Genomic DNA, 115,343 nt, shown 5'->3' on the forward strand with positions numbered 1-115,343 from the left:
CTTTTGCGGATAAATATATGAATAAGACTTTCCATTAATAGTAATTTTGCCACTTGTAGCCTTATCAATTCCAAATATAGCTCGTGCACATTCGCTTCTTCCAGATCCAAGAAGTCCTGCAAAACCAAGAATTTCTCCTTTCTTTATTTCTATATCAAAAGGACTAATAGTTCCTATTCTTCCAAATTTATCGGTTTTAATAAAATTTTCTCTTTCTTTATTTACAACTTCTTTTTTAGTCTTTGCATTTTTTTCTATCTCACTATAATCTTTTCCTATCATTTTAGAAACCAATTCAATTCTAGGCAGTTTATCTGCATCATAAGTTCCAACTAATTCACCATTTCTAAGTACTGTAAGTTTATCCGAAACTTCATATACCTGATCCAAAAAATGAGTTACAAATATTATTGACATTCCTTCTTCTCTAAATTTTTTCATTATCTTAAATAACTGCTTTACTTCTTTTTCATCTAAACTAGATGTTGGTTCATCTAGAATTAATATGCCTTTAGATATATCTACTGCACGTGCAATAGCAACCATTTGTTGAACAGCAACAGAATAATTGTTTAAGGCCTTTTTTACATCTATTTTTAAGTTCAACCTTTCCTGCAATAACTTGTCCGCATCAGTATTCATTTTTTTCCAATCTATACTTCCATGCTTCATAGGTTCGCGCCCAATATATATATTTTCAGCCACTGTTAAATTTGCGCATAAATTAACCTCCTGATAAACTGTGCTAATACCATGGCTTTGAGCTTCCTCAGTAGATGATATTTTTATTTTATTTCCTCGCAAAATAATTGTGCCTTCATCTATTTTATATACTCCCGTAAGTACCTTTATCAATGTTGATTTCCCAGCTCCATTTTCCCCCATAAGTGTGTGTATTTCACCTTTTCTAAGAGTAAAATCAACATTTGAAAGGGCTCTAACACCTGGAAAAACCTTGCTGATATTTTTCATTTCTAAAACTATATCAGAATTTTCCATATATATCACTCCTCATACTTTTATGTAACGCAAACTTGTACGTACTTCATTTTATTAAACATAAGAGCATGGACTAGTATCCTGCTCTTATATTTATCTTTAAACTAATATTTTCTATTAGGTAATTCTGCTGCTGCATCCTTTTGTAAGAATTGGCTTTCTTTTGAGTTAATAGTTTTTTCAACATTCTTACCATCTAATATATTTTTAGATACTTCTAATAATTGTGGTCCAAGAAGAGGATTACATTCAACAGTTGCATTAGCTTTACCATCAACCATTGCTTGGAAAATATCCTTGATTCCATCAACTGAAATTATATATATATCTTTTCCTGGCTTCTTACCATATTCTTCTATAGCTTGTATAGCTCCCATTGCCATATCATCATTATGAGACCATAATACATTTATCTTATCTCCATCTGATTTTAAGAAAGCTTCCATAACTTCTTTACCTTTTGCACGTGTGAAGTCACCAGTTTGTGATTTTATTATCTTATAATTTGGACAATCTTTGATTGTATCATTAAAGCCTTGCTGTCTTCCAACCATTGCTGTAGATCCAACAGTTCCTTGAAGTTCTGCTATATTTAATTTTGCATCTTTACCATATTGATCTATTATTATTTGAGCTGCCTTTTTACCTTCTGCAACCATATCTGAACCTAAAAAGCATTTATAAAGTGAATCGTCTGATACTGTAACTTTTCTATCAACTATTACTACTGGGATTTTAGCATCTTTAGCTTCTTTAAGTACAGTATCCCATCCTGTTTCTACAACCGGATCTAAAGCTATTATATCTACTTTTTGAGCAATAAATGATCTTATAGCTTTTATTTGATTTTCTTGTTTTTGTTGACCATCAGAAAATTTCAAATCAAAATTAGAATCTAGCGTTGGAATTGATTTTATTGAGTCAGTTTCTGCTGTTCTCCATCCGCTTTCTGCTCCAACTTGTGCAAATCCAATTACTTTTTTAGCTGATGAACTTTTCGCTGATGTTTGTGCAGCGTCTCCTTTTGATGCTGAACCTCCACAACCTGCAAGCATACCAACACATAATACAGTACTTGCCACTAATGCAATCATCTTTTTTAGTTTCATAATTAATTCCCCCTATATTTATGTTTTCGTTTTCATGAGTTAATTATATAGCTGCTCTTTAAAATTGTATTTGCATTAATTGGCACTTTTGTATACTTTTAAGACTTATATTAATTTTAATTACTTCCAATAGTTTCTTTAGTTATTTTATTGCATTCTAATAATATTTTCTTTGGAATTTCCTCTTTATTTAATATCTTAAGAGCATACTCCACGGCTTCTTTTCCTCCAGTTTTACAAGTAAAGGTCCCTTGAAGTATACCATTCCTAACCATCTCTTTTCCACCTTCTGGACCTTCAAGCCCATCAACTCCAATTATCTTTATATTCTTTAAATTGTTCTTCACTGCAGCATAATACGCTCCAAGTGCCATATAATCACTATGTGCAAAAATAATATCTACATTATTGTCTTCTTTTAAAATCTCCTCAAGTTTATCTTCTGCTTCACTTTCTTGCCAATTTCCAACAATAGTTCTATCCACAGAAACATTTTTATGTTTAGTGATTGAATTTCTAAAGCCATTAGTAATTTCTTTATCTGTACTTGAATCTAACATTCCTTGAACTTCTATAACTTTGACTTTATCTTTATCTTTACCTGCTAATTCACCGACTAACTCTCCAGCCTGCATGCCTATAGATTCTGTATCAGAACCAATATACAAAGTGTAATCGTATCCACTTATAGCCCTATCTAACATAATAACAGGTGTAGTTTTATATATTTTCCCTACTGTACCTGTTAATTCTTTCGAATCGTTTGTTGATACTATAAGGACATCTGCACCAAAATTAATTAAATCTTCAATATCTTTTTTTTGTTTTTCAGTATCTCCACCTGCATCTTTAAATATCATCTTTATATTACTATGCTTTTTAGCTTCCTCCTGGATTTCCTTATTCATATATACTCTCCATGGCTCATACAAGTTAACTTGGGACATTCCAATAATAAAAGTATCTTTTTTTTGAGAGTTTATCCTACTGGAATAGAGTTTATAAATGATAATAAATAATATTAAAATTAATATTGTAAACAAATAAATTATATATTTTTTATTCTTCATTTATTTCCCCCTCTTAAACTCTGTTGGTGAAATTCCAACTACTTTTTTGAAAGCTCTACAAAAATAATGTTGATTACTATACCCCACTAACTCCGCAACATCATATATTTTAATTGATGGATCTTCCATAATACACATAGCCTTTTTTATTCTTACATTAGTTAAATAATCAATAAAGGAAAGGCCTGTCTCTTTCTTAAGCAGCTTGCTTAAATACGATGATGTAACTTCCAATTTATCAGATATATCATTTACGCTTAAATCATTTGAATAATAATTATCCTCTATATATTTTATGGCCAACAAAATTATAGGGCTACATTTTCTTTTTTTATTCAAATCATTTACTATTTTTAAATATTCATGCTTTATTTTTAATATTCCCTCTGCAACATTTGCTTGTTCAACAAGCACATTGCACTTTAAATATTTACCAATTTCCATTTCCACCTGATTGCCAAGGTTAATCCATTCCACCATATCATGTATATTTGCAATCAATACTACGTTATTCTTATCATCGTTAAAAATAAACTTTTCATTTGATTTATTAAATTTTTCATTTAGCAAATTAGCAATTGCAAATTCTAAAAGTTCCATATTCCATCTTTTCTCTGCAGTTTCTAAATTTAATTTTTCTATTGGTTTAACTAAAATAAGCCCAACATTATTATTAAATTTAATTTTAAAATATTCAATTTCTTTTAACATCTGTTGATCATTTAATTTGTTATCTAGCCATTCACTAAAAAAATTTTTCTTCAATATTTCTATATTTTCATTTAATTGCTTTTCTACCCAATCTAAATAATTAGTTTCATTTTGAATTTCATTAAGTTTGGATACTGCTTTTAATATTATCTCTTCCATATTCTTTTTGTTGACTGGCTTTAAAACGTAATCAAAAACATTATACTTTAAAGCTTTTTGTGCATAGGAGAAATCATCATATCCACTTATAATAATAACAATGCTTTTATAATTAATCTCCTTAAGTTTTTCCAAAAGATTGAGGCCATTTAGAAAAGGCATATTTATATCTAATAAAATTATATCCGGTTTCTTTTCTTTTATAACTTCCAATGCGATTTCGCCATCTTCTGCCTCACCTACTATATTAATATTAAGTTCATGCCAATCTAATAGATTCTCAATTCCTCTTCTAATTTTAGGTTCATCATCAGCAACAACTAATTTCCACATAAAACCCTCCGTTATTCTGTTTTTGTATCAAATGGTAGTACTTATTTCCCCGATATTATTAATAGTAGTAATCTTTTGGAAATTTATCAATAGATTTTTGAAATAATTTTCCAAAACATTGTATGTACAATTCTTATGTATTATAATATACTTGTGCATACATTAAATCAATATATTTCATGTAAATGTATACTTTATTAAAAATATTTATTACTAATCGGAGGTGTTCATAGTGGCAATAGGAAAAAGATCTTTTGGAAAAATGCCTAATGGAGAAGAAGTTGATATCTATACATTAAAAAATGATAATGGAATGAAAATAGAAATAAGTACTTATGGTGGTACAATTGTATCCGGAATAGTTTCAGATAAAAGCGGAGATTTTCATGATATAGTATTAGGTTATGATAATCTAAATAGTTATTTAAGTGGAGATAAGTATTTCGGTGCATTAATAGGACGTTTCGGAAATCGAATACAATATGGTAAGTTTACTCTTAATAATAAGGAATATACTTTAGTACAAAATAATGGAGAAAATCATCTTCATGGTGGCACTAAAGGCTTTGATAAAGTAATCTGGAATGCTAAAGTAATTGAAACTGAACCAAATACATTAGAGCTTTCTTATTTAAGTCCTGATGGTGAAGAAGGATACCCTGGAAATCTTGATATAAAAGTTAAATATGTACTCACTGAAGATAATGCTTTAGAAATTAATTATTTAGCAACTACTGATGAAGATACTGTTGTAAATCTTACTAACCATGCTTATTTTAATTTATCTGGACATTCTTCTGGAGATGTGCTTAAGCAAAAGTTAATGATTAATGCAGATAAATTCACTCCAAACGACAAATATTCAATTCCTACTGGGGAAATAACAAGTGTTGAAAATACACCTATGGATTTTAGGACTTTGACTCCTATTGGTACAAATATAAATTCTGATCATGAACAAATTGTTTTTGGAAATGGATTTGACCATAATTGGGTACTAAATTCTAATGGTTCACTTGATGTGAAGTCAGCTCAAGCTGTTGATGAAAACACTGGCATAGTAATGGATGTATATACAACAACTCCAGGAGTTCAATTCTACAGTGGAAATTTCCTTGATGGATCTGATATAGGTAAAAACAATACTGCCTACAATATTAGAAATGGTTTCTGCCTTGAAACTCAATTTTTCCCTAATTCTATTAATTGCAGCAATTTCAAATCACCAATATTGAAAGCTGGGGAAATATACAAGCATAAAACAATATATAAATTTTCCATACTATAAATAAACCTCATAAATATTGCCCATAAAACTTTATGACTAAATAATGATGAGTAAATAGGAGTTTAATGCCAAAAGCCTGAGAGGCTTTTGGCATTAAACTCATTTAAGAAATCCCCAGTTAATCTCAACCTTATCCATTCATTATTCATCATCACCTATAATTACTATCTTTTACTTCTTACACAAATGAACTATTGTTGAAATTGCCTCTCTATATTTTACATATGTTTTTGCTCATCCAAAACTCTATAAATTGCCTTAGCAACCCCCAGATTATCATTAGTATCTGTTATGTATTTTGCAATTTCTTTTATTTCTTGAATTGCATTTCCCATAGCAACTGATTCAGTAAATTCTGTAAACATTGAATAATCATTAAAACTATCCCCGATAACCATAACCTCATCTTTATCAAATCCCATTTTTTTCGCTACTTTAGCAAGAATAATACCTTTTTGGGCCGTTACATGAGTAATTTCTATATTATCTTTAAAAGAAGATGAAACCGCAATTCCTTCTATTTCACTTGTTATTTTCTTCATTTTATTGATAATTTCTACATCCTTATGAAATGCTACAAATTTTCTAACTTCTATATCAGAATTAAAAAATTCCTGTAAATTTTCTATATAATTTAGTTGTATAAAATATGCTTCTTTTTTTGCCCATTCAATAGCTTCATCTTGACTCAACTCTGGATGAAATGATAATGTCCTATACACCATTTCCTTTAATGCTTCTTCTTTTGTATCTGTAGTAAATATTCCTTTATTGGTAAATATCCTTGCAGATACTTTTTCTTTATGTAATAATTCAGTTATTTTCAATGCAGTTTTCAATTCTATATTAATTTCTTCTAATATATTCCCATCTTCATCTCTATATTCTGCACCATTCATTAAAACACATTGACATCTTATGTTGTTTTCTTTTAAGAGAGATTGGACAGTAAAATATTCTCTCCCTGTTGATATAGCAAATGCTATTCCAGCTTCTTCAGCTTTCTTAATAGCTGTTACAGTTTCCTCATCTATTTTATGCATTTTGTTTAGCAATGTTCCATCCATGTCAGATGCAATTAATTTTATCATTCTGGAATCAGCTCCTTGTTTCTATTATATTTTTATCCTAGTATATTATAACAATAATATTCTACTTGATAAACCTATAGATATCCAAATTAATAATCAAACTTATAAATGATATATACATGCATCATTGAGAAATTATAATCGTAACACTGCACTAGAAATTACATACATATTTGTGCAAGCGGCATATGAATTTAAGCTGTGATGATTATTAAGCAGATAAGTGAAAGTCCAAATCTATGATTTGGTTTCTTGAACTTAGTTAACTCATTCATGAGTTAACCTCCTTTAAAAAACTGATTTGGTGTGAATCGCTTACTCAGCGAACGAACGCGAGTCGAGTTTCCTCTATGGGTTGTTCCACTTTCCGCTTGTCATAAATTTACTTTAGGAACATGCAGAAATGGGCGCAACCTTCCACTTAGAACCCATCCAGCGAAAATTTCATTAGTCCGCTGGAATAAATATGTGTTTAATTTCGGTAAGTTCAGCATATGTCTAATTCTTGCTTTGGATATCTATATCTATTAACAAATTCACCACATAAAAAACCCAGTATCTCATTTGCATAGAAGATACTGGGCTTAATTTTAGTTATTTATATTTAAAATTTATTTTCAAGAATTTTGAGCTTCTTGTTCATTCTTATAATTAATATTATCTTGTTTCTTAAAGAATGGTAGATAAATAAAGAAAGAAATTACTAATACTACAATTTGCAATAATGCGGTTCTAACTCCTCCAACTAAAAGACCTGAAATTGGAGCTGGAGTTGTCCATGGAACTGATACTGCACTAAATGGAGGCACTAATCCTGTACCTATTGCAAAATAAGTTATTAATCCAGATACTACTGGTGTAAGTATAAACGGAACTGCCATAAATGGATTCATTACTATTGGTGTTCCAAAAGTAACTGGTTCATTTATATTAAATATACCAGGTAATATTGATAATCTACCTAATTGTTTAGATTGAGCTGATTTTGAAAAGAACAACATACATATTACAAGACCAATTGTCATACCAGAGCCTGTTACTGTCATGAATTGATCAACAAATTGTTGTGTTACTATATGAGCTCCATTTGCAATTGTTAATTCCTTACCACTATTAATTATTGCTTGATTATCTAATGTATTAGATGCTAGTATTCCTGACATTACACCACCGACAATTGATGCACCATGAACTCCAAACCACCATAAGAAAGGAATTAGGAATCCGATTACAATAACTCCACCTAAAGAATCAGTCATACCTTGAAGTGGTGTTTGTAATACTTTATATATCCATTCAATTAATGTTGTTTGTAGTCCCCATTTAAAACCTGAGTAAACAATTGTAGCGCCTAATATTATAACTGCTGCTGGTATTAATGCTGCAAATGAATTAGCAACTCCTTGTGGTACACCAGCTGGCATTTTAATTGTAATATTTCTACTCATAAACAATGAATAAACTGCACCTACTACTAAACCAATAATAATAGCTGTAACCATTCCTTTTCCGCCAGCCCATGCTATTGGAATAACATCTCCAACTACTTCACCACTTTTTGGAGCAATAACTGTTGAACTTGTTGTTAATAAAAATACAACAAATGAGATTACTCCAGCTGATAAAGGCTCATGTCCTTCATTTTTTGCATAAGTATAACCTATTCCAATTGTTGCTATAAGAGCTATTACGTTAAAAGTTGCTCCGAATGCTTTCCATAAAGGGTCTGTCCATCCTGCACCTAAAGTTGCAGCTAACCAATCGTTTAAAGGTTGATAAGGAAGTTGTGCAAGTAATAAAAAAACTGAACCAACAAGTGTTAACGGCAATGTGTACAAAATACCGTCCTTTAATGCTACAACACCTTTCATACTAACAAATTTCATAATTACTGGCAGTATTTTTTCATTAAATGTAGTTGCAAATGATGACATAAATAATTCCTCCTTAAAAATAATTTACTATAAGTTCAAAAAATGATAAAATATATGAATAATAATAAATGAGTCAGATTTATTATTATTTTTACTTTTTAATTATGATTGTCCATGTGGTTTACTTACTAATTTATGCCACATGGCACTTTTTATTATAACTATCACTTTAATATAAATTATTATTTAGCTTTTTTATTATTTATTTCCCTGTCATACTTATTTAACTTCTATTTATTTGCTAATTTTAAAGCAAAATCTAATACTTTTTGACCATTCATCATTCCATAATCAACCATTGGAATTACATCTACCGGAATGCCCTTTGGTTCACATACTTTTTTGGCCTTTGGCAATGTATAGCCAACTTGAGGTCCTAATAACGCTACATCTACTCCATCTAAATTTTTATCCATCTGCCCTTCTGGAAAGGCTTCAATATCAACATCTACACCTTTAGCCTTAGCTGCATCCTTCATTTTATTAACTAAAAGGCTTGTCGACATTCCAGCTGCACAAAATAATCTGATTTTTATCATAAACATCCTCTCCTTAAATTTAAAATAAATTAATTGGTATAAACTTATTATAAATGATAATTTTTTCTATGTAAAGGTTTTAACAAAACTTATTTTTTATATTTCGACACAAATACTTCTTATAAAAAATCAGATTTAAATCAATTTTTATATTATTAATGAATTTTACTTAATAGTTTAAAATATTTTCTATTTAAAAAAGAAAGTTTCAATAAATTTTATTGAAACTTTCTATAATATTTAGTAGTGACAAATAACTGTATCCCCTACATTTATATAGTTATATATTGATTGTGCTAAATAATATGGTAGATTAACGCATCCATGAGATCCATCTGTTTTGTAAATTTGTCCTCCAAATACTGATCTCCAGCTTGCATCATGTAAACCTATATTTTTATTGAACGGCATCCAAAAACTAACAGGAGATCGATAATCTTCTCCAACTAATTCTGTGTCTCTTTGTTTAGCATATAAACGATAAACCCCATCAGGTGTTGAATTTCCATTGCTTTCATTTCCAGTAACAGTATCTCCCTCTGTGACTAAATTACCATTTTTATAAAACCATACGTGTTGCTTTGATAAATCAACTTCCACAAAAGTATCTCCAACATTACTAAAATATCCAGCCGCAGCTGTTTGCGTATATATTGGACTCTTCGATATAGCTTGTCCATTTCTAATATTAGTTATTAAAGCTTGTGTTTCCTGCGAACTATCGATCATCCAACTATGATTATTACCATAATATCCACCAGAAACTTTTATCCCTGAACCTAGTGAAGAAGTATAAAGATATGCCAAGTTATCTACATAACTTCTTACCAGACTTTCATAAAGAACTATCTGCAAATTTGCATCAAAGCTTATCCAATCCTTTATTGTAGATCCATCTAAAACTTGAGTCATACCTCCTATATCATATATTATCTTAGAAGATATATATCTATTCGCTGCATTCTTTGCATTAACAATTTGAGGAGTGGTCTCAGTAATTTTAGGATTTTCATAACAATTAGCTGATTCTAAATTTATTACAGCATCACTATGTTTAATAGCTTTTACTATATTTTGATATAGTGCATCCCTATTTACTTTATTTCCTTCCATTTCTTTTATAATAACGTAGTTATTATTTTGATACACAATATAAGCATTTCTAGGTTGAATTGTTCTATTTGGATCAAGACATACCAACTTGTTTATAATTTCTTGTAATAGCTTGTCATCAAAAGAAACAGCATTATTATTATTGGAATCAGTTTTCAACTGAATATCAGTTCCCTTAATTACTTCTTTGCTCCCTCCTTTTTCTTCTAATGTTAACGCATATGAATCTAAAGATGTTATCTCACTTTTTGTAGTCATAGAAGAAGTTTCTTTTTTTGTTTTAGCTGAAACACCTACTGAACTAACCAAAAACATACAAACTATAATTGCTAATATACCGAAAAAATTAATAAAACTTTTTATATTTTTATTTTCTATATATTCTTTTCTCTCCATAAAGTATCCCCCGTAGTTTATCTAAATTAAGTTGACAATTTGAAATTTGGTTAATCTTATTACCTTATATAAATCACTCCTTTTTAACGTTATATATAACATAAAATTTTCTAAAGATAGATTGTAAATTTATCAACCCTCTGATATTATACAATATTTTCCACTAAAAATCCAATCTATTATATCTTTATTTTATTATGCATTTTCTATAGCAAAAAAGCATAGTATTTCCATAGAGACACTGAAAAGTCATACTTTTTTTGTAACCTGGTTTTTCAGTAGTCTCAATTTCTATACCACACTTTATACCATACTTACCTTTATATATTTTTTGCAAACAAATAAATTAAAAGTGTTAATGGTTCCTATTTTTCTAATAACCTATCTATAGTATCAACTAAGTCACTAACTTCAGGTTTACTTAATTGTGCATCAGCCTTTACCGATTCTCCTTTATGTCTCAATTCTTCTGTAATCAATGATGAGAATATTACAACAGGAAGTTTGCCAAGAGTTAAATCTTCCTTAATTCTTCGTGTAAGAGTAAGTCCATCTAATTGTGGCATTTCTATATCTGTAATAAGTAATTGTGCCTCTTGTGTGAAGTCTTCACCTTTATCTTCTGCTAATTTAGTCAAATAATCTAATGCTTGTTGTCCATCATCAAAAACTTTCATGTTCCTAAATCCTGCTTTTGTCAAGGTATCCTTTAAAAGTCTTCTAATTAAAGCTGAATCATCCGCTAAAACTAATTTTATATCCGATCTATCCTTATAATTAACTTTAACAAGTCTATCTTCACTTATTCCAACACTTGGCGCTATATCTGTAACTATTTTTTCAAAATCAAGCATGATTAATACTTTACCATTTAAAAGTATATTACCAACAGATAGAGAATTTTCTGATAAATCATCCGGCTTCCTTATTTCACTCCATTTTATACGATGAACTCCAACTATGTCATCAATATTAAAGGAAACTTTAATTTTATTAAATTGACATATTATAACTTTCTTTCCAAGATCAGACGGTAATTTTTTAGACAAAATATACTTTAGGTCAATTAAAGTAATGATTTCATTTCTACATAAAATAAGTCCTGCTATTTCTGGTTTAGGATCTGGTAATCTAGTTAATCCACTAGTTGGCATTTCTATTACCTCTTTAACTTTTACAACATTAATAGCATAGTGATTCCCGTTGGCAATGAATTCAATTATCTCTAATTCCCCAGTACCTGATTCTAATAATATATTATTATTCATAATCTCTCTACCCCTTATCTAAAATTTATAATATTACTTTTTATAAATTCATTAAAATCTTTATTCATATTATCGCTATTATTAACAAATTCTTTATAAACTTATTATACCATTTATCTATACTAAATGGTAACATTTTAATACAATATTAGTCATAATATTCTTGTATCTATTGTCTAAGACTTAAAAGTTTGTTTTTTAATTGTTCTTCTATATTTTGCAATTCAACTTCTGCAGCTTTACGCTTTTCTTGTCCTTCTGTTTGTATACGAAGTACTTCGTCTAAAGTTGTAATTAATGATTCATTTGTATTTCTAAGGGTTTCAATATCAACAATTCCTCTTTCAGATTCTTTCGCTGTTTGAATAGTTGACATTTTCAGTGTTTCGGCGTTCTTACGTAAAAGTTCATTTGTCATATTAGTAACTTCATTTTGAACTTTTGCAGCATTATTAGAATGTGCTACCCCTAATGCTAGTACAATTTGACTCTTCCAAAGAGGAATAGTATTTACAATAGTAGATTGAATTTTTTCTGACATTAAAGAGTCATTATTTTGAACCAACCGAATTTGTGGTGCCATTTGTAATGAAATCATTCTTGTTAATTCTAAATCATGAATTTTTTTCTCAAAGCGGTTGCAAAGAGCCACAAAATCATTTGTTGATTGTGCATCTTCAGGAAGACCACTCAACTTAGCCCTTTCAACTAAAATTGGAAGCTCTTCATTTTCCAACTTTTGAAGCTTCTTTTTGCCTGCTAATATATACATAGACAATTCTTTAAAATAAGTCTTATTTATTTCATACATTTTATCAAGCATAGCAATATCTTTTAAAAGTTGAATTTGATGTGTTTCAAGCATTCCACAAATTTTATTTATATTTCCTTCAACTTTATCATATTTTGCTTTCATTTGAGTAAGCTTTTCTGAAGTTTTCTTAAATAAACCTAAAAAGCCTTTCTTTTCTTCTATAGATTCAAAGCTCTTCAACTCACATACTACATTAGTAAGCATATCTCCAACTTCACCAAGATCCTTAGTCTTTACATTATTTAAAGCTGTTTCAGAAAAATCCGCTATTTTCTTTTGAGATCCTACACCATATTGTAAAATTGAATTTGAATTTGTCACATCTATTTTCTCAACAAATTCATCTACCATCTTCTTCTCTTCTTCTGTTAAAAAACTATCATCAAGGGCTTCAACTTGCTTTGCTTCCTCCTCTACCTTAACAATAGGCACCTCATCTTTAAAAGGTTCAAATGTTAAGTTTGGTGTAACATTAATATCTTCTTTAAATGGATCATTCACTTTTAATTCCTCCTTATGCAAGCTAAATTATTTTTCAAAATCTTTTTTAGTTAAACCTTCTTGTGTAAATAATGTTTCAAGAACAGATATATCAGTTGAAATATCTAAAGCTAACTCTTCAAATAAATCATCAAGTAACTTCTCAAAAGCCATATTTATGCTATCTATTGCTTTTTCAATTTCACTTTTTGCATTTTTTATATTCATTCCTTGAACTGGCTGCTCATTTAATTCTTTATATGAATTGACCAATTTTAAAGTCATAGGAAGATAATGATTAATAAATTTATTAACCTCTGATAATTTGTTAGGATTCTTTTCTATATACTTAAGTATTTGTGTCACTATATTTTGAAGTTTATCTAATTTTCCAGATATCTCTTCTTCCTGTATTGCATTATTTACATTATTTATTTGTTCAATATAATTCTGCCCAATTTCAATCACTTGCAGTAATTCTTTTTTTTCAGGGTCACTTTTTTCTCTTTCCATTTGCTCTTGTTTTTTCAATTCATCTTCTTGTCGCTTTTTAAAAGCCTTTTCTGCATTCAAATAATTTTCATAAACCTCATAATTTAACATAAAATAAGTTTGTTTCTCATCAAACCTACCTTCTGGAAACATATTTAATTCAACCATTTTCTTTAAGTCTTTTATAACAAATTTATTTTTCCTTTCAATTGATACAGCTAATTCCTCTGTGCTACAATATTTTTTTTCTTCAAGACAAGTTACATATTTTTTGAATCTTTTCACTCTATTTCTTAATGTTCTCCCTTTTAAATAAAAAAATAAACTCACAAGAAAAAAACAAATAAAAACTGTTAAAAATACATTATAAGTAGTTGAATAATTTTCCATAATTAATATATATATTAATCCAATTATTGATAACGTCCCAAATAATCCACTTCCAATTGAACCAAATATAGTGTAAAGCATACCTGATATTCGTCCAACAGGTTTTCTAGCAATATATCGTTGTAATTCATTTTGATTTTTGACTACGTTATAATTATTCATTGTGTTAATATTCCTATATTTGTCTTTCATTTTAACTTTAATTTTATCATTTATATGATCTGATTTATCTTTAAACTTTACTTTTATTTCGTTTATTGTTCCTTCAGTTTTATCATCAATTTCTTTTTTAATTTTAGCAAAATCTATAGCATCAAATGCACTTTTTACTGTATCCATAATTTGATCTTCCAGATCAGAAAAATCCTTTTTTCCCATACTCATGCCTCCAAATTATTTTCTTAGGATACTCTTACAATACTATGTATATTGTAATAATATTTTGTTTAATTATATCTCATTCTTTAGATAATTACAATTTGTAACAACTTTATCATTTATATTTATTATTTAACTTAATATATTTCTAGGTTACTTGCCTATAAAACAAAAAGCATCTGCAGTACAGATGCTTTCACTATTATAAATGATTTACTTAGTTAGTATATATGTTAAGATTACCTTTTTCTAAATCATCTATTTATGGACCAAAACCCTATCTTCTTTATTTGGACTTTCAAATCTCACTGATGTTGGATCTGGTGTCTTATGTGAAGGTCCAGGTGTTGATAAATCAAAATAAAGTTTAGAATCTTTTGTAACCCCAAAATCTTTATTTGATCCTGTATTTTGAACTTTATTCAATGCCTCTCTAAACAATGCATTATGTGCTTCTTCTCTATTTAACAAGAAATCAATTGTTGCTCTAACTTCTTTATCTTGAATTTGACGATACAAATATTCATATACTACTTTCGCTCTTTGTTCAGATGCTATATTAGATAATAAATCTGCAACTAAATCTCCAGTAACTGTTACATAATTGGCTGTCCATGGCTCTCCAGAAGAATTAATTAATACAGGTGACAATCCACACTGAACATGAGTTTGAATTTCTCCACTAGTAACTTTTTGATTATCAACTTCATGACCATTAAGTAAATTTATTGTTTGCGCTACCATTTCCATATGACTAAGTTCTTCTGCTCCAATATCCATAAATAAATCTTTTATTTCAGTATCTTTTATTCTAAAACTTTGTGAAATATACTGCATTGCAGCTTTAAGTTCTCCATTACCTCCACCTAACTGTTCCTGCATTAATACTGCATACTGAGGGTTTATTCTCTCTACCTTTACATCCTTTAATAACTCCTTTTTATGTTCAAACACAAATAACACCTCCTAATAATATAAATATTACACTTTTAGTATTTCTACTTTCATTTTTAAATATTCATTTCAAATTTATTTTGTAGAAATATGTATAATTCTAATTCATATATACATTCATAATTTATATTTGCTAGATTTCATTAAGCTTTTCCCATAACAATCCAGTTAAAAACTTATAAATATAATAATAAACTCTCAAAGTGGTAACGTTTTTTGTAGAAATTTTAGATTTTTTGGGTATATATTGCTATTTACCTTGCGTATTTATTAACTAATAGCGTATATTATAAGTAAGTAATTATCATTTTGTGTTATTATTTATTCAGTATTTTCAATAATAATACAATGTTTTTAGGGGGAATTTATGATGAAATGGTTTAATAACTTAAACATGTCAAAAAAACTAATACCTGCTTTTATAGGTATTGCATTACTAATAGCATTAGTTGGTTCTGTCGGAATACGAAACATGCAAATTATGAATAAAAATTCAAATACTGTTTATCAACAAAATCTTTTATCTATTGAACAAATGAATAAAATTAAGCAAAATATTTTAGAGATAAGATATAATCTATTAAAAATTTCAAATCAAGCCAATAAAGAAAATCAAAATCCTGGTTTGGAAAAAGAAATTTCAAATTACTCAGCTGAAACAGATGAACTTTTGAATACTTATGAAAAGAATTTTTTAACTGAAGAACAAAAACCAATCTTAGAAAAGTTAAAAAAGGATTTGCAAGAATTCAGATCAATCTATAATGATGTTATAAAATTATCAGATCAACAAGATTTTGAAAAATCTAAAGTTAGATTTACTGAAATAGCTACTGCAAGAGCTAATGTATTTAAAGGGTTAGATGATCTAATTCAAATTAATGAAGAACTTGCTGCCAATTCACATAGCCAAAATTCAAATGCATACAATTCTTCATTATATTTCATACTGACTGTGGTTATCATTGGATTAGCGCTTTCTATAATAATTGGTACATCTATATCAGTCATCATTTCAAAACAATTGAAACAAGTCTTAAATTTTGCAGAAGCAATTGGTGAAGGTGATTTAACCAATAAAATAGCTATAGATAGTAGAGATGAAATAGGACGACTTTCAAAAGCTTTAAATAAAGCTGGTGAACACATAAAGGAACTTATAACTAAAATAGTAATTAGCGCCGAAAAAATAAATTCTTCTAGTGGAGATTTATCTGCTACTACCGAAGAAATATCATCAATGATGAATACTTCTGGAGAAGCCACTGAATCTATTGCTAAGGGTGCGCAAGATTTAAGTGCTACAACAGAAGAAGTCCATGCTTCCATGGATGAAATAGCACGAGATACGCATGACTTAGCAGATAAATCCGAAGAATCAAAAACTTCTGGAGATGAAATAAACAAAAGAGCTATTGAAATCAAACAAAAAGCTGCTGAAAATATTAAACAAGGTAATATAATATATGAAGAAAAGAAACTTAATATAATAAAAGCTATTGAAGAAGGTAAAGTTGTTGAAGAAGTCAAGATAATGGCTGATTCAATTGGAAGTATATCTGAACAAACTAATTTACTTGCACTAAATGCAGCTATAGAAGCAGCTCGGGCAGGAGAACAAGGAAAAGGCTTTGCAGTAGTAGCTGATGAAGTAAGACAGCTAGCCGAACAATCTTCTGAAGCTGTAATTCAAATTCAAAATATGGTTACTCAAGTTAGAAATGCTTTTGATGCCATATCTTCAAGTGGCCAAGATATATTAGATTATATTGCCAATAATGTACAACCAAGTTATAACTTGTTGCTAGATACAGGTGTACAATATGAAAAAGATGCTGAATTTGTTAGTCACATGGCTATAGGTATATTTAATGCCACTAAACATATGAATGACACGGTAACTCAAGTCAATAAAGCCTTTGAAAGTGTTTCTCTCACAGCTGAAGAATCAGCTGCAAGCTCTGAAGAAGTATTAGCCAGCATCAGTGAAATTACTAAAGTAGTAGCTCAAGTTGCAGATTCAGCTCAAAGTCAAGCTGAACTAGCATTAGAATTACACGAACTAGTTCAAAAATTCAAGATTTAATTCTATTTATAATAAGTTTAAGCACAATCTAATGATTTATATATTAATCATTAGATTGTGCTTATTTTAACTACCTATATTAACCAATCACCATTCTTAAACACTTGAATTTTTTCACCATCAGCTGTTTCACCAATAATTTCAAGGTCTGCTGAACCTACCATAAAATCAACATGTGTTAATGAATCATTAACACCATTTTCTAAAAGTTCCTCTTCCGACATATTGTCACTATCTTTCAAGCAACTTGGATATGCTTTACCAAATGCAAAATGACAAGATGCATTTTCATCAAATAATGTATTATAAAATATCAATCCTGAATTTGATATCGGCGAATTATATCCAACCAAAGCAACTTCTCCAAGATATCTTGCGCCTTCATCAGTATCCAAAATTCCCTTTAATATTTCTTCTCCCTTTTCTGCTGAAAAATCAATTATCTTTCCATCTTTAAAAGTCAATTTAAAATTATCTATTAAATTACCACCATAATTTAATGGCTTTTTACTAGTAACATAACCATTTACACCATCTCTCTTTGGAAGTGTAAATACTTCCTCAGTTGGCATATTAGCTACAAATTTAGCACCATCTTTAGTATATTCTGCTCCTGCTAACCATTCATGTCCTTTTGGAAGCTCCACAGCTAAATCTGTACCTTCAGATTTGTAATAAAGAAATTTAAAACTTTTTTCATTCAAATAATTTTTTCTAGTTTCTAATTTTGATAAATGTTCTTCCCACGCCAAAATCGGTGACTCTTTATCTACTCTTACTATTTTAAATATTGATTTCCAAAGCTTCTCAACAGCTTCTGTCTCTGACACATTTGGAAATACCTTTTTAGCCCATCCTTTTGTAGGTATTGATACAACACACCATGGCACTTCATTACTCATATAAGCATCATTAACCTTTTTCAAAGTTTTACTTGCTGTTTTAAGTTGAGCCGCTATTTTATTTGGATCCACTCCTCCTAAAAGCTCTGGATCTTGTGCCGCTATACTAATTAATCCAGTTTTTTCTTTTATAAGTTGTTCTCTTGCTAGTGCACGATATATTGGCTCCATTTCAAAACTCTCCATCGGAGCTTTATTATATCTTATTAATGAAAGCTGCTCATCATTATATTCTACTATTACATTTATAGCTCCAGCTTCATAAGCTTTTTCCGCTATCATTCTAGCAAACTCTGCACATTCTATTGGTGAATTTATAAGTAACTGTTGATTTTGTTGTAAATTAATACCTGTTTTAACTACAAGTTCTGCATATTTTTTTAAAATTTCTGTATTCATTTTTACTATCTCCTATAATTTTGTGATATTTTTACCATAATTATATCACACTTTACAATAATCATTATTCGGTTAAAATATTAATTTTAATTAACAGATTAAAATAGAAAAAGGATACTTAAGCTTTATACACAAAAAGTATCCTTTTTCATAGTTCACAAATCTAATCTAGATATCTTTTTTAGTTTTATTTTCATAATTCCAATACATTATCAATGCAATAATTGAAAAAATTGCAGGGCCAACAACACTCCAAATTGTAGTTTGCATATCACCTTCTAATGCAGGCTGTATAATTGAAAACAAATTCGCAAGCCCTACTGTTAAAACAACTATACAAGTCCAAAAGTTAGCACTTCCTTGAGATTTAAATACTACAAAAGGTTTATTTATTTCGCTTTTCTTCTTAAAGTAAGGAAATGCAGCTGCTATAAACATATATGGAAGTGTCATTGCAACATTGGTCATAGATACAAGTATATTAAAGAATGCAGCCATTGAATTTCCTCCAAATGCTACTAATGCTATTACTATACAAACTATTGTTGCTTGAATCCACATTGCATTAATAGGCAATCCATTTTTAGTTTCTCCAATTTTACCAGGCCAGAGTTTAGCTGGCGTACCTTCTATTATCTGCTTCAATGGTGAATACATTAGCGTAAAAAATGCTCCAGACAGTGCCAAGAACATTGAAAGTCCAACAAATCTTGCAACACCATGGCCTAAAGCTACAGCCACAGCCTCACTTGCTCCAAAAGCAGAACCAAGTGAATATCCTAAATTAGACATAACTATATAACTTGCATTTCCTAAATTAACATTTTTGATTCCCATTACTGTTGACCAGTTTGTAAATACCCCAACTAATAATATTCCTAATGAATATCCTACTGAAATTATAGCTGATGATATTAATATTCCCTTTGGAAAAGTTCTTTCTGCATTCTCAGTTTCATCAACTAATCCTCCAACTGCTTCTATTCCTCCATATGCAAACAAAGCATAAACCACAAATGCTAAAGAAGCAATTATATCTCCTGAATATTTAGGATTTGGTGTTTGTGTAAATGAACTAATACCTATAATCGGTTCAGCCAATTGTCCACCATTTCCTAAAAATACGCATATTGCACCAATCCATAAAAATACGTTCAATAACAAAACCGCTGTTCCACCTAATGAAGTTACCTTCTTTATTTTTTCAAGGCCTTTAGTAGATGTATATGTCACTGTTATTATCCATATAATTCCCAAAACTCCTAATACCTGTGGTCCTTGAAGTCCTAATATACTCCAGTTTTGTGTTGTATCTTCTCCAAATATAGCATTTGATACTGGAACCCACATACCAGATGACACATTAACCATCCATGTTATATAAGAGAAGTACCACATAAAGGTTCCTATAAATGCAAATCTTGGTCCAATAGATTTCTCCATCCATGAATAGATTCCACCTTTTTCTTCTTTAAAAGCGGCTCCCATTTCAGCTACCATTAATGCAAATGGAACAAAGAATGTTATCCCTGATAATATATACCAAGGAATCGCAGCATACCCCATCTTATAAAATGATCTTGGAATATTGTTAAATCCATATACAGATGTAAAAATCATTAATGCTAAAGGTATCAACGTTAATTTTTTTGATGATTTTTCTTTCGCTTTCATTTTTCCTCCTTAATTTATATTGTAATCATTATCATTAGAACAAAAAATTTTTCGTATGTTTTTACAATTTCACTCAATGTAATATTTTAATTATAATTTTATTTTTTCCACACCATTCTATTTTATGTATCCATTCTGACAACTCATTTTAATATAATAAATTTCTTCTTTTTAAATTTTACAGAATTTTAAAAGCTTAATGTAGTAACACTAAGCTAATCACAAATTATATTATATTTTATCCATGCCTATAATGCAATGTTTACTTTATTACGCAAAAGAGAAGCTTCTCATATAACTAGAGTTAGCTTCCCTTAGATATTGATTCAAATTTATTTTAACCTGGCATTACACACTCAAAAAGTTTACTTCCCATCTTTCCTAATACCACGCATAATCCTAAATTTATTAAAGCTACAATGAAAATAAAAATCTTTGAAACGGCTGTATAAGATACAATTATGAAAAGACCAGGCATTAATAATGATCCTATAAACAATGCTATTCCTAGATATATTTTTATTTTTAAATATGGTGGAGATAGTTTTTTAAATCGAACTTTTGCATCATAAATTCCAGCTACAAATGCCATTATAACAGTTATTGGGAAAAATATAGACAATGTTTTATTTACTGTAAGTAAATTATTACTCATATCTTCTGGTAATATAAACGATAATATGAAAAATCCTAATATAAATACAGCTATAGCTTCTGGGAAATGTACAGATATTGGATGCAAATGTAAATCTAAAATCTTTTGTCTTTTTTCATTAATATTAAACTTATGTTCAACAAAGGCTGTCTTCGGAACTCCACAAGCTGGACAAACATCTTTTAATTCTGCCTCTTCCATTATAAATCCACAAACTTTACAACGTACGTACTTCTTCATATTCTAACCTCCTCAAAATTATAGCTAATTTATTTTAACTATATTACCTATATATATATTATCTCTCAATACTACCTATTTTCGCAAGTTTTTCATATATTTTTCACAAAAATACTTTATCCTACAGTTTCTATTCAAAAATATAAGAATAATAGAATTGCTTAACATCTTCTATTATTCTTATTCACCAAAAAATTCTATACTTTTTCTTATATAATTATTTTCCTACCTTCATTTACTGCTTCAACCCTATTTTTAACTCCAAGTTTGGAGTATATGTTTATTATATGAGTTTTTACAGTTGATATGGATATAAATAGCTTTTCTCCAATTTCTTTATTACTCAGCCCATCTATTAAAGCCTGAAGAACTTCTATTTCTCTAGGACTTAAAACTTCATTTTTATCCCTTATCCCCATTAAATCACAAAGCTTCTTTACAAATACTTTATTATCTGCATCTTCTAATAATTGAGTTTTAAATTTTTGTATTATTTCTTTTAAATAAACTCTTGTTTTATAATAAGGAAATAATATATCTTCATCCCTAGAATAATATATTGCTTCTTTAAGACTGTTTATACATTCTCTTGAATTTTCTAATTTAATTTTATCCAATACTATTACTTTCCAAATTAATGAATATACAAGTAAATATCCAATTCCACTTTTTCTACAAGCAAATACAATATTGCTAAACTCATCAAAACTCTCTTTATATTTCTCTTTTTTATACAGAACCATCCCATAAGTTAACCTTAAAATATCGGGATAAACTGATTTTTTATACTTTTCCTTAAACATCTTTATAAATTCATCATATTCCTCTACTTTTATCCTATTTTCAAAAAACAACAATCTAATTTTAAGTGCCAGCATTTGAATATAAGAATAGTTATCTTTATTTTCTTTATCTATGTTATTTAATAATTTTTCGCACTCATCAATATTACCTTGTATATATTTTACTTCTGCAAGATTATAATTAATGTTAACCTCTAAAGGTTTAAAAGCAGCTCTTTCTTTAAACTCTTCAAGTGTTTTTTGGGCTTCCGTTAAAAGTTGTTCTGCCTCTTTATCCATAAGTTTTTTAATATAAATTCCTGGAAGTCCAACTGTTCTCATTATATCAAAACAAAACCTATAATTTTTATTATTAATTTGTTCATTTAATTCTTCATAGTACTTTAAACACTCATTTAGCTTTCCTATACTTTCCAACACAGAAACTTTATTATATTTATATATTAAATCCACATAGCGGTTATTTAATTCTTTATTTGATTCTTTAATTAGTTCCATCATTTCAAAAGATTTTGTGTATTCATTAGCAAATCCTAATGCCCATGACGCTAAAATATAGTAAACTGTCTTAGTAAGCACATTTAAATCCTTATCAATTTCTTTAGGAAAATTAAAGCAACTCTCTTCTACATAAGTATTATTTAATATAATACCAAATAATTTAATCGCATTCCCAAGGTTATTCTCCTTGCTATAATTAAGTGATTTAATTATTGTGTTGCATCTCTCATAATCTAAATTTAAATAATTGAAAAATAATGAGATAAGCGTTAAATCTGCGCTTCCATTATAATATTCTAATGGAAATTCATTTAATACTTTTGTTGATACAATGTTATGTGCATTTTCTTCTAGTATTTTTAATGCACTATTATATCTATTATAATTTATATAAATCCTTATAACTTCATCATAATTATTCTCTTTAATTAATGAAGCTGTAAGCCTATCTATAATATCATTTTTGACGCTTTCTTCATATTTATCAAAAAGTTCTACAAGATGCTGCCTTAAGATATTATGATATCTATATATCTTTTTTTCTTCATCGATTGTAATTATCAACATATTTTTTTCTATTAAATTCTTTATTATTTTAAAGCCATCCTTATTATCAATATCTTTATAAATATCAGGATTCACATAGTTTAAGGGCGAAGTTTTAACCAAAAAATCAATTTCATCTTGTGACAAACTCCCTATAATTTCATTATTCATATAATCAATAAATAATTTATTTCCACGCGGTATATTTTTTATAGTTTTATTATTTCCTAATACAGTTAACAAAAGCTTAATTGCTCCTACCCAGCCCTCCGTAATTGAATAGATTTCTTTAATTATAGCCTCATCAATGATTTTATAAGTATTATTTTTTATAAATTCCTCTGTTTCTATTAAAGACAAATTAAAATCTGCTGAACCTACTGTAACTATTCCACCTTTCATAAGAATATTTCCTAGATAAAGTTTAACATCATATCTTGAAATCAAGATAAAATGTACATTTTCTGAAGAATTTGCTACAAAATATTCAATAGTTTCAAGTAGAAATTGATCTTCTATATAGTGAAAATCATCTAATACTATAAATAGCGTGTCTTTATTTATAAGTTCGTTAATTAAGGATGATATCAATTCAAAAATATCCTCTCTTTTTACTAATGGATTTATCATATCAATGTAAAAATTCAAATCTTCAATATTATCTTTTAATCCATGTAAAACATAAGTCCAAAAGTAAGTTAAATCATCACTGTTTTCATCTAATGAAAGCCACATATAATTAGCTTTATCTTCAATGTAATTAGAAATAAGTGTACTTTTGCCAACAGCAGCTCCACCTTTTACAACTGCCAGCTTATTTTCTTTAATGTTAAGAAGCTTGTCTTGTATATTTTTATTTCTATGAATCATATTTTTACTTTTTGGTCTTATTAGTCTTGTATGAAGAATATTTTTCATTTAAATCACCCTAATAACTTATTTTGTTGTATATATTTTAGCATATATTGGCTTTTCTGAGCTTAATTTTATTTATTAAATATGAAAGAATTATCATTATTATACAAAGAAAAATAACATTAATTATATCAATATAATTTGTCTTTCCGTTTTCTAGTGCAATTGTAAAATTCAAAATATGCTTTTGTGGCATTATATCACTAATTATATTTATTAAAGTATTATTAGAAATAGTAAAGAAGCTTCCTGCAAGCAAAGTAGTTATTATATTAATCATAACTCCTAACATACTTGCACTTTCTTCTTCTTTTACAATTGAAGAAATTAATAATCCAAAAGCCGAAGCTAATAAAGCTAATACCAACACTATAAAATCCAATTCAAATACAGTAACATTTGTATCTAATTTCAGCACTTCTTTTGCTATTGTTACTACTATTACAGTTGGGACAAAAATCATAATAAAGACTGAAACAAAATGGCTTAATATATACTGTTCATAAGATATATCAGCACTTATAACTCTTTTTGATATCCCCTTTTTTTCATTAAAGTAAAATCTATAAAGCATTACTCCTAATAATATTATAAACATAGTTATATATCCAACTATATTAGCAGCCACACCTCTCTTTTCACCATCTTTAATTTCAACATTTTCTCCATTAGCTATTTTCAATAACTTGCTTTTAAAATCATTTCCTTTAACAGTATCTACCTGTACTTTCCCATCTTCATAATATATTACAGCATCATACTTGTTTTTTACCAAATCCGAAAGAGGCACTTTATTTTTAAGTTGTGTGATATTAGCCTGAGTACTGTTAAAATTAATATTATCATTTCTAACCACTCCAATATTTGCTCTTTCAACAAAACTACTTGAAAAATATATAGCAGCTACTATAACTATTGGTGTTATAATAATAGGCATTATCAAATAGGTTTTACTATTTATCATTCTATATAAAATTCCTTTTATAACATTTATCATATAAATTCTCCTTATCTTTCAGAATAATTAGTTCTATCTTCAATTTATGGCTTACGGTCTTGAAATTCATTCATCCTCTAACCTATATATAATCTTCTGGTTTATAATTAATATGCACAACAATCAGACATATTATAGAGAGAAAAATCAATCCTAAAATAATTGCATTATAGTTTTCAAAATTATTATCATATATTACATTAAAACTCGAATCTAATATCCACTTTATAGGTGATAAGTTTGAAACTTTACTAATAACTTTTCCTAAACTATCTACAGGAAAAAACATTCCAGAAAGTAGTGCTAAAACAGCTCCTATATCTGAAAGTATCATATTAGTAAGCTCCTCTTCCTTTATAATCACACATAATGCGCCTCCAATTGTAACTGTAAACAGCAAAAATGCCCAAAACAATCCTAGTATATATACAAAATTACTTCCACCAAAATTTACTAGTCCAAAATAATTCATCAATGACATATTTATAGAAACTGTTATTATCATAAATAAATATGAACTTAGTATCTTAGACATGTAAATAGATATTTTTGAAACTGGTGCATAAGCTATCCTTATATTTCCCTGCCTTAACTTCTTTTCCAAAAAAGTGTTTGGAGTTATTGTAATAGACATAATTATTATATATATCATCATAGTAACGCCATAATAATCATAGGAGGTAATTCCCTCTCCTCCATAAAGACTTGAAAATACGAAGCCAAATAACCCCAATAAAAGCCAAGGATAAATAACACATGCCATTACAACAACAGGCGTTGTAATTAAATTTTTAAAATCTTGCTTAATAAGCTTCCAAAAAACCATTTTATTCACCTCTAATCCCTTAAGTTTCTTCCTGTAAGCTTTAGAAATACCATTTCTAAGTTTCCTTCTTCGCTTGTTATATGGCTTATTTTTATATTCCTTTCAATTAAGCCTAAAATAATCTTATCAAGATTTTCTATTTCCTTAATAGTTGTTATACTAAAACAATTCTCTGTAAGTTCAACTTTTTGAATTCCTTCTATTTCATATAAAAAATCAAACTTCATATTATCATTTTTCATAGACGATATTGATATTTTATAAACTCTTGTGTTTCTATAACTTTCCATCAGTTCTGGTATTGTACCTTCTGCTATCTTTTTTCCTTTGTCCATTATTACTACTCTATCGGCTATCTCCTCAACCTCTTCCATATAATGAGTTGTATAAATTATTGTAGTACCAGTATCTCTTAGTTTTTTAATTGATTCTAATATGTGATTTCTTGATTGCGGATCAATTCCTACAGTAGGCTCATCTAATATTAATATCTTTGGCTTATGAGCTATTGCACAAGCAATATTAAGTCTCCTCTTCATCCCTCCTGAAAAGGTTATTGGCTTGCTATTCTTTTTATCCTCTAGCCCAACCATCCTTAAAGCTTCTAATACAGCATCTTTAAGTTCTTTTCCTCTCAACCCATACAAGGATGTAAAAAATTCAATATTTTTATATGCAGATATCTCTTCAAATATGGCAAGTTCCTGCGGCACTATGCCTAGCTGAGCTTTTATCCACCTTTTATTATCCTTTATGTCGCTTCCAAAGAATTTTATTTCGCCATCATCATGCTTTAATATGGTAGAAAGAATATTTATTGTTGTACTTTTTCCTGCCCCATTAGGTCCTAAAAATCCTAGTATCTCCCCTTTAAACAAATTGAACTCTAATCCATTAACAGCCTTATTCTCCTTATAATATTTTATTAAATTTTTTACTTCTAATATTGTTTCCATTAATCTCACCTCTTAAAACTATATTACTCTCTAGTCCTTGTAGTTGTATTCAACCGAAAGGTTGATTTTAATATATTAAAAACCAGGACTGCCAAAGTTTATTTACTTATTCTTCCATTTTATAATTTCATGCAATAAAAAAAGCCTTAGATTTCTCTAAAACTATCTGTTCATAAGTTCTATAAAATTATCATGTCTCATTAAAAGTGAAAAATAAATGCTGAAAACTGCTAGAAATGAGTTTGCCATCGGTACAATACTTAAAATCACCAGGCTCATAATTACTTGCCAACAAAATTTATTATGTTTAAAGTCTATATTTTTCCTATTTATTAATACTCTAATTAGAAACAATAACAAAAATATGTAACTTAACAATGTTGATACAGAAAATAGAAATAACATATGGAATCAAACTCCTTTGTCATAATATAAATTTATTTGTCTCTACTAGAATTATATACCTATATTCTCCTATTTACCAATTATTCAACTTTTTTATTACATTACCATTATTATCTTTACTCTCCTTAAAATATATTAAAAAAACCTAAATATTATTAATATTTAATAATATTTAGGGTTGACGATTTAATAAAAATATCTTTTTTATTATTACATTTTTTCAGGCACTTCCATGCCTAATAAATCTAAAGCAGTTTCTAAAATATTTACAGTTAAGGCTAATAGGTTAAGCCAAGAAACCTTCTTTTCCTTATCTTCTTCTGTTAATATTCTATTTTCATGATAGAATCTATTGAATAAATTTGATATTTCATAAATAAATTCACATAATCTATTAGGTGATTTATCCTTAAATGTGCTTTCAACAACAGAACTAAATCTTACAAATGCAAGCATTAAATCTCTTTCTACATCACTAGCGGGAACCTTAATTTCACTTGCAAAATCTCCAAGTTCTTCCTTAGCTTTATTAAGAATAGATTTTATTCTAACTGCTGTATATAAAATATATGGTCCTGTATTTCCTTCAAAAGAAGAGAATTTATCAATATCAAAAATATAATCCTTTGTAGGTATATTTGATAAATCTCCATATTTTAAAGCCGATAAACCAACTATTCTTGCTATTTCATCAACTTCATCTGCTGATATTCTATCATTATCATTAAGTCTTTCTTTAACATTACCTTTTATTATAGAAATAAGATCTTGAAGTCTCATAACTCCACCTTCTCTTGTTTTAAAAGGCTTTCCGTCTTTCCCATTCATAGTTCCAAATCCAACAAATTCAAAGTTTAATTCATCACATACAATTTTAGTCTTTCTAGCACATCTGAAAACCTGCTCAAAGTGTAAGCCTTGACGCTTATCAACTACATATATAATTTCCTTTGGATTATAATCCCTAACTCTTTCAATTATAGTTGCTAAATCAGTTGTTCCATAAAGTGATGCCCCATCTGACTTTTGTATTATAATTGGAGGCATTGGTTTCTTGTCTGTTTCCTCTTCTACTTCTATTACAAGAGCACCTTCACTTACATGAGTATAATTATTATCGTTGAAATATTTGATCATATCTTCTATATAAGGGTTTGCATCACTTTCACCCTTCCATAAATCAAACTCAACGTTAAGAGCTGCATAATTCCTTTTTAAATCAGAAACTGAAACATTAATTATATGCTTCCAAAGAGCTATATACCCTTTTTTTCCTTCTTGAAGTTCTGCTGTCGCCTTTTTAGCTAAAGCCATTGCTTCTTCATCACTCTTAGCAAGCTTGCTTGCAGCTGGATAAATATCCTCAAGTTCATCAATTGTAAATGGTGCTGCTTCTGGATATTCTCCAGTAAAGTTTTCATCAAAATATGGAAGCTCTGGATGTCTTCTTTGAACTTCTGTAATAACCATACCTATTTGAAGACCCCAGTCTCCTAAATGAACATCGCCTACTACTGAGTGACCTAAATATCTTCCAATTCTCTTTATTGATTCCCCAATAATAGCAGAACGTAAATGTCCAACGTGTAATGGTTTAGCAATATTAGCTCCGCCGTAATCCACTACTATAGTCATAGGTTTTTCAGCAACTGTACATCCAAACTTCTCATCTTTGTAGATATCGTTTATGTAGTTAGTTAAGAAGCCATCTTTTATATTTATGTTAATAAAACCAGGTGCAACAGCAGTAATATCTGCAAAAACTTCTTCTTGTTTTAAGACTTCTGCAACTTCATTCGCTATTGCTATTGGTGCTTTCTTATAAACCTTTGCTGCTTTTAATGCACCGTTACATTGATATTGACATAAGTCAGGTCTGTTTGATATTTCTACCTTACCATATTCCTTATCATAACCTAAGCTTTCAAAGTTAGCTTGAACTAATTCGGTTAATTGGATAACTAAATTTTTCATTGAAACCTCCTAAAATTACTAATATTTAAGTATTCTCAAAAAATACATTACAATCTTTATTTGTTTTTGAAGATACTAAAAATCAAAAAAGTCTCTTATGGATATAAGAGACAAATAATCTGTTAATAACTCCCTTTGATTCACAAAAATGAATCTGCAATAATAAATTAATTGTAATGCTAAGAGGCTTTTCTGTCAAGAATTGAACATATTATTCTTACTTTTTGTATATATATTACAATTGTCAATTTATAATCAATATTGATTTCCTATTGAAATCTTTAAGCTTTAGAGAATTAGTTTTACTGTATATAATATTAAAATCACTTTCATTTTTTCTTTAATATTATATAATATTAACATAATGTATTTTTAGGGAGGTTTAGTTTTTTATGAATAATGTTCTAACTGAAGAAAATATTAAAAAGCTAAGAGAAGAGTTAGATTATAGAATGACTGTAAAAAGAGCTGAAATTGCAAAAGAAAAATTGGTAGCTGCAGCACATGGTGATAGATCTGAAAATGCTGAATATAAAGAGGCCTGTAGAAACTACAGGGAAAATGATAATAGAATTCAATATTTATTAACTATGATTTCAACAGCAACCGTAATTGATGATACAGATTTAGATACATCAGTCCTTGGCATTAACAGCAAGGCTAAAATTAGATTTGTAGAAGATGGTGATGAAGCTATTATAAGTCTAGTAACAACTATGGATTTAGATCCTGAAAATATGCTAATAAGCATAGAATCTGATTTAGGAAAAGCTCTATCTGGGAAAAAAGTTGGAGATATTGCCGAAGTCAATGCTCCAGGTGAAAAATACACAGTTGAAATATTAGAAATACTATAGTTTTATAATTAAGTTTTATTTTTTGATGCTAATAAAATATCTGTACAAAATTAAAAACAACTAATGATGAGTGAAAAATAATCCCACTCAAGATTATTTTTCACTCATCATTAATTTTCCATACCTCATTTGATTTCTCCACCATGAAAAAAGCATTCATATACCTTAGTATCTTCAAAATAGATTTCTTCATGTCCTTGAAACCATTCAAATTCACCATTTATAATACAATGATACTTATATTGTCCATTTTGATAAATAATAGGTCCCCTGTATGGATTTTCTTTAGAAACTAAGCTCAAAGCTTCCTTTAAAAAACTACCTGAGAACCTCTCCTCTAAAACCCTTCCCATATAATTCATTGACCAAAATGGAATTTCATCTTTCCATAAAGCCTCTTCACCTGCGAATTGTTCTCCACCTAAATATGTATCTATATATTTTAAGCTTCCTTCTAAATATTCCAAATCATGTGAATTTGGCCTAGACGGTCTGATTTCTGGACCTTTTCCTGCATATGTTGCCTTTTTAGCTTTACATAAAAAGGTAATTATTTCTTCATTTATTGGCTTCTCTTTATTTTCCTTTATACATAATCGGCAATTTTCTTCATAATCATTAACCAATTTATCAATACTTACTTTAAAAAATTCACTCAGTAAAATTAAGTTTGCAATATCTGGATAAGAGTGTCCAACTTCCCATTTTGCCACCGCTTGTCTTGATATCCCTAAGAATTCCGCTAATTTTTCTTGTGATAATCCTTTTGCTTTTCTAAGTGTTTGTAACTGTTCTTGAAAACTCATCTTATATCCACCCCCATTATGAGTATACTTTGAATATTATCATATTTCTATCAAACAAATATAACAATCTTGTCAACTAATAGTTGCTTTTTCAAAAATTAAACTCACATTAATGTATTGATACATCATTGTGAGTCCTATTATTGTTATAATTTATACCTTCACTTATTTTATACAGAAGTATTTAATAGAAGTTATTCGTCTAATTTTAATCAAATAAAGCCCTATTACTCTGATTCATCAGAAAATACTCTTTCAATATGCATAGCAAGATAACCAATCTCTACAGCTTTAAAATCTTTTTTTAATTCACTGCCTAATTTCTTACATATTCCTTCTGCTATTGCAAATGATCTTGGGAATCTTTCACTTATATAGTCATTCATATCAAGCTTTATTTCTTCACCTTTTAATATTCTTGCAGCCATGTATTTAATATGACTCATAAGACGATTATAAGATAAGGATTCAATATCAATCTTCTTTCCAATACTATCTTCTATGGATGTGATACATGATCTAACAAGAATTGCTATTTCCATTGCCTGCGACACTTTCTCGTTGCCTAAACTTGAATGAATATGGATTGCTATATACCCTATCTCATCTTCATTTATCTCTACACCTACTAGATCTTTTATAATATCTTTCCCTTTGTAGGCCACCTCATATTCTTCTGGAAATAGTGCTTTAATATCTTGTGTGAATGGATTACTAATTTCTTCTTTATTTATTATTCTTTTTACCGCAAATGAAATATGATCAGCAAGAGGAAATAAAATGTTAGCATCAATCTTTTTAAATTTCTTTTCTGCTTCTAAAATGATTGAACTTGCAATTTCTAAGAACTCAGACTCTATATCATTAATTAAATCTTTTAATGGGCCTCTCTCTGTTTGTTGCTGCAAAAGATATATACTTGAATTATCAGGTGCTTCCATACGTTCATTTACTTTTTTACCAAAACCTATGCCTTTTCCAAGCAAAATGTATTCTTTATTAGTATCCATGTTGATTGCAAGCACACCATTATTATTTAGTGCTTTTATCACTCTGAACATCTTATTCCTCCTCCTTATATATTTTATTCTAATATATCAACTGCAATTAAAGCTTCTCCCATTTTTACTTCACCAATTTTTAATAACCGTACTTTTTGCTTTCTGCTTAATGTAGTACAAATACATGGTGATATAATTGATGGCGCATTGTTTTCTATAAATTCTAAGTCAAAGCTTAATAACTTGTCACCAGCTTTTACTTTATCACCATCTTTTACAAAAGTTTGAAAGCCTTTACCATCAAGTCTTACTGTATCTATTCCAATGTGTATAAGTAATTCAATTCCATCAGCTACGGTTACTCCAACTGCATGCTTTGAAGGGAATACAAAACTTATCATCCCATCTGCTGGCGCTACAACTATACCCTCACTTGGAATAACTACTGCTCCATCTCCCATCATTTTGCTTGCAAAAGCTTCATCCGGTGCCTCAGATAAATCTTTAGCTTCACCTGTTAATGGACTATTTAATATTATTGTATTAATAATTTTTCCTTGAATTTCTTTTTCATCAGCTTTTTCTTTTTCTAATACTGTATCCATTATAACTTCTTCATTTGGAGCTGTAATTAAATACTCCTCTAAATTTGATTTAATAACAGTTACCATTGGTCCATATATAATCTGAACCCCTGTACCTTTATGAACTACCCCTGATGCGCCAGTTTGTTTTAATAATGCCACATCAACCAATTCAGATTTATGTACTGTGCAACGTAATCTAGTAGCACAACAATCAATATCTGAAATGTTCTTTTTTCCACCAAGTGCTCTGCAAACCATGGCTGAAAATACATCTTCAACATTTTCACTTTGAGAATTTTTCTTAGCATTTACATCGCTTCTTGTATACAATTTAACTTCCTCAGCGTCCTCACGACCTGGAGTTTTTAAATCAAATTTCTTAATTAGAAATGTAAACAATACATAGTATACCACAAAATATCCAATCCCTACAATAACAACCCATATCCAACTTGTTTTAGCATTTCCTTGTAATATACCAAATAAAAACAAATCAATAAATCCACCTGAAAATGTCATGCCTACGCCAACACCACACATGTGCATTAACATATATGCAGCTCCTGCAAATATACAATGAATTCCATATAATGCTGGTGCAACAAATAAGAATGTAAATTCAATTGGTTCTGTAATCCCAGTAAGCATTGAAGTTAAAGCTGCTGATAATAACAATCCACCAACTACTTTTCTCTTTTCTGGTTTAGCACATTGATACATTGCAAGTGCTGCCCCAGGCAAACCAAATATCATTAGTGGAAACTTACCCGACATAAATCTTGTTGCTGAAACGCTGAAGTGTGTTATTCCTGGAGTTCCAAGCTCTGCAAAGAATATATTTTGCGCACCTTCAATAACTTTACCACCAACTTCTGCTGTCCCACCAACTGCTGTTTGCCAGAATGGTAAATAGAATACATGATGAAGTCCAAAAGGTATTAATAAACGTTCCATTAACCCATAAACCCAAGTTCCAGCATAGCCTGATGCAAGTACTATACTTCCAACTTTATAAATACATCCTTGAACTGGTGGCCAAATATAAAACATTAAAATTCCGACAATTAAATAAACTATAGAACTAATAATAGGTACAAACCTTGTTCCACCAAAGAATGATAATACTTGTGGAAATTTAATTTTATAATACTTGTTATGTAATACAGCAGTTCCAAGCCCTACAATAATACCACCAAAAACACCCATTTGTAATGAAGTAATACCCAGTACTGATACTGTTGCCCCAGTTAACATTGCCTCAGAACCACCATGAATTTTAATCATAGCACCAAGTGACGCATGCATTATGAGAAATGCAATACCAGCAGCTAAAGCTGCAACTTCTTTTTCTTTTTTAGACATACCAATTGCAACGCCTATTGCAAATATTAAAGATAAGTTATTGAATACTATATTTCCTGCATCATTCATTACTAAAAGAAGGGCATTAATAATTGTACCAGGACCTATTAACTCAGTAAGTCCATAGGCATCAAGCATTGTACTATTTGTAAACGACCCACCAATTCCTAAAAAAAGACCTGCCACTGGTAAAATCGCGATTGGAAGCATAAATGCTCTTCCTACACGTTGCAAAACACCAAAAATCTTCTCTTTCATTGTTTTCTCCTTTTTACTTTATTAGGTTTCTTTAACTTAGGGTGTTTTTTCTGCCTTTCGCGCGCAAAAAAGCATCAACCAACATAAACATCCTAAAATATTCACGTATAGTTAATGCCTACCTGTCAGTTACACACTATCTCATTATGAGAAATAATATCATATTTAAAATAATAGGTCAATATTTTTATTCCTATGTATTAATAGCTAATTTCTTGAAAGACTAATAATATACTACAATTTTCAATCAACAATTGTAAGTTAGCGAAATTATTTTGTTAGGAGTGATCATAGTGACCAAAGAAAGGACACCTTACAATCCAACCCCTGGAGATTATGATACAGAAAAGTTAACTGATCTCCATTCCTCAGAAACAAATCCATCTTCTTATGCTAGAAATATAAAACAAAATTCTGAAAATAAAAGTAGTCTTTCCGACTCCACAGAAAGGATACCTACATTATCAAAATATTCTAACATGAATTCTGATAATGATGAAATTGAAAAAAAAGGTGAAATATAAGCTGTTTATAAAATATTATTACTCTGAATTTTTAAAAGAAATGTAACAGCTCAAGATAATGCAAAAATATTATCTTGAGCCTTATTTATTTTATTAACCAATAAACACCATTAATTAAAATTCATAAAATATTTCATACTAGTCTTCTTCAATTCCTTAGTACTATATAAAACCTTATAATTTTTCACACCGATATTATCAGCTATTTTTTCTATAATTCTATTACAGCTTTCCCTATCCTTTTCGTGAATCATTGTATATAAATTATAGTCCCATGCTTCAAAGGGTTTTCTCTCATAACAGTGACTTACTTCAGAAATAGATGCCATATATTTTCCGATTCTATCTAAATCCTCACCACTGACCTTCCACACTACCATAGCATTAGCCTTAAAACCTGCTTTTCTATGGTAAATTATAGCTCCTATTCTCTTTAAAATGCCACTATCACTATAAGTTTTCATTTTGCTTAATAGTTCATCTTCATTTATATCAAGTTCTGTTGCCATTTCTCTATATGGATCTGCTGTAATTGAAATATCTTCTTGTAATCTTCGTATTATTTTCTTATCTAAATTATTAAGCATTATTATCATCTCCTTGAAAATTCAAAGCAACTTTTACTTTAAATAATTTAACAGATGGCAAACTTATTATTTGATCTAAAGCCGTTTTTTCTTTTATTTCTTGTAAAATATTATTTAAATTTTCATTTGAATTTGTTATTATTGTAAACCACATGTTATATTCATCTTCTCTTAAATAATTATGGGTTACTTCATAATAATCATTTATACAAGCTGCTACTTCATCAATTCTATTTTCAGGTACTTTAGCTGCACATAAGGTACTTGTATATCCTATTTTTCTAGAATTAAAAATCCCGCCTATTCGTCTTATAATCCCCTGATTTTTCAAATTATTTACTCGCTCTAAAACTTCATTTTCTGTAAGTAATAATTTTTCTCCTAATAATTTAAATGGCCTTTTATCTATTGGAATTTCATTTTGTATAAGATTAAGTAATTTTTTATCTATTGTATCCATAGAAATCCTCCATACCATAAATGAATTTTAATTGTTAAAAATACATATTCTATCTGAAGACATATAGTCACCGTCGTTATAATATGCTGCTCTTGCTCTGCAGCCTCCACAATTCTTTTTAGCTTTACAACTATTGCAAGTTCCTTTATAATCTTGAGTTCTTAGATTATTAAACAGCTCATTGCTCTTCCATATTTCATCAAAAGGCACTTCTTTAACATTACCAGCTACTTCTGGTAAATAAGCACAAGCTTGGACATCCCCTCTTGGATTAATAATACAATAATGCAATCCTGCTATACATCCTCTTTTAAATCTAATATCCATCCCAAGTTTTTCAGCAATTCTTACAAATTGAGGTGCACAGGTTGGTTTAATTTCTATATCTACTTCCTTTTGCTTTTTCATTATTGCTGTTAATAATTCTTCATATTCTTTTGAAGTTAATAGTTCATCTTCTATATTTTTTCCTCTTCCTGTAGGAACAAGGAAGAATATGTGATGAGCTGCTGCACCCATTGCAACTGAAAAATCTGTTAGACTTGTTATCTCATCTTTATTCCAATCCATAACTGTTGTATGTACTTGAAATCTAATTCCTAAATCTCTACAATTTTTCATAGCATAAATAGTGTCTTTAAATGCTGAATCGCTCCCTCTAAAATGATTATGTTTTTCCGAACTTAGACTATCAAGACTTATTCCTATTGCAGAAATTCCTGAATCTTTCAGCTTTTGTGCCATTTCGATTGTTATTAGAGTTCCGTTGGTTCCAAGTACAGGGCGAAGTCCAGCCTTAGCTGCATGACTTATTAACTCAAAAATATCTTCTCTCATTAATGGCTCTCCACCTGAGAAAATCATTATTTTAAAATTAGCTTTTGCAATTTCATCTATAAGTTTTTTTGCCTCTTCTGTAGTTAATTCTCCTTGACTCTCCTTACCTGAATCTCTATAGCAATGGCTGCATTTCAAATTACATTTATTTGTAGTATTCCACGATATTATCATTTTTCTCACTCACCTTTACTCAAGCTTCTCTTAATCAAAAATCATTAATCATATATTAGCAGCCAGAATGAATTTCTTCATCTGTAAGATAACATGCAGGATCTTCTGCCCAAAAATCATTATGTACAGCTTCTGCCCTTGTTCTAAAATTTCCATTACAAACATTTAGCCACTTACAATTAGAACATCTTCCTTTTAATAATTCCTTTCTATTTCTTAGTCCATTAAGTATTTCATTATTTGAATTTCTCCATATCTCCCCAAACTTCTCTTTTTTAACATTTCCAAAAGTATACTGCCAGGTAAATTGATCTGGATGAACATTCCCATAAAAATCCACATTAGCGAAAGCCATTCCTGACCTATTTCCACCATTTGTTTTTAAGAGTCTTAATATATTCTCACTTTTATCTTTATATTTTCCTAAAGAGCTCAAATATGTATACACTGCATCTGCATGATTATCTACAGTAAGAATCTCAACACTTGGTCCAAACTCTATAGCCTTACTTATAATCAAGTCTAAAACTTCTCTTGTTTCTTCCTTTGAAATATCTTCTTCCACCATCTTGCTTCCTCTTCCTGAATAAACCAAATGATAAAAGCATACCCTAGGGATTTTTTCTTCTTTTATTAATTTAAATATATCTTCTAATTCCTTATAATTATTTTTATTTATGGTAAATCTAAGCCCAACTTTTTGCCCTACTTCAATACAATTTCTAATTCCTCTTAAAGAACTTTCAAAGGCTCCGTTGACTCCTCTAAAATTATCATGATTTGAACCAATACCATCAAGGCTTACACCAACATAACCTAAATTTATTTTCTTTAAAGCTTTACAAATATCTTTATCTAAAAGAGTACCATTAGTTGATATGGTGCTTCTTATTTTTCTATTACTTGCATGTTCAATAATATCAAGAATATTTTCCTTCATTAAAGGTTCTCCGCCTGAAAACAGCAATGCTGGTACATTAAATTCTTTTAAATCATCAATAAATTTCTTTGATTCCTCTAAAGTTAATTCACCTTCATATCTCTTACTGTCTGAACTTGCATAACAATGCTTACATTTCAAATTACAAGTCTTTGTACAATTCCAAGCAACTACAGGTCCTCTTCCTGGACTTACTCCATACTTTTCTAATGAAGCTCCTTCAACATACCTTAAACTATCTCCATAGTTATTAGAATCACATAAAAGCTTAGTTATACTTATCATGTTTTCTCATCCCCCTCATAATGCCATATCTTATTATCAATAACTTTTCTTTTTTCATAATTGTTATATTTTGATTATACACTAAAAAGGTACAGATTGTTATATTTACTAATTATTTTAGTTGTATATTTTATGATATTAGGGCTTTTTATTTTTCTGAAGGAGTTAGATGATATTAGATTATTTCATTAAAAATAGTGAAGTTTGTTTTAATAACAATGAAAATTTTTTTATTTTAGATAAAGTAAAATTTAATACTTTCAGCAACTTAACTACGCTATTAAAATAGTAAGATTTTTTAAAGTATTGCTCAAAAAAAAGAAGACTCAAAACTTTGTATAACTTTGAATCTTCTTTTTTTGTAATTTTTAATGATATATAAGCTTATTTAACTTGAAGTAAAGCTCCTTTAAAGCCATTAGATAATGGGTTTAAATAATATGATTTCCCATTAGCGGAGCTCTTTATCCAGCCTACCTGCATAACTCCATTTTCATTCATGTAGTACCATCTACCACCTATGTTTTGCCATCCAGTTTGCTTTGACCCATCTGGTCCTATATAGAACCAGTCTGCTCCTATTTGCTGCCAACCTTCACCTAGTGATGTATTAAGACCGCTTGTACTACTTGTAGTTGATGATGAGTTTGTATTACTTGTACTAGATTCTCTTGTAATATTTAAAGTATATTCTCTTTCATTACTATCATCATCTTTAATCTTTACAGTAACTGTATTGCTACCTTCTGATAATGAAACTTTATCTTCCCAATCATCATTATCATCTACTTTATCACCATTTATTCTAACAGTGTAATCTGTATCTCCAGGTTTTGCATATACTTTAACACGATCAACTTTATTTTTAACAGTTATATCAAATGATGATTTCTTCTTATCAAAATTAAAATCAATATCATCATTATTATATGATAAAGTTAATTCATCTAAATAAATATCATCATTATTGTTGTCATTATTATCACTATCTTCTTGTTCTATCTTTAGGTTATATGTTTCTTTAAGATCAGACCCTTTATATGCTTTAAGTTTAAGAGTCATATTTCCTGAAATTTTAACATACTCATCTTGCTCAATTTCATTATCACTTTTGTATATTTTTACTTTATCACAATCAGTTCCTAGATCAATATCAGTAACTTTAATTTTGCTAACATTACTATTTACCTTAGCATATAAAGTTGTAGGAGCTTTTCCATCTATTTTACTCAACTTATACTTGCTATTATAACTGCTTTTAGAATATACATATACATTATCATCTTTATTAGTTTCTAATTTCACATCAGTAATATACCCTGAAGAATCTGCTGCATATGCTGTTTTTATCCCTAAATTCAAAACATTTGGTGCTGCAGTAGTTACCAAACTAAACGCTAAAGCAAATGATATTATTTTTTTAATACTTTTTCTATTCATTATCATCCCTACCTTATAATTACTAATTATTTTTATCTTTGAAATTGTAGTTTATTAAATAAGCATCCATAAATTCTGCATAACATATTTATTTTACAAAATTTACTATTTAATTATACTAAAAAATATTCAATCTTACCTTAAATTAACCTTAAATTTTAATATTATTTCTAATAATATTTTTTAAGATTTTAAATTTATCTAATTATAATACAATTCAAATTAATAAAGTGTTGCAAAAAAAAATAAAAAAATAACTGTCACATAAACAAGGTAATCTCTGTTTAGTGCAACAGCTACTTTTAATGAAATTCTAGTAAGATTTTATATCAATCCTATAATTTAAATTACTTACTTTGAACCTGAAGATAGAGTCCAAGGCTTTTGAATTTCATCTTTTAAAGTATTGTATCCATCAATAGCAGTTCTTAATTGAATATTCAAATCTAGACTATTAACAACTAATGCATCATAATCTGATTTAGTCATCATCCCCAAATCATACTTGAGTTTTGCATTACTAATTTGTTTATTAGTCAATTCTATATTACTCTTTAGGTAGGTTATACTATCTTCAGTTTTAAGAAGATTTGTGTATAAATTTCTTAAAGTATCTTTTAACTGCTTTTTAGTCATATTTAATGATATATCAGTTGTATCCATAGTAAGTTTTTTACCCAAATATTGCAAACGCGCTGACAATGCATTTGAATATGCACTCTTCTTCGCTGTATAAATATTATAGTCATTCATATATGTTTCAATTGGTTCTCCCAGAGTTGATGTTGGTGGTGCTCCTGCATTATCAGTCTTATCTTTTGCATCTCGTACCATCTGTTCAGATACTTGGTTATCATGATCATTATAATACTCTTTATCAATCTTATTTGCTTCTATTTGGTATTTTAAATCTTTATCTATAACGTCATCAAAATATTCATCTATATCTCCATCAATTTTTAATTTGTCAAACTGAATATCTTGTTCTAAGCTATATTTCGTTACATCTTTACCAGTTAATACTTTAAAACTATATATTGCATCCTTTAAAGTATTTTCATTAAATTTTTGTGTATATTGTAAATTTTGAATATTAAGCTGACTATTTTGTAAATCAACTTCAGTTACAATTCCTAGATTTTTTTTCAATTGTAAATCATTTAACTGCTTAGTTCTAACTTCTAAATCTTTTGCTGCTTTATCTATTTTCATTTGACTTGTAACAATGTTGTTATACGCAGTAGTAGTTTTTTGTATTACAGCATCTTCATCAAATTCCCTTTTTTGCTCAGCCTGATTAAGTGAATTATCTCTAGTATCCTTGTTATAATCTTCTTTGTCACCTGAAACACTAGTTGCATCATCTATTCTTTCATTTACATCATTAACTTTATCTTGATAACTTACTTTTTTATCATCAATTGCTAATGTATCACTATTACTTATTGCCACCTTTATAGCTTCATCTAAAGTAAAAAGTGGTTTTCCACTTATTGTTTGTGTACTTGTCACAGTATTAGAATCTTGTTTTGTAGTATCTGCTGCAAAAACTGGCATTATACTTCCGCTCATAATACTAATACCAATTGCAAAGGCAACAAGCTTATTTATATTCTTTCTCATGCATATTCTCCTTTTCATTTAATTATCTACTTATTAATTCAAAGCTGAATTTAAAGGGACTATATAAAAATAAATTTTAGTATAGTCTCTTTAAAATTTTTGATATCTATAAATTTAAATTAGATTCTTCTTTAGGTACTTTTGAGCTTTTTTTACTCTTTAACCTAACAAACTTTTTCTTTAAATCATCTAACAATGTATATGCTATAGGAACTACCACCAAAGTTAATATTGTAGCTGTGATTAATCCTCCAATTATAGCTTGTGACATTGGTGCACTCATTTCTGAACCTGTTTTATTAGAAACAGCTGAAGGCAGCATACCAAATATCATAGCTAAAGTAGTCATAATTATTGGACGAAGTCTTACAAGTCCAGCTTCCCTTAGAGCTTCTCTTATAGGCATACCTTCATTCATTCTTTCCTTAGCTGCATCAATAAGCAAGATTCCATTTTTTGATACCAATCCCAAAAGCATTACTATACCAATTAGTGCCGGCATAGTTATTTCATTTCCAAAGGCGAATAATCCAAGCATAGCTCCTATAATAGCAAGCGGTAATGCAAACATTATTGCTCCTGGATCAATGAAACTTTCAAATTGTGCTGCCATAACTAAGTATAAGAACAGGATTGACAATATTATTGCTTGAACTAAACTCACCATACTCTTTTGCATCATTTGATTCGTTCCACCTAGAGATAAAGAAACTCCCGCTGGTAATTCACTTTTGATTTTTTGAAGATATTTATTTTGGAAAGTACCTGATGGAGTCCCTGAAACATTACAAGATATTTCAATTTGTCCTTGTCTTCCGTATCTGTGTAATTCCGATGAAGTTGTCCCAATTACTTTCTTAGTCACTTGTTTTATCGGAACTTGAGTATTATTGGTACCAGAAACATAAATTCCATCAAGATCACTAAGATTTTTACGTTGCCCTTCATCAAGAAATACTTTAACGTCATACCTATCTTTACCACCATCATATTTTGTTACAGTTGAACCATTGAATAATATTCCTAAAGTATTTGCAACATCTGAACTATTAACTCCTAAATCTGCTGCTTTATCACGATCTACATCTATCTTTGCTACAGGCGTACCAGATTTATCATTACTACTTACATCTCTTGCATTAGGATCTTTAGCCATTTCTTCTTTTATTTTATTTGCAAAAGCTTGAAGCTTTTCTCTATCATCACTGACAAGATTATAAGTTACATCCTTTGAACCTCCGCCGCCTCCCATAGACGCAGCTGCAACTGTAACTTGTGTCCCTGGAATTCCACTTAAATCTGCTCTAAGCTTTTCAGCTATTTGCCTTGAACTATCCTTACGCTGTGTTTTATCAGTTAATTCCAGTTTGATTGATGTCTTACTTTTACTTACATTAGAATACATAGATTTCACTTCTGGATACTTGCTTTTTATAATTTCCTCAAATTGTTTATTTTTTTGATTTGCTATATCCAAAGTTATTCCAGCATCAAAATTAACATTAACAGTAACTTGTCCATTATCAGTTGTCGGCATCATAGCAAATCCCAAAGTACTAGCTAATCCTAAACTCACAACAAACATAAGCGCACAGGCAATTAAAATTATCAATCTGTGCTTAAGAGCTTTTGTTAAGAAATTTGCATATTTTTTAGATAAACTATCAAATTTCTTATTAAATGATTTAAAAAACTTACCAATGAAGGTTTTGCTTTCCTTTCTCTCTGCTTTAAGCATTCTAGAGGACATCATAGGAACTAAAGTGAAGGATACAAATAAAGAAACTGCCATACTGAAAACAATTGTCATTGCAAACTCAATAAAGTATTTTCCAAGTATACCTTCTATCATTGCTATCGGTAAAAATACGGCTATAACAGCAGAGGTAGTTGCAATAACTGCAAATCCAATTTCAGATGTAGCTTCTCTTGCTGCCTCTAGTGGACCTTTACCCATATGCAAGTGCCTTACAATATTTTCTATAACAACTATAGCATCATCAATTAAGAGTCCAACCGCCAAAGATAACCCCATTAATGACATTGTATTTAATGAAAAGTTCATTAATTTCATACAAATAAAGGTGGTTATAATTGAAATTGGAAGTGATAATGCACTAATAAGAGTACTCTCCCATTCATTTAAGAACAAGAAAACAATAATAACTGCTAATGCACATCCCTCTATAATAGTTTCTTGAACGCTGTCTACTGTTCGTTGAATTGATGCTGAATTATCACTAACAATATCAACCTGAACACCTTCTGGTAGCGAACCTTTAATTTGGCTGATTATTTTTTTTACATTTTCTGCAACTTCAACAGTATTTGCACCTGATTGCTTAACTATATTTATACCAATTGACTTATTACCTTGATAATAAGCTTGACTAGTTCTCTCTTGAACAGAATCTTCAATTGTAGCAATATCATTTAATCTAATTTCTGTTCCTTTGTTATTTTTTATTAAAACATTTTTTAAATCTTCAACCTTTTGTATTTTACTATTTGTTGTAATAGAAATTTCATTATTTCCATCAACTACTTTTCCACTTGATTGATCAATATTATCATTTTTAATACTACCTATAACTTGGCTTGCTGTAAGACCATGTGAAAGCAGCTTATCATTATCTAATTTTATATGAATTTCTCTTGTATCTTCTCCTGATACATCTACAGATCCAATACCAGAAATTGTATATAGTTTTGGTTTTATAGTGTTATCTACAACATCAGATAAGACTTGATTATCGTCTAATCCATAAACTGCAATAGATAAAATAGATGATGCTGACATATCAAATTTAGAAATTACTGGGTCATTAGCATCTGTTGGTAATTGCCCTACAATACTAGAAACCTTATCTCTAACTTCCTGAGCTGCAACTTCAGAATCTTTACTCAATTCAAATCCTATAGTGGTTTGTGACATCCCCGAGGTTACAGTTGTAGTTATAGTATCCACTCCTGAAATTTTTTGAACTGCATCTTCAACTTTTTTTGCGACCTTCGTTTCTAGCTCTTGTGGTGTTGCACCTGGTTCTGTTACAACAACTGAAACATATGGTATATCTGCATTCGGCATGTCATTAAGTACTAATTTTTGATAATTTGTATACCCTAAAATAGTGAGAGCAATCATAATAACTGTTACAAATACAGGTCTTTTAATACTAATATTAGCTATATTCATTTATTCTCCCTCCTATTTAGAAACATCTTTTGCAGAATCACCATTTGATGAATTATCACTTGTACTAGAAGTTACATCTATTGTATCTCCATCTTGTAAAGTTCCTGTATTAGAACAGATGATTTGATCTCCATCCTTTACACCATCATCTATTTCTACATTGTTATCATCAGTTTCTCCAATTTTAACTTTTTCCTTTTTAGCTTTTCCATTATCATTTATAAAAACTGAATAATTTCCCTCTGTTCCAACTAGTGCATTTATTGGTACTGTTATAATTTGAGTCTTTTCTGAACTTAGAAGTTCTGCTTTTGCATAAACTCCTGGATATAATGACTTATCACTATTATCTATTTTTATCTTACAATTAAAAACTCTTGTTGTTGTATCAGCCAATGCCTCTATGTTTTGTATTGCACCGTCATATGCTTTGTCATTTCCTTCTATTTTGACAGTTGCGGCTTGTCCAGCTTTTATACTGCTTATTTTTTCCTGTGGCACTTGTATTGTTGCATATACTGAAGATATATCATTAACCTTAGCAAGTGCTCCCCCTGGAGATACCATTTGTCCTACACTCAAAGCTTTGTCGCTTATAACTCCACTTATAGGTGCTTTAAGGACTGTATTAGCTAAATCACTTTGATATTTTGCTATAGACACATTTTGTGATTCTAAATTTGCTTTTGCAGTTTCAATACTTGCCTCTCCTGTATTATAGTCTGCTTTAGCATTATTTAAAGCTTTCTCTGCTGCTTCAAGATCAGTTTGTGATATAGCTTTACCATCAAAAAGAGTTTTCTGTCTGTTATAAGTACGCTGAGCATCATCTAAATTAATTTGAAGTTTTTGCAATGATACTTGCGCAGAATTTAATTGTTGTTGTATTACTTGCAATTGTGCTTGTGCTGAGTTAATACTATTTTGTATATCTTGATTATCTAATGTTGCTATTATATCACCGGCATTTACATATTTACCATTTTCTATAGCTACAGAAATAACCTTTGCTGATATCTTACTTGTAACTACACCTTGTTGATATGCTTCTAACGTTGCCTTATATGTATCACCATTATTTTTTTCTACCGATTTTGCTGTTTTTACTTCAACAGCCGTTTTGCTTTCTGTTGCTACAGTATTAACCGTTTTAGCATTTGAAGCCATTTTATTCTTAACAACTATAGCGCTCACTACTGCAATAATAAGAACAGCACATATAACTATTTTTTTTACGTTCTTCATTTTTACCCCCCTAGTCAAATAAATTAACTTAGTATCAATTCATGATCTTGTTTATTTTTACATTATCTCCTACATATTATATATATTTTTTGGCATATTCTCCATAGTTAAATTTTATTTGTTAATTTGCCTTTATAATAGTTACTTTAGTTACCAAAATTTATATGACTTTAGTAACATATTTTCAAATAGGATAAATGTTATAATATAAATATGACATTTGAACTGAAGTAGGTGATATTAATAAAATGATAAACTCAAAAAAATATATTTCTATCATGAAATATATTACTTGTATAATAATCTTTGTATCAATGTATATAAATACTTATATTGAATACTCAAATCACTATATTGATATGATCTCATGCTTTCTTCTTATCACAATCATAATTATCAATACATATTTTATAGATTTAAAATCAAAATATCCAAAGAAATTTTTTTATATTCTATTATTTATTACTATTTGTATTTCATCAATACTTCAATATTCTTTGCCTGGAATAAATACCGCTAGTTATAGTTATGTCTTATTGGTATATATCTTTAAAGAACAGAAAAATAAAATGAAAATGTTTTTACCAATACACTTTATCTTATTTTTTACCACTACTTATTTTGTCCTTTTAAGACGAAATGGAATTACTATTTCACTTCAATTATTTATAATGTGTGTTATACTATTATCTTATCTCGGTTTTTCTGGTATGTTATACAGCATAAGAACTCTAGAAATAGAAAAAGAAGAAGTAAAACAATTAAATTCAAAACTTAAATTAGCTAACATAAAATTGCAAGAATATGCACTAAATATAGAGGAAGTAGCAACTTCTAGAGAAAGAACAAGGGTTGCTCAAGAACTTCATGATTCATTAGGACATTCTCTAATGGCACTTGCGATGCATCTTGAATTTGCAAAAAAAATATGTAATACAAAACCTCAAAAAGTTGAAGAAGTATTATCACAATCTGAAAAAATAGCAAAATCAAGTATTAATGATCTTCGAAAAGCCGTTACTGTACTAAATTCAGAAGTTGAAATAACTAATTTTAATGAGGCAATAAAAAAACTCATAGATAATTTTTATTTATTTAGTAACATTCAAATTACTTATAATAAAAATGAAGAAATTGAAACTTTAAGTCCAATTATAAAAACTTCATTTTATAAAACCATTCAAGAATCTATAACTAATAGTTTGAGGCATGGTAACGCAACAGAAATTAATGTAAAAATAAAGAAAAGTGATCAAGATTTAGAACTTACTGTTACAGATAATGGGATAGGTTGTAATAATATAGTTAAATCAAATGGATTGAATGGTATTGAAAATAGAGTAACTGCCTTGGGTGGCTCAACTTATTACTTCAGTCATAACGGTTTAGGTTTTGGCTTAAAAGTTTCTATTCCAATATAAAAAGCGAGGTAAATATAATTATGATAAATGTTATTTTAGTTGACGACCAAAAAATAGTTAGAGAAGGAATTAAAATGATTTTAAGCTTAGATGACGAAATAAAGGTTGTAAATGAAGCTGAAAATGGCAAGGAGCTTGTAGAGTTTCTAAAAACTAACGAATATCCTGATGTAATTCTTATGGATGTCAGAATGCCAATTATGGATGGTGTCCAAGCAACTAAAATCGTTAAAGAGAATTTTAAAAATATAAAAGTAATAATATTAACTACTTTTAATGAAGATGAGTATATATTTGATGGAATTAAAAATGGCGCTGATGGTTATATATTAAAGGATGCTGGGTCTGAGGAAATAATTAAAGCTATTAAAACAGCATATAGTGGAAATATACTTCTTAATCCTGAAGTGGCAACAAAAATAGTTAGGGCTTATACTGCAATTTCAAGCGGCAAACAAACTTCAAGCCTTTTAAATGAAGAAAAAAAGAAATTAGAGATCCTTACAAAAAGAGAACTTGAGGTTGCAAAATTAGTTGCTCAAGGAAAAAGTAACAAAGAGATTTGCCTTGAACTTTTCATAACAGAAGGAACAGTAAAAAACTATTTAACAAAAATCTTTGAAAAATTAGAATTAGCAAGTAGAACTGAATTAGCACTCTTAATTAATCAAACCAATATATAACAACAATTCCATAGCGATACTTAGAAGCAAAGTATTGCTATGAAATTAAAATCCTATTTATTTTATCAACAAAAAGACTATATATTTTTTCTTCATTAAATTTAGAAATATCTTTTATTAAACCACCAGCCATATCTGCATGACCCCCTCCAAATCCAATTCCATTTAATACATCTTGAATAATAATTGCAGCATTTAACTCACTTTTCTCGCTTCTTATAGAAAAATTTATAACTTCATTATTTTTTGCACATAAAATCACAAAATTCACTTCCTGCAATGATAATGCAAAATCTCCAAGAATTCCAAGTAAATTTTGATCACATCCTTTATCAAAATAGCAGAAAGCTATAGTTGAATTGAATTGGATATTAGAAATCAAAAACTTATAAAAGTTCAAATCCTCTATTCTAATATAGTTCCTAAGTATTGAATTAACTAATTTTATGTCAGCTTTCATATATAAACAATTAAATGCATTTACATCTTCTTCTGATACTCCTCTTGAAAGATGCGCTGTATCCATATTTAATCCAATCATAAGGGCAGTTGCTACATCTTTAGATATATTCTTTTCAAGTTCTTTGTAATATGTGTAAATAATAGTTGAGCAAGAACCATAATTTTTTCTTATATCAACATACTTAATGTTTTCAGGATCTTTAACCTCGTGATGATCAATCACGAGTATTTCTTCCCCATTCAAATCATCAACATTGCTGTTTCCTTTGCAACCATCAACTATTATTATTTTATCTTCTTTGCATATATTAAATTCTTCATATTTACTAATTTTTATTTGCAGAACCTCAATCATTTTTGTGAGTGAATCTCGTTGAATTTCACCTTTATATATGATATTAGTTTCAATCCCAAATCCAAGCAAAAGTCTGCTTAACCCAAATGCTGATGCCACTGCATCATGATCGGGAAAATTATGTGTTTGTATGAAAATTCTTTTTGCATTTTTTAGTTCATTAATTAAAGCTATAATTTGAAACATTTTAATATGCCTCCTTATGTAAATTAATATATAAACTTAAGATTTATATATTATCTTTTAGAAAATTTTAATCCTTTTTTCAACCATCAATGGATATATTCCATATAATCAACCAAAATTCCTTTAAAATCTCTCAATAAAATTCATTATATCCTTTTTTCATTTTCACTTTAATGGAAATTGTGAGTACTTTTAATTTTATTTATCAAGAGTTATAATTCAAATATGCAATAAAACAATATTTTTCACAACAATAAATTTAATATATTTTTAAAGGATGTGCTGTTATGTCAAATTTTTTTACTGAAAATATACAAGAAGGAATGAATTATTTACACAAACACGGTGCTTTTCTTACAGCTAAAGCTGGAGATATTACCAATACTATGACTATCTCTTGGGGGAATATAGGTTTTCAGTGGAATAGACCAGTATTTACTGTTCTAGTTAGAAAATCAAGATATACACATGATCTAATTGAAAAGGCTAATGAATTTACTGTAAGTATACCTCTAACTGATAAAATGAAGTCTCAATTGGCACTATGTGGAAGTAAATCAGGTAGAGATATAAATAAGTTAGATGCAGCTAATTTAATACTATGCAACGGAAAAACTTTAAGCACTCCTGTAATAGAGGATTGTGAACTTCATTATGAATGTAAAATTGTATATAAACAAGAAATGAATTCTGACCTTTTAGATTCAGATATTAAAGCTTCTTTCTATGGTGAAGATGATTATCATACAATTTATGTTGGTGAAATAGTTGACTGCTATAAAATTGAAAAATAATTACAATAAGAGAACCTGTTATGTTTTAAATTCTAAACACTTCAGGTCCTCTTCGTAAAGATTAATTTCTATAAATCAGCAATGGACACTTTTCCAAATACAGCTTCCCAATCCTTTGAAAAATCGTCAACTGCTTTTTCAATTGCTGGCATTTTTAAAGCATCAAGTAAAATTTCAGGTGCCATTGTTGCTGTTTGTGCCCCAGCTGCAAAGGAATCATTTACCTGACCTATATTTTTAAAGCTTGCAGCAAGTATTTTAGTTGAATAATTATATTTTTCAATCATATCTGCAAAAGCTTTTATGACCTCACGCGGATTAATATTCATATTTTCCATCCGATTAAAATATGGTGCTATAAAATCTGCTCCTGCTTCCATAGCTAATAATCCTTGCGCAGTTGTATAAATTGCAGTTGCTGTTATTGCTACTCCTTGAGCTTTTAAAATTTTTATTGCTTTTAACCCTTCTGCATTAACAGGAATTTTAATGCATACCTTGTTATCAATATTCTCTAAAATAGCCTTTGCTTCTTTTAAGATTCCTTCACAATCTTCTGCAACAACTTGAATATGAAGAGTCTTTTCTATACCTATTATTTCACGAATCTTCCTAAAGTGATTAAAAAAATTAATTTTACCTTCTTTTTTAATTATGCTTGGATTACTTGTGATCCCTGCAATAGGAAAAATTTCAACTCCCATTTTAATCATTTCAATATTGGCTGTATCTAACATATATTCCATTCAAATTCTCTCCTTACTATTTAATCAACTAACTTCTTATAAAGCTTGTTCAGTTCTTTCAATTATGTCATCTTGAGTTTGCTTAGATAATACATTGAAAAATGCACTATATCCTGCAACTCTAACAATTAAATCTCTATATTTTTCTGGATTTTTTTGAGCATCAAGCAAGGTATCTCTTGATACTACATTGTATTGTACATGAAATCCTTCCAATCGATTAAAGAAAGTTCTTATCAATGCAATTAATTTCATTCTATCTTCTTCCTTTGCTAGCATTTGAGGGGTAACCTTTTGGTTTAATAATACTCCACCGGTTATATCATGAGTTGGTAATTTAGAAACTGACTTAAACACTGCTGTAGGGCCATTTTTATCCATTGCATGAGAAGGTGAGCATCCTTCTGCTAAAGGCTCCCCTGCCTTTCTTCCATCTGGAGTTGCCATAGTTCCAGCTCCTTGTGGTACATTTGCTGAAATTGACGAAGTTCCTGCATAATAGGTACCTCCAATTGGTCCTCTTCCATATCTAGTATTTTTATATTTCTTTATTTCATCGATGTAGATATCATAAGCTTCTTTTAATAACAAATCTATATAATCATCATCATTTCCATATTTCGGTGCTTCATCAACTAGTATTTCTTGAATCTTTTTATATTCCTCTCCTTCAAAATTATTAATTAATGAATCCCATAACTGTGCTGGAGTAAAATTTTTATCTTCAAAAACGCACTTTTTAATTGCTGCAAGAGAATCACCAAGATTTGCAATCCCTACTTGAAGATCACTTATAAAATCATATACTGCTCCGCCTTCCTTTAAATTCAATCCTCTTTCAATGCAATCATCAGTTAAGGCTGAGCACAATACATCTGCTGTTACTTCTTCCAAAGCTAAATCTGCACAGCTATCAATTATTACACTATGTCTTGTAAATTCACGTATGATTTTCTCCCATGCTTTCATAACTTCTTCAAAAGAAGTCATATCTTTAAAATGTCCTACACCTTCACAAAGCTTAATTCCAGACTCAGGATCAACTCCATTATTTAAAGCAATTAATAACGATTTAGGGAAATTCAAGAAACTCATACCAGTACATCTGTAACCCCATTTACCTGGAACAGCTACTTCAACGCAGCCTATTGCACTATAATTATATGCATCTTTTTCTGCTACTCCTTTTTCTATAAATGATGAAATTATAACTTCATCACTATTAAAAGCAGGCATGCCAAACCCTAATCTCACTACTTCTATGCACTCCTTCATAAAATCATCAGGTAATCCTCTATGATAACGCACTGTTAAATTAGGTTGTGGCAATTTAGTCTGTGCAACACTTTTTAATATTAAATAACTTAATGGATTTACTGCATCTTTCTTATCTACAGTTTGTCCTCCAACTGTAACATTTTGATACAAAGGACTTCCTGCACTAAAGCGTGTATGAGACCAGCTTCTTATTTTATTTATAGTAAAAGTCTTAAGCCATAAATTGGTTAATAGTTCAGTTGCACTAGCTTCATTGATTTTATTAGATTTCAAATCTTCTTTATAAAACGGATATAAATACTGATCCATTCTTCCATAGGAAAGTGAATGTCCATTAGATTCAATTTGCAAAATTAAGTGAATCATCCAAAGAGATTGTACTGCTTCGTGAAAAGTTTCAGCTGGATAATATGGAACTTTATTTAGTATTCTCGACATTTCAACCAGCTCTGCTTTTCTAGACGCATCAGTTTCTTTTCCCGCCATTTTAAGTGCTAAATCTGCATAACGTTTTGAAAAAACTACAACTGCTTCGATTACAATTAAAATCGACCTATAAAAATATGATTTCTTTAAATTCCTATAGTCAGTGAGATCTAATTCTTTCATTTTTTTTTCTGTTCTTTCTTTGAAATTAATCAATCCAAGTTTCAATACTTTTTCATAATTCACTGCTATATGAGCATCTCCTGAAGTAATATTTCCTTCTGCCTTTATTATTCCCAAATCATAAAAAACTCTACTTTCAGCTGGCATTCCAGCAAGTCCTCTATCTTTTAAGGTTTTATGATCCCAAAATGGTGCAATTTCTCTTAAGACTTCTTTACTTTTCTCTGTAATATAAAATACATCTCCATCTCGTTTTTCAAATTCATCCAGTTCATCTATAACCCAATCCATAGCATATTCAGGAAAAATAGGTGCTGAACGATTAGAGGATGCTTGGTTACCTGCAATTAGTGTATCATCTTCAATAAATATACTCATATTTTCCAATATATTTTCTAAACATAGTGCTCTACGTAAAACCATAGGCTTATCTGCATGTTCACTATAGCTATCTGTAATAAGCTTTGCTCTTTCCACACAAACCATGGGTTTTGCATTTAATAATTCCTCTCTGAAATTGTGCATTCTTTTAGTTAATTCTCCAAAATGACTCACAACCATTCTCCCTTCACTTAAATCATATTTTCTTTCATTTGAAACTATATTCTTTTCTTTTATAATTTAATTATATATTCAAATTATCATTTGTCAACATTATAGTTTCATTCGAAAGTAATTTTGTATTTTTCAAAACAAAAAGTGAAAAATACACAGGATATAATTTTTAAATAAAATATCATATCCTGTGTATCTCTTGTTTTCTTTTATTATGCTACTTTTCTTTCTACAATGTATTAATTTACACTTGCCATTTGAACCTCAACTTTTTCCTTTTTCAAATTTTCAAAAATCACTTCAGGAATATTGTCATCTGTAAACAAATAACTTATTTCATTAATTTTAAACTGAGATACAACTCCACGCTCTGAAAATTTTGATGAATCAGTTAAAATTATTATTTTATCAGCACTTTCTGCCATAGCCTTAACTGTTTCTGTTCTCATAAGGTTTTTCCCAGTAAACCCTATTTTAGAGTTATACCCATCAGTTCCAATAAATAATTTATCTACAAAAAAATCTTTAACACACTTTCTAGTTAAAGGTCCTACTGAAACTTGAGATTCAGGTTGATAATCTCCACCTAACAACACAACTTTAGCATTTCCTTCTCTAATATAATTTGCAATGAAAGTTGAATTAGTAATTATAGTTATATCTTTCTTATTAAAAGCAAGCTCTTCTGCAAGCAACGCACAAGATGAACCTGACTCAATCATGACAGTTTCTCCATCTCTTACAAGCTCACTTGCTAAACGGGCTATCTTTCGTTTTATATCATAATTAAAAGCTAATCTGCTGCTGATATCATCACTTGAAGTCATAACGGCATAGCCATGCTCACGCTTTAATAGTCCTTTTTCTTCTAATGCACCAAGGTCTTTACGTATAGTTACTTGAGATACTTTTAAAAGTTCTGCTAATTTACTAACTTCTATGCGCTTATTTTTATTTACAATTTCAAGAAGCTTTGTATATCTATCTGTCATAAAGCCCCCTCCTATCTATTAATATAATGGTAATTATAACATAACTCCTTTGTTAAATGAACCATTTAAATTTCGAATAAAATTTGATTAAGTAATTATTGCACATTTTCAGCTAGATTGTATTCTTTTTCTATGATTTTATTCATTTGAAATAATATTAATTTCAAATGAAATTTTATATTTACACTTATTTTTTTTCATGTTAAGATTAATCCAATAGAAAAAGATTAATTTATATGGAGATGATTTATATGAATGATATAAATGCATGTATTTTTAATATTCAAAAATATAGTATACACGATGGTCCTGGAATTAGAACTGTCATTTTTTTCAAAGGTTGTCCTTTAAGCTGCCTATGGTGTTCAAATCCAGAATCACAAGATAAAAATATACAGCTTATATGTGATGAAACAAAATGTGTACAATGCCTTCATTGTATAAGTGTATGTCCCAAAAGCGCTATAACTTCATATAAAAATCATATAAAAATTGATTCTAACAAATGTGTTTCTTGTTTTAATTGTAAAAATTCTTGTCCTCAGAAAGCACTTTCAGTTGAAGGTAAATTTATGACAATTTCAGAAGTAGTAAAAGAAGTAATGAAAGATGAAATGTTTTATGAAGAATCAAATGGAGGTGTAACTTTATCTGGTGGTGAAGTATTTATGCAACATGAATTTGCATCAGAACTTTTAAGATCTTTGAAGGAAAAGAATATACACACTGCAATTGAAACTACTGGATATACTTCAAAAGACATATTCTCAAGCCTAATTGAACATATAGATTTATTATTATTTGATATAAAACATTATGATAGAGAAAAGCATTTAAAAGCTACTAATGTTTATAATGATATTATTATTGAAAATTTAAAAATTGCTATAAATAATGAAAAAGATATTATAATACGCATTCCTGTTATTCCAACTATTAATTCTAGCTTAGAAGATGCCAGAGGCTTCTGTAAGTTACTAAAATCAATAAATGCAAAAAAAGTGAATTTACTCCCCTTTCATCAATTTGGACAGAAAAAATATACACTTTTAGATAAACCTTATGCTTTTCAAGACACTAAGCAACTCCATGAAGAAGATTTGCTAGACTACCAAAATATATTTCTTAAAAATGGCTTTGATTGTTATTTTTAATACATTGGCAAATATTTAAAATGTTATTCTAAATGTAAACTAGATTTTTACTATGAATAACATTTTGTTTTTTATAATACACTAACCCTATAAATTTATGGTATAATACTTTATGAGAATAATTTTCAAATCAAGGAGGCAACCATTTTGAATAAATTAAAAGAAGAATTATTGCTTGAAATAGAAAGCTTTAAAGAGTTATGTAATAAATTTATAAAAGGTGAAGTTTCTGCAGCAGATTTTAAAAAAGTATCTGGCGGAATGGGTGTGTATTCTGAACGTAGCAAACAAGAACTTATGATAAGACTTAGAATACCTTCTGGTATAACAAATATATCTCAAATGAATTGGTTATGTGATATCGCTGAAAAATACAATTTAGATAAAATACACTTCACCACAAGAGAAGCTGTTCAGTATCACAATCTTTCAGTTGATGCAGTTTGTGGAATAATGAAAGACGGAATTGAAAATGACGTATATTCTAGAGGAGGCGGAGGAAATTACCCAAGAAATGTTGCTTTATCACCTCTTTCTGGTGTTGATAAATTAGAAGCTTTTGATGTTAGTGAATATGCTCTAGCTGTTAATAAGCACTTTTTAAGTAAAATAACCTCTTATAAATTTCCTAGGAAATTTAAAGTGTCTTTTTCTAGCAGTAAAACTGATCTTGGTCACTGCAATATAGCTGATTTAGGATTTTTAGCAACAATTAAAGATGGTAAAGAATATTTCAAAGTTTATATGGGTGGAGGGCTTGGCCAAAATTCAAAGATTGGTGTTGAATATGATGAACTTATTGAACCTAGCAAAGTTTTATATCATATTGAAGCCATGACTAGTCTTTTCATAGCTGAAGGAAATTATGAAAATAAAAATAAAGCTCGTATAAGATACATCGTTGAAAGACTTGGCAAAGATGCTTTTATTGAAACATATAAAAAGCATTTAAAAGAAGTTTGTGAAAAAGAAAATTTAGAGCTTAATATAACTACAAAAGACATTATTAAAGAAGGCAAAATAATAAATCTAAAACATTCTAGATTATATGAACAAAAGCAACAATGTCTATATAGTGTATATCTTCATCCAATTGGAGGACAAATATATATTAAACAACTAAGAGAAATTTTAGACAGTTTAAAATCCGTGGAAGCCTTAGACATAAGACTAACTATGACAGAGGGAATTTATTTTAGAAATTTAAATGGTGATGAAGCAAAAAAACTTCTAGAGTTAACTCAAAATCTTGGAGGAGAAACAGCTCTTCAACAAAGTGTTTCTTGTATTGGTGTTCCAATTTGCCAAGTTGGAATTTTAGAAAGCCAAAAGACTTTAAATCAAATATTAACTTACTTTAAAGAAAAAGGATATACAAAAGATGTATTGCCAAGAGTTCATATTTCAGGATGTCCTAATTCATGTGGAGTTCATGAAGTAGGTGCAATTGGATTCACTGGTAAACGCAAAAGAGTTAATGATGTTGTTGAAGATGTATTTCAACTTCATATTAATGGATCTTTTGAAGATAATAATGCTAGACTTGGAAAGGTATATGGCGATTTGTTAGCACGTGAAATTCCTGAATTTTTATACGAACTAGCTTTATTATTAGAAAATAAAAATATCGATTTTATTGATTATTTAAATAGCAACGAATCAGAATTTGAAGAATTAATAACTAAGTATCTTAAATAAGCTAAATACATAATCAAAATAAACATTCTAAAGGTATCTGTTTTTCAGCACCTTAAGAATGTTTATTTTTTTACACTATTCCATTATATAAAAATTTCTTTTATAGGTTTAACACTAACTCTACTCCACCATAGATACCTGCATCATTTCCTAACTTAGCAAGTTCAAATTTTGTATCTTCGCAAGCATGAAATGCCTTCTCAGCAAAGTATTTTCTAAATCCATATTGTCTCATTTCTTTTCCCACATTAATATTCTTATTTTAGTTAAGTATTTGTTCTTTAGCATTTTTACTTTTTATTATAACTAAAATATAGCTGCAAATTGATAATACAAACATTCCGATAGCACAAATAATAAATACTCCATTCGTTGATATGTTTTTGAATATATAATTAGTAAGATTATTTATTATAATTGGCGACAATAAACCTCCAATTCCTCCAATTACTGCAAAAACACCATTTGCAAGAGCTATAGAAATTTGAGGTACTGATACTGAAATAATATATGAAGCCTGCGCCATAAAGCAGCTCAAAGAAATTCCTAGGCATGCACTTCCAAAAATTATCCCCAAAATATTATGGGGTAAAATTATAACAGATAAATATCCTAATCCAGCTGCAAAAATAGCAAAAGGTAATGTATTACGCTTTAAAGCTGATGATATTCTTGAAAAGTTAAAACCAACTAAAAGTGCAAATCCGCCTTGCACTGCAGTTACTATTCCTGTAAGCGCTGAACTTCCATTTAAATTCTGTAAAATATGAGTAGCTATATTAGTCATAAAGGCTGTTATAAACAAAGTATGAAAAAAGCTAATTAAAGATAATTCAAATACCATTTTATTTAACTTTAATTTTTGTGTAGCACTTTGAGTCTGTGCTCCTGTATCTGGCAATTGATATATTACAATTATGAATGCTGCAAGGGCAATTAAGTGAACTAAGAAATACTTTTGATATCCAAAGTTCCCCAATATTCCACCAACAATATTTATGAATATCGAACCAATTCCCATTCCTGTAACATGAAGTCCCATAAGCGCAGCACGATCCTTCCCATCAAAGAAATCACTAATTATTGCAGCGTTAAGTGGAGATATTATTCCAAATCCAAAGCCTACAAGAACTCTTGAAATCATCACAAATGAGAAACTATCTATCAAAAGCGGACTGGTTCCTACAAAAGCAATGAGTAATAAACCAATTGACACTATTTTTCTTTTTGAAATTTTAGTTACTAACCATCCAACCAATATTGATGCTACCATTAGCAAAAAATAAGGTATAGTTTGAAGTGTTTGGACTGCATTGGCTCCCTCTTCTTTAAATGCTACATCTAACATGCCTAATATAGGTGCTACTCCAGTTATATTTAATCCAAGTACAAAAGCTATAGAAAATATTGATATTTTTATACTGTTATTACTTTTTTGTCTCATGAATAAATTCCACCTTTCTGATCAATATTTAAACGTAATATTATCTATAAGTATATTTTTATGATACTGTTTACATAAATTTGTAAATCATCTGAAATTATCTGTAATAATAATACCACACTCTTAAACATCTTCAATATATTTTCTGAAAAATATTTATTTTTTCATGAATCTTATTTTATAAATTCTATAAATACATTATTTAATATGCTACTTTTGAAAAAATCACTACTTATATATAATTGATTTTATATGTGTTTTCATATTACTTAGTAAAAATTTTCTTCTAATCTTTTTTTCTGAAGATTTTATTTTGATTTATATTATATCAATTACTTTAAAGCTAAGTTATAATCATAATTTGCAACTTTATTTAACTTCAATATAGCCATATACATTTTTTTCTGAAAAAATATTCACTTTTTTCGATTTATATCTTGTATTTTTCATGAAAAAAGTGTTATAATGTTTTCATGAAATATGATATGTTATTTCAAACTCATATAAGGAGGAGTAATTAAATGAAAGTTAATTTTGGAATAATCGGATTTGGATTTATGGGACATGTACATGAAAAAACATTAGCTTCATTAGATTCAGCTAATTTAGTTGCAGTATGCGATATTGATGAAGAAAAAATGTCTGATGCTATAACTGAAAATGTTATAAGAACTACCAGCTTTGATGAATTGTTAAAGATTGATGATATTAATACAGTAATAATTTCAATAAGTAATCATGTTCATAAAGAAGTTGTAATCAAGGCTGCAAAGGCAGGTAAAAATATAATTTGCGAAAAACCTGCTGCTATGAATGTAAAGGAATACGATGAGATGATAGCTGCTGTAAAAGATGCGGGAGTAATGTTTACAGTACATCAGCAACGTAGATATGATGTAGACTTTAGAACTGCCAAAGAAGTATATAATCAAGAAACCTTAGGCAATGTATATACTATTCAATCCAAGTTATATGGGATAAATGGAAATATGCATGATTGGCATGTATTTAAAAAGTACGGTGGTGGAATGTTATATGACTGGGGTGTTCATTTAATAGATCAAATGCTTTATATGGTTGATAGCAAAATAAAGACTATCTATGCTGATTTAAGAAATGTTATTAATGAAGAAGTAGATGATTACTTCAAAATTTTACTTAAATTTGAAAATGGCATAACAGCTGAAATAGAGCTTGGAACCTACTTCCTAGCTGATAAACCAAACTGGTTTGAAAGACATTGGTTTATTGGTGGAGATAAAGGAACTATGTATAGTGATGGTTTTGATCCAGAAGGAAAAATTGCAAGAACAACTAGACTTCTTAAAAATGTTCCTGGAAAAACTACTATGACGGCTTCTGGTCCAACACGGTCATTTGGTCCACCACAAGATGGAGTTTTAATCACTGAAGATTTGCCTAAAGTAAACGTTGCCCACATAATGTTTTTTGAAAATTATTTTAAAGCATTAGAGGGAAAGGAAGAATTAATTGTTAAAATCCCTGAAGTAAGAAGAGTTCTTGCTGTTATGGAAGCCGTAAGAGAATCAGCAGCCTCTGGAAAATCTGTTGATTTTGAATAAATACTAAATGAGTTTTAAATGAAAAGGAGAAATTAATTATGAGAAACGGAAAAGTTCAAATTGCTATCGTAGGTTGTGGAGGAATTGCTAATCAAAAACACATGCCATCTATAAAAGCTAATTCAAGCAAGGCAGAAATTGTTGCCTTCTGTGATATTATACCTGAACGTGCTGAGAAAGCTGCTGCAGACTTTGGAACACAAGATGCAAAAACATATACAGATTATAAAGAAATGTTATCAGATAAAAGTATAGAATTTGATGTTGTACATGTATGTACTCCTAATGTTGCTCACTGTCCAATTACAGTTGCAGCCTTTGAAGCTGGAAAGCATGTAATGTGTGAAAAACCAATGGCTCATAATACTGAAGATGCACAAAAAATGATTGATGCTTGGAAAAAATCAGGAAAGAAATTTACAATTGGTTATCAAAACAGATTCCGCGATGATACAACAACTTTAAACGCTTCATGCAAAAACGGAGAGCTTGGAGAAGTTTATTTTGCTAAAGCTCACGCATTAAGAAGAAGAGCTGTTCCTACTTGGGGTGTATTCCCTAACAAAGCACTACAAGGTGGTGGTCCATTAATAGATATTGGTACTCATGCCTTAGATATAACACTATGGATGATGGACAATTATAAACCTGTTTCTGTAACTGGACAAGTATTTTATAAATTAGGACGTCAAGCTGATGGTCCTGATGGAAATGTTTTTGGACCTTGGGATCCTGAAACCTTTGAAGTAGAAGATTCAGCCTTTGGTATGATTAAAATGGAAAACGGAGCTGTTGTTTACCTTGAATCCTCTTGGGCATTAAATGTATTAAAATCTATGGAAGCCTCTACAACTCTTTGTGGAACAAAAGGTGGAGCTGAAATTCATCATGGTGGAAGCTATCCAAAAGATGAGCTTATCTACAACAGCGTAGAACATAATCAACTAATGGAAAAAGTCATATCACCTGCTGGTATTGTTGACTTCTTCCAAGGTGGAGCTTCAGCAGAAGGTGTACGTGAGCAGTCACAATGGATGGATGCAATCATAAATGATACAGATCCACTAGTTAAACCTGAACAAGCTTTCGTGGTAACACAAATTTTAGATGCAATTTATAAATCAGCTGAAACAGGTAAAGAAGTATACCTTTAATCAATAAATAAGTAATTAGCCTAAGCCTTAAGAGTTAATCTCTTTTGGCTTATCCTATCAAAATTTTTCTAAATTGGAGGAATCATAACATGAAATTAGGTTTTGTAAGTGCTATTTTAGATACTTATACATTTGAAGAAATGATCGATTTTGCAAGTGAAAACGATTTTGAATGCGTAGAAGTAGCTTGTTGGCCAAAAGGCAAAGCAGAACGTAGATATGCTGGCGTTACGCACATAAATGTAGATGAACTTGATGACAATAAAATTACTTATATTAAAGATTATTGTTCTAAAAAAAATGTAAATTTATCTTCTCTTGCATACTATCCAAATACTTTAGATCCTGATCTAGAAAAAAGAGAAACTCACGTTAACCATATAAAAAAATTAATTGTTGCGTCTAATAAATTAAATATAGGTGTAGTAACTACTTTTATAGGTAGAGATCAAAATAAAACTGTAGAAGAAAATCTTGAAATATTCAAGGAAGTTTGGACTCCAATAATAAAATTAGCTGAAGAAAATAAAGTTAAAGTTGCTATAGAAAATTGTCCAATGCTATTCACTAACGACCAATGGCCAGGCGGACAAAATCTTGCAACGACTCCTGCTATTTGGAGACAAATGTTTTCAGCAATACAAAGCGATTATTTCGGACTAAATTATGATCCATCACATTTTGTATGGCAACAAATTGATTATATTAAACCACTATACGAATTCAAAGACAAAATATTCCACGTACATTATAAAGATATTAAAGTTTACAAAGATAAATTAGACGATGTTGGGATTATGGCTACTCCTCTACAATACATATCTCCAAAATTACCTGGCCTTGGTGATGTGAACTGGGGTAAATATGTTTCCGCTTTAACTGATATCGGATATAAAGGTAATACATGCATAGAAATTGAGGATAAAGCTTTCGAAGGCTCAGATGAAGAAATTCAAAACTCTTTATTACTTAGTCAAAAATATTTAAAACAATTTGTAATTTAAAAATTATTTTGTATAACATTAATTATAAACGAGTAAATATCAACCCTACTTTATACTACTAAGTTTTAAAAATTATATTCTTTAATCTAAGGAGGATTTTATTATGAAAGAAATTACATGCGACGTAGTTGTAGTTGCTGCTGGTCCATCTGGGCTTGCTGCCGCTATTTCAGCTGCTGAAAATGATATGTCAGTTGTTGTATTTGAAAAATCAATGAACACAGGTGGTGCAGCCAATATGGGTATGGGGCCATTAGGTCTTGGAACTAGTGTTCAACGTAAAGAATTATCAACTGTAGATAAAAATAAAGCTTTTGATATGTTTATGAATTATACTCATTGGAGAGTAGATGCAACTTTAGTTAGAAAGTATTTTGATAAATCTGCTGATACTATAGATTGGTTACAAGATATGGGAGTTGAATTCTATAAAGCTTCTAAATATTTTCCTGGTTCAGAGCCTACTTGGCATATTGTAAAACCAGAATCTGGAAAGCCCGGTCCAAGAGCTGCAGCTACTATGATAAAACGTATGACTGAAAGAGCTGTAGAATTAGGTGTTCAATTTTATTTTGAAACACCTGGAAAAGAATTAATAAAAACTGATGGTAAGATAACTGGAGTTATTGGTGAAACTCAAGATGGAGAAGAAATAAAAGCAAACTGTAAAGCAGCTATTATTTGCACAGGTGGTTTTGGTGATAATGCTGAAATGATAAAAGAATATACTGGATATGAATGTGAAAAAGATTATTTTGGTTTCCGTATCCCTGGTTTAGTTGGAGATGGAATTAAAATGGCTTGGAATGTTGGTGCTGGTAAAACTGATGTTAGTATAGAAATGGCTGTAACTCTTCCTGGAGAAAATGTCACAACTTCAATTCACGCTGCATTTAACCAACCAAATCTGTTAGTTAATTTACAAGGTGAACGTTTCTTTAATGAAGAACACTTTGAAAATAGTACTTATGCTGGAAATGCTATAAATATTCAAAAAGATCGTTGTGCTTTTATGATTATCGATGAATCAATTAAAAGACAATACCTTAAAAGAGGTGTAGATGTAGTAAGTATGGTTCTAAATCAAGAGACTATTGATGGTTTTGATGAGCATATGGAAACAGCAATCTCTCAAGGAAATCCTTACTTATTTGTTGCTGATACTATTGAAGAATTAGCAGAGAAAACTGGAATTAATTGTGATAATCTTTTAGATACAATTGATGATTATAACGATGCTTGTGAAGCAAGAGATGAAGCTTTCGGAAAGCGTCCTGAATACATGAAACCAATCAGAAAAGGAAAATTCTATGCTGCTAAATTCTTCCCTGGTGCATATGGTTCATTAGGTGGAATTAAAATCAATCATAAGACAGAAGTTGTTACTCAAGACTATGAAGTTATTGACGGTCTTTATGCAGCTGGAACAGACACTTGCACAATTTATGGTGACAGTTATATGTTCCTATTACCAGGTAACACTATGGGATATGCATTAAACAGTGGACGTATGGCCGGTGAAAATGCTTCTGATTACGTAAATACCTTATAATCTCTTTAAATCATAATTGAAAATAAAAGATAAGTTTACAAATTATATGTGAAGAATAAAAAGATATGCCCCTATAACAAATAATCCCATACATACAAACTCCTCTATGTATGGGATAATTCTTAATTTACAAAACTTTATTACTATTAAAGAATTCTAAAACTACATAAATCAATTTAATTATTTAGTCCATAATTTTCAAAATAAACACTATTTCAAATATGAAAGGAGAAAATTTAAGCACTACATATTTTGTGTTTGATGTGTGATAATCTATGAAAAATGAACAGATAAACTCTCTAATTGAATTAATGCCTTATATTAATTCACTTTTTAACATAAATACAAACATCGCTATAACCGACCTAAATCAATTTATTTCAGTTCAGCAAGGTGATGGCGCAATGAACGTAAATTGTAAGGCAGGAGACCCATTCAATACTAATAACCCCTTTTTTGAATCTATATCTAAAGACAAAAAGACTTTTACAGCCTTTAGAGCTCCTGATGATACATTCAAAGTCCCTACCTGCTCAACAATTACACCTTATTATAATGCTGATAACTCCATAGCAGGTTTTATACTTGTTGTACGTGACCTTGAACAACAAACAACGGTGCAAAACCTATCCCTTAATATTTCACAGACCTTCTCAGACTTTAATAAAAGCTTTGATAATATTCTTAAAGAAATTTCTAAATTATCAGAAGAAGCCCATTCTAATGTTCAGGATGCTAATATGCTAATGCAGCGTATCGATGATATAGATATTATAATAAAATCAATTCAGAATATTGCCAATCAGTCTGGCCTACTAGCTTTAAATGCGAAGATTGAAGCTGCACGAGCTGGAGAAGTTGGAAAGGGATTCGGAGTTGTTGCTACAGAAATCGGAAAACTAGCTAGTTCAAGCAAAAATTCTGCTGAAGCTGCTAAAAACTCTTTATCAGCTATGAAACAAGCTATTGAAGAAATTAATATACGGATCAATTCTATTGAAAATAGCACCAACAATCAAGTATCATCAATTAGTGATATATCAAAAAATGTAATCGATATCCATGATGATTTATCAAATTTAGCAGAAACTGCAAAACTTATTAAAAGTTAAACAAAAGCCCAAGTGACTTGGGCTTTTTATTTAACACTTTATTTATTTGAATAATCTTATTAAATTTATTTAATTCTAGTTATTTTACTCTCATCTAATTCATGTTGCTTTGAAATCATATCTGCATGCCCAATAGCAATAGCTGCTACAAATTGATTTCCTTTTGGAATACAAAATAATTCCTCATAAATGGCTTTCTTATCTCCATTAAACGCTACTCTCATTCCACCAAGTATAATACTAGAAAGACCAATACTCTCAGCTGCAATAACAATATTTTCAATTGCAATCCCACAGTCAAGCATGTCAAAATGACCTTTTAATGGAGAAGAAACTACCACTAATAATGGTGCATCAAAAATTACTTTGTTATTACGTGACTTTAATCTTTCAATTGCTATTTCATCACCTGAATTCATAGCAAGCTCAACAAGATAGTCTTCTAAACCTGTTATTAATTTTGTTTCTTCTACAAAAGAGAAATGCCAAGGCTGTAAATTAGCACCACTAGGTGCTGCTAGAGCTGCTTTCATTAAAATATCTATCTCTATTTCACTTATTTTATCTTTTTTAAATTTGCGTATAGAACATCTTTTCATTATTGATTTTATTGTACCATTCATATTAATTCCATATCCTTTCTATTAATTAATAAATGTGCATAATATAATAAATTATTATGCACATTTATATGTTAAATATCTAGTTAATTATAGGTAATTATTATTCTTCTATAGCACGTCTTAAAGCTTCTTGATGACGTCTAACTTGTTCAATACTGTCAACTTCAAAAGCATCATTAATCATTCCATGTCCTTCATATTCAGTAGATAAGAAGCCATGGTAACCTGCTTTTTTATAAGCAGCTACTATTTCTTTAATTGGCATTGATGTTTCTTCATAATTTTCATCTATTTCATAACATTTTGCATGTGTATGATAAATATATTTTATATTATCAATAACATCTTGAGGATCACACCATGTGTAATTAAATGAAGCTCCTGCATACGCCATATCCACTTTGCTTCCATTTGCTTTAGTAATTGCTTCCATTAATTCTGGCATTCCATTAGCTTTCATGTATTCACCATGTGCACGTCCAAGATTTGTATCATATTTAATCTTTGTAAATCCTTTTGCTACTCTATTTGCAAAAGCTTCATCTACAAGCTTAACACAGTCTAAGTTAGCTCCTCTACGTATAGCTTGCTCACGAAGCTGTCTTGGAATTTTATTGCAGAATATACCAAAGTCAGGCATAAATCCAAAGTGCTTTGTTCCAGTACGAAGGATCATTTCCATATATCCATCTGCCCAACCAGAATTTAAAGAGAATGGTGAATGAACTTCAATACATACTTTAATATCATTTTTTTCTGCACACTCAAGACTTCCTTCAATAACGTCCATTGGTGTTGCAACAAGAGTACGTAAAGTTTTGAATCCAAGTTCTTTTGCTATTTTAATATCTCTTTCCATCATTTTAACTTGCTCACGAAGAGTAAGGGTTCTATTATCATAAATATGATTTTCCAAAAAGGCATCATAGCAAGTAGGTTCTGTTCCATACTTCTCCATCCAACCAAACCATTGTTCTTTAAATTCTGGTGTGATTATAGGAAAAGAATCCACCATTTGTTCAGCTAAAAGTTCAATTCCTGTAGCGCCAGCTTTTGATGCTTCTCTAATACATCCTTCTAAATCTAGTTTACCAACATAATATTCTGATTGATAACTATATAATGATACACTTCTTCCAATTTTATAATCCATCGTTATTTCCTCCTATCTAATCTCAAAATCATATTCACCAGGATGTACTAAAATCATTGGCATATATGATGGTGCAATAGTTTGAGTACATTTAATATGATGCGCACCTGTTTTTAAACCGCCTTGTTTCATTACAGTAACTGTAGCAAATTGACCAAATAGCCAACGATTATCTATAACTGTACGCATTTCTTCTAAAGTAAAGGTTTCACCATTTACAGTAAAACGAATATCTTCTCTTTGATATGCTTCCCCATCAACCTCAACTTCAATATTTCTTATAATAGAAAGTGTAACTCCACGATAATATTGGATTCTCATATCAAATTGGAATCCTACTATTTCATCATTCACTACAGTATTTTTAAATCCATCTGGATTATACATATGCTTTGCAAACATTTCCTTTACTCCCTTCATTTTTTATCTAATAACTATATACTTTAAAATTATCAATTATCAATGATCAGTACTCGATTGTCAATGATCATTGATAATTGACAATTGAATATTAAGTTCAGTTTTGAATCTTTAAGATTTGAACAATTCTTTTTTCAATATATATAGCTTAATTTTCAATTTTGAAATTATAGATACCAATCATATTTTTCATTGTCTGCACTTTATAAGGATTAATCTTTTTATTATCAAATATTATATAGCTTTATATAATATTTTAATTCCATAAATATATGTCACTTACACAATTGATATAATTGGTATCTTCTAATAAATTGAATTAAATATACCTTATTTAATTAATTCATCAAAATTCTTATATTTTTCTAACATTTTCGGTAAAGTCTCTTGGTTTGCTTGTAATTTTGGAACACAAACTTTTATCATACCTTGGATTTCATCATAATGTTCTTGTAATCCAATCTTAGTTCCTCTTGCACGATTTTGTTGCTCTTTACTAAATTCAACCTTTACTTTATCTCCCTCTATAGATAAATGACCTTCTATTCCACAGATTGGACATTCAACTGTTGTAGTTTTGTTTACACTAAGTAAATTACAATGGCAAACTGGACAAGTCCCCTCTTCTCCAAACCATTCAACTTCTTCATATGGTTTTCCAACAGCTTCTGCAACTCTCTTTCCTAATTCTCCCACTCTGTTCATTAAATCTTGATCTAAAACAGGATTTGCAGTTCTTCCCATATCATAAGCATCAATTTGCCCAACAACCTTCATCATTAATGAAAATCCAAATATATTCATTGTTGGAAGTCCTAATGAAACCCAATTTTGTGTACTAGCTCCACCAACAGAAATATATCCTACATATCTATCTTTAAATGCTCTTTCATCTAATAATTCTGTACCTGCTGCAATACGTTTATTTTGTTCTGCTACAAGCGCAGCTCTGTCATGAGCTGGTCCAAAACGATCAATAAAATTCTTTAGTTGCCCTGATGGTGCAATTGCAAATACTGGTGCAGCTAATATTACTGCATCTGCATCTAGAACAGCTTGTTCTAATATTTCATAATCGTCTTTTATAATACATTTAATTTGTTTACCATTATTTCTTCCTGCACTACAAGCATCACAGCCTTTGCAGTGTTGAATATTCATATTAACAGCATTTATAAATTGTACATCCGCACCAGCTTCTTTTGCTTTATAAAGAGCCTCCTTAACTAATATTTCACCACATCTCATTTTTCTTCCAAAAGATATTCCTAATACTTTCATTTCAATCTCCTTTTCTTGATTATCTTCTAATCAAAATCATATTTTATATTTAAATAATATTAATTTAATTATTTACTAATTTGTTTGATAGGCATTCATTCAAACAATGAATGCCCATGCTAAATCATATATTCTTACTTTTAAATTTACTAAACTCGCATTGATCACTGATCAACAACATTTAACAAAATATTTACTTTGGGATAACTTACTTAACCCAAGCTCCATTAGCACCTAATACATATCCATCAACTGTTGTATTAGCAAGCATTGTTCCTGATGCATTACAGTAGTACCAAGTTCCATTGTCATTGATCCAGCCTGTTTGCATTGCTCCTGATGCATTTAAGTAATACCAAGTATTACTCACATTTTTCCATCCAGTTGCCATAACACCTGTAGTTGGATCTAAATAATACCAAACAGTCCCATCTTGTTTCCAGCCTTTAGCTGCTGTTCCATCTGTATTAACAAAAGTCCATGTTCCATCTGCTGCTTTTGTCCATCCCGCTTTTGCAGCTTCTGTAGTTTTTGTATCAGTTGTTGTTTTATCTCCAGATGAAGCTTTGTTTGATATTACTGAATAAACGTTATTACTATTGCTTGCTTCATCGCTCCATACTAATATATTATTTTTATCACTAGCCTTTATCTTGCTCATTGCTCCATCTACTTTATAGATCTTCTCAAAACTCTCTTTTCCATCCCAATCCTTAACATATCCATTACTTAAGCAATATAAATCTCCTCCACCTATCGCCCATGCATCTTTATTCTCTATATCTGTTGAATCACTATCACTTAAATCTACGTAGCTATAGCCATTTTTATTTTTTAAAGTAACAGTTTGTCCATATAATTTATTATTACTGTTGTCTACATAAGCACTTGTTATGCATTTTGCACTTGTTGTAAATAACGGAGTATGATCACCACGTGATGGATCATAAATTCCAAACAATGATTCATATGTTCCGTTTTCATCAGTTAAAAAATAAATATTTGTTGACTTAGGATACTTAATTCCATCCACGTCCTCAGAAGCTTGTTCTTTTGATAATTTTTCTAGCACTCTTACTGAACCATCGCCATTAATATTGCTACTTGCTGCTATATAACCATTTTGTCCACCAAACTTTACAGTGCTAGTTACGTCTTGATAACTTCCAACACCTTTTTGTCTCGAATATATTGATAAGTCTGCTACTCTAAATATGTCAGCATATCCTTCTGTCAAAACAGCATTTTCCTTTATTGCTGCTTTAAATTCATATGTATTACCATCAGTACCTTTTAATTCATAAGTATCTTTTGTGTTTTTAATAGTAACACTTGCACCTGTTGAATATACTTTAAGGTCTCCTAAGCTATAGTCCCCATCTATATATTTTCCTTCTGTATCTGCATATATTGTAGATTTTGTTTGTCCATTAAGACTAGCAGTTTTTAGATCATATTGATAATGACTCCAAGTTCCAAAAGGACCATCGAAAAACACCTCACGAGTCCCTGCACCATAACGCTTTGGTTGAGCTGTAGCTATAGCATTAACTGCTGCATCAGTAAATCTTCCATCATTATCATTTTTTATATTTTTTCTTACTGCTGATGCTGCATCATCTATTACATCATCACCTATGCTATCATCTATCTTTTTACCAGTTTTATAATCTAAATAGTAATCTCCATCTTGAAATTCTAGATATTCATTCTTGTAAGTTTTTCCTACACTATCACCTGTTTCAATTCCATCAACCTTAGTATACTTATTATCGGCTACATAATAGCCAGCTTCCTCACCATTTATTTCTCCACCAATATAAAATAATCCATCACCTTTTGCATCACCTTGATAAACCGTACCTTCTTGAGCATCAATTGTTTTAACATCTGCCGCCATAACTGGAACCATTGATACAACAGATGCAGCAGCAATCAATAAGCTTGTAACTTTTGTAAATCTTTTTAACATATTTTTCATTTCCCCTTACTTTATTATTAGTTTATTTATTTTAATATTTTCTTTACATTCAAAAAACCTTACAGATATATAATCATAGTTTTTTAATACTAATAAAGAAAATTAATTAAAAACAGAGGTCAAATATATTATTTTTATCTTCTCTTTTTCCATCTTCCAACGCGAGTAAGCTTATCTGGACCTATAGATTTATTTCCTGAAATTTTTACTATTGCAGAAACTGGACAAATATCTATGCATTTACCACATTTAGTACAGTCAAACTCATCAATCATATGAATATATCCACTTTTTCCTTCAATTGCATCAAATTCACATACATCCATACATTCACCACATCCATCACAAACATCGCCCTTTATAGCAATATTTTGAGAATTCCCACATAAATCAACAGGACATTTTTTTCTTTTAATATGTGATTCATAGTTAGCTTTGAATAATTGCATTGAAGTTTTTACAAATTCAGTTGACTTTTGTCCGTAGCTGCATAAAGTTTCTTCTGATACTTCACTCGCAATTGCTTCTATTAATTCAAAATCTTCAGCTTTACTTTTTCCTTCTGTAGCATCTGAAATCATTTGCTTTAATTGATATAAGCCTTCTCTACAGAAGGTACATTTTCCACATGTACCTTCATACATTTTTGTTATTCCTTGTTTTGCAAAATCTACAATACATTCTTTTTTATTTAGAACAATAATTTCATTAGTACTGCTATTTTCAAAAATAGTTTTTTCTGCTTCAGACTCAGCAAGACACCTTCCACTTTGTCCTCCAAGGACAATTGCTTGAATTTCGTCTTCAAAACCTCCCGAAACTTCCTCAACTATTGCTCGTACATTAGTATTTTCAGGAATTTCTCCAATTCCTGGCTTATTTACAGCTCCTGTTACTGAAATAATTCTTGAAGGAATATATTCTTCTTCTACATCGAAATATGCTGCAATAGATGCCATAGTATCAACATGATGCATTAGATCATATTCTTCTACTTGCCTCACATCAATTTTCCCAATTGCAAATTCAACTTCAAAACCATATAATTCTATTTCTTTTATTTTATTTTCTAAAACTTTTTTTAAATTTGCCTTTTCTTCTGGAATATAAAGAATTCCTTTTAAAACATCCACTGCTCTTCCTGCTATTGCCATGCCACCTAAAACATTAGCTGGATCATTTTCAAGAAGACATATTGAAACATACGAATTATCTATATTATTAAAGCCAGTAATCAACTTTTTTTCTTCATTATTAGGTGCAGAAATCACTTTTTTCCACTTATCAGCAACACTTTCTGAATACACACCACATTCTTTTAACTGAAGTTTCTCAATTCTAGCTATTATTTCTTGTGATGATAAACTCATTGCTTTATATAATCCTTCAGATTCTAAATTATTTGTATTAAAATTACGCATAAGAATTGGTTTAAATTCATTTATCATAGTTAATCGTTGCCCCTTTCAATAGTAATTCCAGCAAAATCATTCCAAGTTTTAGGCTTTGATATTCCTAGACGCAAATCACATTGTAAGCATCTGCTGCTTTCTTTATTTGCTTGTTCACAGGTAAATCCATTTTCTGCTCTGCTAAAATTATTCTTTCGAGAATTCACATCAACTTCATTAGTAATAATTCTTTCTTCATATCCAAAGCCTGCTTTTTTACCTATACATTTGTTAGGCTCGTCTACATCAATAAGATGTTCTTCTATATTTCCATCTCCACCTAAAAATTTATCTATGGCTTTAGCTGCATCTCTTCCTGAAGCGACAGCTTTTACTACAGAGTTAGTACCATAAATTGCATCTCCTGCAGCAAAAATACCTTTTTTATTAGTTTCTTGCATGTCATTAACAACAATTGTATTTCCTCTACCTAATTCAAATCCACAACCTTCATTAATTTCTGGCCTTTGTCCTGTTGCAAATATAATTTGATCAGCTTCAAGTGTATGATTTGAACCTTCAACTAAATTTATTGTCAATCTTCTATTTTCATCAAATGACATCGATTCTATATTTACAAATTCAATCCCTGTAACCTTACCTTCTTCACCTAAAATTTTTGCAAAGGATTTTGAATAATGAATAGTAATGTCTTCTTCAATACCTGCTTTTACTTCATCTTTTGAAGCAGGTATGTTTTCTTCATTTTCTAAGCATGCCAAATGAACATTTTTTGCTCCAAGTCTTACTGCAGTACGCGCACAGTCAAAAGCAACATTTCCACCACCAAGGACTATTACCTTATCACCTATCTTTAACTCTTCATTCAAACTTGCAGCTCTTAAAAAATCCGTATTAACCAATACACCATCTAAATCATTTCCTTCAATTGGTAAACGTATACCTTTATGTGCTCCAATTGCAGCTAGAACTACATCATATCCTTCATTTAATAATGATTCAAAGTTTTCTATTCTTTTATTAGTAACAATTTCTACACCTATTTCTTTAATAAGATTAGCTTCTTCTTCTATTACATCTCTTGGTAGTCGATACTCTGGAATTCCTACTCTTGTCATACCACCAACATAAGGAAGTGCTTCATAAACTGTTACATCGTGTCCTTGCTTTTTTAAATAATATGCTGCACTTAATCCCGCTGGACCTGCCCCAATTATTCCAACCTTTTTCCCTGTAGGAGGAAGCTGCTTTCTATTTTTCTTCCAAATTTCTTTTTCATCATTTTCTACAGCAAAAAGTTTTAATTCTCTAATAGATATTGGTTCATTTACATTTCCTCTACGACACTCTGCTTCACAGGGATGACTACAAATATGCCCTAGTATTTTAGGTATAGGAAGCTTCTCTCTAATAACCGCTGTTGCTTCTGAATATTTGCCTTCATTTACAAGTCTTATATATGTAGGAATATCAGTTCCAGCTGGACAAGTATTTCTACATGGTACTAAAGCTGTTTCTTTATTCTTATTAAGATCAATTAGTTCTTTTTTATCCATTAAAGCTCCTGTAGGACAAATTTCAACGCAGGCCCCACAAAATTTACAATCTGCATCAATAAGTAATTTTTCATGTGGCGAACCAATATAAACTTCGCCATTTTTCTTTTGATAATCTATGGCATTAACTTTACGAACTTTCTGACATACTCTAGCACATCTTCCACATAATACACATCTTGTCATATCATGATCAAATAATGGATTAGAGGTATTTTTAGGAAACGGTTTCACTCTCATCCTCAAACGCTCAGGTCCGACTCCTAAATATTGAATTAAAACTTGTAATTCACATTTTCCATATTTAGGACAAGTAGAGCACTCTTCTGGGTGTGCTGCTAGAATTAATTCCATTGCAAGCTGACGTTTCTTATTAATTTTTTCTCCTTGAGTCTTAATAACCATTCCATCCTCAGCTTTTAAAGTGCAGCTTGTAACTATCTCCCCATTATTTTCAACAACACAAAGTCTACATGCTCCAAGTTCTGGTAAGTCAGGATGATGACATAAGTGTGGTATGTATATTCCTGATTCTAACGCACAATCCAATACACTTTTGCCTTCTTTAGTTATAATTTCTTTTCCATCAATATTTATCTTAATGTCTTTCAAACTAAATACCTCCATTCATTTTCATTAAACGTCGTTTATTTCATCGTATCGTTTTCATTAATTGCTTTTTATTTTTCATGATATTTCATAATTAAATTATATCATTTTTTCATTAAAAGTCAAACTTTTTACAGAAAATAATGAAACTTTTATCTTTATTTTCTGTAAAATTGATTTTTCATTCTATTTTTTTAAGTTTACTGGCAACATATTTCCATATCCTTCTAATTTAAATAATCTATTGATTTTATTTTTCATATATACTATAATTTATTACAAATGTTTTACAGAATTATCATATTAAAATTTACTTATTAATTTATCTAACTATTCTAATCTTTCATAGTAATAATAAATAATTTAATGCTATTTTCTTTAAAGCATTCTAATTCAATCAATGTAAGGAGGTACGTCATGGCTACAGTTATAGATGTTGCAAAAGAAGCAGACGTTTCAGTTGCAACCGTTTCCCGTGTATTAAATAATAGTTTTATGGTAACAGAAGAAAAGCGCGCACGTGTTCTTGCTGCTATCGAAAAGGTTGGCTACAAAGTCAGCACTAAAAATAAAGAATTAAAGCGTAACAATTCAAAGGTTATCTTAGTTATTACCGGTACTCTTCTTGAAGATTTATTTAGTAGTTTTCAAGATACTGCTAGCGACCTTGGATATCATGTTATCTACCATTATTGCGGTAATCAAATTAGTACAGAAAGTGCTAAGGAAGTTGTTAATATACTTAAAAATAATGTCATTGCAGGAATTGTACTGTTAGATATAACAGAAAGTAATAATGACTTTAAACAACTACTTAGTCATTATCCTATAGTTCAGATAGGAAATCCTCTTATAGATACAACTGATAACTATATTGTTTCAGCTGATGACCGCAAAATAGCTTATGATGTAGTTTCTCATCTCATTGAAACTGGTAAAAAAAGAATTGCTATTATTTCTGCTGAAACTGAAGGTAGATTTGTACATTTTGAAAGAGATCGTGAAAGAGGTTACATGGATGCATTAAGAGACAATGACTTACCTTGTGATGACTCCTTAAAATTCCATGTTGACTTTACAATGGATGGCGGAAGTGATGCAACAAAAAAAATTCTTGCTTCAGAAAACAGGCCTGATGCTATTTTCTGTATAAGTGATACTCTAGCGGTAGGATGTATTTACAGATTAAAAAGAGCTGGCATCTCGATTCCAGATGAAATTTCTGTTGCAGGTATTGATAATACTGAAATTACAGAGTTTTTTGATCCTCCAATCACAACTGTTGATCAATCCTTTAAGGAAATCGGCTCAGAAACTATTAAAATGCTAGTCTCGTTAATTAACGGTGAATTATCTAGAGGTAGAAAAATATATATAGAGCATCAGCTTATAATTAGAAAATCTACACAAAAAGATAATTAATATATTTAATTTTTAATGAAAAGTGTACATTTCTGTTCAAGAAATTTTGAATGAATTTCACTGATAAATGAAATTTTAATATTGTCAATTGGAATATATACTTTAAAATCAATTAAAAACAAAATTAAATTTTGACATATTTACAATAAAAGATACGAACCATAGAGATTACTTTCACTCTATGGTTCTTCTACATATAACTTTCACCTGAGCTATCTTGTCCAAATGTATTTTCTTTCTTTTCCTTCTAAATAAGCTATAACATCCTGTGCCATAATTTCTCCTGACCAATTATCAACATCTACTGTTAAACCTGCCATGTGAGGTGTGCAGACAACATTTTTCATCTTTAATAATGGGTGATTTGCTGGAACAGGTTCTTGCCAGTAAACATCTGTTGCTGCTCCTGCAATCACTTTATTTTCCAAGGCTTCAATTAATGACTTTTGATCAATTACAGCTGCTCTTGCTGTATTAATTAAAAATGCACTTTTTTTCATTTTGCTAAACCATTCAAAATTAACACTTGCTTTTGTTTCCTCTGTTACTGGTAAATGAATACTCACAAAATCACTAGATGCTAAAAGCTCATCTCTTGATACTGGTTTAACATTATCTTTTTCCATTTTCTCTGATGGGCAATAAGCATCAAATGCAACTACTTTCATTCCAAATGCTTGGCAAATTTTCGCAACTTTCGATCCAATTGCACCATATCCTACTATACCAAGTGTTCTTCCATATAGCTCACATCCGATACCATAATCTGTGTATGGATGGTTTTCATCTAAAGGTCCCCAAATAACATTTTTCTTATCTGGTACATTATAAATATTTTCTACCGGCTCGCCTAAATGATCCCCCATCAATAACCCTGCTGCACTTGATACCATACTTCTTGATACAGCAATCATTAAACCTATATTAAATTCAGCAACTGCTTGAGCATTTCTACCTGGTGTATAAGATAATTGAATTCCTGCTTCTTTAAGTGTATTATTATCTACTGTTACAGGTGTCCCTTTTGCAACTCCAATAAATTTCATTCCAGAAGCTATCCATTCCTTTAATGTATCAGCTCCAGCATTTTCATCTCCTAAAACAACAATTTCATAACCTTTACATTCTTCACGAATAATTTCTTCTGTAACATTACCTTTACCATGCTTTAATTCACCAGCTATTGTTACATCACAATACTGTTTAATTTCCTCCATACGCTCATTTGGAATACTTGTACATAAAACTAATTTCTTTTTCATTATCTTTTCCTCCTAACATATACTGTTTATAACAGATTCATATTCCTTTAAGTTACTATTTAAAGCTTTATACATCGAAACATAAAAAGGATAAATTTTTTCATATTTTTTTATCCATTCTTCCTTTGGATGAATCACTTCTTTTATTTTAATCATTTTTTCCATAGTTTCATTTATATCTGGATAAATTCCCACTGCATTTCCTGCAATCAAAACATCCCCAAAAGGTACATCAAGGTTACTATCTAATATTTGAATATCCATATTTAATATTGATGCTTTAATTTCAAGCCAAGTTTTACTTTTAGCTCCACCACCAGCAATTTTAAAACTATTAACTTCTGCTCCAGCTGCTTTCATCTCTTCTAAAACATGTTTCACAGCAAAAGTTGTCCCTTCAAACACGGCCCTTAGCAAATCTTCTTGAGTAGTATTCATTGACATGCCAATAAACATTCCTTTTGCATGAGTATTCCATAAGGGAGCTCTTTCCCCTAATAAATATGGAAAATATAGTACTCCATTACTTCCGGCTTCAACTTTAGCTGCCAACTCATTTATGATATCGAATACATTCTTGCCTGTAAAATTAGCTTGTTCAAGATAATTCTTACCAAGTGTGTCCAAAAACCATTTAATGCTAGCACCTGTACAACTAATAGGTGCATCAAATACATATGGTAATCCATTAATAGATGAAACCTTCGAAATAACTGGTCTATCATAAGCACTTTGTCTTGTATGTCCTGCAAAAATCAAAGATGAAGTTCCTGCAATTTCTGCTGCTTGACCCGGTTTAGAAATCCCAATGGCACACATTGATGCAATCCCATCTGTTGTTCCTGCCATAACAGGAATCCCTGGTAATAATCCTGTTTGCTTTGCCGCTTCTTCTGTTACATATCCAATTATTGTATTACTAGCTACTGGTTTTGGAAAAATTTTTTCAAAATCCACACCAATAATATCCCCTAATCTTTTTGACCATTTCTGGCTGTTAACATCATAGCACTGAGATAAAATCGCCTGGTCTATATCTGCACTATAAACCCCTGTAAGCTTATAATTCACGTAAGAACTCGCCTGAAGAAACTTATGTGCATTTTTAAAAATTTCAGGTTCATATTTTTTTAACCACATTAATTTACATGGAAGAAATGATGCATCTGGCTCTCCACCAACAATAGCTTTATATTCATTTCTGTCAATTTTGTTAAGTAATTCATTGAATTCCTTTTCTGCTCGCTTATCCATCCATATAATAGCATTTCTTAAAGGTATTCCATTTCTATCTACAGGTAAAATCGTTGGAGTTTGAGAACTAATGCATAATCCTGCAATATTTTCAGCAATGTTTGCTGGCAAATCACTGCAAATTGTGAGCAAAATATTTTTTATTCCATTCCACCAATCATCTGAGTTTTGTTCTGCCCAGATATTGTTTATAAAATGCGTCTTATAAGTTTCAGAATGATTTTTCACTACATTTCCATCTTCGTCAAACAATATTCCCTTTGAATTTGTAGTTCCAAGATCAATTCCTAATAAATATTTCTTCATTAAAATAGTTTCCTCCTCTCTTTTGCTTATGTTTGATTTACATTTAATAACCTATATATTTTATACACCTAAAAATAACAAGTCCAAGGTTACCATATATTATTGGCAAGGAGGTAAATCATTTGGTAGATGAACTTGTTATTTTTCCAACATGCCTTGCTTTTATATCATCATTGCTGAATAATATGCATTATTTATAGCGTGATAAATCTGTCCAACATTTTTACAATCACCAATTATATAATATTCATCCACTAAGTCACATAATTCATCAACTTTATCATATGGCGCTCTAAAACCAAGTGCACAAACTATACTATCTGCTTCAATAATAAATTCTTCACCATTTCGTGTGCATAATACACCTGAAGGTACTATTTCCTTTACCATTGTATTTCTATATATAGTAGCTGATTTTTCGACTTCTACCATTAGACCGCCTCTATAGAATGAATTCACATCTTCAGCAACATCATTTTTCATTTCAATAATTGAACATTCTTTTCCATCATGTTTAAAGGAAACTGCTGCCTCACTTCCAACAAGTCCGCCTCCTAAAATCACAACCTTTTCCCCTAATTTATCGTGATTTACTTCCGCATCAATAGCCATAATAACTTTTGGAGAATCTATTCCTTTGATTGGTGGTACAAGTTCCTTTGAACCTATTGCAACCATTAATACATCAGGAGCAAATTCCTTAACATATTCTTTTGTAACTTCTGTATTAAGAATTACTTTTACTTCAGCATTTTCTACTCTCTTAATCAAGACATTACAAAAATCTATAATATCTTTTTTAAAATATGCCGCACCAGCTGGATAAAGGTTTCCACCTAATTTATCAGACTTCTCAATTAAAGTTACATCATGTCCTCTTTCTGCCGCTGTAATTGCTGCTTGCATTCCAGCTGGGCCACCACCTGCTATCAAGACTTTTTTCTTATTAAATGCTGTCTTATCTCTTAATTTTTCAGGAAATTGCTGCCCCATAGTTGGATTAACTGAACATTTTACTGTTTCACTCTTGCTAGTCTCACCAAAACATTCATAACAACGTAAACAAGGAGTTATATCCTCAGTTCTTCCTTCAAATGCCTTTTTAGGTAAATACGGATCTGCCAATAAAGCTCTACCAATTTCCACAAAATCTGATTGTCCTGTAGCTATGATTTCTTCCATATGAGCTGGATCATTTAGACTTCCAACACATGCAACTGGTGTTTTTACATGTTTTTTTATCTCAGCTGCAAGATATACATTAACTCCTCTTGGAAAGAAAGATGATGGATGCGTTCTGCAAAACATTGCAGGATCTTCATGATTTCCGCAGGAAATGTTAAATAAATTAATTTTATTTTCAACCATTTTCGCTACTTCAATACAATCATCAAGATTAAGTCCAACCTCAGTCATATCATCTCCAGAAAGACGAAGTTCAATTGGAAAATGTGGACCTACAGCTTCACGCACAGCATCTAACGCCATGATCAGAAATCTAGCGCGATTTTCCAATGGACCTCCAAACTCATCTGTCCTTTGATTCATAACAGGAGATAAAAACTGTGAGAACAGCCATCCATGTGCTGCATGAACTTGAACCATATCAAAACCACAATCTTTACATAATCTTGCTGCTTTTCCGTAGGACTCAACTATTTCTAGAATTAACTCCTTAGGCATTTCAAAAACTTCACCTTCTGGTGTAATTTCATGACTAGAACCATAAGCAACAGTACAACAATCCATATCCCCACCAACACTAGCAAGTCCTCCGTATTTACCACCATGTGATAATTGAATATTGGCATATGCACCAGCATTGTGAATTGCTCTTGTACATTCTGCAAGCCCTTGTTTTACACCAAAAGAATCTAACTGTAATTGCTTATTATGAGACTTTCCAGTTGCTGAATGAACAATTGCTTCTCCGTATGTAACAACACTTGCACCACCTAAGGCTTTTTCTTCTAAGTAGGCTATCATTTCTTTTGTAAAATGACCTTCTGTTGTAATCATACTAGGACTTGTAGGTGCTGCTATTATGCGGTTTTTCATTCTTATATTTCCAATTCGTAAAGGAGAATATAAATGTGGATATTTTGCTCCCTTTCTACAACACGGATTTTCTTTTTCCATAAATTTTCCTCCTTAAATAATAGACCACCACTATAATGCTTTCTTTAAAATTTCTAATACTTGTTGTTTAGTAATATTCTGTCTAGGATTAAAATTTAATACTGGTTCTTTTATTACATCTTCCGCAAGCATCTCAAAATCTTTTTCTTTAATTCCTTGTTTTGATAATGTTTTAATACCAAGAGTTTTTATTAATTTTTTCAATTCATTTGATAACAAATATTTATCTTTATCAATTTCTCCTGATACTGAAAGTCCAATAGCCTTTGCAAGTTCAACCATTTTTTCAGGACAGCTTTCTGCATTAAACTCCATAACATATGGAAGCACTGATGCATTTGCCATACCATGAGCAAGATGAAAATGTGCACTTAAAGTATGTGCAATTCCATGAACCAGTCCTAAATTAGCATTAGAAAAACCAAAACCTGTAACGATGCAGCCTAACATCATTCGTTCTCTTGCTTCCATATCAGTTCCATCAGCAACTACTTTAGGTAAGTTATTATACAGAATTTCTAATCCCTTTAAGGAATTATATTCAGTAAGAGGTGTTGCCATATTTGAAATATAACTTTCAACTGCATGAGTAACTGCATCCATACCTGTTGCTGCTGTTACTGATGCTGGCATAGTTTTTGTAAATTCCGGATCAATGATAACATTATTTGGTGTAAGTTTATTATCAATAATAACGTATTTGCACACTGCCACTGTATCAGTTAATGCAACCACATTTGTAATTTCACTTGAAGTACCTGCTGTTGTAGGTATTGCAATTAGTGGTAGTACATCATTTTTTACATTTCCAATTCCACCATATTGTCCAATTGGCCCTGGATTTGTCATTAATATATTCACTGCTTTTGTAAGATCAATACTACTTCCTCCCCCAACTGCAATAAACAATTCTATTTTTTCATTTAATGCAAGTTTAGCAGCTTCTTCCACTAATTCATTTGTTGGATTTGGAAGTACCTTATCAAAAATCACAACATTTACATCAACTTCTTTTAGTGTTTCCAGTACTTGATCTGCAATTCCTGCCATTTTAACACCATTATCATAAACGATCATTACATTTTCTGCACCATATTGCTTTAACATAGCAGGTAGTTCTTTTACAGAATCCTTACCAAACATAATATTGCTACTCACGAAAAAGTTACTTACCATTAATTTTTCCCCCTATACAGCTTGATCTGCCGCAATCAACTCTTTCATTTTTTGTACTGCTTCTTCTGGAAGTGGTTTGAATATTCCAGCTGATTTTGCATAATATTGAGTAGTTGCCATTTCTTCTGTATAAATAGTGGCTGCCATTGCTGCTTTAATATTTTTTCCACAACAAATCATTCCATGATTTTTCATTAATGCAGCTCTTCCATCGCCTAATGTTTTTACTACTAAATCTGCAAGATCATTACTTCCTGGCATAGTAAATGGAACAATATTAATTGGTACAAATTCAGCTTGTGGTGGTGTTGTTGGCAGTAATTCACCCTCCATAGCTGCTATTGTTGCAAACATACCATGTGTATGAACTGTTGCTTTAATGTCTGGTCTTGCTCTAAGAATTGCAGTATGCATTGGAACTTCTGATGAAGGTTTATATGGTCCATCTAACCATTTTCCATTTAAATCTACAATTGCAATGTCTTCTGCTTTCATTGTTTTGTATGCAATTCCACTTGGAGTAATTGCAACAACATCTTCTTCTTCATCTCTTACTGCAATATTTCCTGATGTACCCTTAATTAATCCCATATCAACCGCATCTAAAATTGCCTCTAGTACTTGTTTTCTAATTTTTTCGTATTTCATTTATGAATTCCTCCTTGTTTTTTATAATATAATATTAATATAAGGTTTTCATGCTTCTCAACTCATGTTTTTCCTCTTTAAAACGGAAATATTATTCTTCTATACTTACTATAAAGTTTATTATTTGATATAATTTTATAAACACATGACACAGGAGGAGCATTTCATGAATTCCAATAACTTGATACTTAGGCAAAGAAAACTATTAAATTATATACAGAATCAAAAGAGTTATGTAACTGGTACTGAATTAGCAACTTATCTTCAAGTATCACCTCGCACCATTCGTAATGATATCACTGAAATTAACAGTAAATTGTTCAATAGAAAAATACAGATTATATCGGTACGAAGCAAGGGTTACATGCTAGAAGCATCAAATCCTGAAACATTAAATAACTTTAGCAATTCTAACAATACATTTTTAACACGCGAGGATCGCGTTCGCTATATTGCTTTTAAGTTATGTTTATCAGATTCTCCAATTAATATTTATGATTTTGAGAGTGAAATGTTTATCAGCCATACTACTCTGGATCACGACTTACAAGCATTGAGAAAAAAATATATTTTTTCTTTTCCTCATATAAAGTTAATGAAATCAAAGGATTCTTTAACATTCGAACACAACGAAAGAAAGCGCCGTGCAATACTCAACGCTCTCTTTCATGAAGATTGGGATTATAACTCACATGGAAACGCTTATTACAATTATGAATATGTAGACGAACAAGTTCTCGATATCATTACAAATGAAGTTAAATATTTTTTAAATAAATATTCTATCCAGTTGGAAGATTTGAATAATGTAACATTAAATCTATCCATATCAATTATGTACCACCGTATACAATCCGGATATAAATTAAATGCTGATCCATCTGTAACTGACATTGCTCTAGACACTACAGCAAAACTAGCAGTAGACGACATATTAACCTCACTAGAAAAAAAACTCAACTGTCAATTCGATTCAATTGAGAGATTCGATATCTATCTTTATGTATCTAGTAATCGTCTTATGGATGCTTCTAAATTAAATTTTGATACAGTATCACATTTTTTTTCAAAAGAAATATTACATATAACTGATGTTTATTTACAATCAGTCAAAAATACTTACCATATAGACCTTAGTCTTGATGAAGATTTTTATATTACACTATTGCAATATGTCCGTTATTTACAATTTCCTATGCATAATTTTATTAAAATCCAGGATAATTCTGATATTGCAAGAGCTAATTTAATAATTGAATTTGAAATTGCCTACTTATTCCAAAACGTTGCTTTAAAATATATGAAATATCGCCTAAATTATATAGAACTCTTGTACCTTGCATTTTGTATCTCAGGCGCTTTGAAATATAGAAATCAAAATATTGAAAATTCTAAATTTAAAACTGTAATCTTATGCCATCTAAATCTATATGCACTTTGGTCACTTAAAAGAAGATTATTAGATAGATTTAATACATACATAGACATTGTATCCTTATTGCCTGTAAGTTCAAAAGATAACTATGATTTTTCAAAAGTAGATCTTATTATAACTACAGTAAACAAAAAAATTACAGATACACCCAACCCTGAGATATTTTATATATCTCCACTATTAACTCAAATGGATCAAACAAATCTAGAACTATATCTTTTAAAAAGACAATCAGACAGATTATATTCTTTAAATCTTCCGCCTCTACAAGATTTGTTCAATTGTGCTTTTTGGCACGAAAAATTGATTCTTGACGATAAGATTTCTATTATAAAATTACTAGCTTCAGATTTTATAAATGAACAGTTAGTTAGCGCAGAATATTTATCGAATATATTACAACGAGAATCTATATTAACCTTTGCTTTTCAACCTGGAATTGTTTTAATGTATTCTCTTGTTCCAAGTATTAAAACTTGCCTATCCATTGCAACTTTAGAACACAGAATTAAGTGGAACAATTATAAAATCCGTACAATAATAATGGTTGCTATTAAACCAGAGCATGCAACAATTATTTTTAAACTTTTCAATAATTTATTTTATAATGGATACAATCCAGATTATATTCAGCACCTAAAAACAAAAGATGAGTTGATGAAATATCTTCAAAAAATATTTAGATTAAAAATTGAGTAAGAGGTAGACAAATGTCTACCTCTTACTCAATTTTAATATCATATTTCTGTTTTCTTTTCTAGATATTCTTCTTTATATAATTGTGGAAGTATTACTTTTAGTCCACCTTCCATCTCCAGTACATTATGTTCTAAAAGACCTAAAAGACTCTCTTCTGTTACAATATCATCACTCTTTAAAACTGGTATAAATCTATTTCCCAAAACTTGATATCCTTTCCAAAACCTTGTTCTCATTTCTATTCCATCTTCTGTTTCATATATAAAATGAGCTACTACAGTTGGTATTGGTCTTACAGAATAATCACCATTAAGTACTCTAGACGTTGCATTAGCTCCATCTACCATTACTAACTTAGATTCTTTCATTTTTTCAACATCTATACCCATTCGTTCTGGAACTTCCCTGAACAAATCTTGAATATATACATCTTCTAATGGGAACCCTGTACCACAAGTTTCAAGATTCCATTTAAATCCTGAATCATAATGGTGCTTTGGACACCATATTTTATATTTTAAATTACTTTCTTCTCCTGATGTCCACCAACTATTCCACCATTTGTACATTTCTAAAGTTACTCCTGGCATCTTGTGATAAGCTGCAACATATCCACATCCATTTGGCAAAATACAATATCCATTCTCAACTTTTATTTTTTCAGGTTCTATCATATCATTTATTCTATCCCCTAAAATTACATCTTCTGGATTCATCATAATTTTATTGTCTATAATCTCTTTGACTTCATCGTTTATTGGAGTGTCTTCTCTATAAAAATACTTTGAATATGAAATTTTTTTTTCTTTTTCAGTTAGTATTGGCCTATTGTTTTCACACGTAAACATTATTATCTCTCCTCTACTTGCACAAAACTTTTTTCTATATTATTAGTTTCAACATATTTTTTTATTGGATTTGTAAAAAGATATAATCCAGCTATTACTATAGTGGAAATACCACATACAACGAATATACTACTCACATCATTTCCAATAATATTAGCTATCATTTTAATTACAAATGGTGTTACAAAATTTCCAATATTAGCGAAAGCCCCTACAATAGCCATTGCCATAGCAGCACTCTCTGAACTTACAAGCTCTACTGTAAAAGTCATTGCTGATGGTGATCTAACAGCAAAACCAAACCCTATAAAAAATGCTCCTAGGTACACAAATTTAATATCATTTGAAAACGCAGTAATAAGAAATCCACATGCTATAAAAGAAACCGCTATACAAAATATATTTCTTTTAAATATCTTGGTTAATCTTCCTACTATGAAGCCTGCTGGAATACCTATCAACATAAATAACGAATTTACAACCCCTGCTACTTCAACACTTCCAAGATTCTTATCTTGAATGAAAAATGCTATATTAGAATTGTATGCAGTCACAAAAATCTGACATAAAAAGCCTAAAAATGCGAAATAAAACAACCTATTATTTAAATTATTATTAGTTTTTTCACTTTTTTTTAAAGGCCTATCATTAGGTAAAAATTTCAACACAATAAATATACATGGTATAAACATTAAAAGTATTAAATAAGAATATGACCAATTTATTGCTGCTACTTTTCCACTAATAACAGATACAATTGCTCCGCCTATGCTAATTGCTGTTGATTGATACCCCATAATACTTGCACATTCCAAATCTTCGAAATAATCTGAAACTATATTCGAGCTTAGGGTTGTAACAACTCCAACTCCACTTCCAATCAAGCCACTTGCAATATATAAAACAATTAAATTGCTATTAAAAAGTACTGGTATCAAACCACTTATCACTATAATAAACATACTTATCAGTACCATATTTTTTTTACTAAAATAACAAACCATTTTTCCCGAAATCAACATAGCTGGAACTGCAATTATAGAGGGAATCGTATAAATCAATTGTATTTGAGTGGCTGTTGCATTTGGAAAGGATTTATTTATCTCCGCTAATAGTGGTGCAATTAACATATAGCAAAGCGCCAATGTTGACATACATAATACTGCAATTATTATTTTTCTTTTTTCCATCTTATCTTCCTCTCAATTTTATAGTTCTATGATTAATTTTAAATACGAACTTTCTCTGCCAGAATCTAAAAACTCTCAAAGCATTCTTTTCTTTTTATCAATATCTGAAAACATTCATTTCCATGTACTCATATTAATAAAATTTCAGCATTAAAACAAACCGTTATTTTCCGCTGTATAAAGGAATTATTTAGTTTTAACTTTTCTTGAAATAATACAATAACTCTAACATAATATACCTAATTCTATTAAAAACATTTAAGTAAGTAATTAATAAACATAGTATATATGTTAGAGCTATATGATCAAATATTCAAAATTTTAGCTATTCTAATTCAAATATTATTTTATTCAGCATGTTCTCCATGACGAATTTTTAATTCTTTACGTATCTCTTCTACCTTTGACTCAGGTAAGTTATACATTAATAATGGAATAAGTGCTAATATAAAGCAAGCTGCTGGCACTAAATTAACAGAGATATTAATACCTCTAGCTATTTCAGGAGTAACTGGTTGCCCTGCTACAAATCCGAAAAGACCAATGATAAATATACCTAATGAAGCACCAACTGCTGAAGCAACTTTTGTTCCTAAAACTTGCATTGCAAAAGCTGTACCATCTGGACGTCCACCATATTTCCATTCACCAAAATCAATTGAATCTACTGTCATACTGCTTCCACATGGTCCTGATATATATCCTAATCCATATACAACGTGCGATGCAATTAAGAATGGTATATTTGTAGGATCACCAAAGAATATCATTAACATTGCTAATGTTTGAAGTACCATCGCTAAAATAGCAGTATTTTTCTTACCAATCTTTCTGATAACTTTTGGAGAAAAAGGCATTATAATTGTTCCAACTATAACTTGCATCATCATAAAAAGTGTAATAAGATCAAATCTTCCAACTACAAACATGTAATAGAATACTGCAACACCAAGACGACCAAACATTCCAATCATTGAAACAATAGTATATATTGTTGCAAGAATTAATGGTTTATTTTTTACTATAAGCTTTGCAGCTTCTTTTACAGGAAGTGCATTTTCTTTCTTAACTGTAACTACTTCTCTTGAAGTTTTAAATACAAGGAAGAATATAGGCAAAGATACTAACGCAAAGATACCTGCAGTTCTTTGATACCCAACAGATTCAACACCATTACCAAAGTACTGAACAAGTGGTAATGTACATAAATTAAGAGCAATCATACCTATTGTCATACCAAGCATTTGAGCTGCATATAAACGATTAATTTCATTACCGTCTCTTGACATAACTCCTGGTAATGAAAGATATGGAACATTAACTACTGAATAACACATGCTTAAAAGTAAATAAGTAACAAATGCATATATTATTTTGCCAGTAGAACTAAAATCAGGAACTGTAAAAGTTAAAATTGTTAGTACTACAAGAAATGGTGCACCAAATAAAATATAAGGCCTAAAACGTCCCCATTTTGTATGTGTACGTTCCATTATTCCTCCAATAATCGGATCAAATATAGCATCCCATATTCTTACAATTAACATAATTAATGCAACTGCACCTGCAGCAATTCCAGCTGCATTTGTATAAAACAAAATTAAATAAGTACTTACCATTGTCCAAGATAATTGAGAAGCAAAATTTCCAGAACCATAAGCAAATATACTAGCAAATGATAATGGTTTTTCATTACTATTTACATTTTTTTCATTACTTGACATAAAGATCCCCCTTGTTTCTTTTTATATTTTATGTGCATCACTCTACACTCATCTTAAGTCTAAACAATTCCAATAGTTAAATTTTTATATATTATATATACGTTTTCATAACTATTGCATTGAATCACTAATTACAAGTATTGTTATATCACCTCAACTCATATTAAAATATAAAAACTCTCATTCTTCATATGATTTTTTATGTAATTTTTAGGAATTTTATTCTGAAAACTCCATTTAAATATTACATTTTTATCCTATGAACATACAAAACTATATCTTGATCAAGGACATTAAATTTTTAACAGCTGTTTTCTGTAATGTATAAAGCAAGTATATAACGTTTTCATTTCCTTTGCAATACTTTTTTTCTGTAATTTTTTTATTTTCTTTATTTTTTACATCTTTTTTCATATTTAATTTCAGAAAAAGTATTGATGCATGTCCCTTAGCTTTCTTTTATATCCACAAATTTTATAGTAACTTATAGTTTTTTTATATAAAAAGGCTTCATAAACTTTTTAGAGCTTATGAAACCTTTATTATTTGTATAAATATTAACTTTCTATTTCCTTCTTCTTTCTAATTTTTTCAATTTTTTTACGTATATTATCGCAATTTATTTCTGAAAAATAAATATAAAACTTCTATCTGCTTTACAAAATCTAATAATATATACATTAACAAATGTATTTTATAATCATATCTACTACTGAAAATGCGATTTCTTCATAAGATACAAGTCCATATTTACAAGGTAGTTTTGCATAGCACATTCTCTGCAAAACTCCTGTTATTGTTTGATATATATAGTATTCTGTTTTTACAGGATCTAAATCCTGCCTAAAAGTTTTTTCTTTAATACCTTTATTAATTATTGAATTTAAAAAATCTTTATCATTTTCTTCATTAATAAAATTTTCAAACATTTCATTTGATTTTTCATTTCTATCATAATATAGATCAAACAAAACCATAAATTTCATTTGATTTCCAAATTCCTTTGCAAAATCTATCCATGCACCAAGTACTAATTTAAGTCTATCAATTGCACTGGCATTAACATCATCCCTAGCTGTTATAAACTCTACCATATTATCCAAAACATCTATTTGAACTTGAAATATCAACTCGTCAATAGATTTAAAATGCTTATAAAATGTAACTCTGCTAACACATGCTAACACGCAAATATCTTTGACATTAACATTAGTGAAATTATTTTTTAAAAATAACTCTCTTCCTGCTGCAATAATATCTTCACGATTTTTATTTTTTATATTTTTATGCCAAGAATCACTCATTGTCCATCCTCTCATTCTTAAGTGTAATTTTTTTATTCTTAACTAAAAATATACTTCCTAAAAGAATTAATGCACTAAATATGTACGGAAGATTAATTTGTTTATCAAATAGTGTTCCTGCTATAATTGGACCAACTATATTCCCCATACTCATATATGTTGTATTCAATCCCGAAACAAATCCTTGTTCATTACTTCCAGCTGCATTTGAAAGCAAGGTGTTTACTGTTGGTCTTAAAAAAGAATTGAATGCAAAAAATATTGACGAAATAACAATAAGATAAGCAAAGTTAACTTTTATTATCATTAGTAAAAGAGAAACAGCTAATATAAAAATAGAAATTTTAATCAAATTATATTCACCAACTAATCTTATTGCTTTATCAAGAAGCCACATCTGCACCACAATTCCAATAGCAGCTCCTAAAGTTATCAATATCGATATATCCTTTGATGTGAAGCCATATTTATCTTGAACAAATAAAGAATAAACTGTTTCAAAGCCAACTAAACCAAAAGTCATAACTAAAATAAGTAACAAATACTTGAAATAAGGTTTATGAAATGATTGTGTAAGCTGCTTAACAATAGATTCCTCAGCTCCTGATGCTTTTAATTCATTTCTTTTTTCTAAAGGTAAAGTTTCTGGTAATATAAAAGTTAATATGGTTGCAATAAGTCCTAACCCTGATGCAAAAAAATAAGGAATTCTTATACCAAATTGAGCAATAAGCCCACCTAGTCCGGGACCTAATACAATACCTAAATTCATAGCAGCACTTAAATATCCCATGCCTTTTCCACGAGTCTCTCTAGTCGTAATATCTGCCACATATGCGAGAACAGAAGGAACCATAATTCCAATACCTATTCCACCAATTACTCTAGCCAAATATAAAAGTATTAGCGTATGAGAAATTGCAAATATAAAATCTGAAATAACAGTTAAAAACAAACCACATAATATCATTATTCTTCTTCCATATTTATCTGAAAGCTTTCCACCTATAGGTGAAAAGATGAATTGCGTTGTACCAAAAGCAGCTACTAAGTATCCTGCTGCTGTTCCACCTGCATTAAATTGTTTTAAATAATCTGGTAATATAGGAATAACCATTCCTTGCCCTAATAATGCAATAAATAAGTTTAGCATTAATATAAATAAAGGGAACATATTTTTATTTTTTGAATTTGTCATTTTAACCTCCTTGGATTACACGCAGTAAATAGTTTACTCCATGTAACTCATTATAATTAATTTTTTTTAAAATGTAAATACATTTTATCGTTAATTCTAAGTAAAGCTTAGAATTACATTTATTTTATAACCAAAACAAACCTTAAACTATTTTCAAAAAACAGTTTAAGGTTGTCCTTTTACAAGAAAAATATTTCTTCAGTTTTTTAATTATTAAATGTCCATACTAAATATCAAGAGCTGCATGATATCCTTGATATACTGCAGTTGTTATAGTTGATGGACGAACACAATCTCCAATTTCTCTAATCCAAAGTGCAGAATCAACTAATTCATCTACAGTATTTCTACTTGCTCTTTGTCCAAGTGCACAGATTACTGAAGTACCTGGCACTAAATGTTCAGAACCTTCTGAGTCTGCACATAGTACTCCTTCTTTTGTAACCTTTAATCCTTTATATTCTGTGTGAACTTGAATACCATTCTTTTCAATTTCAGCTAATAAAATTGGACGATGTCTTATATTCGCATCTGGAGCAAGTTCAGGCCTCATTTCTACTAAGTGTACTTTCTTTCCTTCTTGTGCAAGATGAATTGCTGCTTCACAACCTGCAAGACCTCCACCAAGAACTACAACTTCATCACTAACTTTATCCTTTTCTAAGTAATAGTTATTAACAACCACTACATTATCTCCATCTAAACCTGGAATTGGTGGGACAAGTGGATCAGAGCCAACTGCTATAATTAATGCATCAACATTTTCTTTTTCAACGTATTCCTTAGTAACAGTTGTATTTAATCTAATTTCAACACCTGCATCTTCTGCTAATTTTCCTAGAGTAACACCTAACTCATACATTTCATATTTAAATGGAAGAGCTTGTTCTCCTTTAAGTATTCCACCTAACTCATTAGTCTTTTCACAAAGTATAACTTTATGTCCACGTTTCGCAGCAGTTATTGCAGCTTCAAGTCCACCTGGTCCACCACCTGCTACAAGAACTTTACGAGAAGTTGCTGCTGGAATAATTTCCATTCCACCTAGTTCACGACCAATTAATGGGTTAACAGTACAACGTCTTGTAGATGTCATAGCACGTTCAGCCATACATGTGAAACATCTTAAACATTTTACAATATCCTTATCACGATTGCTAACAACCTTTTGAGGAAGTTCATGGTCAGCTAAAAGTGCACGAGCCATTTCAACCACATCAGCTTTTCCACTATCTATTATTTCTTCCATCATTTCTGGATCATTTAATCCACCAAGAGTTGCAACAGGAACACTTACATGTTTCTTAATTTCAGCTGCAAGATGAACATTTGAACCATGTGGTAAGAACATAGAAGGATGTGTTAAACCAAATCCTCTTTGGTATGTTCCTGCTGATACATGAAGTAAATCTACTCTTGATTCAATTAGCTTAGCTATTTCAACACCTTCTGCTAGATCATATCCCCCATCAAATAATTCAGATCCACTAAATCTAAATTCTATTGGGAAGCCTGGTCCAACTGCTGTTCTAACACTATCAAGAACTTCTTGTGCAAAACGAACTCTATTTTCTAAAGAACCCCCATATTTATCTGTTCTTTTATTGAAGTAAGGAGATAAGAATTGATTAATTAACCATCCATGTCCACCATGAATCATGACCATTTCAAAGCCTGCTCTTTTAGCTAATGCAGCAGTATCTCCATAAGATTTTACTATATCATCTATTAATTCTTGAGTAAGTTCTTTTACAAGTCTTCCATCTGGGCGAACCCCTTCACTTGGTCCCCATTGAGCCATTCCTTCTTTTTTATCTTTATCAGTTAAATATGTTCCAGCATATTGTCCTGAGTGAGATAATTCAACACTTGCAATTGCACCATGACGACGAATAGCGTCTGCTGTATATGTAAAACTTGATAAAGATCCAACGGTTTGTAAATCTAAATGATACATATGTGATGCTTCTGTTTTTGGATGAACCACAACTTCACTTACAGTAACAGATGCAGCTCCTCCTTTAGCTCTTAATTCATAAAAAGCTGTAGATGCTGGTCCAATAGTACAGTCCGCTGTAATATCTGTTCCACCCATAGGAGCAGAAAACATTCTGTTTCTAAAAGTTACATTTCCAATTTTAATTGGTTTACTTAAGTTTGGATATTTTCTTTCCATCTTTTCATTCTCCTTAATAATATAAATTCAAATTTATATTTTGTTATTTAATTAACTTAATTCACTTTAAATCCTTGTCTAACAATTAACAGGCAATTGTTTACATATTCATCTATTTTTACTTATTTCCCGCAATTTCCTTTTTGTGCATATAGCGATAAATAAAAGTTAATCCAAAACCAATAACGCAAAGTATAGCTGCTATTAAAAAGGCTCTTTGATAACTCTGATCAGCTGCATATACATTTTTCATTACTGTTGGTCCAAAATAACCTGATATTGCAAAACCAATAAACATTATTCCATAGTTAACACTATTATGCGTAGTACCAAACTGATCCGCTACAAATCCTGGTAAAACACTCATAAATGCTCCAAAAGATAAACCTACAACTATGATTCCTGCATAAAATTTCATCACATCTCCTTGCCCTGAAAAATACAAGCATGTAAGCCCAACAACAGCAAGAACAAAACCAGCAGAAAGTGTATTATTTCTACCTATTTTATCTGAAAGATAACCTGCAATTATACGACCACAAGTACTAAATAATGCTAACACAGAAACTACAGTAGTAGCAGCAGTAACTGACATCCCAATCATTCCTTGTGCTAAAGGAGACGCCATTGATGAACACATCAATCCATAAAAAGCACCACATAAGAATACTAACATCATTACATAGAAAATCGGAGTTGAAATCATTTCTTTCCAGTTTTTATCGTTCTTATTTAATTTGTTTCCTTGAGAAACTGGTGGTGTCCAACCTTCAGGTACAAACCCTGCTGGGCACTTTTCTATTAAAACTGAGCAGCCACATACAATGATTAGGAAAGTAGCACCTATTATCTTAAATGCTACGGTTACTCCAAAATTATTTATTAATATATTTGCAACTGGTGATATTATTACCGTACTAAAACCATAGCATGCAGTTGTAATACCTCCAACAAATCCACGTTTATCTGGGAAAAATTTAATTGAATTATTGATTGTACATCCGTAAACCATTCCAATACCAAGACCAGTTAGTATACCATAACCAATTACTAACATTCCTAATCCGTTAGCAAACCCTGATAAAATCATCCCTCCACCAAAAAGTATTCCTCCAAAGAAGATAACTTTTTGAGGACCAAAAGTATCATTTATTCTTCCTCCAGTAATCATAGTAATAGGTCCAACAGAATTAGTAACAGTAAAAACTATCGCCAGTGTACCAGCTGTCAAGGTTGCACCTGTAACTTGACTCAGGTACTTTGCCATAGGACCTGCGAAAACACTCCAAGCATACATAGAACCAATACATAAGTTGATAAAACAGCTTGAGATTAAAATAATCCATCTTTTTTTTGTTAATTCCATAAAAGATCCCCCTTATTTATTTTTGTTAATATTATCACAATTTCATGTTAATAATATCACAATTAGACAAAGCTGTAAATACAAACATATAAATATTTACATGTTTTATTGTATATATTTTTCATTATATATTGTTTAGGCTCTATTAAGTAAGATATACTTAATAATGCTTATGCATTCCATATTTCCGAATGTACTAATTTTATAGAATTGTAATTTTAGAAAACAATGTTATAATAAATGTCGAAGAAAGAGGTGTGTTTATGAGAACACTTAAATATGCAATTTTAGGATTATTAAATAGAAGACCTATGACTGGTTATGATATAGGAAAAGAATTTAACTTTCAATTAGCTGAATTTTGGAATGCAAAACATAGTCAAATATATCCAGAATTAAAAAAATTAGTAGACGAAAAACTTATAGTTTATGATATTGAAATCACAGGAGATGTTCTAGAAAAAAAAGTTTATACTATCACTGAAAAGGGAAAGAAAGATTTTTTAAAATGGTTAAAAAAAGATGAGCCTATGGAGCCGACTCCAAAAAACATTTTTCGCCTTAGAATGTATTTCTCTAATAATTTAGAGTTAGAGACTAGAATCCATCTGCTAACTCAACAACTAGAACAACATCAAGACAGGCTTACATTTTTACATACACAATTAGAACCATATAAGGGTGTTCCTGATCCAAATAGTGATGCTTTTGGAGATTTTCTTGTTTTAAATGGAGCAATAATAAGAGAAGAGTCTAGTATAAAATGGTTAAAACTATGCCTTAATCATTGTAATAATGTAGTTAAATGAAATGCATAACTTTGTATATTTTATACATATTGATTTTTTAATTAACTTTTTTAAATATAAATAGGAATGTTGCTTTTTTACAACATTCCTATTTATATTACTATATTAATCCATGCTTTTTCAAACTATTATAAATACCACCTTCATCGTGAGTATCAGTAATTTCATCTGCTATTTCCTTTAACCCTTCCTTGGCATTTCCCATAGCAATTCCTAATTCACAAAACTCAAACATTTCAATATCATTCAATCCATCACCAAATGCAATTGTATCTTTAACATCTATGCTTAGATGTTTTAAAAGAACTTCGATTGCAGTTGCTTTATGAACTTCTGGCACACCAAGTTCACCACTATCCTCACCGAAAGCTGGAACTGTACAATGTATAACTTCAAATTCATTTTTAAATTCTTCTTTTATTTGTTCAAAAGAAATTTCTTTAGGTTCTAGAAAGCAAGCTTTATTAACATCATCTCTATATAAGTCTTGCCCTGTAATTAATGCTTCAATAAAGTGGTTAGGATTATTTTCTTTCTTATTTTTTGCAACTGGATCATTTTCTATATCTCCATAAAGAATTTTTTCTAATTTTGGGATTAAATTTTTACTTGCATATAATCCACCATTAGATTCAATATAGAAATCCACATTATGTTTGTTAAAAAACTCTACTAAATGCCTAACATTTTCTTCACTAACCTTTTTATGATAGAGCATCTTATTTCCAACTTCTACAAATCCCCCTCCCGCACCAATTATCCCATCAAAGCCAATTTCCATTATATAATCGTATATTTCTGCTTTTGATCGTCCAGTGCATAAATAAACCAAATGTCCATTTTTTCTAGCTTCCTTAACTGCTATTGCAGCTGATTCAGGGACAAATCCCTCATCATTACACAATGTTCCATCTACATCTATAAAAATAATTTTTCTATCTGTCATAATACTCCCTCATTTCCTTATAAGTACAAAGTGTATGCGACACGTTTAATTAATGATAAATAATGAATGATTAATGAGGATATTCCTTTGGAATATCCTCATCTTAATAAGTTTCAAGTCGCATATAAGATCCGTTGTTGCAGCATAGCTGCTCTTTTTATAGGTGGAATGATCCGAATTGTGGCATAGCCACTCTTTTTATATGTGAAATGATCTTATATGCAGCATAGCTGCTTTTTTTATAGGTGGAATGATCCGAATTGTGGCATAGCCACTCTTTTTATATGTGGATATCTTCTCCATTTGAATTAATCACTTTCTTATACCATTCAAAGGAATCTTTTTTACTTCTTGTAAGAGGTCCATTTCCATCATCATTTTTATCTACATAAATGAAACCATAGCGCTTTCTCATTTCACCAGTACCTGCTGATACGAGATCAATACATCCCCAAGGTGTGAATCCCATTAAATCCACTCCATCTTCCTCTACTGCGAGCTTCATTGCTTCAATATGTTTAGCTAAATATTCTATACGATAATCATCGTGAATTGAACCATCTGCTTCTACCTTGTCAATAGCTCCCATTCCATTTTCAACAATGAATAGTGGTAAGTTATATCTTTCTTGTAATCTGTTTAATGCTAATCTTAAACCAACTGGGTCAATTTGCCATCCCCAATCTGTAGCTTTTAAGTAAGGATTTAAAACTGAAGTAGACATATTCCCATCTGTTACTTTTTTAGATTTATCTGCTGTTACAACTGAACTTGAATAATAAGAGAAACCAATATAATCTACAGTGCCATTTTTAAGTAACTCATCGTCGCCTTCTTCTTTAACTAATTTTACTCCTAATCTTTCATATTCCTTTAACTTATATTCAGGATAGACCCCACGACATTGAACATCTGAGAAGAAATGTTTTTGTTGGTCACTCTTCATTAATAATAATTCATCTTCTGGATTACATGTTAATGCATATGTAGAACCATAAGCAGTCATCATACCTATCTTAAAATCAGGATTGATTTTATGTCCTAATTGTACTACTTTTGCGCTTGCTAAAAATTGATGATAAACACTTTGAGCTTTAGACTGATCATCATTTTTAGTAACTCCTCCTGCAAAAACAGGCATGAAGTCCATAATATTTATTTCATTGAAAGTCATCCAATATTTAACCTTATCTTTATATCTATTAAATATTGTCTCACAATATCTTGCATAAAAATCAATAACTTTTCTATTTAACCATCCACCATAATTATTTGCTAATGCAAGTGGAGTTTCATAGTGAGAAATTGTAACTACTGGCTCAATTCCATATTTTAACAATTCATCAAATACATTATCATAAAATTCTAATCCTTTTTCATTTGGTGCTGCATCGTCACCATTTGGGAAAATTCTTGCCCAGTTAATAGATAATCTAAAACACTTAAATCCCATCTCAGCAAATAAAGCTATATCTTCTTTATAATGATGATAAAAGTCAATAGCTTGATGACTTGGATAATATTCTCCTTCATGGCATTCTAATTTTGCTCCATCAGGAATCGATTCAAACGGAAATACTCCTTGTGATTTTTTAGTTCCATCCGGCATAGTATAAGTAATTCTTCTTGAAGATTTATGACTTCCATTAGTCATAATATCAGCAGTACTTAACCCTTTACCATCTTCTAAATATGCTCCTTCAAATTGATTGGCAGCTGTAGCACCGCCCCATAAAAAATCTTTTCTAAATGCCATTTTTATGATCTCCTCTCATTACTTAAATTTTGATAAAAACTATTCAAAAATAACTGAACCATATATATTACAATTATCAATGAATATTAACGTTTTTTTTCTATGGTATAATCATATATAATCTATACTTGAATTTAAAGCTTTTAATTATATTTTAGAAGGGTATTTCATTTTTTCCACTTATTTTGTAGTAAATTATGAAATGCAATTCTAATTTGATTAATCTATTAGTAAAAGGAGTACAATTATGCTAATTTCAAATAAACTAGAATCAATGAGCTCTTTATCTAAATCTGAAGAAGTTCTTGCTAATTATATTCTTAAGGAAAAAGAAAATATTGAGAATTTATCTACTAAAGATTTAGCAAATGCAACCTTTACATCTCCTTCAACTGTAGTCCGTTTATCTCAAAAATTAGGGTTTAGTGGCTGGAATGAATTTAAAGAAAAGTATCTTCAAGAGCTTAAATATCTAAATACTCATTTCTCTTCTGTTGATGCTGATTTTCCCTTTGAAGCCCACGATACCTTTATGAATATTGCATCAAAAGTAGGTCATCTTGCTTCAAACAGCATTGAAGATACTTTATCTTTAATAAAAAATGACACTCTCAAAAAGGCTGTTCATTTATTATGCAAATCTCAAATAATTAATGTATATGGTGTTAGCAATTCATTACTTATGGCTTATGATTTCAAGCACAAAATGCTGCGAATCAATAAACAGGTTGAAATTATGAGTTTACCAGGTGAACAGCTATTAGTAGCTTCAAATTCTTCCCCTGCTAATTGTGCCATATTAATTTCTTATTCCGGTGAATCCCAGGAAATTTTAAGAATTGCTGAAATATTAAAAGCCAAAAACACCCAAATGATTGTATTAACAAGTATTGGTGAAAACTCATTAACAGCCTTTGCTGATTGTATTTTTTCTATATCAACTAGAGAAAAGTTATATTCTAAAATAGCAACCTACTCTAGTAATAATTCCATTCATTTAATTTTAGATATTTTATATTCTTGTGTTTTTAAAATGAATTATGATTATAATCTAAAGTATAAAGCTGATATTTCTAAAAACATAGATGAAAGATTTTCTACTAAATTATGAGACTGAAGATGAATAATAAAAATTTCATCTTATCCATAAGTAAAAATTAATATATTGAAAATAAAGCCTAAATCTAAAAGCATCTGCAGGATATATTTACTACCCTGCAAATGCTTTTATAATGATTTATTTATTTGGCTCACATGGATATATATAATTTGCTATGGTACGAGCTTTTAAGTGATGTGGTTCACAATCCTCATCTTCTGGAAGTACAAACACTATTTTACGTTCAATTGTTCCACATGCATCTTTAACACATTCATCGTGTTTATCTGCCATTGTAATAAAACCTTTAAACGCAAGTATTCTATTATATTGGTCGTATATAATGCATGCAACAGCTACTTTTTTGCCAATACATACATCATTTACTTTTACATTTACTGATACCAATTTAGCGCCATGTCTTTCCAAATCTATTGGACGAGAATTAAGATAACTACATAATTCACATGAACTTTCAGTGCACCTAGAAAAACTACCATATTTGCCCATTTAATCCAACTCCTTTTTACATTAAATTAGTAATGAGACAAGAATTATTCAACCTGATTCGGTCATTCGAAGTTCTCATAACTACATATATCATCAAAATATATTCTTAAAATAAAGCTTATAAGTTGATATATGTTCTCCTAAATCAGATTACTCTTTCATTACAAATTTATGCTTTTGGATTCTTCGAGCTTATATAAAATATAGTTTCTTTATATTTTATATTCTTAATATATTCCACTAGAAATATTTTTGTGAAAAAACAACTTGTTTTCCTAACTAAAAATTTATTTATTTCCAGCTACAACATTGTCCTTTGCAAGTTCTAAATAATCTTTAAGATTATTATATTTTTTTGTATATGATTTAGCAGTAACACCTTTATCTGAATTCATTTTTGCAAATTGTGTTGATTGCATTATAGTATTTAACACACGACTTGCAGATCTTTGAACGTCCCCTAAAGAAAGTGTATTATTATCTAAATAGTTGCCCTTGTAAGTTACAGTTCTATCATAACTCGAAGTTACTGACATTACGTCTGAATCATTTACTTTTGAAGTTGAATTTTGAGCATCCTTTTTATCAAAGGATATGCTTGCTTTACCTGCTTTTATCATTTCTATCGCCTTAGCATTTAAAGCTGTCCCAGCTGTGACTTTTGCTGCTACTGTTGCTTTTCCATCTGAACTTGGAATAAAATCATTCCATAATTCAACTTTTTTTATATCAACCCCAGTTCCAGTAAAATTAAAGGTTGTTTTTGTATCAACATAACCATCTTTAGCAAATGTAGGAGGGCAATCTTCTATACCTTGTAATATTTCTAATTGAGAACCTCCTGGCATAATTAAATCATTTCCTGCATGCATAGATTCAACGGGCTTTGCCTGTGAAAACCAGTCTGTCATTACAAGTCCATCAAACTTCCATTCACCACGGGCAATATCTGTTAACAAATCATAATTAGCTCCTGAATATTTTCCATTTATTTTATTATACGATGACATAATTGCCATAGGCTGTGCATTTTTAACTGCCATTTCAAAGCCTTTTAAGTAAATTTCTCTTAGAGTCCTTTCTGAAACTGTGTTATTTTCAAAAAATCTACTATCCTCTTGGTTGTTTACAGCAAAATGCTTTATTGTCACTCCTATACCAGGGTTAGCTTGCACACCTCTTGTAGCAGCTGCTCCCATTGTTCCTGTTATAAATGGATCTTCCGAATAATATTCAAAATTACGCCCACAAAGTGGATTTCTATGAATATTCATACCTGGAGCAAGCCATAGAGTAACGCCAAACTCTAACATTTCCTGTCCTATTCCATTGCTAACTTCCTCTACCATTTTAGGATTCCAAGTTTGAGCCAATAAGCTTCCAATTGGCCATGCAGTAGCATATTGATAATAAGTTTTATTGTTCTCTTCATAAGATTGTGTGATTCTAATTCCTGCTGGCCCATCTGATAATACTATGTTTGGAATTCCATCTGTGTCATAATAATTTCCTGTCGTTTCCCCAGCTGCACCTTTTACTGAATTTGCCTGTGCTCCAACAATTGATGAACTTCCTCCCATACCAACACCTTCGACAATATCAGCCAATTTTTCATTTGGTAATCCAGCAACAAATTGCTCCATGCTTATTTTATTATTATAAACATCAATTAATTTAGCATCCTTTTTCACATCAACTTTTTCAATATTTTGTTTATAAGGTGATATGTTTTTTATAGCTTCATTTGAATCTTTTGGAATATAAGTAGTAGTTTCTTCATTATCGTATTTTGATGCATTATTTCCATCTATCAAATTTAATGCTTGTGCAGATAAATTAATTTTTTGAGCCTTTCCTATTTCATCTGCTTCACCTGAATATGAATAATGTGTAGCTCCTTTATCAGATAAAACATCTATATTTTTATCAAGTTTCATTTGGTTGCTAAGTTTTTCTGTAGCAACATCAGAATCCAATGTTAAGACAGCAGCAACATGGGTATTCCTAGAACTATTACCTACGCGAACAATATAATTTCCTTTTTCCATTATATATGAAGCATCTGACTCATTGTAGGAAGACATTTCAGAAGTATCATAGCCAATAGTAAGAGTTTGACTTTCTCCTGGCGCTAATAAATCTGTCTTTCCACATCCAGCTAATTCTTGATATGGCTTATCTAATTTTCCATCAGGTGCTGAAAAATAAACTTCTGCAACTTCCTTACCTGAATACTTCCCAGTATTTTTAACTTTTACCTTTACTGTTACTTGCTTTTCATTAGCTTCAACCGAAACAACATTCATATCGAAAGTTGTATATGATAATCCATATCCAAATTCATAATTAGGTTTTTTGTTAAAACTATCAAAATATCTGTAGCCTACATAAATGCCTTCTTTATAATCTTCTTGAGTGTTATTTCCATCATTACTGCTAAATGTAGCTGAAGATGGATAATCACTATAGTTTGCAGCCCAAGTATCTGTAAGCTTTCCAGAAGGAGTTACTTCTCCATCTAACATTTTTACAACCGCTGTTCCGCCTTCCATTCCAGCTTGAGATATAAGCAGGACTGAATCTAATTCTTGAATTTCCTTAACAAAATTTGTATCAATTACACCTCCAACATTCAATACTACGATGCTATTTTTAAAAGATTCAGCCATTTTTTTGATATTTCCATATTCCTCATCTGATAAATAATAATCACCTTTTGAAGCCGTTCTATCCTTTCCTTCACCAGAACTTCTACTTATAACATAAATTGCTGTATCTGTACCTGCTGCTGCTTTTATATCTTCATCCGTCAATTTATAATCCGGAAGACTGTAGGCTGAAACCAGAAGATTTCCTGCATATTTTTTATTATATTCAGCAAGTCCCTTATCATATTTTTCTTTATAACCCTCTAACCACCCAGAAGTTGTTATGTTATATCCTGCATTCTTAAAAGCGTCCCATACAGATACTTTATATCTCTCATTTACATCTCCCGAACCTGTACCACCTTTAATAGTGCCATAGGCTCCTCCTCCAAATAACGCTATTTTACCTTTTGAAGCTATTGGTAATGAATTATTTTTGTTTTCTAATAACACCATTCCCTCTGTTGCGGCATTCATAGAAAGTTCTGCATTTCTTTTTTCTCTTTCACTAACTGCATTAGAAGTTGTTGCTGCATATGCTGAAATACAAGGTGTCATGAGCATGACGCAAGTTACTATACTAGCAGTAATTTTACTTAATAAGAATCTTCTTTTCATTATATCCCCTCCATACATTTAATAAAATAATCATTTTTAATAACATCATTATTATATTTATCACCCAAATATTATTTTAGTATACGTTTACTTCTATGTATTGCATTTTTATTAGCTATATTATATTATTGTTATATATTGGAGGTAAATTAAGTCATGATTGATGTAAAAAAGTATTGTGAGTATATATACAGTTCTTTCTTTATTCCAATTTATATATACGAAAATAAGGAACTGACACTTTGTTATCCTATTCAAAAAAAATATACTTTGCCACCAACGACTTATCTTATAAAATTATTGGAAATGAGAAATAATTTAAACTATACCATTACAAAGTTCTATTCTTATTATGGATGCATTCAAATTAAAGATAGCAATACTTGTATTGTTATAGGTCCAATAAGTGCCTTACCATATTCAAAAGAAACTCTATTTAGTATGAGAAACGATTTTTCCATTGATGAATCTAGTTGGGAATCCTTTTGCAATTTTTTCTATAATATTCCTACTCAAAACCTTGATATCTTTATAAATACTCTTATACTTATAAATTACACCTTAAATAATGAGGAGATGTCACATAAAGATTTAAATATTAATTTAGATTCCAAATTACATAATATAATTAACCAAAATTATTCTAAACATACCGCTGAATCAATGGAAGAAAATATTTTAAATAACAATTATTCTATTGAAAATGAATTTTTCAGATATATTGAAAATGGTGACATTGAAGGATTATCAAATTTTCGTATTCAAACCCAAAATATGAAGGTAGGAAAAATAGCTGATAATAACTTAAGGCAATCAAAAAATATATTTATTGTGGCAGTTACTTTAGCAACCCGAGCAGCAATAAAAGGAGGCCTCTCGCCTAATATTGCCTATAACCTGTCAGATATTTATATCCAACAAATGGAGCGATTAACGGATATTAATGCTATTAATTCTCTTTTAAATAATGTTTTGTATGATTATACTAATCGTACTGCCAATTCAATAATTCCATTAAATTCTGATACAGTACTTCATCGTGTTATTCAATATGTACGCGAAAATACAAATAAAAATATTACAGTTGCTGATATAGCTGAATATTTTGGTTTTAATCGTTCTTATCTCTCTCATAAAGTCAAAAAACAATTAGGCTTTGATTTAAGCAATTTTATTAGACAATGTAAATTAGAAAATGCAAAAGATCTATTAGCCTATTCAAATAAGAGTATAAGTGAAATAAGCAATTTTCTTTGTTTCTCTAGCCAAAGTCACTTTCAAAGAGCCTTTAAAAATCAATTTGGTATTACACCACAAACTTATCGTAAATCTGTATAATAAAATAACCTTTTATGCATGCGAATATGATTTGTTTTTTATTCTTTTCTTATACACAACTCAGTTAAATAGTCTTTTTTATATATTATCCACAGATTTTACTGAATTATAAATTCCTCGTAAAGAATAAAAATAAACTCACAAAAATCTCATATATGACTTTTGTGAGTTTCCTTATTAAAATTATATCTTAATATATATTATTGTATCCAAGCTCCATCAGTACCGACTTTATATTGACCAATCATAGTATTAGTTGCCATCGCTCCATCAGTACCAACATAATAATATTTACCTTCTGTCAATATCCAAGAATTCACTGACATCATTCCATCTGTACCTAAGAAATACCACTTTCCGTAACCTCTATCAAAATACCATGTTTTCTTCAATAAATTTCCTGTAGAATCATAAAATTGCCACCCGCCATTTACTTGAACCCATCCAATTTTAGTAGCTACATCATTTGATTTTTTCTGATCCAGAGGTGCAGGGCCTGCTTGAGGATTAGTAATACCATTAGGCTTACTTGAATCACTATCATTCGTTGCTGCTACTGCAGACTTACCACTTTCTCTTGTTATCTTTAAAGTATACTCCCTTTCATTATCACTGTCATCTTCAAGTTTTATTTTAAATTCATTTTCACCTTCGCTTAAATCTACTGTTTTCTTAAACTTATCATCGCTATTTACATCAGATCCATCAATTGTAACTGAATAAGTGTCATCATCTTCATCTGGTGGTACAGCTTTAATGGTTGCTTCTGTCACATCATTATCTACACTATATGTATATGTAGTCTTCGAATCTGATAATGAAATACTATCACCATTTACAGAAAGTTTGTCCAAATAAATGTCATCATAACTATCAGAATTATCTTCGTCATCACTGGTGCTAGTAGATGTACACTCAACTTTAATTGTGTATGTTCCTATTACATTATCATCATCACCATATCTTACATCATCATCTGGTTCTGAACTGTATATCCTTACAATTAATTTTGTAGTATCCGAGGATAATGAAATATTATCTCCTAGTTCTTTACCTTTAGTTGACCCTGAAGTTCCTTTAAATACTCTAACATATTTTTCATCAGGTCCATCAGCTTCAATTTTAACCTTACTAGTTGAAGTTTTTGCATAATAGGTATCACCTTTTGTCACATCATTATCATCTACTTTGTTATCACTTTCATAATCACTATCACTATAAAGTTGTATATCACTTCCACTTGATTTTTCTAATCTCAAACTACTCAATGTATCTGTAGAATTATCTGCAGCATAAACTTTTGTCGTCAACAAGTTTAAGCGGGTTGCTGGCGTTGATACCGAAAATGCTCCTATTGCTAGGACAAGTGCTATAATACGCTTAAGATTTTTGTTCATAAATTATCCTCCCTTATTTCCAAATAAAAAAGTATATTAATTCTAGCTTTGAAATATTTCTTTTTAGGAAATTAATTCCTATAATAGCTTTCAATTATTATATTAACCATGTTTTGTTACATTTATGTCACATTTTCATCACATTATTATAACAAAACTCTAAAAATATATAAAAATCATAAATCTTCCTTATAGAATAATCCTGCTCCTACTATAATATTCTGCTCTTCAAATAAACTTGAAACTGCTTCATTATAATCAAATAATTTTTGTGACTTCTTTATTTTTTTAGCATATTTTTTATTATCAGAAAATATGTAGATCATATATCCCCATAATTCTTTCATTCTAAAAATTGCATTTTTTTCTTCATTGAATAATTCAATATATTTATTTAAAATTTCATCATGAAAATCTTTTAATATTTTTTTATTTAGATTAATATTGCTTTTTATTAAATTCATTAAACCTGGATTAGCTAATATACCTCTTCCTAGCATTACTGCTTGCACTTCTGGAAAAGCTTTTGTTAATCCTTCATAATTTTGAGCAGTAAAAATATCTCCATTATAACACAATGGATTAGTACTTAACCTTAAGGCATCACTAAATACCTCTAAATTAGGTTTATTACCATAAAAATCTTTTTGTGTTCTAGGATGAATTATTAATTCCTCTATAGGATATTTATTGTAAATTTTTATTAGCTCGTAAAATTCTTCTGGATTATCCTTCCCTATTCTAGTCTTTATTGATATTTTCATATTATTTATCTTAAATATTTCGTCTAAAAAAATATCTAATTCTTCTCTTTTGGCCAAAAATCCTGAACCTCTGTTTTTAGAAACTACTGTTCCAGCAGGACAACCTAGATTCAAGTTGACTTCTTCATAACCTAATTCTTGTAATTTCTTAGTAGTATATATAAATCCCTCTGAATCATTAGTTAGAATTTGTGGAACTAAATTCATCCCAATATTATTTTCAGGTAAGATATCTCTTAATTCTTTAGTTTTAAGACTCCTACTTTTATTTGGAACAATAAAAGGTGCAAAATATTTATCAATATTTCCAAAAAACTTTTCATATGAATTTCTATAAATAAATCCAGTAATACCTTCCATTGGGGCAAAGTAATATTTCATTTAAAAACTCCTCTTAATTATAATGTTTTAAATATTCTTTTCTATTATAAATAAAAATCCACGATATTTCCATCGTGGATTTTTAAACAAGATTTTAAATTTTAAATTTATGAATTATTTCATTAAGATTTTGAGCTAATTCTGCTTGACTTTGAGCTGTTACTGCAACCTGTTCTATTGCTTGAGTTGTTTCGTTCATACTTTCTTTTATTGTTTCTGCCTGTTCTGTAGATTTCTGGGTTGATTCTGCCATATTTTGAATTGCTCCACTTACTTGTCCAACTGTAGCTGTGACTTCTTCTGACATTGCTGCTATCTCTTCTGACATATTACTTACAAACTCAGAATCATCATAATATTGTTCACCTGTTTTTTTATATTCTCTAAATTGATCATCTATATCATTATTTATAAATTCTAAGATCTCATTCCCTGTATCCAAACTCTTTTTAAAAGCTGCTTCTACTTTAACTATAGTATCTTTAATATTTTTTACTGCTTCTCCTGATTCTTCTGCAAGAGTTCTAACCTCTTCAGCTACAACTGCAAAACCTTTTCCCATCTCTCCAGCTCTTGCAGCTTCTATAGCTGCATTTAATGCAAGTAAATTTGTTTGATCTGCTATATCAGCTATTGTATCGGCCATAACTCTAATATCATTAACCACTTTTCCGTCTTCAATAACATCTAACATTCTTTGTTGTTTTTCAACATATATAAGTCTAGCATCTTCGATTGTTTTTTGACTTTCAATTTTAACCTTATTTGCTCTTTCCTTAGACTTATTTGCATTAGTACTTCCATCCATTGCTTTTTGTGAAAGTATATTTATACTTGAATCCACTTCTTGGATAGATGCACTTATTTCTTCTGCTCCTGCACTAGAATCATGCATATTATCATTAATATTATTTACTGCCTCATCTATACTTACTGCTTTTGATGCTAGTTCCTCAACAGTTGCTGATAGTTCCTCACTATATGCACCTATATCCTGAGATTTTTCTTGAATAACCTTAACCAGATTGCTTACATTTTCCTGTGCTTTATTTAATTCAACACCAGTTTGGCCAAATTCATCTTTTCTTGTAATTGTCATTGCCGTTGAAAAATCGTAAGACGATAATCTTTTAGCAAATTCAACTATTTTTTGAAGTGGCTTATTTATATTTTGTGCCATAAGAAATCCTAAAGTAATTGCAATTATAAAGCCTAACACTGTTATTGCAATCATAGCCGTAGTTGATTTAGCATTAATTGCTTGAATATTTTCATTAGCTACGTTAGCATCGTGTAAGTTTATCTCTATCAATTTATCTAAACTGTCAAACATCGCCTTTCTAACTTTAGGGATATCAGCATATTTCTCTTCTGCCTTTACATAATCATCTGAATCTACATACTTAGTAATTTCTGTTCTTATCTCCCCATATTGCTTAAAGCAACTTATAAATATCTCATATTCTTTCTTTTCTTTATCACTTACAATGAGATTTTCATACTCATTAATATATTCATCATTTTGTTTTTGATTTTCCAAAATATCATTCATCAAATCTGATTTTTCTGAAGATTTTTTTTTGAATACTAGTGATAAAATATCAGTTCTGATTTCCGAAAGATTTTCCTTCATATCAGTTAAAATATAGACACTACGCAAATTAATTGAATACATTAATTCTGATTTTTCTCCTATATTCTTAAATGATATAATACCAACCACACCTACAATTCCAATTAGAACTGTTACTATTAAAAATGCTGCTATTAACTTGACCCTAACTTTTACATTTCCTAAAAACCCCATTAATTATCCCTCTCCTTTATTTTTGCGAATTTAAAATACTAAAAACATTCCTACCATAAAATTATTTAAATGTAATAATTTACAATTTAATAATTCATAATGTTGATTTATCTATTATGATATAATATTAAATAATTGTAATCATAATAATATATATGTTGCAAAAAATTGTTAAAAACTCAACTATTTCTATCTGAAATCAGCATTAATTTATTATTTTTCATTAATCAGCTAATTAATAAAAATATATACAGCAATTTAGTCCATTTAATATTATAATATTTTATCATTTATAATTCATTGTGCAGAACTAAAAACATTATTACTAATAAAAGTGCAAAAAGCACAATCATTGTCGAAAGGTTGATTAAATGTTAACGTTCCATAGCTTATTAAAAAGAATAGATAAAACCAACTTAACAATTCATAGTAATAAAAAGAACGCCATTCAATATACTATGGTTACTCTGCTCATTAACGCATCATCTTTGCACGATAATACTTTATATGTTGGTTTTATTTCAGATTTAGATAATATGTGTCTAAATCAATCTTATGTTGGTTTTATTTTAATACCAGATATTCCTTTAAAAGAAGATATACATATATCAGGTGAATTTGCTATTTGGGATGAGACCATTTCACTAGAAGTTCTTTATGACATTATTCAAATTGAATTTCGTAAAAAAGTAGAATTAGCTTCAAATATGTCATCAATTTTTTCTGCATTAATCAAGGGACATAGCTTAAGAGAATTAATTGATATTGGAACAAAAATATTAGGGAATCCTATTATTGTCACAAATTCTGCATATAAGGTACTAGCTATGTCAAATTTCCATATAGATGAACCTTTTTGGGAATTTGCTAGGACTCATGGGTACTGTTGTCAGGATTCCATTAATTGCTATAAAAATGAAGGTATTACTAAAAAAGTTATTGAAAGCGATATTCCAGTATTATTTACCGATGGAGTAGCGAAAAAAATTAACATAATGTCAAATAAATTAACTATGGGAAATCAAATTTTAGGCTATATTGGAGTACATGCAATAAATAAAGAATTCTCTCCAAGTGATATTGATACAGTTAAAATGCTTTCTGATATTCTTACAGTTGCAATACGAACGGATATTTATGAAGAGGCAATTACCCCTACAGTCCATGAGGATATAATAATAGACCTGTTAAATGGAGAAATTCCTGCCACAATTATTCTTTCAGATCGCTTACATAATGCTAATTGGTCTTTAAAAAAATACTTCTGCCTTGTAAAAATTCCATTATTTAAATCAGATCAGAGCATAAGTTTTTTGGACTATTTATATACTAGATTAATAGAAAGATCTACTATTTCTAAGATTGCACGATACCATGATTCTCTAGTAGTAATAATCAATTATAATAAGCAAACTGAATATGATATAGAGCTCAATAACGTCAAAGATATTTTAAACAAAAACAATATTAAAGGTGGTATTAGTAGAATTTTTTCTAAATCTAAATTTGAAAATTTAAGTTCTTATTATCACCAAGCTTCCATAGCCTATGAAATTGGTACTCGTACTAATAAAGCTTCTATTTGTATATATCCTTATGAAAATGTTGATTTATTTCATTTATTTTCTAAACTTAAAGATAAAGATGAACTAAAAATATTTTGCCATCCTTCGTATAATAAATTATTAAAACATGATAAATTAAATGGAACAGAATATTGCAAAACTATTTATGAATATATTTTATGTGCAAATAACATCTCTGCAGCAGCAGATAAATTATTTATTCATAGGAACACCATGGCCTATCGCCTCAATAAAATCAGTGAAATTACAGACCTAGATTTAACAAATGGGATAAATATTTTCAAATTATATTTTTCTCAAAAAATTAGCGAGTGGTTAAAATATTAGTGCTTTTAATAATTAGACTTATGCAACAATTACCGAAATTAGATACATTTATCTTCCACAGAACTAGTGAAATTTTCACTGGAAGGTTCTAAATGGGGGCTTGTCGTCATTTCAGCGTGTTCCAGATGTAAAATCTAGACAAGCTGTAAATGAAACAAGCCCCCATTAAAAACCTTCATCAGCTCAATTTCACATGCCTGATTCCAGAAAAATGTATCTAATTTCTAGTGTAGTTTTACAATTATTATTTCTCAATAATACATATTATTACACTTATAAGTTGAATTATTAATTTGTTTATCTATAATTTGCCATTGAGTTGAACATTGATAATTAGAATATATTATGCTTCTATTTATATTTGTTTTGACATAACTACTTCTTCATTTTTCTTTTTTGATTTAGCTACATTATATATTAATGCAAGCATTATAAACCATGCGGGCGTTACAAATAATGCTACGCGCGTTTCATTATTAAGTGCTAATGTAACAAGGACAAAAGCAAAAAATACTAAAATTATATAGTTAATAACTGGATAAAACGGCATTTTAAATTTATTCTTAGCTGCAAGTTCAGGTTTAGTTTTGCGATATTTAATATGGCAAATCACGATAATTGCCCAAATAAATATAAAACAAAATGTTGATATACTTGTTATTAATACAAACACGCCTTCAGGCATAATATAATTCAAAACAACTGAAATTAAAATAACAATTGCAGAAAATACTGTAGCATTAGAAGGTACTTGAGTAGAAGTTAATTTTTTCATAGATTCAGGAGCATTCCCTTCTTTAGCAAGAGAGTATACCATTCTGCTTGTACTAAAAATTCCACTGTTACATGCAGAAGCTGCTGAAGTTAATACAACAAAATTTACAATACTTGCTGCTGCTGCTATTCCTACTGCTGAAAACACTTGTACAAATGGACTTTTTTCTGGATTGATTGAATTCCAAGGGTATATGCTCATAATAACAAAAAGTGCTCCAACATAGAAAATAATTATTCTAATTGGAATATTGTTAATAGCTTTAGGAATAACACGTTCTGGGTCTTCAGTTTCTCCAGCTGTTAAACCAACTAATTCTATTCCAGTAAAAGCAAATACCACCATTTGAAATGAAAGTATAAATCCATTTATTCCATTTGGAAACAAGCCTCCATTACTCCAAAGATTTGCAAAGCTTGATGCACCAGCATCTGTAGAAAAGCCCTTAATAATCATAAAGGTACCAATTACAATTAATGCTAAAATTGCAATAACTTTAATTAGTGCAAACCAAAATTCCATTTCACCAAATAATTTTACAGCTGTAAGATTCATAATTAATAATATTACAAGAATCATAAGACTTGGAACCCATTGTGCCACATTTGGAAACCAATATTGTATATAAAGTCCAGCAGCTGTTACATCTGCCATAGCGAGTGAAATCCAACAGAACCAATAAGTCCATCCTGTAATAAAGGCTGCTCTTTCACCTAAATAATCATATACAAAGTCAACAAAAGAATGGTAATTTAAATTAGAAAGTAGCAATTCCCCAAGGGCACGCATAACAAAGAAACAAATTATTCCAGTTATCATATAAGCAAATAAAATAGATGGTCCAGCTAAGTGAATGGACCTTCCAGAACCAAGAAAAAGTCCTGTTCCTATTGCTCCACCGATTGCAAGTAGTTGCACGTGACGATTTTTAAGACCTCTTGATAAATTTTGATTGTTTGATTTTGATTGTTCCATTTTATCCCTCCATCTTAGTTAAAAGGCTGTTATTTTATAATGCCTTTTCCTATAAGTATTTTGTGGTTGGAGATACAAATGGGAATAGATAAGATCTAAATGAAGCAATAATACTATTAAATAGTTATCTATAAAATAATAATATATCACTTTGATAAGATATGTATCTGTCCCCTGTCCTTTTACCTGAGAGTTTCACCATATGATTTCTCATATAACTTGCTCCTTCGGTGCTCTATTTCGAGTCTCTCCAAGGGTTCATCCAATAACGGTCATCTCTAACTTAATAGGTACCTGAAAGATTTACTTCTTCGGTGAACAGCATTGCCATTACTCTCCCGCTATCTTCATCTGAACTTTTTTAAATTTTATAAATAAAATATTAAATTTTACTGTTATATATTAATATATTTTCATCAAACTTGCAATATTTTTTTCATTTTAATTAGAATTAAAATATATTTTTATCACAATTCCAAATTAACCATGAATTGTATAAAAAAATAGTAGATGATCCTATTTTTTCATCAAACCACCTACTATATTATGTATATTATTAAATTTTTTAATTTAATAATAACATGAACCACTACACTTATTACAAAATAGTTTATCTTTCATTTTTTCTTCAAAAGCTTCACACTCTTCAAGATCTTCAAGTATGCTTAATGCTTTTCTTAAATCTTCCACATCTCTTTTCATATTATCAACAGAATTCCCTCTTCCAACAACTTTTAAATGTGTAACACCAGCAATTTTCATTTTTTGTAAAGAACATAATCCACAACCAGTACCACCAAGTACATCTGAATCTTCCATTTCATCTACTATGTCATAATCACTTTCCATATAAGCTTCAAGTTTTTGATCAACTTCCTTAAAATTATTAGCAAATTTATTTTCTTTAGTTAACTTATATGGCATTTTGCATAAATGAATCATCTCATCACAATGTAGAGAGTTGCAAAAAGCTCCTGTATAATGACATCTCTCATTTAAAATAAATGCCTCATACTCAATATTTTTATCTTTATTATCTTCTATACATGCTTTCATATCTTCAATGGAATTTTTCCTATGAAATATATAACGTGATATATCAAATTTATTAAAAAAATCAACAGAAAGACGATTAAGTTCAACACATTCCCCACTTAAATGAATTGAACATTTTATCCCGTTTTCTTTTAAATATAATATAAGTGCAAGGTCTGCTATAATAAACTCATAGAATCCAATATCTATCAAAGCTTTTATCATTTTAGCTATCATTTCATATTGTTCTTCTAGGTAATACAAATAATTAAATGTTATATTTACTGGAACTTTGTATCTATCCATCATTTTTTTAAGTATTTTCATATCCTCAAAAGAATTTATTTGAACATTATAGTAAAGTACTTCTCTCCTATTTAAAGGAAATAAACTACCATATTTTTTATTCCACTCGTATGGAACATATCCACAAAATACTTCATCCACTCCTGCTTTTACCAAAGTTAAATAATCGTCAATACATCCTAAGCCTGCTACTATCTTCATTAGCTTTTCCTCTTATCTTCATATAAAATTTAAAACAATTCTATCTATGCCACTGCTAACATAATATTCTAATTCCTTTGGATTTTTAAGCAAAGTGTCATCAAAAGCAAACAAGGAATTATACCTTCCAACCATATTTAAATGCTTTGGATAAGCAAATATATAATCTTTACAATATTTTTCACAGCTAGTAATAAGTTTCTGCTTTCCTCTATCCATGGTTGTACATTTAGCATATAGCGGACAATATTGTGAGGTATTTGTTTGGTAAAAAGGAATATGAATGCTATGTTTTCCTTCTGCAATTGATATTCTATAACCACAATTTTCATATTCATATCGTTCTATGTTACAATCTTTCAAAAATTTATTAAAGAGCGCACTATTAAGATTGTTTTTCGCCATAAGTTCCTTATTTTCAGCATAACCTTTTTTATAAATGTACCTTGGATCTTTTTTTCTCTTATTCAATAAAACTCCTAGGGACAGCATAAAAAAATCTAATTTCTTTTCAACTAGTTTCAACATACCAAAATCATTTATTATAATTTCTATTTTTTCACTTTTATCCTTACACCAAGCATATACTTTTTCTATTATATCTTTAGTTTTTTCTATATAGCAATCTCTTAAATATGTAAAACACAATGTGATATGAAGATTTTCCCTATAAGCTTTATCTAACAGCTTCTTTAAAAGTTTCACTTCTGGAAATAAATTATGACAAAATTCATTTCCAATATAAAGTCTTGTAACATCCATTTGAAATAGTTTATGTGTATTTATAAAATTTTCTTTTAAATACTCCTTAGTAAAAGCTTTAATGTCTTTGTGCATATATTTTTTATACAATGTATCGTTATCTAAAGCAATAGCGAATTCTATTGAATTTAGAATAGTATTATCCCATTCTAAATAATTCAAATTAGATAGCCATTCTTCTTTTTGCTCTAAATAATCCTTATAAAATTCAGTATCCTTTTCCGCTGGGTATCCAACCATTTCCTTTGAAAATTCACTTTCTTCACCAAAGGTTTTTGACATAATATATTTTGAATAATTTCTAAAACTATTTCTAACATTATAGGAATATTCTTGTGAATCAATAGCAAAAGTATAACTTAGATAAAATTCAAATTTTGTCTTTTCAATAAGAACATGACTGCTTATTTTAACTTCTTCATATTTATTTTCATTAAATATATAAAACATTACTTTTATACTATCTATATTTTCTATTTCTTCTGAAACACGTACCGTTAATTTTTGTGGAGATATCTTTAAAATACGCACTTCTATATTATCTAATAGACAACTTATGAGACCTGCTGGTAATAATTCAACTTCTTCTTTTTCCAAAATAATACCTCTTATTTATTTTCTAAAATTTTTGTTACTCCTGTAGCTATATAATTTACATAAGGATCATCATCTCTATTACTTAATATAATAACTAAATACCTTTTATCAAGGTTTCTCTTTACATATGAAGTATATCCTGGTAAATCTCCACCATGAGAAATACTTTTATTTCCTAAAGTACTTTCATCGATAAACCATCCATATCCATAATCTGATAAATTAGGAGTAAACATTTCATTTAGGGATTGTTTATTAATTATTTTTTCTGAATATAATGCTTCTTCCCACCTGTACAAATCTTCAACAGTTGAGTACATTTCCCCAGCTGATGCTATAAAAGATCCCTCAGTATCAATTGACTTTTCATATTGATTTTGGCTATTAATTATTTCAGCGTAACCAATAGCCTTGTTTTTCATATCATTTCCATTACTTAAAAATCCTGTACTATTCAAACTCAAAGGCTTAAGTATGTTTTCTTCTATATATTCTTTATAATTTTTTTGGGATACTTTTTCTATTATATATCCGAGTAATATGTAATTAGAATTACTATACTTAAAATCCGTTCCAACCTCAAACTCAAGAGGTTCATCTTTAAATAGACTTATAAGTTCTTCTAAAGTGTATACCTGCTCTCCACTTTCAACATTCCCAATTGAATCAACATAATCTGGAATTCCAGAAGTATGATCAAGAAGATTGCAAATCTTTATTTCATCTCCTTTTGGGTAATCTGGAATGTATTTGCTAATAGGATCTTGAACACTTAATAAATTCTTTTCTTGAAGCATTAAAATTGCTGTTGCTGTAAATTGTTTTGTTATAGAAGCAATTTCAAACTGAGTCTGCGTAGTATTTTCAATATTATTATCATAATCTGCCATTCCAAAGGCTTTATCAAATAATATAGTACTTCCTTCTGTAATAAGAATTGAACCACTAAATTCATAGTCTTTAGAATAATTATCAATATATTCTATTATCTTTGACTGAGTATACTTATTAATTCCGTTAGAACTTTCTCTTAGCGCTTTTGCCTCATTAGGTTCATTGCTTGAACACCCATTAAGCAGTAGCACTATCACGATTGTTAGCGCTACAATATATATTATAAATTTTTTTATCATAAATTATTTCCCTCAAAATCTGAATATTAG

88 protein-coding genes and 1 riboswitch (1 of these 89 only partly in view) are annotated in these 115,343 nt (G+C 29.8%); of the genes, 20 read left to right on the forward strand and 68 right to left on the reverse strand.

The window, feature by feature from the left end; all coding sequences use genetic code 11:
* The 4 genes from CSPA_RS22820 to CSPA_RS22835 form a co-directional block, all read right to left on the reverse strand.
* A protein-coding gene (locus CSPA_RS22820) for a sugar ABC transporter ATP-binding protein (protein ID WP_015394760.1) crosses the window boundary here: on the reverse strand, positions 1-999 show its 5' portion. Its footprint begins 522 nt before the window's first position; 999 of the gene's 1,521 nt are visible here — the first part of the coding sequence; the start codon lies at positions 997-999; the stop codon falls past the left edge of the window.
* A 104-nt stretch (positions 1,000-1,103) separates the two neighbouring features.
* Positions 1,104-2,108, reverse strand: coding sequence for an ABC transporter substrate-binding protein (locus tag CSPA_RS22825; protein ID WP_015394761.1), 1,005 nt, complete (start codon positions 2,106-2,108; stop codon positions 1,104-1,106).
* Positions 2,109-2,224: 116 nt separating this feature from the next.
* The gene (locus tag CSPA_RS22830) at positions 2,225-3,178 is read right to left on the reverse strand and encodes a substrate-binding domain-containing protein (protein ID WP_015394762.1); all 954 of its coding nucleotides are present in this window, start codon (positions 3,176-3,178) and stop codon (positions 2,225-2,227) included.
* Positions 3,179-4,381, reverse strand: a complete 1,203-nt coding sequence (locus CSPA_RS22835; RefSeq protein ID WP_015394763.1) for a response regulator transcription factor — start codon at positions 4,379-4,381, stop codon at positions 3,179-3,181.
* A gap of 232 nt (positions 4,382-4,613) precedes the next feature.
* Here CSPA_RS22835 and CSPA_RS22840 point away from each other — a divergent pair, with 232 nt between their 5' ends.
* Positions 4,614-5,669, forward strand: coding sequence for an aldose epimerase family protein (locus CSPA_RS22840; RefSeq protein ID WP_015394764.1), 1,056 nt, complete (start codon positions 4,614-4,616; stop codon positions 5,667-5,669).
* A gap of 218 nt (positions 5,670-5,887) precedes the next feature.
* On the opposite strand, the gene CSPA_RS22845 is transcribed toward CSPA_RS22840, so the two are convergent.
* The 8 genes from CSPA_RS22845 to CSPA_RS22880 all read right to left on the reverse strand — a co-directional run bounded on the left by CSPA_RS22845 (position 5,888) and on the right by CSPA_RS22880 (position 15,518).
* Entirely contained in the window at positions 5,888-6,760 is an 873-nt protein-coding gene (locus CSPA_RS22845) for a Cof-type HAD-IIB family hydrolase (RefSeq protein WP_015394765.1), read from the reverse strand.
* A gap of 617 nt (positions 6,761-7,377) precedes the next feature.
* The gene (locus tag CSPA_RS22850; protein ID WP_015394766.1) at positions 7,378-8,694 is read right to left on the reverse strand and encodes a PTS sugar transporter subunit IIC; all 1,317 of its coding nucleotides are present in this window, start codon (positions 8,692-8,694) and stop codon (positions 7,378-7,380) included.
* Between the two features lie 230 nt (positions 8,695-8,924).
* Positions 8,925-9,233 carry a PTS sugar transporter subunit IIB gene (locus tag CSPA_RS22855; protein WP_015394767.1) on the reverse strand — a complete coding sequence of 103 codons (309 nt, stop codon included), beginning with the start codon at positions 9,231-9,233 and terminating at the stop codon, positions 8,925-8,927.
* A gap of 240 nt (positions 9,234-9,473) precedes the next feature.
* Positions 9,474-10,742: a L,D-transpeptidase family protein gene (locus CSPA_RS22860; RefSeq protein WP_015394768.1), complete on the reverse strand. Its 1,269-nt coding sequence runs from the start codon at positions 10,740-10,742 to the stop codon at positions 9,474-9,476.
* Positions 10,743-11,107: 365 nt separating this feature from the next.
* Positions 11,108-12,010 carry a chemotaxis protein gene (locus CSPA_RS22865; RefSeq protein WP_015394769.1) on the reverse strand — a complete coding sequence of 301 codons (903 nt, stop codon included), beginning with the start codon at positions 12,008-12,010 and terminating at the stop codon, positions 11,108-11,110.
* A gap of 169 nt (positions 12,011-12,179) precedes the next feature.
* Positions 12,180-13,325, reverse strand: a complete 1,146-nt coding sequence (locus CSPA_RS22870; protein ID WP_015394770.1) for a toxic anion resistance protein — start codon at positions 13,323-13,325, stop codon at positions 12,180-12,182.
* 27 nt (positions 13,326-13,352) lie between these two features.
* Entirely contained in the window at positions 13,353-14,564 is a 1,212-nt protein-coding gene (locus CSPA_RS22875) for a 5-bromo-4-chloroindolyl phosphate hydrolysis family protein (RefSeq protein WP_015394771.1), read from the reverse strand.
* Between the two features lie 258 nt (positions 14,565-14,822).
* Positions 14,823-15,518 carry a manganese catalase family protein gene (locus CSPA_RS22880; RefSeq protein ID WP_015394772.1) on the reverse strand — a complete coding sequence of 232 codons (696 nt, stop codon included), beginning with the start codon at positions 15,516-15,518 and terminating at the stop codon, positions 14,823-14,825.
* A gap of 370 nt (positions 15,519-15,888) precedes the next feature.
* Between CSPA_RS22880 and CSPA_RS22885 the strand changes: the two genes are divergently transcribed.
* Entirely contained in the window at positions 15,889-17,604 is a 1,716-nt protein-coding gene (locus CSPA_RS22885; protein WP_017810386.1) for a methyl-accepting chemotaxis protein, read from the forward strand.
* 74 nt (positions 17,605-17,678) lie between these two features.
* Here CSPA_RS22885 and CSPA_RS22890 read toward each other — a convergent pair whose 3' ends face one another.
* The 8 genes from CSPA_RS22890 to argS form a co-directional block, all read right to left on the reverse strand.
* Positions 17,679-18,905, reverse strand: coding sequence for an aminopeptidase (locus CSPA_RS22890; protein WP_015394774.1), 1,227 nt, complete (start codon positions 18,903-18,905; stop codon positions 17,679-17,681).
* 168 nt (positions 18,906-19,073) lie between these two features.
* Positions 19,074-20,579 carry a glutamate/gamma-aminobutyrate family transporter YjeM gene (gene yjeM, locus CSPA_RS22895; RefSeq protein WP_015394775.1) on the reverse strand — a complete coding sequence of 502 codons (1,506 nt, stop codon included), beginning with the start codon at positions 20,577-20,579 and terminating at the stop codon, positions 19,074-19,076.
* A 337-nt stretch (positions 20,580-20,916) separates the two neighbouring features.
* Positions 20,917-21,474 (reverse strand): rubredoxin-like domain-containing protein, encoded by a 558-nt coding sequence (locus tag CSPA_RS22900; protein ID WP_015394776.1) that lies wholly within the window; start codon positions 21,472-21,474, stop codon positions 20,917-20,919.
* A gap of 209 nt (positions 21,475-21,683) precedes the next feature.
* Entirely contained in the window at positions 21,684-24,242 is a 2,559-nt protein-coding gene (locus CSPA_RS30835; protein WP_015394777.1) for a LuxR C-terminal-related transcriptional regulator, read from the reverse strand.
* 37 nt (positions 24,243-24,279) lie between these two features.
* Positions 24,280-25,236 carry an ABC transporter permease gene (locus tag CSPA_RS22910; RefSeq protein ID WP_015394778.1) on the reverse strand — a complete coding sequence of 319 codons (957 nt, stop codon included), beginning with the start codon at positions 25,234-25,236 and terminating at the stop codon, positions 24,280-24,282.
* An 82-nt stretch (positions 25,237-25,318) separates the two neighbouring features.
* Positions 25,319-26,062, reverse strand: coding sequence for an ABC transporter permease (locus CSPA_RS22915; protein WP_015394779.1), 744 nt, complete (start codon positions 26,060-26,062; stop codon positions 25,319-25,321).
* Positions 26,063-26,073: 11 nt separating this feature from the next.
* Complete coding sequence (locus tag CSPA_RS22920; protein ID WP_015394780.1) at positions 26,074-27,018, reverse strand: ABC transporter ATP-binding protein; 945 nt, start codon at positions 27,016-27,018, stop codon at positions 26,074-26,076.
* A gap of 615 nt (positions 27,019-27,633) precedes the next feature.
* Positions 27,634-29,397 carry an arginine--tRNA ligase gene (gene argS / locus CSPA_RS22930; protein ID WP_015394782.1) on the reverse strand — a complete coding sequence of 588 codons (1,764 nt, stop codon included), beginning with the start codon at positions 29,395-29,397 and terminating at the stop codon, positions 27,634-27,636.
* A 392-nt stretch (positions 29,398-29,789) separates the two neighbouring features.
* Between argS and CSPA_RS22935 the strand changes: the two genes are divergently transcribed.
* Positions 29,790-30,254 (forward strand): GreA/GreB family elongation factor, encoded by a 465-nt coding sequence (locus tag CSPA_RS22935; RefSeq protein ID WP_015394783.1) that lies wholly within the window; start codon positions 29,790-29,792, stop codon positions 30,252-30,254.
* A 125-nt stretch (positions 30,255-30,379) separates the two neighbouring features.
* On the opposite strand, the gene CSPA_RS22940 is transcribed toward CSPA_RS22935, so the two are convergent.
* From CSPA_RS22940 to CSPA_RS22950, 3 genes are all read right to left on the reverse strand, one after another.
* The gene (locus CSPA_RS22940) at positions 30,380-31,060 is read right to left on the reverse strand and encodes a DUF5680 domain-containing protein (RefSeq protein ID WP_015394784.1); all 681 of its coding nucleotides are present in this window, start codon (positions 31,058-31,060) and stop codon (positions 30,380-30,382) included.
* 227 nt (positions 31,061-31,287) lie between these two features.
* Positions 31,288-32,121, reverse strand: a complete 834-nt coding sequence (locus tag CSPA_RS22945) for a PRD domain-containing protein (protein WP_015394785.1) — start codon at positions 32,119-32,121, stop codon at positions 31,288-31,290.
* 23 nt (positions 32,122-32,144) lie between these two features.
* Positions 32,145-34,268, reverse strand: a complete 2,124-nt coding sequence (locus CSPA_RS22950; protein WP_015394786.1) for a PTS sugar transporter subunit IIABC — start codon at positions 34,266-34,268, stop codon at positions 32,145-32,147.
* Between the two features lie 293 nt (positions 34,269-34,561).
* Here CSPA_RS22950 and CSPA_RS22955 point away from each other — a divergent pair, with 293 nt between their 5' ends.
* Positions 34,562-34,792 carry a hypothetical protein gene (locus tag CSPA_RS22955; RefSeq protein ID WP_015394787.1) on the forward strand — a complete coding sequence of 77 codons (231 nt, stop codon included), beginning with the start codon at positions 34,562-34,564 and terminating at the stop codon, positions 34,790-34,792.
* 110 nt (positions 34,793-34,902) lie between these two features.
* On the opposite strand, the gene ahbB is transcribed toward CSPA_RS22955, so the two are convergent.
* From ahbB to CSPA_RS22995, 8 genes are all read right to left on the reverse strand, one after another.
* Positions 34,903-35,379, reverse strand: a complete 477-nt coding sequence (gene ahbB, locus CSPA_RS22960) for a siroheme decarboxylase subunit beta (RefSeq protein ID WP_015394788.1) — start codon at positions 35,377-35,379, stop codon at positions 34,903-34,905.
* Positions 35,372-35,839: a siroheme decarboxylase subunit alpha gene (gene ahbA, locus CSPA_RS22965; RefSeq protein WP_015394789.1), complete on the reverse strand. Its 468-nt coding sequence runs from the start codon at positions 35,837-35,839 to the stop codon at positions 35,372-35,374. The genes ahbB and ahbA overlap by 8 nt, the downstream gene beginning before the upstream one ends.
* 27 nt (positions 35,840-35,866) lie before the next feature.
* Positions 35,867-36,850 carry a putative heme d1 biosynthesis radical SAM protein NirJ2 gene (nirJ2, locus tag CSPA_RS22970; protein WP_015394790.1) on the reverse strand — a complete coding sequence of 328 codons (984 nt, stop codon included), beginning with the start codon at positions 36,848-36,850 and terminating at the stop codon, positions 35,867-35,869.
* A gap of 55 nt (positions 36,851-36,905) precedes the next feature.
* Positions 36,906-38,075 carry a putative heme d1 biosynthesis radical SAM protein NirJ1 gene (gene nirJ1, locus CSPA_RS22975; protein WP_015394791.1) on the reverse strand — a complete coding sequence of 390 codons (1,170 nt, stop codon included), beginning with the start codon at positions 38,073-38,075 and terminating at the stop codon, positions 36,906-36,908.
* A gap of 384 nt (positions 38,076-38,459) precedes the next feature.
* Positions 38,460-39,515, reverse strand: a complete 1,056-nt coding sequence (locus CSPA_RS22980) for a cadherin-like beta sandwich domain-containing protein (protein WP_015394792.1) — start codon at positions 39,513-39,515, stop codon at positions 38,460-38,462.
* A 351-nt stretch (positions 39,516-39,866) separates the two neighbouring features.
* Complete coding sequence (locus CSPA_RS22985; protein ID WP_015394793.1) at positions 39,867-41,138, reverse strand: TolC family protein; 1,272 nt, start codon at positions 41,136-41,138, stop codon at positions 39,867-39,869.
* A gap of 106 nt (positions 41,139-41,244) precedes the next feature.
* On the reverse strand, positions 41,245-44,334 hold the full coding sequence (locus CSPA_RS22990) for an efflux RND transporter permease subunit (RefSeq protein ID WP_015394794.1): 3,090 nt from the start codon (positions 44,332-44,334) through the stop codon (positions 41,245-41,247).
* Between the two features lie 12 nt (positions 44,335-44,346).
* Entirely contained in the window at positions 44,347-45,579 is a 1,233-nt protein-coding gene (locus tag CSPA_RS22995) for an efflux RND transporter periplasmic adaptor subunit (RefSeq protein ID WP_015394795.1), read from the reverse strand.
* A gap of 710 nt (positions 45,580-46,289) precedes the next feature.
* On the opposite strand from CSPA_RS22995, the gene CSPA_RS30655 reads away from it, so the two are divergent.
* A complete protein-coding gene (locus CSPA_RS30655) occupies positions 46,290-47,000 on the forward strand; it encodes a sensor histidine kinase (protein WP_238915871.1) in 711 nt (236 codons plus the stop codon).
* Between the two features lie 20 nt (positions 47,001-47,020).
* Complete coding sequence (locus tag CSPA_RS23005; protein WP_015394797.1) at positions 47,021-47,683, forward strand: response regulator transcription factor; 663 nt, start codon at positions 47,021-47,023, stop codon at positions 47,681-47,683.
* Positions 47,684-47,720: 37 nt separating this feature from the next.
* On the opposite strand, the gene CSPA_RS23010 is transcribed toward CSPA_RS23005, so the two are convergent.
* Entirely contained in the window at positions 47,721-48,686 is a 966-nt protein-coding gene (locus CSPA_RS23010; protein ID WP_015394798.1) for a DHH family phosphoesterase, read from the reverse strand.
* A gap of 287 nt (positions 48,687-48,973) precedes the next feature.
* Between CSPA_RS23010 and CSPA_RS23015 the strand changes: the two genes are divergently transcribed.
* On the forward strand, positions 48,974-49,480 hold the full coding sequence (locus tag CSPA_RS23015) for a flavin reductase family protein (protein ID WP_015394799.1): 507 nt from the start codon (positions 48,974-48,976) through the stop codon (positions 49,478-49,480).
* A 68-nt stretch (positions 49,481-49,548) separates the two neighbouring features.
* Here CSPA_RS23015 and CSPA_RS23020 read toward each other — a convergent pair whose 3' ends face one another.
* The 3 genes from CSPA_RS23020 to CSPA_RS23030 all read right to left on the reverse strand — a co-directional run bounded on the left by CSPA_RS23020 (position 49,549) and on the right by CSPA_RS23030 (position 53,660).
* Entirely contained in the window at positions 49,549-50,226 is a 678-nt protein-coding gene (locus tag CSPA_RS23020) for a fructose-6-phosphate aldolase (protein WP_015394800.1), read from the reverse strand.
* Between the two features lie 36 nt (positions 50,227-50,262).
* Entirely contained in the window at positions 50,263-52,638 is a 2,376-nt protein-coding gene (locus CSPA_RS23025) for a glycyl radical protein (protein ID WP_423219815.1), read from the reverse strand.
* Positions 52,639-52,907: 269 nt separating this feature from the next.
* On the reverse strand, positions 52,908-53,660 hold the full coding sequence (locus CSPA_RS23030) for a DeoR/GlpR family DNA-binding transcription regulator (RefSeq protein ID WP_015394802.1): 753 nt from the start codon (positions 53,658-53,660) through the stop codon (positions 52,908-52,910).
* A 251-nt stretch (positions 53,661-53,911) separates the two neighbouring features.
* On the opposite strand from CSPA_RS23030, the gene CSPA_RS23035 reads away from it, so the two are divergent.
* The gene (locus tag CSPA_RS23035) at positions 53,912-54,814 is read left to right on the forward strand and encodes a glycyl-radical enzyme activating protein (RefSeq protein WP_015394803.1); all 903 of its coding nucleotides are present in this window, start codon (positions 53,912-53,914) and stop codon (positions 54,812-54,814) included.
* A 147-nt stretch (positions 54,815-54,961) separates the two neighbouring features.
* Positions 54,962-56,512: a nitrite/sulfite reductase gene (locus CSPA_RS23040; RefSeq protein WP_015394804.1), complete on the forward strand. Its 1,551-nt coding sequence runs from the start codon at positions 54,962-54,964 to the stop codon at positions 56,510-56,512.
* 100 nt (positions 56,513-56,612) lie between these two features.
* On the opposite strand, the gene CSPA_RS29840 is transcribed toward CSPA_RS23040, so the two are convergent.
* The gene (locus CSPA_RS29840; RefSeq protein ID WP_157228395.1) at positions 56,613-56,759 is read right to left on the reverse strand and encodes a hypothetical protein; all 147 of its coding nucleotides are present in this window, start codon (positions 56,757-56,759) and stop codon (positions 56,613-56,615) included.
* Positions 56,760-56,774: 15 nt separating this feature from the next.
* Positions 56,775-57,956 carry an MFS transporter gene (locus CSPA_RS23045; RefSeq protein WP_015394806.1) on the reverse strand — a complete coding sequence of 394 codons (1,182 nt, stop codon included), beginning with the start codon at positions 57,954-57,956 and terminating at the stop codon, positions 56,775-56,777.
* Positions 57,957-58,477: 521 nt separating this feature from the next.
* Here CSPA_RS23045 and CSPA_RS23050 point away from each other — a divergent pair.
* From CSPA_RS23050 to CSPA_RS23070, 5 genes are all read left to right on the forward strand, one after another.
* The gene (locus CSPA_RS23050) at positions 58,478-59,539 is read left to right on the forward strand and encodes a Gfo/Idh/MocA family protein (RefSeq protein ID WP_015394807.1); all 1,062 of its coding nucleotides are present in this window, start codon (positions 58,478-58,480) and stop codon (positions 59,537-59,539) included.
* Between the two features lie 38 nt (positions 59,540-59,577).
* On the forward strand, positions 59,578-60,693 hold the full coding sequence (locus CSPA_RS23055; RefSeq protein WP_015394808.1) for a Gfo/Idh/MocA family protein: 1,116 nt from the start codon (positions 59,578-59,580) through the stop codon (positions 60,691-60,693).
* A gap of 89 nt (positions 60,694-60,782) precedes the next feature.
* Positions 60,783-61,697: a sugar phosphate isomerase/epimerase family protein gene (locus tag CSPA_RS23060; protein WP_015394809.1), complete on the forward strand. Its 915-nt coding sequence runs from the start codon at positions 60,783-60,785 to the stop codon at positions 61,695-61,697.
* Between the two features lie 103 nt (positions 61,698-61,800).
* Entirely contained in the window at positions 61,801-63,249 is a 1,449-nt protein-coding gene (locus CSPA_RS23065; protein ID WP_015394810.1) for an FAD-dependent oxidoreductase, read from the forward strand.
* A 404-nt stretch (positions 63,250-63,653) separates the two neighbouring features.
* Entirely contained in the window at positions 63,654-64,361 is a 708-nt protein-coding gene (locus CSPA_RS23070) for a methyl-accepting chemotaxis protein (protein ID WP_236907756.1), read from the forward strand.
* A gap of 65 nt (positions 64,362-64,426) precedes the next feature.
* Here CSPA_RS23070 and CSPA_RS23075 read toward each other — a convergent pair whose 3' ends face one another.
* The 7 genes from CSPA_RS23075 to CSPA_RS23105 all read right to left on the reverse strand — a co-directional run bounded on the left by CSPA_RS23075 (position 64,427) and on the right by CSPA_RS23105 (position 73,399).
* Positions 64,427-64,984 (reverse strand): nitroreductase family protein, encoded by a 558-nt coding sequence (locus CSPA_RS23075; protein ID WP_015394812.1) that lies wholly within the window; start codon positions 64,982-64,984, stop codon positions 64,427-64,429.
* A gap of 100 nt (positions 64,985-65,084) precedes the next feature.
* Positions 65,085-66,137, reverse strand: coding sequence for a sugar phosphate isomerase/epimerase family protein (locus CSPA_RS23080; protein ID WP_015394813.1), 1,053 nt, complete (start codon positions 66,135-66,137; stop codon positions 65,085-65,087).
* A gap of 12 nt (positions 66,138-66,149) precedes the next feature.
* A complete protein-coding gene (locus tag CSPA_RS23085; protein WP_242838571.1) occupies positions 66,150-66,557 on the reverse strand; it encodes a C-glycoside deglycosidase beta subunit domain-containing protein in 408 nt (135 codons plus the stop codon).
* Between the two features lie 330 nt (positions 66,558-66,887).
* On the reverse strand, positions 66,888-67,838 hold the full coding sequence (locus CSPA_RS23090; protein WP_015394815.1) for a flavodoxin family protein: 951 nt from the start codon (positions 67,836-67,838) through the stop codon (positions 66,888-66,890).
* A gap of 208 nt (positions 67,839-68,046) precedes the next feature.
* Entirely contained in the window at positions 68,047-69,810 is a 1,764-nt protein-coding gene (locus CSPA_RS23095) for an N-acetylmuramoyl-L-alanine amidase family protein (protein WP_015394816.1), read from the reverse strand.
* Between the two features lie 143 nt (positions 69,811-69,953).
* Positions 69,954-71,267, reverse strand: coding sequence for an NADH-ubiquinone oxidoreductase-F iron-sulfur binding region domain-containing protein (locus CSPA_RS23100; RefSeq protein ID WP_015394817.1), 1,314 nt, complete (start codon positions 71,265-71,267; stop codon positions 69,954-69,956).
* 2 nt (positions 71,268-71,269) lie between these two features.
* Positions 71,270-73,399 (reverse strand): FAD-dependent oxidoreductase, encoded by a 2,130-nt coding sequence (locus CSPA_RS23105; protein WP_015394818.1) that lies wholly within the window; start codon positions 73,397-73,399, stop codon positions 71,270-71,272.
* A 414-nt stretch (positions 73,400-73,813) separates the two neighbouring features.
* On the opposite strand from CSPA_RS23105, the gene CSPA_RS23110 reads away from it, so the two are divergent.
* Complete coding sequence (locus CSPA_RS23110) at positions 73,814-74,818, forward strand: LacI family DNA-binding transcriptional regulator (protein WP_015394819.1); 1,005 nt, start codon at positions 73,814-73,816, stop codon at positions 74,816-74,818.
* Positions 74,819-75,030: 212 nt separating this feature from the next.
* Here the strand turns inward: CSPA_RS23110 and CSPA_RS23115 are convergent, their stop codons facing one another.
* From CSPA_RS23115 to CSPA_RS23135, 5 genes are all read right to left on the reverse strand, one after another.
* A complete protein-coding gene (locus CSPA_RS23115; protein WP_015394820.1) occupies positions 75,031-76,080 on the reverse strand; it encodes a 2-hydroxyacid dehydrogenase in 1,050 nt (349 codons plus the stop codon).
* A gap of 12 nt (positions 76,081-76,092) precedes the next feature.
* Positions 76,093-77,640 carry a xylulokinase gene (locus tag CSPA_RS23120; RefSeq protein WP_015394821.1) on the reverse strand — a complete coding sequence of 516 codons (1,548 nt, stop codon included), beginning with the start codon at positions 77,638-77,640 and terminating at the stop codon, positions 76,093-76,095.
* A 162-nt stretch (positions 77,641-77,802) separates the two neighbouring features.
* Positions 77,803-79,779, reverse strand: coding sequence for an oxidoreductase (locus CSPA_RS23125; protein ID WP_015394822.1), 1,977 nt, complete (start codon positions 79,777-79,779; stop codon positions 77,803-77,805).
* A 30-nt stretch (positions 79,780-79,809) separates the two neighbouring features.
* Positions 79,810-80,955 (reverse strand): iron-containing alcohol dehydrogenase, encoded by a 1,146-nt coding sequence (locus tag CSPA_RS23130; RefSeq protein WP_015394823.1) that lies wholly within the window; start codon positions 80,953-80,955, stop codon positions 79,810-79,812.
* Positions 80,956-80,967: 12 nt separating this feature from the next.
* Positions 80,968-81,603, reverse strand: coding sequence for a class II aldolase/adducin family protein (locus CSPA_RS23135; RefSeq protein ID WP_015394824.1), 636 nt, complete (start codon positions 81,601-81,603; stop codon positions 80,968-80,970).
* A 166-nt stretch (positions 81,604-81,769) separates the two neighbouring features.
* Between CSPA_RS23135 and CSPA_RS23140 the strand changes: the two genes are divergently transcribed.
* Positions 81,770-83,737, forward strand: coding sequence for a BglG family transcription antiterminator (locus CSPA_RS23140; protein WP_015394825.1), 1,968 nt, complete (start codon positions 81,770-81,772; stop codon positions 83,735-83,737).
* Between the two features lie 38 nt (positions 83,738-83,775).
* On the opposite strand, the gene CSPA_RS23145 is transcribed toward CSPA_RS23140, so the two are convergent.
* The 8 genes from CSPA_RS23145 to CSPA_RS23175 all read right to left on the reverse strand — a co-directional run bounded on the left by CSPA_RS23145 (position 83,776) and on the right by CSPA_RS23175 (position 93,543).
* Positions 83,776-84,585 (reverse strand): DAPG hydrolase family protein, encoded by an 810-nt coding sequence (locus tag CSPA_RS23145; protein ID WP_015394826.1) that lies wholly within the window; start codon positions 84,583-84,585, stop codon positions 83,776-83,778.
* Positions 84,586-84,587: 2 nt separating this feature from the next.
* Positions 84,588-85,775, reverse strand: a complete 1,188-nt coding sequence (locus CSPA_RS23150) for an MFS transporter (protein WP_015394827.1) — start codon at positions 85,773-85,775, stop codon at positions 84,588-84,590.
* A gap of 347 nt (positions 85,776-86,122) precedes the next feature.
* Positions 86,123-87,499, reverse strand: a complete 1,377-nt coding sequence (locus CSPA_RS23155) for an MFS transporter (RefSeq protein WP_015394828.1) — start codon at positions 87,497-87,499, stop codon at positions 86,123-86,125.
* Positions 87,500-87,772: 273 nt separating this feature from the next.
* Positions 87,773-87,913, reverse strand: coding sequence for a hypothetical protein (locus tag CSPA_RS29845; RefSeq protein WP_017810385.1), 141 nt, complete (start codon positions 87,911-87,913; stop codon positions 87,773-87,775).
* Positions 87,914-88,179: 266 nt separating this feature from the next.
* Entirely contained in the window at positions 88,180-88,803 is a 624-nt protein-coding gene (locus CSPA_RS23160) for a TetR/AcrR family transcriptional regulator (protein WP_015394829.1), read from the reverse strand.
* Positions 88,796-90,001 carry an MFS transporter gene (locus CSPA_RS23165; RefSeq protein ID WP_015394830.1) on the reverse strand — a complete coding sequence of 402 codons (1,206 nt, stop codon included), beginning with the start codon at positions 89,999-90,001 and terminating at the stop codon, positions 88,796-88,798. The genes CSPA_RS23160 and CSPA_RS23165 overlap by 8 nt, the downstream gene beginning before the upstream one ends.
* Positions 90,002-90,227: 226 nt before the next feature.
* Complete coding sequence (locus CSPA_RS23170) at positions 90,228-92,177, reverse strand: oxidoreductase (protein WP_015394831.1); 1,950 nt, start codon at positions 92,175-92,177, stop codon at positions 90,228-90,230.
* A gap of 118 nt (positions 92,178-92,295) precedes the next feature.
* Positions 92,296-93,543, reverse strand: coding sequence for an L-lactate MFS transporter (locus tag CSPA_RS23175; protein ID WP_015394832.1), 1,248 nt, complete (start codon positions 93,541-93,543; stop codon positions 92,296-92,298).
* A gap of 263 nt (positions 93,544-93,806) precedes the next feature.
* Between CSPA_RS23175 and CSPA_RS23180 the strand changes: the two genes are divergently transcribed.
* Positions 93,807-94,352 (forward strand): PadR family transcriptional regulator, encoded by a 546-nt coding sequence (locus CSPA_RS23180; protein ID WP_015394833.1) that lies wholly within the window; start codon positions 93,807-93,809, stop codon positions 94,350-94,352.
* A gap of 100 nt (positions 94,353-94,452) precedes the next feature.
* Here CSPA_RS23180 and CSPA_RS23185 read toward each other — a convergent pair whose 3' ends face one another.
* Positions 94,453-95,298, reverse strand: coding sequence for a Cof-type HAD-IIB family hydrolase (locus CSPA_RS23185; RefSeq protein WP_015394834.1), 846 nt, complete (start codon positions 95,296-95,298; stop codon positions 94,453-94,455).
* Positions 95,299-95,578: 280 nt separating this feature from the next.
* Positions 95,579-97,054, reverse strand: coding sequence for a family 1 glycosylhydrolase (locus CSPA_RS23190; RefSeq protein ID WP_015394835.1), 1,476 nt, complete (start codon positions 97,052-97,054; stop codon positions 95,579-95,581).
* Between the two features lie 247 nt (positions 97,055-97,301).
* Between CSPA_RS23190 and CSPA_RS23195 the strand changes: the two genes are divergently transcribed.
* On the forward strand, positions 97,302-98,165 hold the full coding sequence (locus tag CSPA_RS23195) for a MurR/RpiR family transcriptional regulator (protein ID WP_015394836.1): 864 nt from the start codon (positions 97,302-97,304) through the stop codon (positions 98,163-98,165).
* A gap of 126 nt (positions 98,166-98,291) precedes the next feature.
* On the opposite strand, the gene CSPA_RS23200 is transcribed toward CSPA_RS23195, so the two are convergent.
* Together CSPA_RS23200 and CSPA_RS23205 are read right to left on the reverse strand one after the other, a co-directional pair.
* Complete coding sequence (locus CSPA_RS23200) at positions 98,292-98,663, reverse strand: hypothetical protein (protein WP_015394837.1); 372 nt, start codon at positions 98,661-98,663, stop codon at positions 98,292-98,294.
* A gap of 287 nt (positions 98,664-98,950) precedes the next feature.
* Complete coding sequence (locus tag CSPA_RS23205; protein WP_015394838.1) at positions 98,951-101,929, reverse strand: glycoside hydrolase family 3 protein; 2,979 nt, start codon at positions 101,927-101,929, stop codon at positions 98,951-98,953.
* Positions 101,930-102,085: 156 nt separating this feature from the next.
* On the opposite strand from CSPA_RS23205, the gene CSPA_RS23210 reads away from it, so the two are divergent.
* A complete protein-coding gene (locus CSPA_RS23210) occupies positions 102,086-103,267 on the forward strand; it encodes a helix-turn-helix domain-containing protein (RefSeq protein ID WP_015394839.1) in 1,182 nt (393 codons plus the stop codon).
* A gap of 200 nt (positions 103,268-103,467) precedes the next feature.
* Here the strand turns inward: CSPA_RS23210 and CSPA_RS23215 are convergent, their stop codons facing one another.
* The 3 genes from CSPA_RS23215 to CSPA_RS23225 all read right to left on the reverse strand — a co-directional run bounded on the left by CSPA_RS23215 (position 103,468) and on the right by CSPA_RS23225 (position 107,616).
* Complete coding sequence (locus CSPA_RS23215) at positions 103,468-104,664, reverse strand: cadherin-like beta sandwich domain-containing protein (RefSeq protein WP_015394840.1); 1,197 nt, start codon at positions 104,662-104,664, stop codon at positions 103,468-103,470.
* A gap of 176 nt (positions 104,665-104,840) precedes the next feature.
* On the reverse strand, positions 104,841-105,809 hold the full coding sequence (locus tag CSPA_RS23220) for a tRNA dihydrouridine synthase (protein WP_015394841.1): 969 nt from the start codon (positions 105,807-105,809) through the stop codon (positions 104,841-104,843).
* A gap of 94 nt (positions 105,810-105,903) precedes the next feature.
* Positions 105,904-107,616, reverse strand: coding sequence for a methyl-accepting chemotaxis protein (locus CSPA_RS23225; protein ID WP_015394842.1), 1,713 nt, complete (start codon positions 107,614-107,616; stop codon positions 105,904-105,906).
* Between the two features lie 371 nt (positions 107,617-107,987).
* On the opposite strand from CSPA_RS23225, the gene CSPA_RS23230 reads away from it, so the two are divergent.
* Entirely contained in the window at positions 107,988-109,529 is a 1,542-nt protein-coding gene (locus CSPA_RS23230; RefSeq protein WP_015394843.1) for a PucR family transcriptional regulator, read from the forward strand.
* A gap of 355 nt (positions 109,530-109,884) precedes the next feature.
* On the opposite strand, the gene CSPA_RS23235 is transcribed toward CSPA_RS23230, so the two are convergent.
* The 4 genes from CSPA_RS23235 to CSPA_RS23250 form a co-directional block, all read right to left on the reverse strand.
* Entirely contained in the window at positions 109,885-111,279 is a 1,395-nt protein-coding gene (locus CSPA_RS23235; RefSeq protein ID WP_015394844.1) for an amino acid permease, read from the reverse strand.
* Positions 111,280-111,443: 164 nt separating this feature from the next.
* Positions 111,444-111,543: riboswitch (glycine riboswitch) on the reverse strand.
* A 306-nt stretch (positions 111,544-111,849) separates the two neighbouring features.
* Entirely contained in the window at positions 111,850-112,821 is a 972-nt protein-coding gene (locus CSPA_RS23240) for a U32 family peptidase (RefSeq protein ID WP_015394845.1), read from the reverse strand.
* Between the two features lie 18 nt (positions 112,822-112,839).
* Positions 112,840-114,180 (reverse strand): hypothetical protein, encoded by a 1,341-nt coding sequence (locus CSPA_RS23245; protein WP_015394846.1) that lies wholly within the window; start codon positions 114,178-114,180, stop codon positions 112,840-112,842.
* A gap of 11 nt (positions 114,181-114,191) precedes the next feature.
* Positions 114,192-115,313, reverse strand: coding sequence for a serine hydrolase domain-containing protein (locus CSPA_RS23250; RefSeq protein WP_015394847.1), 1,122 nt, complete (start codon positions 115,311-115,313; stop codon positions 114,192-114,194).
* Between the last annotated feature and the right edge of the window lie 30 nt (positions 115,314-115,343).

It is taken from the genome of Clostridium saccharoperbutylacetonicum N1-4(HMT) (assembly GCF_000340885.1).
GTDB classification, from domain to species: Bacteria; Bacillota; Clostridia; order Clostridiales; family Clostridiaceae; genus Clostridium; species Clostridium saccharoperbutylacetonicum.

Bases quoted from the DNA above. Each gene is read 5' to 3' on its own strand.
- CSPA_RS23070 (WP_236907756.1), top strand. From the start codon at position 63,654: ATGAACGTAAATTGTAAGGCAGGAGACCCATTCAATACTAATAACCCC.
- CSPA_RS23250 (WP_015394847.1), bottom strand. From the start codon at position 115,313: ATGATAAAAAAATTTATAATATATATTGTAGCGCTAACAATCGTGATA.
- CSPA_RS30835 (WP_015394777.1), bottom strand. From the start codon at position 24,242: ATGAAAAATATTCTTCATACAAGACTAATAAGACCAAAAAGTAAAAAT.
- CSPA_RS23215 (WP_015394840.1), bottom strand. From the start codon at position 104,664: ATGAACAAAAATCTTAAGCGTATTATAGCACTTGTCCTAGCAATAGGA.
- CSPA_RS23190 (WP_015394835.1), bottom strand. From the start codon at position 97,054: ATGGCATTTAGAAAAGATTTTTTATGGGGCGGTGCTACAGCTGCCAAT.
- CSPA_RS23025 (WP_423219815.1), bottom strand. From the start codon at position 52,638: ATGCACAATTTCAGAGAGGAATTATTAAATGCAAAACCCATGGTTTGT.
- CSPA_RS22860 (WP_015394768.1), bottom strand. From the start codon at position 10,742: ATGGAGAGAAAAGAATATATAGAAAATAAAAATATAAAAAGTTTTATT.
- CSPA_RS23065 (WP_015394810.1), top strand. From the start codon at position 61,801: ATGAAAGAAATTACATGCGACGTAGTTGTAGTTGCTGCTGGTCCATCT.
- CSPA_RS22945 (WP_015394785.1), bottom strand. From the start codon at position 32,121: ATGTTCAGAGTGATAAAAGCACTAAATAATAATGGTGTGCTTGCAATC.
- CSPA_RS22995 (WP_015394795.1), bottom strand. From the start codon at position 45,579: ATGAAGAACGTAAAAAAAATAGTTATATGTGCTGTTCTTATTATTGCA.
- nirJ1 (WP_015394791.1), bottom strand. From the start codon at position 38,075: ATGATAAGTATAACTAAGCTTTTATGTGATTCTAATAACTATGGAGAT.
- CSPA_RS23100 (WP_015394817.1), bottom strand. From the start codon at position 71,267: ATGATAAATGAATTTAAACCAATTCTTATGCGTAATTTTAATACAAAT.
- CSPA_RS29845 (WP_017810385.1), bottom strand. From the start codon at position 87,913: ATGAAAAAAGATGTAAAAAATAAAGAAAATAAAAAAATTACAGAAAAA.
- CSPA_RS22885 (WP_017810386.1), top strand. From the start codon at position 15,889: ATGAAATGGTTTAATAACTTAAACATGTCAAAAAAACTAATACCTGCT.
- CSPA_RS23020 (WP_015394800.1), bottom strand. From the start codon at position 50,226: ATGGAATATATGTTAGATACAGCCAATATTGAAATGATTAAAATGGGA.
- argS (WP_015394782.1), bottom strand. From the start codon at position 29,397: ATGAAAAATTTAGTTATCCAATTAACCGAATTAGTTCAAGCTAACTTT.
- CSPA_RS23030 (WP_015394802.1), bottom strand. From the start codon at position 53,660: ATGACAGATAGATATACAAAGCTTCTTGAAATTGTAAATAAAAATAAG.
- CSPA_RS22875 (WP_015394771.1), bottom strand. From the start codon at position 14,564: ATGGGAAAAAAGGATTTTTCTGATCTGGAAGATCAAATTATGGATACA.
- CSPA_RS22830 (WP_015394762.1), bottom strand. From the start codon at position 3,178: ATGAAGAATAAAAAATATATAATTTATTTGTTTACAATATTAATTTTA.
- CSPA_RS23090 (WP_015394815.1), bottom strand. From the start codon at position 67,838: ATGAAAGTATTAGGAATATCTTTTGGAAGAAAAATGAGATGTGGTGAA.
- CSPA_RS23140 (WP_015394825.1), top strand. From the start codon at position 81,770: ATGAATTCCAATAACTTGATACTTAGGCAAAGAAAACTATTAAATTAT.
- CSPA_RS23015 (WP_015394799.1), top strand. From the start codon at position 48,974: ATGTCAAATTTTTTTACTGAAAATATACAAGAAGGAATGAATTATTTA.
- CSPA_RS22990 (WP_015394794.1), bottom strand. From the start codon at position 44,334: ATGAATATAGCTAATATTAGTATTAAAAGACCTGTATTTGTAACAGTT.
- CSPA_RS22855 (WP_015394767.1), bottom strand. From the start codon at position 9,233: ATGATAAAAATCAGATTATTTTGTGCAGCTGGAATGTCGACAAGCCTT.
- CSPA_RS23180 (WP_015394833.1), top strand. From the start codon at position 93,807: ATGAGAACACTTAAATATGCAATTTTAGGATTATTAAATAGAAGACCT.
- CSPA_RS23150 (WP_015394827.1), bottom strand. From the start codon at position 85,775: ATGGAAAAAAGAAAAATAATAATTGCAGTATTATGTATGTCAACATTG.
- CSPA_RS23050 (WP_015394807.1), top strand. From the start codon at position 58,478: ATGAAAGTTAATTTTGGAATAATCGGATTTGGATTTATGGGACATGTA.
- CSPA_RS23115 (WP_015394820.1), bottom strand. From the start codon at position 76,080: ATGAAAAAGAAATTAGTTTTATGTACAAGTATTCCAAATGAGCGTATG.
- CSPA_RS23220 (WP_015394841.1), bottom strand. From the start codon at position 105,809: ATGAAATATTACTTTGCCCCAATGGAAGGTATTACTGGATTTATTTAT.
- CSPA_RS23230 (WP_015394843.1), top strand. From the start codon at position 107,988: ATGTTAACGTTCCATAGCTTATTAAAAAGAATAGATAAAACCAACTTA.
- CSPA_RS22850 (WP_015394766.1), bottom strand. From the start codon at position 8,694: ATGTCATCATTTGCAACTACATTTAATGAAAAAATACTGCCAGTAATT.
- CSPA_RS23210 (WP_015394839.1), top strand. From the start codon at position 102,086: ATGATTGATGTAAAAAAGTATTGTGAGTATATATACAGTTCTTTCTTT.
- nirJ2 (WP_015394790.1), bottom strand. From the start codon at position 36,850: ATGATAATATCGTGGAATACTACAAATAAATGTAATTTGAAATGCAGC.
- CSPA_RS22935 (WP_015394783.1), top strand. From the start codon at position 29,790: ATGAATAATGTTCTAACTGAAGAAAATATTAAAAAGCTAAGAGAAGAG.
- CSPA_RS22940 (WP_015394784.1), bottom strand. From the start codon at position 31,060: ATGAGTTTTCAAGAACAGTTACAAACACTTAGAAAAGCAAAAGGATTA.
- CSPA_RS22845 (WP_015394765.1), bottom strand. From the start codon at position 6,760: ATGATAAAATTAATTGCATCTGACATGGATGGAACATTGCTAAACAAA.
- CSPA_RS23120 (WP_015394821.1), bottom strand. From the start codon at position 77,640: ATGAAGAAATATTTATTAGGAATTGATCTTGGAACTACAAATTCAAAG.
- CSPA_RS23010 (WP_015394798.1), bottom strand. From the start codon at position 48,686: ATGTTTCAAATTATAGCTTTAATTAATGAACTAAAAAATGCAAAAAGA.
- CSPA_RS22920 (WP_015394780.1), bottom strand. From the start codon at position 27,018: ATGGAAACAATATTAGAAGTAAAAAATTTAATAAAATATTATAAGGAG.
- CSPA_RS23170 (WP_015394831.1), bottom strand. From the start codon at position 92,177: ATGGAAAGAAAATATCCAAACTTAAGTAAACCAATTAAAATTGGAAAT.
- CSPA_RS23240 (WP_015394845.1), bottom strand. From the start codon at position 112,821: ATGAAGATAGTAGCAGGCTTAGGATGTATTGACGATTATTTAACTTTG.
- CSPA_RS23095 (WP_015394816.1), bottom strand. From the start codon at position 69,810: ATGTTAAAAAGATTTACAAAAGTTACAAGCTTATTGATTGCTGCTGCA.
- CSPA_RS22825 (WP_015394761.1), bottom strand. From the start codon at position 2,108: ATGAAACTAAAAAAGATGATTGCATTAGTGGCAAGTACTGTATTATGT.
- CSPA_RS22950 (WP_015394786.1), bottom strand. From the start codon at position 34,268: ATGAAAGAGAAGATTTTTGGTGTTTTGCAACGTGTAGGAAGAGCATTT.
- CSPA_RS22865 (WP_015394769.1), bottom strand. From the start codon at position 12,010: ATGAATAATAATATATTATTAGAATCAGGTACTGGGGAATTAGAGATA.
- CSPA_RS23175 (WP_015394832.1), bottom strand. From the start codon at position 93,543: ATGGAATTAACAAAAAAAAGATGGATTATTTTAATCTCAAGCTGTTTT.
- CSPA_RS23185 (WP_015394834.1), bottom strand. From the start codon at position 95,298: ATGACAGATAGAAAAATTATTTTTATAGATGTAGATGGAACATTGTGT.
- CSPA_RS23110 (WP_015394819.1), top strand. From the start codon at position 73,814: ATGGCTACAGTTATAGATGTTGCAAAAGAAGCAGACGTTTCAGTTGCA.
- CSPA_RS23080 (WP_015394813.1), bottom strand. From the start codon at position 66,137: ATGGATTATAAAATTGGAAGAAGTGTATCATTATATAGTTATCAATCA.
- CSPA_RS23135 (WP_015394824.1), bottom strand. From the start codon at position 81,603: ATGAAATACGAAAAAATTAGAAAACAAGTACTAGAGGCAATTTTAGAT.
- CSPA_RS23200 (WP_015394837.1), bottom strand. From the start codon at position 98,663: ATGGGCAAATATGGTAGTTTTTCTAGGTGCACTGAAAGTTCATGTGAA.
- CSPA_RS22900 (WP_015394776.1), bottom strand. From the start codon at position 21,474: ATGAAGAAGTACGTACGTTGTAAAGTTTGTGGATTTATAATGGAAGAG.
- CSPA_RS23085 (WP_242838571.1), bottom strand. From the start codon at position 66,557: ATGAAGGGAGTAAAGGAAATGTTTGCAAAGCATATGTATAATCCAGAT.
- CSPA_RS23035 (WP_015394803.1), top strand. From the start codon at position 53,912: ATGAATGATATAAATGCATGTATTTTTAATATTCAAAAATATAGTATA.
- CSPA_RS23205 (WP_015394838.1), bottom strand. From the start codon at position 101,929: ATGAAAAGAAGATTCTTATTAAGTAAAATTACTGCTAGTATAGTAACT.
- CSPA_RS23060 (WP_015394809.1), top strand. From the start codon at position 60,783: ATGAAATTAGGTTTTGTAAGTGCTATTTTAGATACTTATACATTTGAA.
- CSPA_RS23005 (WP_015394797.1), top strand. From the start codon at position 47,021: ATGATAAATGTTATTTTAGTTGACGACCAAAAAATAGTTAGAGAAGGA.
- CSPA_RS23165 (WP_015394830.1), bottom strand. From the start codon at position 90,001: ATGACAAATTCAAAAAATAAAAATATGTTCCCTTTATTTATATTAATG.
- CSPA_RS23195 (WP_015394836.1), top strand. From the start codon at position 97,302: ATGCTAATTTCAAATAAACTAGAATCAATGAGCTCTTTATCTAAATCT.
- CSPA_RS23130 (WP_015394823.1), bottom strand. From the start codon at position 80,955: ATGGTAAGTAACTTTTTCGTGAGTAGCAATATTATGTTTGGTAAGGAT.
- CSPA_RS23125 (WP_015394822.1), bottom strand. From the start codon at position 79,779: ATGGAAAAAGAAAATCCGTGTTGTAGAAAGGGAGCAAAATATCCACAT.
- CSPA_RS22835 (WP_015394763.1), bottom strand. From the start codon at position 4,381: ATGTGGAAATTAGTTGTTGCTGATGATGAACCTAAAATTAGAAGAGGA.
- CSPA_RS23160 (WP_015394829.1), bottom strand. From the start codon at position 88,803: ATGAGTGATTCTTGGCATAAAAATATAAAAAATAAAAATCGTGAAGAT.
- CSPA_RS23055 (WP_015394808.1), top strand. From the start codon at position 59,578: ATGAGAAACGGAAAAGTTCAAATTGCTATCGTAGGTTGTGGAGGAATT.
- CSPA_RS23235 (WP_015394844.1), bottom strand. From the start codon at position 111,279: ATGGAACAATCAAAATCAAACAATCAAAATTTATCAAGAGGTCTTAAA.
- CSPA_RS23045 (WP_015394806.1), bottom strand. From the start codon at position 57,956: ATGAGACAAAAAAGTAATAACAGTATAAAAATATCAATATTTTCTATA.
- CSPA_RS23145 (WP_015394826.1), bottom strand. From the start codon at position 84,585: ATGTTTACGTGTGAAAACAATAGGCCAATACTAACTGAAAAAGAAAAA.
- ahbB (WP_015394788.1), bottom strand. From the start codon at position 35,379: ATGCTTAATAATTTAGATAAGAAAATAATACGAAGATTACAAGAAGAT.
- CSPA_RS23075 (WP_015394812.1), bottom strand. From the start codon at position 64,984: ATGAATGGTACAATAAAATCAATAATGAAAAGATGTTCTATACGCAAA.
- CSPA_RS23225 (WP_015394842.1), bottom strand. From the start codon at position 107,616: ATGGGGTTTTTAGGAAATGTAAAAGTTAGGGTCAAGTTAATAGCAGCA.
- CSPA_RS22910 (WP_015394778.1), bottom strand. From the start codon at position 25,236: ATGATAAATGTTATAAAAGGAATTTTATATAGAATGATAAATAGTAAA.
- ahbA (WP_015394789.1), bottom strand. From the start codon at position 35,839: ATGGATACAATAGATAAAAAATTACTTAATCTTATACAAAATGAAATT.
- CSPA_RS22985 (WP_015394793.1), bottom strand. From the start codon at position 41,138: ATGAGAAAGAATATAAATAAGCTTGTTGCCTTTGCAATTGGTATTAGT.
- CSPA_RS23155 (WP_015394828.1), bottom strand. From the start codon at position 87,499: ATGTCAAGTAATGAAAAAAATGTAAATAGTAATGAAAAACCATTATCA.
- CSPA_RS22980 (WP_015394792.1), bottom strand. From the start codon at position 39,515: ATGAATAGAAAAAGTATTAAAAAAATAATATCATTTGCTTTAGCGTTT.
- yjeM (WP_015394775.1), bottom strand. From the start codon at position 20,579: ATGAAAGCGAAAGAAAAATCATCAAAAAAATTAACGTTGATACCTTTA.
- CSPA_RS22890 (WP_015394774.1), bottom strand. From the start codon at position 18,905: ATGAATACAGAAATTTTAAAAAAATATGCAGAACTTGTAGTTAAAACA.
- CSPA_RS22915 (WP_015394779.1), bottom strand. From the start codon at position 26,062: ATGGTTTTTTGGAAGCTTATTAAGCAAGATTTTAAAAATTTAATTACA.
- CSPA_RS30655 (WP_238915871.1), top strand. From the start codon at position 46,290: ATGTTATACAGCATAAGAACTCTAGAAATAGAAAAAGAAGAAGTAAAA.